The 111,300-nt window shown below is 60.6% G+C and carries 110 protein-coding genes (2 of these 110 running past the window's edge); 55 read left to right on the top strand and 55 right to left on the bottom strand.

Annotated features, from left to right (window positions below; translation table 11 throughout):
* Together BLU46_RS06905 and cysB are read left to right on the top strand one after the other, a co-directional pair.
* Positions 1-259 carry the 3' portion of a universal stress protein gene (locus tag BLU46_RS06905; RefSeq protein ID WP_017477371.1) on the top strand. It extends 242 nt beyond the left edge of the window, so the window shows 259 of its 501 coding nt (coding positions 243-501); its start codon lies beyond the left edge, outside the window; it ends in the stop codon at positions 257-259.
* 104 nt (positions 260-363) lie between these two features.
* Complete coding sequence (cysB, locus tag BLU46_RS06900) at positions 364-1,338, top strand: HTH-type transcriptional regulator CysB (protein ID WP_010176165.1); 975 nt, start codon at positions 364-366, stop codon at positions 1,336-1,338.
* Positions 1,339-1,343: 5 nt separating this feature from the next.
* Here cysB and BLU46_RS06895 read toward each other — a convergent pair whose 3' ends face one another.
* A complete protein-coding gene (locus BLU46_RS06895) occupies positions 1,344-1,826 on the bottom strand; it encodes a GreA/GreB family elongation factor (protein WP_093200101.1) in 483 nt (160 codons plus the stop codon).
* Positions 1,827-1,841: 15 nt separating this feature from the next.
* Positions 1,842-2,210 (bottom strand): hypothetical protein, encoded by a 369-nt coding sequence (locus BLU46_RS06890; RefSeq protein WP_093200097.1) that lies wholly within the window; start codon positions 2,208-2,210, stop codon positions 1,842-1,844.
* 131 nt (positions 2,211-2,341) lie between these two features.
* Between BLU46_RS06890 and earP the strand changes: the two genes are divergently transcribed.
* The gene (gene earP, locus BLU46_RS06885) at positions 2,342-3,475 is read left to right on the top strand and encodes an elongation factor P maturation arginine rhamnosyltransferase EarP (RefSeq protein WP_093200096.1); all 1,134 of its coding nucleotides are present in this window, start codon (positions 2,342-2,344) and stop codon (positions 3,473-3,475) included.
* A 49-nt stretch (positions 3,476-3,524) separates the two neighbouring features.
* Complete coding sequence (locus BLU46_RS06880; protein ID WP_003218698.1) at positions 3,525-4,097, top strand: elongation factor P; 573 nt, start codon at positions 3,525-3,527, stop codon at positions 4,095-4,097.
* A 69-nt stretch (positions 4,098-4,166) separates the two neighbouring features.
* Here the strand turns inward: BLU46_RS06880 and BLU46_RS06875 are convergent, their stop codons facing one another.
* The 3 genes from BLU46_RS06875 to BLU46_RS06865 form a co-directional block, all read right to left on the bottom strand.
* The gene (locus BLU46_RS06875) at positions 4,167-4,586 is read right to left on the bottom strand and encodes an organic hydroperoxide resistance protein (RefSeq protein WP_093200093.1); all 420 of its coding nucleotides are present in this window, start codon (positions 4,584-4,586) and stop codon (positions 4,167-4,169) included.
* A 252-nt stretch (positions 4,587-4,838) separates the two neighbouring features.
* The gene (locus tag BLU46_RS06870; RefSeq protein WP_093200090.1) at positions 4,839-5,291 is read right to left on the bottom strand and encodes a MarR family winged helix-turn-helix transcriptional regulator; all 453 of its coding nucleotides are present in this window, start codon (positions 5,289-5,291) and stop codon (positions 4,839-4,841) included.
* Positions 5,292-5,368: 77 nt separating this feature from the next.
* The gene (locus BLU46_RS06865) at positions 5,369-6,319 is read right to left on the bottom strand and encodes a LysR family transcriptional regulator (RefSeq protein ID WP_093210140.1); all 951 of its coding nucleotides are present in this window, start codon (positions 6,317-6,319) and stop codon (positions 5,369-5,371) included.
* Between the two features lie 109 nt (positions 6,320-6,428).
* On the opposite strand from BLU46_RS06865, the gene BLU46_RS06860 reads away from it, so the two are divergent.
* The gene (locus BLU46_RS06860; RefSeq protein ID WP_063032080.1) at positions 6,429-7,178 is read left to right on the top strand and encodes a sulfite exporter TauE/SafE family protein; all 750 of its coding nucleotides are present in this window, start codon (positions 6,429-6,431) and stop codon (positions 7,176-7,178) included.
* Here the strand turns inward: BLU46_RS06860 and BLU46_RS06855 are convergent.
* The gene (locus BLU46_RS06855) at positions 7,168-8,049 is read right to left on the bottom strand and encodes a LysR family transcriptional regulator (protein ID WP_032882278.1); all 882 of its coding nucleotides are present in this window, start codon (positions 8,047-8,049) and stop codon (positions 7,168-7,170) included. The two genes, BLU46_RS06860 and BLU46_RS06855, sit on opposite strands and share 11 nt — an antisense overlap.
* A 70-nt stretch (positions 8,050-8,119) precedes the next feature.
* Between BLU46_RS06855 and BLU46_RS06850 the strand changes: the two genes are divergently transcribed.
* Positions 8,120-8,326, top strand: coding sequence for a DUF1127 domain-containing protein (locus BLU46_RS06850; RefSeq protein WP_172834525.1), 207 nt, complete (start codon positions 8,120-8,122; stop codon positions 8,324-8,326).
* A gap of 45 nt (positions 8,327-8,371) precedes the next feature.
* Positions 8,372-9,601: a winged helix-turn-helix domain-containing protein gene (locus BLU46_RS06845; RefSeq protein ID WP_063032078.1), complete on the top strand. Its 1,230-nt coding sequence runs from the start codon at positions 8,372-8,374 to the stop codon at positions 9,599-9,601.
* Here BLU46_RS06845 and BLU46_RS06840 read toward each other — a convergent pair.
* Positions 9,581-10,927: a class II 3-deoxy-7-phosphoheptulonate synthase gene (locus BLU46_RS06840; protein WP_017477382.1), complete on the bottom strand. Its 1,347-nt coding sequence runs from the start codon at positions 10,925-10,927 to the stop codon at positions 9,581-9,583. The two genes, BLU46_RS06845 and BLU46_RS06840, sit on opposite strands and share 21 nt — an antisense overlap.
* Before the next feature lie 118 nt (positions 10,928-11,045).
* Between BLU46_RS06840 and BLU46_RS06835 the strand changes: the two genes are divergently transcribed.
* Complete coding sequence (locus BLU46_RS06835) at positions 11,046-11,801, top strand: spermidine synthase (protein ID WP_063032076.1); 756 nt, start codon at positions 11,046-11,048, stop codon at positions 11,799-11,801.
* 705 nt (positions 11,802-12,506) lie between these two features.
* On the opposite strand, the gene BLU46_RS06825 is transcribed toward BLU46_RS06835, so the two are convergent.
* Both BLU46_RS06825 and BLU46_RS06820 read right to left on the bottom strand, forming a co-directional pair.
* The gene (locus BLU46_RS06825; RefSeq protein ID WP_093200084.1) at positions 12,507-13,448 is read right to left on the bottom strand and encodes an IS110 family RNA-guided transposase; all 942 of its coding nucleotides are present in this window, start codon (positions 13,446-13,448) and stop codon (positions 12,507-12,509) included.
* Positions 13,449-13,758: 310 nt separating this feature from the next.
* On the bottom strand, positions 13,759-14,550 hold the full coding sequence (locus BLU46_RS06820) for a crotonase/enoyl-CoA hydratase family protein (protein ID WP_017479951.1): 792 nt from the start codon (positions 14,548-14,550) through the stop codon (positions 13,759-13,761).
* A 423-nt stretch (positions 14,551-14,973) separates the two neighbouring features.
* Between BLU46_RS06820 and BLU46_RS06810 the strand changes: the two genes are divergently transcribed.
* Positions 14,974-16,647 carry a DEAD/DEAH box helicase gene (locus BLU46_RS06810; RefSeq protein ID WP_003209050.1) on the top strand — a complete coding sequence of 558 codons (1,674 nt, stop codon included), beginning with the start codon at positions 14,974-14,976 and terminating at the stop codon, positions 16,645-16,647.
* A gap of 69 nt (positions 16,648-16,716) precedes the next feature.
* On the opposite strand, the gene BLU46_RS06805 is transcribed toward BLU46_RS06810, so the two are convergent.
* Entirely contained in the window at positions 16,717-17,484 is a 768-nt protein-coding gene (locus tag BLU46_RS06805) for a DODA-type extradiol aromatic ring-opening family dioxygenase (RefSeq protein ID WP_017479952.1), read from the bottom strand.
* A gap of 101 nt (positions 17,485-17,585) precedes the next feature.
* On the opposite strand from BLU46_RS06805, the gene BLU46_RS06800 reads away from it, so the two are divergent.
* The gene (locus BLU46_RS06800) at positions 17,586-18,242 is read left to right on the top strand and encodes a thiopurine S-methyltransferase (RefSeq protein ID WP_093200081.1); all 657 of its coding nucleotides are present in this window, start codon (positions 17,586-17,588) and stop codon (positions 18,240-18,242) included.
* A 52-nt stretch (positions 18,243-18,294) separates the two neighbouring features.
* Here the strand turns inward: BLU46_RS06800 and htpX are convergent, their stop codons facing one another.
* Both htpX and BLU46_RS06790 read right to left on the bottom strand, forming a co-directional pair.
* Positions 18,295-19,182 (bottom strand): protease HtpX, encoded by an 888-nt coding sequence (htpX, locus tag BLU46_RS06795; protein ID WP_003209055.1) that lies wholly within the window; start codon positions 19,180-19,182, stop codon positions 18,295-18,297.
* Between the two features lie 314 nt (positions 19,183-19,496).
* On the bottom strand, positions 19,497-20,708 hold the full coding sequence (locus BLU46_RS06790) for a pyridoxal phosphate-dependent aminotransferase (RefSeq protein WP_063032067.1): 1,212 nt from the start codon (positions 20,706-20,708) through the stop codon (positions 19,497-19,499).
* A 202-nt stretch (positions 20,709-20,910) separates the two neighbouring features.
* On the opposite strand from BLU46_RS06790, the gene msrB reads away from it, so the two are divergent.
* The 3 genes from msrB (at position 20,911) to BLU46_RS06775 (ending at position 22,370) form a co-directional block, all read left to right on the top strand.
* Positions 20,911-21,303, top strand: a complete 393-nt coding sequence (gene msrB, locus BLU46_RS06785; RefSeq protein ID WP_010176145.1) for a peptide-methionine (R)-S-oxide reductase MsrB — start codon at positions 20,911-20,913, stop codon at positions 21,301-21,303.
* A gap of 132 nt (positions 21,304-21,435) precedes the next feature.
* A complete protein-coding gene (locus BLU46_RS06780; RefSeq protein WP_003209061.1) occupies positions 21,436-21,921 on the top strand; it encodes a glutathione peroxidase in 486 nt (161 codons plus the stop codon).
* Positions 21,918-22,370 carry a MarR family winged helix-turn-helix transcriptional regulator gene (locus tag BLU46_RS06775; protein ID WP_093200079.1) on the top strand — a complete coding sequence of 151 codons (453 nt, stop codon included), beginning with the start codon at positions 21,918-21,920 and terminating at the stop codon, positions 22,368-22,370. Before BLU46_RS06780 ends, BLU46_RS06775 begins: the two co-directional genes overlap by 4 nt.
* Here BLU46_RS06775 and BLU46_RS06770 read toward each other — a convergent pair.
* Complete coding sequence (locus BLU46_RS06770; RefSeq protein WP_093200077.1) at positions 22,354-24,663, bottom strand: hybrid sensor histidine kinase/response regulator; 2,310 nt, start codon at positions 24,661-24,663, stop codon at positions 22,354-22,356. The two genes, BLU46_RS06775 and BLU46_RS06770, sit on opposite strands and share 17 nt — an antisense overlap.
* Positions 24,664-24,830: 167 nt before the next feature.
* On the opposite strand from BLU46_RS06770, the gene BLU46_RS06765 reads away from it, so the two are divergent.
* Positions 24,831-25,721, top strand: coding sequence for an ATP-binding protein (locus tag BLU46_RS06765; protein ID WP_003209065.1), 891 nt, complete (start codon positions 24,831-24,833; stop codon positions 25,719-25,721).
* On the top strand, positions 25,718-26,200 hold the full coding sequence (locus BLU46_RS06760) for a GAF domain-containing protein (protein WP_063032061.1): 483 nt from the start codon (positions 25,718-25,720) through the stop codon (positions 26,198-26,200). Before BLU46_RS06765 ends, BLU46_RS06760 begins: the two co-directional genes overlap by 4 nt.
* Before the next feature lie 45 nt (positions 26,201-26,245).
* Here BLU46_RS06760 and BLU46_RS06755 read toward each other — a convergent pair whose 3' ends face one another.
* The 8 genes from BLU46_RS06755 to BLU46_RS06720 form a co-directional block, all read right to left on the bottom strand.
* Positions 26,246-29,878, bottom strand: a complete 3,633-nt coding sequence (locus BLU46_RS06755) for a transporter substrate-binding domain-containing protein (RefSeq protein WP_063032059.1) — start codon at positions 29,876-29,878, stop codon at positions 26,246-26,248.
* Between the two features lie 8 nt (positions 29,879-29,886).
* Positions 29,887-30,513 carry a response regulator transcription factor gene (locus BLU46_RS06750; RefSeq protein WP_063032057.1) on the bottom strand — a complete coding sequence of 209 codons (627 nt, stop codon included), beginning with the start codon at positions 30,511-30,513 and terminating at the stop codon, positions 29,887-29,889.
* 241 nt (positions 30,514-30,754) lie between these two features.
* On the bottom strand, positions 30,755-31,171 hold the full coding sequence (locus BLU46_RS06745) for a response regulator (RefSeq protein WP_093200075.1): 417 nt from the start codon (positions 31,169-31,171) through the stop codon (positions 30,755-30,757).
* A 225-nt stretch (positions 31,172-31,396) separates the two neighbouring features.
* The gene (locus BLU46_RS06740) at positions 31,397-32,728 is read right to left on the bottom strand and encodes a deoxyguanosinetriphosphate triphosphohydrolase (RefSeq protein ID WP_017479963.1); all 1,332 of its coding nucleotides are present in this window, start codon (positions 32,726-32,728) and stop codon (positions 31,397-31,399) included.
* A gap of 72 nt (positions 32,729-32,800) precedes the next feature.
* On the bottom strand, positions 32,801-33,964 hold the full coding sequence (locus BLU46_RS06735) for an EAL domain-containing protein (RefSeq protein ID WP_093200073.1): 1,164 nt from the start codon (positions 33,962-33,964) through the stop codon (positions 32,801-32,803).
* A gap of 91 nt (positions 33,965-34,055) precedes the next feature.
* Entirely contained in the window at positions 34,056-34,397 is a 342-nt protein-coding gene (locus BLU46_RS06730) for a hypothetical protein (protein WP_063032051.1), read from the bottom strand.
* Positions 34,394-34,780 (bottom strand): phage holin family protein, encoded by a 387-nt coding sequence (locus BLU46_RS06725; RefSeq protein WP_003209078.1) that lies wholly within the window; start codon positions 34,778-34,780, stop codon positions 34,394-34,396. Before BLU46_RS06725 ends, BLU46_RS06730 begins: the two co-directional genes overlap by 4 nt.
* A gap of 2 nt (positions 34,781-34,782) precedes the next feature.
* Positions 34,783-35,097 (bottom strand): DUF883 family protein, encoded by a 315-nt coding sequence (locus BLU46_RS06720; RefSeq protein WP_026078283.1) that lies wholly within the window; start codon positions 35,095-35,097, stop codon positions 34,783-34,785.
* Between the two features lie 348 nt (positions 35,098-35,445).
* On the opposite strand from BLU46_RS06720, the gene BLU46_RS06710 reads away from it, so the two are divergent.
* From BLU46_RS06710 to BLU46_RS06660, 11 genes are all read left to right on the top strand, one after another.
* Entirely contained in the window at positions 35,446-36,654 is a 1,209-nt protein-coding gene (locus tag BLU46_RS06710; protein ID WP_093200067.1) for an ammonium transporter, read from the top strand.
* A gap of 98 nt (positions 36,655-36,752) precedes the next feature.
* Positions 36,753-37,772 (top strand): beta-ketoacyl-ACP synthase 3, encoded by a 1,020-nt coding sequence (locus BLU46_RS06705; protein ID WP_063032046.1) that lies wholly within the window; start codon positions 36,753-36,755, stop codon positions 37,770-37,772.
* Complete coding sequence (locus tag BLU46_RS06700; RefSeq protein ID WP_063032044.1) at positions 37,772-38,779, top strand: NAD-dependent epimerase/dehydratase family protein; 1,008 nt, start codon at positions 37,772-37,774, stop codon at positions 38,777-38,779. The genes BLU46_RS06705 and BLU46_RS06700 overlap by 1 nt, the downstream gene beginning before the upstream one ends.
* A complete protein-coding gene (locus BLU46_RS06695; RefSeq protein ID WP_063032041.1) occupies positions 38,776-39,630 on the top strand; it encodes an MBL fold metallo-hydrolase in 855 nt (284 codons plus the stop codon). The genes BLU46_RS06700 and BLU46_RS06695 overlap by 4 nt, the downstream gene beginning before the upstream one ends.
* Positions 39,620-40,978 carry a F390 synthetase-related protein gene (locus BLU46_RS06690; protein WP_063032039.1) on the top strand — a complete coding sequence of 453 codons (1,359 nt, stop codon included), beginning with the start codon at positions 39,620-39,622 and terminating at the stop codon, positions 40,976-40,978. The genes BLU46_RS06695 and BLU46_RS06690 overlap by 11 nt, the downstream gene beginning before the upstream one ends.
* On the top strand, positions 40,966-42,114 hold the full coding sequence (locus BLU46_RS06685; RefSeq protein ID WP_063032037.1) for an ATP-grasp domain-containing protein: 1,149 nt from the start codon (positions 40,966-40,968) through the stop codon (positions 42,112-42,114). Before BLU46_RS06690 ends, BLU46_RS06685 begins: the two co-directional genes overlap by 13 nt.
* A complete protein-coding gene (locus tag BLU46_RS06680; RefSeq protein WP_063032035.1) occupies positions 42,111-43,250 on the top strand; it encodes a GNAT family N-acetyltransferase in 1,140 nt (379 codons plus the stop codon). The genes BLU46_RS06685 and BLU46_RS06680 overlap by 4 nt, the downstream gene beginning before the upstream one ends.
* The gene (locus BLU46_RS06675) at positions 43,247-44,248 is read left to right on the top strand and encodes an aromatic ring-hydroxylating oxygenase subunit alpha (RefSeq protein ID WP_093200064.1); all 1,002 of its coding nucleotides are present in this window, start codon (positions 43,247-43,249) and stop codon (positions 44,246-44,248) included. Before BLU46_RS06680 ends, BLU46_RS06675 begins: the two co-directional genes overlap by 4 nt.
* Before the next feature lie 145 nt (positions 44,249-44,393).
* A complete protein-coding gene (locus BLU46_RS06670) occupies positions 44,394-44,630 on the top strand; it encodes a glutaredoxin family protein (RefSeq protein ID WP_026078284.1) in 237 nt (78 codons plus the stop codon).
* 74 nt (positions 44,631-44,704) lie between these two features.
* The gene (locus BLU46_RS06665) at positions 44,705-45,040 is read left to right on the top strand and encodes a hypothetical protein (RefSeq protein WP_017479971.1); all 336 of its coding nucleotides are present in this window, start codon (positions 44,705-44,707) and stop codon (positions 45,038-45,040) included.
* 65 nt (positions 45,041-45,105) lie between these two features.
* On the top strand, positions 45,106-45,996 hold the full coding sequence (locus BLU46_RS06660) for a pseudouridine synthase (RefSeq protein WP_085988745.1): 891 nt from the start codon (positions 45,106-45,108) through the stop codon (positions 45,994-45,996).
* Between the two features lie 56 nt (positions 45,997-46,052).
* On the opposite strand, the gene BLU46_RS06655 is transcribed toward BLU46_RS06660, so the two are convergent.
* Together BLU46_RS06655 and mobA are read right to left on the bottom strand one after the other, a co-directional pair.
* On the bottom strand, positions 46,053-46,274 hold the full coding sequence (locus tag BLU46_RS06655; RefSeq protein ID WP_003209090.1) for a YgdI/YgdR family lipoprotein: 222 nt from the start codon (positions 46,272-46,274) through the stop codon (positions 46,053-46,055).
* Between the two features lie 80 nt (positions 46,275-46,354).
* The gene (gene mobA / locus BLU46_RS06650; RefSeq protein WP_063032025.1) at positions 46,355-46,957 is read right to left on the bottom strand and encodes a molybdenum cofactor guanylyltransferase MobA; all 603 of its coding nucleotides are present in this window, start codon (positions 46,955-46,957) and stop codon (positions 46,355-46,357) included.
* Positions 46,958-47,032: 75 nt separating this feature from the next.
* On the opposite strand from mobA, the gene moaB reads away from it, so the two are divergent.
* Both moaB and BLU46_RS06640 read left to right on the top strand, forming a co-directional pair.
* A complete protein-coding gene (gene moaB, locus BLU46_RS06645) occupies positions 47,033-47,572 on the top strand; it encodes a molybdenum cofactor biosynthesis protein B (protein WP_003209092.1) in 540 nt (179 codons plus the stop codon).
* Entirely contained in the window at positions 47,556-48,782 is a 1,227-nt protein-coding gene (locus tag BLU46_RS06640; protein ID WP_172834523.1) for a molybdopterin molybdotransferase MoeA, read from the top strand. Before moaB ends, BLU46_RS06640 begins: the two co-directional genes overlap by 17 nt.
* A 143-nt stretch (positions 48,783-48,925) precedes the next feature.
* Here BLU46_RS06640 and BLU46_RS06635 read toward each other — a convergent pair whose 3' ends face one another.
* The 5 genes from BLU46_RS06635 to minC form a co-directional block, all read right to left on the bottom strand.
* Positions 48,926-50,215: a M18 family aminopeptidase gene (locus BLU46_RS06635; RefSeq protein ID WP_003209095.1), complete on the bottom strand. Its 1,290-nt coding sequence runs from the start codon at positions 50,213-50,215 to the stop codon at positions 48,926-48,928.
* A gap of 196 nt (positions 50,216-50,411) precedes the next feature.
* Positions 50,412-51,047: an RluA family pseudouridine synthase gene (locus BLU46_RS06630; protein ID WP_063032017.1), complete on the bottom strand. Its 636-nt coding sequence runs from the start codon at positions 51,045-51,047 to the stop codon at positions 50,412-50,414.
* Positions 51,048-51,143: 96 nt separating this feature from the next.
* Positions 51,144-51,398 (bottom strand): cell division topological specificity factor MinE, encoded by a 255-nt coding sequence (gene minE, locus BLU46_RS06625; RefSeq protein ID WP_003175252.1) that lies wholly within the window; start codon positions 51,396-51,398, stop codon positions 51,144-51,146.
* A gap of 3 nt (positions 51,399-51,401) precedes the next feature.
* Positions 51,402-52,214 (bottom strand): septum site-determining protein MinD, encoded by an 813-nt coding sequence (gene minD, locus BLU46_RS06620; protein ID WP_003209098.1) that lies wholly within the window; start codon positions 52,212-52,214, stop codon positions 51,402-51,404.
* Positions 52,215-52,414: 200 nt separating this feature from the next.
* Entirely contained in the window at positions 52,415-53,152 is a 738-nt protein-coding gene (gene minC, locus BLU46_RS06615; RefSeq protein WP_017479977.1) for a septum site-determining protein MinC, read from the bottom strand.
* Positions 53,153-53,270: 118 nt separating this feature from the next.
* On the opposite strand from minC, the gene BLU46_RS06610 reads away from it, so the two are divergent.
* Positions 53,271-54,206 (top strand): lipid A biosynthesis lauroyl acyltransferase, encoded by a 936-nt coding sequence (locus BLU46_RS06610; protein WP_093200053.1) that lies wholly within the window; start codon positions 53,271-53,273, stop codon positions 54,204-54,206.
* Between the two features lie 32 nt (positions 54,207-54,238).
* On the top strand, positions 54,239-55,390 hold the full coding sequence (locus BLU46_RS06605) for a patatin-like phospholipase family protein (protein ID WP_093200039.1): 1,152 nt from the start codon (positions 54,239-54,241) through the stop codon (positions 55,388-55,390).
* 120 nt (positions 55,391-55,510) lie between these two features.
* On the opposite strand, the gene BLU46_RS06600 is transcribed toward BLU46_RS06605, so the two are convergent.
* The 8 genes from BLU46_RS06600 to puuE form a co-directional block, all read right to left on the bottom strand.
* Positions 55,511-56,296 (bottom strand): outer membrane protein OmpK, encoded by a 786-nt coding sequence (locus tag BLU46_RS06600; RefSeq protein ID WP_003209104.1) that lies wholly within the window; start codon positions 56,294-56,296, stop codon positions 55,511-55,513.
* Complete coding sequence (locus BLU46_RS32820; RefSeq protein ID WP_148666973.1) at positions 56,293-56,688, bottom strand: hypothetical protein; 396 nt, start codon at positions 56,686-56,688, stop codon at positions 56,293-56,295. The genes BLU46_RS06600 and BLU46_RS32820 overlap by 4 nt, the downstream gene beginning before the upstream one ends.
* A gap of 43 nt (positions 56,689-56,731) precedes the next feature.
* Positions 56,732-58,084: a nucleobase:cation symporter-2 family protein gene (locus BLU46_RS06595; RefSeq protein ID WP_063032011.1), complete on the bottom strand. Its 1,353-nt coding sequence runs from the start codon at positions 58,082-58,084 to the stop codon at positions 56,732-56,734.
* Positions 58,085-58,265: 181 nt separating this feature from the next.
* Positions 58,266-59,567: a urate hydroxylase PuuD gene (locus BLU46_RS06590; protein ID WP_093200035.1), complete on the bottom strand. Its 1,302-nt coding sequence runs from the start codon at positions 59,565-59,567 to the stop codon at positions 58,266-58,268.
* A gap of 50 nt (positions 59,568-59,617) precedes the next feature.
* Positions 59,618-60,121, bottom strand: coding sequence for an ureidoglycolate lyase (locus BLU46_RS06585; RefSeq protein WP_017479983.1), 504 nt, complete (start codon positions 60,119-60,121; stop codon positions 59,618-59,620).
* Positions 60,122-60,258: 137 nt separating this feature from the next.
* Complete coding sequence (gene alc / locus BLU46_RS06580; protein WP_063032007.1) at positions 60,259-61,254, bottom strand: allantoicase; 996 nt, start codon at positions 61,252-61,254, stop codon at positions 60,259-60,261.
* Between the two features lie 80 nt (positions 61,255-61,334).
* Positions 61,335-61,850, bottom strand: coding sequence for a 2-oxo-4-hydroxy-4-carboxy-5-ureidoimidazoline decarboxylase (gene uraD / locus BLU46_RS06575; protein ID WP_063032005.1), 516 nt, complete (start codon positions 61,848-61,850; stop codon positions 61,335-61,337).
* A complete protein-coding gene (gene puuE / locus BLU46_RS06570) occupies positions 61,847-62,773 on the bottom strand; it encodes an allantoinase PuuE (RefSeq protein ID WP_093200029.1) in 927 nt (308 codons plus the stop codon). Before puuE ends, uraD begins: the two co-directional genes overlap by 4 nt.
* Before the next feature lie 460 nt (positions 62,774-63,233).
* On the opposite strand from puuE, the gene uraH reads away from it, so the two are divergent.
* Positions 63,234-63,587 (top strand): hydroxyisourate hydrolase, encoded by a 354-nt coding sequence (uraH, locus tag BLU46_RS06560; protein WP_003209117.1) that lies wholly within the window; start codon positions 63,234-63,236, stop codon positions 63,585-63,587.
* Between the two features lie 159 nt (positions 63,588-63,746).
* The gene (locus BLU46_RS06555; protein WP_231988883.1) at positions 63,747-68,879 is read left to right on the top strand and encodes a dermonecrotic toxin domain-containing protein; all 5,133 of its coding nucleotides are present in this window, start codon (positions 63,747-63,749) and stop codon (positions 68,877-68,879) included.
* Positions 68,880-68,917: 38 nt separating this feature from the next.
* Here the strand turns inward: BLU46_RS06555 and BLU46_RS06550 are convergent, their stop codons facing one another.
* From BLU46_RS06550 to BLU46_RS06540, 3 genes are all read right to left on the bottom strand, one after another.
* A complete protein-coding gene (locus BLU46_RS06550; protein ID WP_093200025.1) occupies positions 68,918-69,544 on the bottom strand; it encodes a LysE family translocator in 627 nt (208 codons plus the stop codon).
* 63 nt (positions 69,545-69,607) lie between these two features.
* Positions 69,608-70,954, bottom strand: a complete 1,347-nt coding sequence (locus BLU46_RS06545) for an NCS2 family permease (protein ID WP_093200020.1) — start codon at positions 70,952-70,954, stop codon at positions 69,608-69,610.
* 190 nt (positions 70,955-71,144) lie between these two features.
* Positions 71,145-71,579, bottom strand: a complete 435-nt coding sequence (locus BLU46_RS06540) for a MarR family winged helix-turn-helix transcriptional regulator (protein ID WP_063031996.1) — start codon at positions 71,577-71,579, stop codon at positions 71,145-71,147.
* A gap of 82 nt (positions 71,580-71,661) precedes the next feature.
* Here BLU46_RS06540 and BLU46_RS06535 point away from each other — a divergent pair, with 82 nt between their 5' ends.
* Both BLU46_RS06535 and BLU46_RS06530 read left to right on the top strand, forming a co-directional pair.
* Entirely contained in the window at positions 71,662-72,828 is a 1,167-nt protein-coding gene (locus BLU46_RS06535) for an aminotransferase-like domain-containing protein (protein ID WP_093200016.1), read from the top strand.
* A gap of 10 nt (positions 72,829-72,838) precedes the next feature.
* Entirely contained in the window at positions 72,839-73,441 is a 603-nt protein-coding gene (locus tag BLU46_RS06530; protein WP_063031992.1) for a glutathione S-transferase family protein, read from the top strand.
* 106 nt (positions 73,442-73,547) lie between these two features.
* Here the strand turns inward: BLU46_RS06530 and BLU46_RS06525 are convergent, their stop codons facing one another.
* The gene (locus BLU46_RS06525) at positions 73,548-74,444 is read right to left on the bottom strand and encodes a LysR family transcriptional regulator (protein ID WP_063031990.1); all 897 of its coding nucleotides are present in this window, start codon (positions 74,442-74,444) and stop codon (positions 73,548-73,550) included.
* Positions 74,445-74,575: 131 nt separating this feature from the next.
* Between BLU46_RS06525 and BLU46_RS06520 the strand changes: the two genes are divergently transcribed.
* From BLU46_RS06520 to BLU46_RS06510, 3 genes are read left to right on the top strand one after another with little or no spacing between them, the layout of a single operon-like run.
* Entirely contained in the window at positions 74,576-75,868 is a 1,293-nt protein-coding gene (locus BLU46_RS06520; RefSeq protein WP_087694787.1) for a CitMHS family transporter, read from the top strand.
* A 1-nt stretch (position 75,869) separates the two neighbouring features.
* The gene (locus tag BLU46_RS06515; protein WP_093200013.1) at positions 75,870-77,201 is read left to right on the top strand and encodes an acyclic terpene utilization AtuA family protein; all 1,332 of its coding nucleotides are present in this window, start codon (positions 75,870-75,872) and stop codon (positions 77,199-77,201) included.
* Positions 77,198-77,518, top strand: coding sequence for an AtuA-related protein (locus BLU46_RS06510; protein WP_063031986.1), 321 nt, complete (start codon positions 77,198-77,200; stop codon positions 77,516-77,518). Before BLU46_RS06515 ends, BLU46_RS06510 begins: the two co-directional genes overlap by 4 nt.
* Positions 77,519-77,626: 108 nt before the next feature.
* Here the strand turns inward: BLU46_RS06510 and BLU46_RS06505 are convergent, their stop codons facing one another.
* The 5 genes from BLU46_RS06505 to BLU46_RS06485 form a co-directional block, all read right to left on the bottom strand.
* Complete coding sequence (locus tag BLU46_RS06505) at positions 77,627-77,998, bottom strand: glutathione S-transferase N-terminal domain-containing protein (RefSeq protein WP_063031984.1); 372 nt, start codon at positions 77,996-77,998, stop codon at positions 77,627-77,629.
* Positions 77,999-78,101: 103 nt separating this feature from the next.
* A complete protein-coding gene (gene folE / locus BLU46_RS06500; RefSeq protein WP_003204506.1) occupies positions 78,102-78,647 on the bottom strand; it encodes a GTP cyclohydrolase I FolE in 546 nt (181 codons plus the stop codon).
* A gap of 79 nt (positions 78,648-78,726) precedes the next feature.
* Positions 78,727-79,284 carry a Smr/MutS family protein gene (locus BLU46_RS06495; protein WP_003213135.1) on the bottom strand — a complete coding sequence of 186 codons (558 nt, stop codon included), beginning with the start codon at positions 79,282-79,284 and terminating at the stop codon, positions 78,727-78,729.
* 75 nt (positions 79,285-79,359) lie between these two features.
* The gene (locus tag BLU46_RS06490; protein WP_003213133.1) at positions 79,360-79,680 is read right to left on the bottom strand and encodes a hypothetical protein; all 321 of its coding nucleotides are present in this window, start codon (positions 79,678-79,680) and stop codon (positions 79,360-79,362) included.
* Positions 79,681-79,810: 130 nt separating this feature from the next.
* Positions 79,811-80,401: a cysteine hydrolase family protein gene (locus tag BLU46_RS06485; protein ID WP_008433198.1), complete on the bottom strand. Its 591-nt coding sequence runs from the start codon at positions 80,399-80,401 to the stop codon at positions 79,811-79,813.
* 240 nt (positions 80,402-80,641) lie between these two features.
* On the opposite strand from BLU46_RS06485, the gene prmB reads away from it, so the two are divergent.
* Positions 80,642-81,550: a 50S ribosomal protein L3 N(5)-glutamine methyltransferase gene (gene prmB, locus BLU46_RS06480; RefSeq protein ID WP_063031982.1), complete on the top strand. Its 909-nt coding sequence runs from the start codon at positions 80,642-80,644 to the stop codon at positions 81,548-81,550.
* A 147-nt stretch (positions 81,551-81,697) separates the two neighbouring features.
* Here prmB and BLU46_RS06475 read toward each other — a convergent pair whose 3' ends face one another.
* Both BLU46_RS06475 and BLU46_RS06470 read right to left on the bottom strand, forming a co-directional pair.
* On the bottom strand, positions 81,698-82,501 hold the full coding sequence (locus BLU46_RS06475) for a hypothetical protein (RefSeq protein WP_003213127.1): 804 nt from the start codon (positions 82,499-82,501) through the stop codon (positions 81,698-81,700).
* Positions 82,502-82,601: 100 nt separating this feature from the next.
* Positions 82,602-83,564, bottom strand: coding sequence for an alpha/beta hydrolase (locus tag BLU46_RS06470; protein ID WP_093200010.1), 963 nt, complete (start codon positions 83,562-83,564; stop codon positions 82,602-82,604).
* 143 nt (positions 83,565-83,707) lie between these two features.
* Between BLU46_RS06470 and aroC the strand changes: the two genes are divergently transcribed.
* The 4 genes from aroC (at position 83,708) to BLU46_RS06450 (ending at position 87,192) form a co-directional block, all read left to right on the top strand.
* A complete protein-coding gene (aroC, locus tag BLU46_RS06465) occupies positions 83,708-84,799 on the top strand; it encodes a chorismate synthase (RefSeq protein WP_093200005.1) in 1,092 nt (363 codons plus the stop codon).
* A gap of 148 nt (positions 84,800-84,947) precedes the next feature.
* Positions 84,948-86,099, top strand: coding sequence for an MFS transporter (locus BLU46_RS06460; RefSeq protein WP_172834579.1), 1,152 nt, complete (start codon positions 84,948-84,950; stop codon positions 86,097-86,099).
* Positions 86,100-86,127: 28 nt separating this feature from the next.
* Positions 86,128-86,673 carry a 1,2-dihydroxy-3-keto-5-methylthiopentene dioxygenase gene (locus BLU46_RS06455; RefSeq protein WP_093199999.1) on the top strand — a complete coding sequence of 182 codons (546 nt, stop codon included), beginning with the start codon at positions 86,128-86,130 and terminating at the stop codon, positions 86,671-86,673.
* 234 nt (positions 86,674-86,907) lie between these two features.
* Positions 86,908-87,192, top strand: a complete 285-nt coding sequence (locus BLU46_RS06450) for a response regulator transcription factor (RefSeq protein WP_063031976.1) — start codon at positions 86,908-86,910, stop codon at positions 87,190-87,192.
* Positions 87,193-87,246: 54 nt separating this feature from the next.
* Here BLU46_RS06450 and BLU46_RS06445 read toward each other — a convergent pair whose 3' ends face one another.
* Positions 87,247-87,525 (bottom strand): DUF3509 domain-containing protein, encoded by a 279-nt coding sequence (locus tag BLU46_RS06445; protein ID WP_003216777.1) that lies wholly within the window; start codon positions 87,523-87,525, stop codon positions 87,247-87,249.
* 394 nt (positions 87,526-87,919) lie between these two features.
* On the opposite strand from BLU46_RS06445, the gene BLU46_RS06440 reads away from it, so the two are divergent.
* The 5 genes from BLU46_RS06440 to BLU46_RS06420 all read left to right on the top strand — a co-directional run bounded on the left by BLU46_RS06440 (position 87,920) and on the right by BLU46_RS06420 (position 93,674).
* A complete protein-coding gene (locus BLU46_RS06440) occupies positions 87,920-89,746 on the top strand; it encodes a long-chain-acyl-CoA synthetase (RefSeq protein ID WP_093199995.1) in 1,827 nt (608 codons plus the stop codon).
* Between the two features lie 96 nt (positions 89,747-89,842).
* The gene (locus tag BLU46_RS06435) at positions 89,843-90,358 is read left to right on the top strand and encodes an ankyrin repeat domain-containing protein (protein WP_010176046.1); all 516 of its coding nucleotides are present in this window, start codon (positions 89,843-89,845) and stop codon (positions 90,356-90,358) included.
* A 41-nt stretch (positions 90,359-90,399) separates the two neighbouring features.
* Positions 90,400-90,930: a hypothetical protein gene (locus BLU46_RS06430; protein ID WP_063031972.1), complete on the top strand. Its 531-nt coding sequence runs from the start codon at positions 90,400-90,402 to the stop codon at positions 90,928-90,930.
* 68 nt (positions 90,931-90,998) lie between these two features.
* A complete protein-coding gene (locus tag BLU46_RS06425) occupies positions 90,999-91,190 on the top strand; it encodes a PLDc N-terminal domain-containing protein (protein WP_003172956.1) in 192 nt (63 codons plus the stop codon).
* 396 nt (positions 91,191-91,586) lie between these two features.
* The gene (locus BLU46_RS06420; protein ID WP_063031970.1) at positions 91,587-93,674 is read left to right on the top strand and encodes an LTA synthase family protein; all 2,088 of its coding nucleotides are present in this window, start codon (positions 91,587-91,589) and stop codon (positions 93,672-93,674) included.
* Between the two features lie 61 nt (positions 93,675-93,735).
* Here BLU46_RS06420 and BLU46_RS06415 read toward each other — a convergent pair whose 3' ends face one another.
* On the bottom strand, positions 93,736-93,888 hold the full coding sequence (locus BLU46_RS06415) for a DUF3309 family protein (RefSeq protein WP_003216767.1): 153 nt from the start codon (positions 93,886-93,888) through the stop codon (positions 93,736-93,738).
* A gap of 329 nt (positions 93,889-94,217) precedes the next feature.
* Here BLU46_RS06415 and BLU46_RS06410 point away from each other — a divergent pair, with 329 nt between their 5' ends.
* A complete protein-coding gene (locus tag BLU46_RS06410; RefSeq protein WP_093199991.1) occupies positions 94,218-95,033 on the top strand; it encodes an SDR family oxidoreductase in 816 nt (271 codons plus the stop codon).
* 163 nt (positions 95,034-95,196) lie between these two features.
* Positions 95,197-95,406 (top strand): carbon storage regulator CsrA, encoded by a 210-nt coding sequence (gene csrA / locus BLU46_RS06405; RefSeq protein ID WP_063031965.1) that lies wholly within the window; start codon positions 95,197-95,199, stop codon positions 95,404-95,406.
* A 3-nt stretch (positions 95,407-95,409) separates the two neighbouring features.
* On the opposite strand, the gene BLU46_RS06400 is transcribed toward csrA, so the two are convergent.
* From BLU46_RS06400 to mnmC, 5 genes are all read right to left on the bottom strand, one after another.
* Positions 95,410-95,637, bottom strand: a complete 228-nt coding sequence (locus BLU46_RS06400; RefSeq protein WP_003192759.1) for a YheU family protein — start codon at positions 95,635-95,637, stop codon at positions 95,410-95,412.
* Between the two features lie 59 nt (positions 95,638-95,696).
* Positions 95,697-96,881 (bottom strand): osmoprotectant NAGGN system M42 family peptidase, encoded by a 1,185-nt coding sequence (locus BLU46_RS06395; protein ID WP_003216760.1) that lies wholly within the window; start codon positions 96,879-96,881, stop codon positions 95,697-95,699.
* 170 nt (positions 96,882-97,051) lie between these two features.
* Positions 97,052-98,797: an N-acetylglutaminylglutamine synthetase gene (ngg, locus tag BLU46_RS06390; protein WP_093199988.1), complete on the bottom strand. Its 1,746-nt coding sequence runs from the start codon at positions 98,795-98,797 to the stop codon at positions 97,052-97,054.
* Between the two features lie 3 nt (positions 98,798-98,800).
* Entirely contained in the window at positions 98,801-100,573 is a 1,773-nt protein-coding gene (locus BLU46_RS06385; RefSeq protein WP_063031962.1) for an N-acetylglutaminylglutamine amidotransferase, read from the bottom strand.
* A 154-nt stretch (positions 100,574-100,727) separates the two neighbouring features.
* On the bottom strand, positions 100,728-102,716 hold the full coding sequence (gene mnmC / locus BLU46_RS06380; RefSeq protein ID WP_093199985.1) for a bifunctional tRNA (5-methylaminomethyl-2-thiouridine)(34)-methyltransferase MnmD/FAD-dependent 5-carboxymethylaminomethyl-2-thiouridine(34) oxidoreductase MnmC: 1,989 nt from the start codon (positions 102,714-102,716) through the stop codon (positions 100,728-100,730).
* A gap of 154 nt (positions 102,717-102,870) precedes the next feature.
* Between mnmC and pap the strand changes: the two genes are divergently transcribed.
* From pap to BLU46_RS06350, 4 genes are all read left to right on the top strand, one after another.
* A complete protein-coding gene (pap, locus tag BLU46_RS06375) occupies positions 102,871-104,388 on the top strand; it encodes a polyphosphate:AMP phosphotransferase (protein ID WP_093199980.1) in 1,518 nt (505 codons plus the stop codon).
* Between the two features lie 102 nt (positions 104,389-104,490).
* Entirely contained in the window at positions 104,491-105,675 is a 1,185-nt protein-coding gene (locus tag BLU46_RS06370; RefSeq protein ID WP_093199977.1) for a thiolase family protein, read from the top strand.
* A gap of 169 nt (positions 105,676-105,844) precedes the next feature.
* Positions 105,845-107,152: an IS4 family transposase gene (locus tag BLU46_RS06365; protein WP_081253266.1), complete on the top strand. Its 1,308-nt coding sequence runs from the start codon at positions 105,845-105,847 to the stop codon at positions 107,150-107,152.
* An 887-nt stretch (positions 107,153-108,039) separates the two neighbouring features.
* A complete protein-coding gene (locus tag BLU46_RS06350; protein WP_093199973.1) occupies positions 108,040-108,996 on the top strand; it encodes a DMT family transporter in 957 nt (318 codons plus the stop codon).
* On the opposite strand, the gene BLU46_RS06345 is transcribed toward BLU46_RS06350, so the two are convergent.
* Positions 108,993-110,381, bottom strand: a complete 1,389-nt coding sequence (locus tag BLU46_RS06345) for a class II fumarate hydratase (RefSeq protein WP_063031950.1) — start codon at positions 110,379-110,381, stop codon at positions 108,993-108,995. The two genes, BLU46_RS06350 and BLU46_RS06345, sit on opposite strands and share 4 nt — an antisense overlap.
* A 193-nt stretch (positions 110,382-110,574) precedes the next feature.
* Here BLU46_RS06345 and BLU46_RS06340 point away from each other — a divergent pair, with 193 nt between their 5' ends.
* Together BLU46_RS06340 and BLU46_RS06335 are read left to right on the top strand one after the other, a co-directional pair.
* Positions 110,575-111,093 carry a DUF2059 domain-containing protein gene (locus tag BLU46_RS06340; RefSeq protein WP_017476194.1) on the top strand — a complete coding sequence of 173 codons (519 nt, stop codon included), beginning with the start codon at positions 110,575-110,577 and terminating at the stop codon, positions 111,091-111,093.
* Between the two features lie 6 nt (positions 111,094-111,099).
* A protein-coding gene (locus BLU46_RS06335; protein WP_003216739.1) for a BolA family protein crosses the window boundary here: on the top strand, positions 111,100-111,300 show its 5' portion. The gene runs 93 nt beyond the window's last position; the window shows 201 of its 294 coding nt (coding positions 1-201); it begins with the start codon at positions 111,100-111,102; its stop codon lies beyond the right edge, outside the window.

Genomic DNA, 111,300 nt, shown 5'->3' with positions numbered 1-111,300 from the left:
TTTTCGCGAGGAACTGGGGGAAGGGGAGCAGGACCTCAAGTTGATCCGTTCGGTGCGGGTGATCCAGGGCGACCCCTGTGAAGTGATTCTCGACCAGTCGCAGAAACTCTCTGTGGATTTGCTGATCGTAGGTAGTCACAGCCAGGCGGTCGGTGTGGCGACGCCCCTGGGAAGAACCGCTGCTCGGGTGCTGCAGCTGTCTCAGGTGCCGGTGTACCTGGTGCCACTTTTACAGCGCCGCCGCAGTGATGACGTGTGATTGGTAGAAAACGATAAAAAGTTCTAGATTTATCAGTCTAACCTTTAATATAGTTATATACCGTCGCTGATACCCGTGGCGTCTATCCGCTTTGAGGGACACATATGAAGCTTCAACAACTGCGCTACATCTGGGAAGTGGCGCACCACGACCTCAACGTTTCCGCTACTGCTCAAAGCCTTTACACCTCGCAACCCGGTATCAGCAAGCAGATCCGCCTGCTCGAAGATGAGTTGGGCGTTGAAGTGTTCGCACGCAGCGGCAAGCACCTGACCCGCGTCACCCCGGCCGGTGAGCGCATCATCACCACCGCCGGCGAGATCCTGCGCAAGGTCGAAAGCATCAAGCAGATCGCCCAGGAATTCTCCAACGAGAAGAAAGGCACCCTGTCGATCGCCACCACCCACACCCAGGCACGTTATGCGCTGCCGCCGGTGATCAGCAGCTTTATCAAGCAGTACCCGGACGTGGCCTTGCACATGCACCAGGGTTCGCCGATGCAGATCGCCGAGATGGCCGCCGACGGCACCGTCGATTTCGCGATTGCCACCGAAGCGCTGGAATTGTTCGGCGACCTGGTGATGATGCCGTGCTACCGCTGGAACCGCTGTGTGGTAGTGCCTCAAGGTCACCCATTGGCCAAGCTGCCGAAGCTGACCCTGGAAGCCCTGGCTGAATACCCGATCGTGACTTACGTGTTCGGTTTCACCGGCCGTTCGAAACTCGACGAAGCCTTCAGCCATCGTGGCCTGACGCCGAAAGTGGTGTTCACCGCAGCCGACGCCGACGTCATCAAGACTTATGTACGCCTGGGCCTGGGTGTCGGTATCGTCGCCAAGATGGCGGTCGACACCAAGCTCGACAGCGACCTGGTGGTGCTCGATGCCAGCGAACTGTTCGAGTCCAGCGTGACCAAGATCGGTTTCCGCCGCGGCACCTTCCTGCGGGGTTTCATGTGCGACTTCATCGAGAAATTCGCGCCGCACCTGACGCGCGAAGTGATGGCCAAGGCCATCCAGTGCCACAACAAGCAGGAACTGGAAGAGCTGTTCGACGGCGTTGAACTGCCGGTTCACTGATCGGCTTACTTGACCTCGGTAACAGCAAACTGTTGCCGAGCGCCCCCCACCAGAATCTCCACCTCATCCCCTTCGAACTTGCCCACCAGGCTTTTGCCCAGGGGCGAGCGTGGGGTGATGACGGTCACCGGTTGTCCCACCACATCGACCTTCAAGCCTGCGCCGTCCGGCGCCAGGAATAGCCACTGCTGGCGATCGTTTTCATCCACCAGCCCCAGCAATGCGCCCACTTCGATCCCGCGCTGGTCATCGTAGGCACGCAGTTGCATGTTCTGGCAGAGCGTCAGCGCCTGCTTGATCTCCTCGACGCGCCGGGCCTGGCCGGCGGCCAGGTAGGACGCTTCCAGCCCCAGGGTGTCGTACTTGTTCTCGGCGATGTTTTCTTCATGAGTCGCGGTTTCGTACGCGGTTTGTGCCGCGCGCTGGGCGATATCAAGATCGACCGCGAGCTTATCCAGGACCAGTTGGTGAACGGCGTGCTTATTCATGGGTGGCTTTCGTGATCAATCGCAAAATTGCAGGACGTTGGCCCGGCTCTTGTCGTTGGGGGCGTTCTGGTCCTGTTGCAGCCAGAACTGGCATTTGGGGTTGGACAGGTTGCGCGGGTTGTTGCGGGCCTGGTCCAGGGTCTGCTGTTGCTCCTGCTTGCGCAGGTTCTCCTGGTACTGCTCGAACATCCGGTTAGGCGGCTCCGGTGCAACCACCTCCGGCTTGCCCAGTTGCTGCACCACTCGGGCCACCGGCGCTACGGTTTGCTCAGGCAGGTAGCGGGACGCCAGCCACAGGCTCAGCACAATGGCGATAAACCCCAGCCACAGGCCGAAGGCCACGGCGATACTGAGTTTGAACAGCGAGAACGAACGAACAGACATGGTGGCCTCCTGGCAGGCACGTGCGGCATGGCGCCGATTGTCCCACAGCCGCGCGCAGAATAATCGCGATCAACCCTTCGCAATCGAGGCATTTATACGGACAATCGAGCCTTTGAGCGTTGGAGCCCGGAATGAAAGCCCGCTGGGATATTTTTTGCAGCGTCGTCGACAACTACGGCGACATCGGCGTGACCTGGCGCCTGGCCCGGCAATTGGTGGCGGAACACGGTTGTGGGGTGCGCCTGTGGGTCGATGACCTGCGGGCGTTCGAACGCATGTGCCCCGAGATTGATGTGCAGGTGCACCAGCAGTGGCAAGAGGGCGTTGACGTGCGCTACTGGCCCTCCGACTGGCCGGCGACCGACGCGGCAGACGTGGTGATCGCCGCGTTCGCCTGCCAATTGCCGCCTGACTATATGGAAGCGATGGCTACGCGCGAACGCACGCCGCTGTGGATGAACCTGGATTACCTGAGCGCCGAGGATTGGGTCGTGGGTTGCCACGGTTTACCGTCGGTGAAATTCAAAGGCGTGCAAAAGTACTTCTTCTTTCCCGGATTCCGTCCCGGCACCGGAGGTTTACTGCGTGAGGCGGGGCTGCTGGAGCAGCGCGATGCCTTCCAGCGAGACGCCGCCGCCCGGCAGCAGTTTCTGCAGGCCCTTGGGGTTTTCCCGGCCGCCGGCGCGCGACTGATGTCGTTGTTCGCCTATGAAAACACCGGGCTGGCCAGTTGGCTCGACGTGCTGGCCGCCGATGGGCGCGCCACTCATCTGCTGGTGCCGGAAGGGCGGATCCTCGGTGACGTGCAGCGTTGGCTGGGTGTCGAGTCATTGAAAACAGGCGACGTGCACCGGCGCGACGGGTTGACCGTGCAAGTGCTGCCGTTCGTGCGCCAGGAGCAATACGACCGCCTGTTGTGGTGCTGCGACTTCAACGCCGTGCGCGGCGAAGACTCGTTTGTGCGGGCGCAATGGGCCGGGCGGCCGCTCTTGTGGCATATCTATCGCCAGGACGAAGACATTCACCTGGACAAGCTGGACGCCTTTCTCGAGCTGTATACCGAAGGCTTGTCACCGGCCGCGAAAACGGCGTTGGTCAGCCTTTGGCAGGCCTGGAACGCTGATGGCGATATGGCAAATAGCTGGAAAATGCTTCTGGAACACTGGCCGGAAGTGACCGCGAATGCCGAGAAATGGGCTCTGGAACAAGGCTCGCGGACCGATCTTGCGACGGCGCTGGTACAGTTTTATGTAAATTGGATATGATACGCGACCTTGATTTTTGTAAATCCCATCCAAATTTCGGATATTCGCAATGAAAACTGGTAAAGAACTGAAACCCGGTACAGTGATCCGTCTCGAAAACGACCCTTGGCTGGTTCAGAAAGCTGAGTTCACCAAGTCTGGTCGTAACAGCGCAATCATGAAGACCAAGCTGAAGAACCTGCTGACCGGTTACAAGACCGAGATCGTCTACAGCGCCGATGACAAACTGGACGACGTGATCCTCGACCGCAAAGAAGCGACCCTGTCCTTCATCAGCGGCGACACCTACACGTTCATGGACACCACCGACTACACCATGTACGAGCTGAACGCTGAAGACATCGAAGCCGTTCTGCCATTCGTGGAAGAAGGCATGGAAGACGTCTGCGAAGCTATCTTCTTCGAAGACCGTCTGGTTTCCGTAGAGCTGCCGACCACTATCGTGCGTAAGGTTGCCTACACCGAAGGTTCCGCTCGCGGCGACACTTCGGGCAAGGTGATGAAGCCTGCCAAACTGGCTAACGGTACCGAACTGCAAGTGGCCGATTTCATCGAAATCGACGACCTGATCGAGATCGACACCCGTGAAGGTGGTTCGTACAAAGGTCGCGCCAAGAAGTAATTCTTGCGCCACCGGTACGACAAAAAAAGCCCGACCATGAGTCGGGCTTTTTTGTGGGCGCGGTTTGGATCAAACGGTCACGTGCAGGCGCACATCGACGTTGCCACGGGTGGCGTTGGAGTACGGGCAGACCTGGTGGGCCGCGTTGACCAGGCTTTGTGCTTCGTCCTGGGCCAGGCCGGGCAGGCTGACGTGCAGGTCGATGTCCAGGCCGAAACCGCCGGGGATTTGACCGATGCCGACATGGGCAGTGATCGAAGCGTCATCCGGGATTTTGCGTTTGGTCTGGCTGGCGACGAATTTCAAGGCGCCGATAAAGCAGGCGGAGTAACCGGCGGCGAACAGTTGTTCCGGGTTGGTGGCCTGGCCACCCGCGCCGCCCAGCTCTTTTGGCGTGGAGAGTTTTACATCGAGGATATTGTCGTTGGAAACAGCGCGACCATCACGGCCGCCGGTGGCGGTGGCTACTGCGGTATAGAGAGTTTGCATGGTGATTTCCTCGTTTGTATTTGCGCTAATTGTTTGTGCGCTAAGTAAGTGGCGAGGTGAATGTATCGCGCAAATAGTTGGCGCGCAATATATATTTTGAAAATATTTTGCCTGCCTTGATGGCGAGGCTCTGCACAAACAAATGTGGGAGCGGGCTTGCTCGCGAATGCAGTGGATCAGTCAATGCATCTAGTGACTGTCACACCGCATTCGCGAGCAAGCCCGCTCCCACATTTTTGATGCGTGGTGCCTTTAGAGGGAGACTTGCAGGTTTTTCCGCAGCGCGAGTAAATCCCCTTGGAGCTTGCGCAGTTGTTCGATGTCCATCCCGCTGGCGCCCAGAATGCACTGCGGAATATCCATCGCCTTGTCCCGCAGGGCACGCCCGGAATCGGTCAACTCAACCACCACCACACGCTCGTCTTCACGGCTGCGGGTCCGGCTGAGCAGGCCTTCGGCCTCCAGGCGCTTGAGCAGCGGCGTCAGGGAGCCGGGATCCGTCAGCAGGCGATTGCTGATTTCGCCGACGGTCAATCCATCCTCTTCCCACAGCACCATCATCGCCAGGTACTGCGGGTAGGTGAGGCCGAGGGCTTGCAGCAGGGGTTTGTAGACCTTGGTCATCAACAACGAGGTGGAATGCAGGGCAAAACACAGTTGGTTGTCGAGCAACAAGGATTCGCAGTTATCGAGGGACTTGGTCATGGCGGTGCCTTAAAACGTATCTGGCTTCGAATCTAGCGGGCAAATGTTTAACGCGCCAGACAATTCTGTTCGCTCGGTCAGCCAAAGGCGCTTTGCAACGCGAGATCCCACGGCGGTACGGGGCTGAAGCGTGCCTTGAGGTATTCCAGCAATAACCGGCTGCGGGCGTTTGCGTGTTGCTCCAGGCGCAGGGCATAGATGCCGGCGGTTTCAGGCGTCGGCAAGCCGTTCTCGCAGAACAGCGGCACCAGTTCGCCGCGCACCAGGTATTCACTGGCGAGCCAGGTAGGGAGGTGGGCAACGCCAAGTCCGGCCAGCGCCCCGGAGAGCAGGGCTTCGGCGTTGTTGGCGCTCATGCGAATGCGTTGCGGGCGATAGGTGGTCTTGCGGCCGTCCAGTTCAAATCGCCAGGCGAACATCGGTGCCAGGCCTTCCCAGTCCAGGCCGTCGTGTTCGTTCAACTGGCTGGGATGGGTCGGAGTGCCACGGCTTTTCAGGTAGGCCGGGCTGGCGCAGGCGATGCGCACGATACTGGCCAGGGGCGTGGCGATCAGACGGGTGTCGACGATATGCCCGGCCCGCAGCACCAGGTCGACTTTGCCCAAATGCTCGCCCTGCATGTCGACAAAGCTGTCGATCAGATGCAGATGTACGTCGAGGCCCGGGTACACGTTAAGAAAGTCACCAATGGCAGGCGCCAAGTGGCGCCGCCCGAAGGCAGCCGGGGCGTCCACGCGGATCAACCCTTCAGGCGCATGGCTCAGCGACACCGCTTCGGCCCGCGCCAGTTGCAACTCGCTGACAATCCGGCGGGCGCGCTCGGCAAACGCCAGGCCGGCGGGCGTCGGCACCACGGCATGGGTGCTGCGTTGAAACAGCCGGCTGCCCACCGAGCTTTCCAGGCTGTCGATGCGCCGCGCTACTGCCGAGGGCGTGAGCGGGTGTCGGCGCGCGGCCGCAGAAAAGCTTCCGGCTTCCAGCACGTCGAGAAACAGACTGAGTTGATCGGTCAGGGTATTGGGGTTCATCAGCGTCTGCTTATGCGAAGTCGGCACAGCCATTGTGCGTTGCTGTGCGTTTCCGCGCCAGAGCGGACTGCGTAGCATGCAAAGCCTGGGAATAGGCGGGGGCGAAGTGGTGGCAGATTTAGCGTTGTATTTGGCACTGGGTGTCGCGTTGGGCACTGTCGGCGGCTTGTTCGGCATTGGTGGTGGGTTGATTGCAATTCCAGTGTTGGGTGTGTTTTTTGGCCTGGACCAACAGATTGCCCAAGGGACAGCTCTGGTGATGGTGGTGCCGAACGTGATGCTCGCGTTGTGGCGTTATCACCAACGCAACCGGATTGAACTGCGCCACGCATTACCGCTGGGCGTGATGGGGTTTTCCTTCGCCTGGCTGGGCTCGATCTGGGCGGTGGGGATCGATGCAGACGTGATGCGCGTGGGCTTTATCGTCTTTTTGCTGGCATTGGCGTCCTACAACCTGCTGCGAATGTTTACCCACAATGCACCGCCTTCGGCGCAGATGCGCTACTCCTGGCCGTGGCTGGGGGTGCTGGGGGCGGCGTCGGGGTCCATGGGCGGCTTATTCGGAGTAGGCGGAGCGGTGGTGGCCACACCGGTGCTGACCAGCATCTTCGGCACCAGCCAGGTGGTCGCCCAGGGGCTGTCGCTGGCCCTGGCCTTGCCGAGCACCAGCGTGACTCTGGTGACCTACGCCTGGCACCACGAAGTGGATTGGCTGATCGGCGTGCCCCTGGCCGTCGGCGGCTTGCTCAGCATCAGTTGGGGGGTGAAAGTCGCCCACGCCATGCCGGAGCGTATGTTGCGCGGGCTGTTCTGTGGGTTCCTGGCGGTTTGCGCGGTGATGCTGACCTTTAAAGTTTGAAGCCTTCGAGGATGTATTCGGCGAGGCATTCGGTGATCGGTGAAGTGGTGCGTGGGTTGCGCAACAGCCGCAGATTGACCGAAGGCAACGGCGGAAAACCATCCGCCGCGCCCAATATGCGCAGGTCTTCGGTCACCAGGCTTTCCATGTTGATCGTGACTGCCAGGCCTGCTCCCACCACCGCCAGGATCGCGGCACCGTTAGAGCTGTGATACGCCAGTCGATATTCCTGGCCTTGGGCGTCCAGTGCAGCGCGTGCCCATTGTGTGCAAAAGCTGTCGAGGCCGGAAATGGCCAAGGGCAGGGCGCTGTGCTCATCCATGCAGAAGCAAGGTGCCGCTACCCAGACCATGCGTTCATGGCGCAGCAGTTCGCCGATTTCATTCCCCGGTTCGCGGCTGATAACCGTCAAGTCCAGATCCCGGCGCTGCATCAGCACCGGCGACGATTCGCAGTGCATTTCAATCTGGATCAGCGGGTAAGCCTTGGAGAAGCGCTTGAGAATCCCCGGCAAGTAGCGCATCACATAATCGTCCGGGGTGCCGATGCGCACCAGCCCGACCATGTGCGGCTCACGCAGGGTGTTGAACACCTCGCTGTGCAGCTTCAGGATCCTGCGGGCATAGCCCAGCAGGACCTGGCCTTCGGGCGTCAGCCGCACCTGACGGCCATCGCGCTCGAACAACTTGCGCTGCAACACGTCTTCTTCCAGGCGTTTCATCTGCATGCTCACCGCCGACTGCGTGCGGTTGACCTGCTCGCCGGCGCGGGTGAAACCACCCTGATCGGCGATGGCGACGAAGGTGCGCAGCACTTCAGTGTCGATACTCGGGTAGCTGGACAATCGATCAATCTCCGAGATGTATTGCATAAGAAACATTCGTTGGATTGATCATAGCGCCAGGCACAGACTTCAGTCATCCCCACTGGAGGGCGAGATGATGAAAGGTCAAAGAGGTTTTGTGCTGATGGCGAAGCGGCCGTTTTCCGGGCTGCTCCAACTGGGTTCCCGGTGGCTGGCCGTGCACCGTGAACGCCAACTGTTGATGAGCATGAGCGATGAGGCGCTCAAGGACATCGGGCTCAACCGTGGCGATGTCGAGCAGGAAAGCCGCCGGCACTTTTGGGAAGATCCGCTGCGAAAATGACGCGGGATGCAGTAGGGTGGTTCGCGAGCACACAAGGAGAGTCACATGCCCGCAGAGTTATCCTTTTCCCTCAAGCAGGCGCGGCGGCTGGCGCTGGCAGCCCAAGGCTTTTCCGGGCGCCAGCCGCCGGCGTCGATCAAGGCCGCACAGGTCAACCGCCTGGTTGAGCGTTTGGGTGTATTGCAGATTGACTCGGTGAATGCGGTGGTGCGCTCGCACTACCTGCCGCTGTTTTCCCGGCTGGGTAACTACTCTCCGTTGATTCTTGAACAGGCCGCCTGGAGTTCGGGGCGGCGGCGTTCGCTGTTCGAGTATTGGGGGCATGAGGCTTCGCTGTTACCCATGGCGCTGTACCCATTGATGCGCTGGCGCATGGAGCGGGCGGCCCGGGGGCAAGGGATTTATCAGCAAATGGCGCGTTTTGGTCGCGAGCAGCAGGCCACCATCGCCCGGGTGCTGGGCATCGTCGAACAACAAGGCGCCCTGGGTGCGGGCAGTTTGTCCACCCGCGAGGAGCGCGCCGGCCCCTGGTGGGACTGGAGCGATGAAAAGCACGCGTTGGAATGGCTGTTTGCCGCCGGCCAGGTGACCGTCGCCGGGCGTCGCGGTTTTGAGCGGCTGTATGACCTGCCGGAGCGCGTGATTCCGGCCGACGTTCTCCGGCAAGCCCCGTTGGACGAGGCCGAAGCGCAGCGCGGCTTACTGCTGCATAGCGCCACGGCATTGGGTGTGGGCACCGAAAAAGACCTGCGCGACTACTTCCGCCTCGACCCGGCCGACAGCCGTGGGCGCCTGGCGGAACTGGTCGAAGACGGGCAATTGATCACGTGTGAGGTCCAGGGCTGGAAACAGCCGGCTTATTGCCTGCCCGAGCCAAAAGTCCCGCGCAAGGTGCCCGCCAGCGCGCTGTTATCGCCTTTTGATTCGCTGATCTGGGAGCGCAGCCGTACCGAGCGTTTGTTCGATTTCCGCTATCGGCTGGAGATCTACACGCCTCAGGACAAGCGGGTGTACGGCTATTACGTGTTGCCGTTCCTGCACAACGAGCGAATCGCCGCGCGCGTGGATCTACGGGCGGAGCGGGCGGCCGGACGCTTGGCGGTGCATGCCGTTCACGAGGAAGAGCCGGGGCTGGACGAGGAGGGGATGCAGGCGCTGGCCCTGAATCTGCGGCAGATGGCCGACTGGCTCGGGCTTGAGCAGATCCAGCTCAATTGCCAGCGGGCCAGTGCGGCACGGTTGCGGGTGGCGCTCTTAGCGCTTGACCTGTTTTAGCGTCTCGGCGATCAGGAACGCCAATTCCAGCGACTGATCGGCATTCATCCGTGGGTCGCAGTGGGTGTGATAGCGGTCCGACAGCCCGTCTTCGGTAATCGGCCGCGCGCCGCCGATGCACTCGGTGACATTCTGGCCGGTCATCTCGATATGAATCCCGCCGGCATACGTGCCTTCGGCTTCATGCACCTGGAAGAACTCCTTCACCTCACTGAGGATCTGCGCGAAGTCCCGGGTCTTGTAGCCGCTGCTGGCCTTGATGGTGTTGCCGTGCATCGGGTCGGAACTCCATAGCACCTGCTTGCCTTCACGTTGCACCGCGCGGATCAGGTTCGGCAGATGGTCGCCGACCTTGTTCGCCCCCATGCGCGCAATCAGGTTCAGGCGGCCTGGGTCGTTATCCGGATTGAGGATGTCGATCAGGCGGATCAGGTCATCGGGATTCATGCTCGGGCCGACCTTGACCCCGATCGGGTTGTTCACCCCGCGCAGGAATTCGACGTGGGCACCGTCCAGTTGGCGGGTGCGGTCACCGATCCACAGCATGTGTGCTGAGCAGTCGTAATAGTCGTTGGTCAGGCTATCGCGGCGCACGAAGGCTTGTTCGTAGTTGAGCAGCAACGCCTCGTGGGCGGTGAAGAAACTGGTCTCGCGCAGTTGCGGCGAGCTGTCCATGCCACAGGCGCGCATGAACGCCAGGGTTTCATCGATACGGTCGGCCAGTTGACTGTACTTCTCGGCCAAGGCCGAGTTGGCGATGAAGTCCAGATTCCACTTGTGCACCTGGTGCAGGTCGGCAAAGCCGCCCTGGGCAAACGCCCGCAGCAGGTTCAGGGTGGCGGTGGACTGGTGGTAAGACTGCAGCAGGCGGTCAGGGTCCGGCACGCGGCTTTTTTCGTCGAAACCGATGCCGTTGACGATATCGCCACGGTAGGCGGGCAGGGTGATGCCGTCGATGGTTTCATCGTTGGAAGAACGCGGCTTGGCGAACTGGCCAGCCATGCGCCCGACCTTGACCACTGGGCAACCGGCGGCGAAGGTCATCACAATCGCCATCTGCAGCAGCACCTTGAAGGTGTCGCGAATTTTTGCCGCCGAAAACTCGGCAAAACTCTCGGCGCAATCGCCACCTTGCAACAGGAAAGCGCGACCCTGGGTTACCTCGGCAAACTGACGGCGCAATTCACGGGCCTCACCGGCAAACACCAGTGGCGGATAACTCGCCAGGTTCTGCTCGACCTGCGCCAAATGCGCAGCGTCAGGGTACTGGGGTTGTTGCTGGATCGGCAGGGCGCGCCAGCTGTCGGGGCTCCAGGGTTGGCTCATCATGAACTCGAGTGATTTGCGGTCGGGCGGTCATGTTATCAGCAATTAGTACGTGACCTGCTGCTGCCGGTTCGCCGACAATCCCGCCTTTCCCGTTGGCACGCCGTTAGGAGTTGCAATGTCTGAGGAGCGCGTCGAGCGCCTGCTGGCCGAGGTCCATGATGACTTCGGCATGATCCGCGTGCTGGAAGTGGCCGATTACCGCTTTCTCGAGTTTGGCGATGCCATTGAGCAGAGTTGTGTGTTTACCGCTGACCCGAGTTGGCTCGAGTATGACTACACCCGGGCGATGCTGATTGGGGCGTTGTGCCATGAGCAGCCGGAGAGTGCGTTGTTCCTGGGCTTGGGCGCCGGGACGTTGACTCAGGCGTGCCTGAAGTTTTTGCCTTTGGAAGATGTTGAGGCCATCGAGTTGCGGCCTGATGTGCCGCGTCTGGCCATTGAGTACTTGGGGTTGGATGATGATCCTCGGCTGTATATCCGGGTTGGGGATGCTTTGGAGTTGCTGCCTTCCGCTGAGTCGGCGGACCTGATTTTTGTCGACCTGTATACGGATGTTGGTCCCGGGGTGGGGCACCTGGCCTGGACGTTTCTGGAGAATTGCCAGAAGAAGTTGAATCCTGGTGGGTGGTTGGTGATTAATCAGTGGGCTACCGATGACGGCAAGCCGTTGGGCGCTGCGTTGTTGCGTGGGTTGTATCACCGGCATTATTGGGAGCTGCCGGTGAAGGAGGGGAATGTGATTCTTTTGGTGCCGGCGGACCTGGATCAGGAGCTTGATCTGGCTGCGGTGTCTGCGCGGGCTGAGGGGTTGGCATCGCGGTTGGGGTATTCGTTGCAGTCGCTGATTAAGGCGATTCGGCCGGCTACGTAGGGTTTTGATTGTGTACATATCCGTTGCTGCGGTAACGGCCGCTTAGGGTTCCGCTCTTACAGCGGGTCACTTTTGGCAAACGCCCCAAAAGTAACCAAAAGGTCTTTGCCCCACCACTCGGTGCCTCGCCTAGGCTCGGCATGCCCGCACTCCGGCCCGATTCCGCGGGCCGCCGCGACGGGCCATCCATGGCCCGGCGCGGCTAAATCGGCATCCCTGCCGATTTACCCGCTCCACCGTGCCTGCTTGCGGCCATCGTGGTTAACGGGGCCCGCAGATCAAGATCAAAAGCAAGAGCACAGCGGCCTACCGGCCGGCTTGAGTGTTAAAAGCAAAGGCAAAGACCAGAGCGAAAGCAAAGCTGCTTTTCTGTGGGAGCTGGCTTGCCTGCGATGCAGACAACTCGGTTTTTCAGATACACCTAGTTGATGCCATCGCAGGCAAGCCAGCTCCCACATTTGACCGTGCCCGCTTTAGATTTTGATTTGGCTTTTGCTCTTCAACACTCAAGCCGGCCGGGAGGCCGCTGTGCTCTTGCTTTTGATCTTGATTTTGATCTTAGGCGCCCCGTTAAACCACGCTGGCCGAACGCAGGCTTTGGAGCGTGGGTAACCCGGCAGGACGCCGGGTTAGCCGTCCTGGGCCAGGGATGGCCCATGACGGCGGCCCACGGTCCAAAGCCGGAGTGAGCAACCGTGTCGAATCTCAAGCCATTTCAGCGAAATGTTTTTGATCTCGGACCATCGCATTCAGGATCGTCAGCAGCTTTCTCATGCATGCAACCAGCGCCACTTTCTTCGTCTTCCCTGCAGCAAGCAGACGGTTGTAGAACCTCTCGATCACCGGGTTATGGCTCTTCGAGGACAAGACAGCCATGTAAAGCACACTTCGCACCTCAGCTCGACCACCCCATATCCGTCTACGTCCTTTGTACAGGCCGCTATCGCAGTTAAAAGGGGCCACACCAACCAATGCAGCCACTTGTTTGCGATTCACTTTGCCTAGCTCAGGAACCATCGCCAGCAGCGAAAGTGCGAGCACATTGCCAACACCTGAGACCTCGCGCAGCAAATCATAATTGGCCTTCCAGGCCGGCGAAGCTTTGATCGCTTCGTGCAAGTCATCGTCTGTACTTTTAAGACGCTTTTGAAGCCAGACGATATGTGCCTTGATATCCCGTCGAAGCGCCTTGAATACCGCCTGTTTCAGTCGAGACTCCTCCGCCACGATCATATCGATAAGCTGACGGCGTCTAGTCAGTAGATCTGCCAGTTCACGAGCGTGTTCATCTGGCATCTCCCGAATTTCGGGTTTGACCGCCTGAGCAAACTCCGCAATCACCTGGGCATCCAGAGCGTCGGTTTTAGCCAGCCGTCCGGTAGCCTTAGCGAAATCACGGACCTGACGGGGATTGACAACAACGACTGGTAATCCAGCAGCGCAAAGCTCGGCAGCGGCAAGCCGCTCATATCCGCCAGTTGCTTCCAGCACCACTAAAGCGGGCATCTGAGCCTTGAGATGCTTAGCTAAACGCTGGATATCTTCTGGAGTATTGAAAAACTGCTCGACTTGGCCAGTAGTGCTGACGAATGAGTCGAGCTTGTTTTTGGAAACATCAATTCCGACGAACGCAGAGTCATGGTCCATGGCGTTTTCCTCACGTCCAACCTTGCAGAATCGGGCTTTACGCCCAGGCAACCGTTCGGACTAGTTTAGAAAAGAACCTGCTTCGACCCATGCTCACTCACGATCTTGAAATCTGAGGGCACCACGGTCTGAAGCAGGTGAAAATAATCTTACAAGGGCACACCGAGCATTAGCGAGGTGCCGAGTGGTGGGGCAAGAGCGTTTTGCTTACTTTTGCGCTGTTCAAAAGTGAGCCGCTGTAAGAGCGGAACCCATAGTGGCCGTTACCTAAATAACGGATATGTACCCCGCCCCAAGCCCCCCTCCACAATCAACAGCCTTTAAAAACCCCAGGCCGCTTCTCGACCATCGCCCGTACACCTTCCTTGGCATCCTCACTGTTCAGCAATTTCTCCACCAAAACGGGCAACCCGGCCGCCGCCGCGGTCTCCCCCTCGATCCGTGCCTGGCGCGCCGACATCAGCGTGGCCTGCACCCCCAGCGGTGCCTGCTGTGCAATGCGATTCGCCAGCACCACCGCCCGAGGCAACAAATCCTCGCTGGCCATCACCTCCTGCACCAACCCCAACCGCAGCGCTTCATGGGCATCAAACTCATCCCCCGTAAGCAACCAGCGCATGGCATTCCCCCACCCCGCGATCTGATGAAAGCGCAACGTCGCGCCCCCAAAAGGAAAGATCCCACGCTGTACCTCCATCTGCGCAAAGCGGGTATTGCTGGCACACAGGTTGATATCCGCCGCCAGCATCAACTCGATACCAATGGTCAGGCAGTACCCCTGAGCCGCAACAATCACCGGCTTGCTGACCCGGGGCCCCGCGAAAACTCCCCACGGATCACAACCGCCCAACGGCGGTTGCCAGCCTTGTGCCATCGTTGGGCCGACATTGGCCAGGTCCAACCCAGCGGTAAAATGATCGCCATGCCCGAAGACAATGGCCACCCGCGCCTCCTCGTTGCGATCAAATTCGCCATACGCAAGGCTCAGCTCATTGAGCAATTCCAGGTCGAACGCATTGCGCTTGGCCACGCGATCCAGACCCAACAACAGGATATGACCCTGCTGTTCACGGCTGACGCGGCTGCTGCTGGCTTGGTTCATGGGGTGTGCCCTCGGGCGCAAAGGGAGGTTTCGGACCGAAGGGCCCGCTGTGAAAGGTGAAGCGTTTAAGCGTCATGACCAACAGGGCCGGGCCTTTGAAAAATAGACCCGCTCACCGCAATGCGCAAAGCCTTTGATGCAGAGCCGTTCACCTGTGTTTTCCGATAAAAAAAGCTCCCTTTTTCAGCGATTTCCGGTATAGTGCGCGCCGGCCTTTAACCGGGCCGCGTTTAGGTAGCGCAATTCCCCGAAGTCAGCTTCGGCTGCACGTCCGCATAGCGGACTCTTCCTTGACGAATCTTTTTCATTCATTCGTTTTCGCAAATCCCCGCCGACAAAGCAGCCAGGGCGACTCTTGAGTCTCAACACGGCATGCGCAGCTTTGGAGCATGGGTCTTTGCGGATGCACTTAGAGGCAGACCCATGACCCAGGAAACCGGCGGCTTCGCCGCTTTTAATCTTAACCCGAATATTCTTGCTGCCGTCATCGCGACTGGCTACGAAGAACCTTCGGCTATTCAGCAGCAATCGATCCCGATCATCATGGCCGGCCAAGACATGATTGGCCAAGCGCAAACCGGTACCGGTAAAACCGCCGCGTTCGCCCTGCCAATCCTGCACTGCATCGATCCTGCCAAGCGCGAGCCGCAAGCCCTGATCCTGGCGCCAACCCGTGAGTTGGCGCTGCAAGTAGCAACCGCTTTCGAAACCTACGCCAAGCAAATGCCGGGCGTTACCGTTGTGGCCGTTTACGGCGGCGCGCCTATGGGCCCACAACTGAAAGCAATCCGTAACGGCGCACAGATCGTTGTCGCCACTCCGGGCCGTCTGTGCGACCACCTGCGTCGCGACGAAAAAGTGCTGTCGACCGTGAACCACCTGGTTCTGGACGAAGCTGACGAAATGCTCAAGCTGGGCTTCATGGACGACTTGGAAGTCATCTTCAAGGCGCTGCCAGCAACCCGTCAGACCGTACTGTTCTCGGCTACCCTGCCACAGTCGATCCGTGCCATTGCCGAACGCCACCTGCGCGATCCGCAACACGTGAAGATCCAGACCAAGACTCAGACCGTTACCGCGATCGAACAGGCTCACCTGTTGGTTCACGCTGACCAGAAGACCTCGGCTGTATTGAGCCTGCTGGAAGTCGAAGACTTCGACGCCCTGATCATGTTCGTGCGCACCAAGCAAGCGACCCTGGACCTGGCCAGTGCCCTGGAAGCCAAAGGCTATAAAGCCGCTGCGCTGAACGGTGACATTGCCCAGAACCAACGTGAGCGTGTGATCGACTCCCTCAAGGATGGCCGTCTGGACATCGTTGTGGCGACCGACGTTGCCGCTCGTGGCCTCGACGTTCCACGTATCACTCACGTGTTCAACGTTGACATGCCTTACGATCCAGAGTCCTACGTTCACCGTATCGGCCGTACCGGCCGTGCCGGTCGCGAAGGTCGTGCATTGTTGCTGGTGACTCCACGTGAGCGCCGCATGCTGCAAGTGATCGAGCGTGTAACCGGTCAGAAAGTTGCCGAAGTCCGCCTGCCGGATGCCCAGGCTGTTCTCGATGCCCGCATCAAGAAACTGACCAACAGCCTGTCGCCGCTGGTGGCTGACGCTGAATCGACCCACGGCGACCTGCTGGACCGCCTGACTGCCGATATCGGTTGCACCCCGCGTGCCCTGGCTGCAGCCCTGCTGCGCAAGGCTACCAACGGTCAGGCCCTGACCCTGGCTGCGATCGAGAAAGAACGTCCACTGGTGCCGAACAACGCTCCGCGCGGTGATCGTCCAGAACGTACTGGCGACCGTCCAGACCGTGGTGATCGTGAGCGTCGTGCTCCGGTTCCATTGGCTGAAGGCCGTGCTCGCTGCCGTACCGCGCTGGGTGCGCGTGATGGTATTGCTGCCAAGAACCTGCTGGGCGCTATCCTCAACGAGGGTGGCCTGGCACGTGAAGCGATCGGTCGCATCCAGGTGCGTGACAGCTTCTCCCTGGTGGAGCTGCCGGAAGATGGGCTGGAGAAACTCCTGACCAAGCTGAAGGACACTCGCGTTGCCGGTAAGCAGTTGAAGCTGCGTCGCTACCGCGAAGATTGATCCGCCCTTGGGCTGATTGATCGAACATAAAAAATCCCCGACTGGTTCGGGGATTTTTTTTGCCTGCGATCAGGCGAAACGGTAGATGTCCATGCCCAGCGCGCCCATGGTAAAGCCTTGGTGAGCCGCGCTGAATTCACCGCCGGCGCCCCGGGCGAAATACAGCGGCAGCAAATGCTCATCGCTGGGGTGGCTGCGCACGGCATGGGGGGCCTGGCGACGATAGTCGTGCAGGGCGGCTTCATCGTTGGCCGCCAGCTTGCTGACCATCCAATCGCGAAAATCCCGGGCCCAGGGCTCGATGCTCTCGGGTCCGGCATGCCAGTCCAGTTCGCCGAGGTTGTGGGTAATGCTGCCGGAGCCGATCAGCAGCACGCCTTGTTCCCGCAGGCTCGCCAGTGCGTGGCCGACACGGGTTTGCAGGGCAGGGCCCATACGGCTTGGCAGCGATACCTGCACCACTGGAATATCGGCCGCCGGGTACATCAGCGACAGCGGGACCCAGGTGCCGTGGTCGAAGGGGCGCTGGTCATCAATCCGCGCCTCCAGGCCGTCAGCCTTGAGCAATTGGACAATCTCGGCGGCCAATGCCGGGTCACCGGGCGCCGGGTACTGTACGGCGAACAGTTCTCGCGGGAAGCCGCCGAAGTCGTGCCAGGTCTCGGGCGCGGCGCTGCCAGTCACGAGCAACCCCTGGCTTTCCCAGTGTGCCGAGACCACCACAATGGCCTTGGGGCGTGGCAACTCGGCTGCCAGGCGCTTGAGTGCCGGGCCGCTGGCACCGGGTTCCAGGGCAAGCATCGGTGAACCGTGGGAGATAAACAGGCTGGGGAGCATGATCGGGTCCTGAGGGTTAAGATGGGACCATCTTCAATCAGATCATTGATCTAAATCTAATATAAGTTTTAGCGCTATTTGATCAAGTTTTAGGGTGAATTATGGAGCCTGGATTTTGGCATGAGCGTTGGGCGCGCAATCAGACGGGCTTCCATCTGCCCGAGGTGAATCCTTACCTGCTGCGCCATTGGCCCGGCCTGGGCGTGGCGAACGGGGTGCAGGTGCTGGTGCCGTTGTGCGGCAAGAGCCTGGACCTGGTGTGGCTGGCGAGCGTCGGGCATCGGGTGATGGGGGTTGAACTGTCGGAAAAGGCCGTTGAAGAGTTTTTCAGCGAGCAGGAACTGACGCCACAAATTAGTCAGCGGGGTGCCTTCAAGGTCTTTCAGGCGGGCTCCATCGAACTCTGGTGTGGGGATTTCTTCGCGCTGGATGCTGGCGCAGTGGCTGATTGCCGGGCGCTTTACGACAGAGCGGCGTTGATTGCCCTGCCGCCGTTGATGCGGGAGCAGTATGCCGCGCACTTGAACGGGCTCCTGGCGGGAGGCAGCCGCGGCCTGTTGATCACCCTCGACTATGAACAGGCGCAGAAGGCAGGCCCGCCGTTTGCGGTCAGTGATGAGGAGGCGAGGCTGCTGCTTGGTGCGCATTGGGGCCTGGATGTACTCGAGGAGCAGGACATCCTGGGTGACAGCTGGAAGTTTGTTCAGGACGGCGTCACGCGCCTCGAAGAGCGGGTGTATCGGTTGGCCAAGGGCTGAATCGCACCCACAAAAAAAGGGGCGATCAAATCGCCCCTTCTTCTTGTCGCTGTCAGCCGCGACGACGCAGTGCGTCAATCCGCTCTTCCAGCGGTGGGTGGCTCATGAACAGGCGAGCCATGCCTTGCTTGATGCCACCGTTGATGCCAAAGGCCGTCAGGGTGTTCGGCATATGCACCGGCAAGCCCTGTTCGGAGCGCAGGTGCTGCAGGGCGCTGATCATGGCGCCGGTACCGGCCAGGCGAGCGCCGGCTTCGTCTGCGCGGAATTCCCGTTTACGCGAGAACCACATCACGATCGAGCTGGCGAGGAAGCCCAGCACCAATTCGGCGAAGATGGTCGCCACATAGTAGGCCATGCCCTGGCCTTGTTCGTTCTTGAAGATCACCTTGTCGACGAAGTTGCCGATGATCCGCGCAAAGAACATCACGAAGGTGTTCACCACGCCCTGGACCAGCGCCAGGGTGACCATGTCACCGTTGGCTACGTGGCCGATCTCGTGGGCGAGCACCGCCTTGATTTCATCCGGCGAGAACCGCTCCAGCAAACCCTGGCTGACGGCCACAAGGGCGTCGTTCTTGTTCCAGCCGGTGGCAAAGGCGTTGGCTTCATAGGCCGGGAAGATCCCGACTTCAGGCATCTTGATCCCGGCTTCGCGGGACAATTGCTCGACGGTTTGCAGCAGCCATTGCTCATGACGGGTACGTGGCTGGGTGATGATCTGGGTGCTGGTGCTCATCTTCGCCATCCACTTGGAGATGAACAGCGAGAAAATCGAACCGGCAAAACCAAAGACCGCACAGAAGATCAGCAGCTGATTGAGGTTCAGATCAACCCCGTTGGCCGCCATGATCCCATTGAAGCCGAAAAGGCTCAGCGTGATGCTGGCAATCAGCACGACCGCCAGGTTAGTGGCCAAGAACAGCAGAATGCGCATCATGGTTGTAGAATTCTCCTCATGCTAAATATGTCGCGTACTGCGGGGTATATAAGGTGCAGCATGGGGCTATTCAACCGAGGGACTATTTCAAACTGTGTCCTACAGCCTGAATGTAGAGCCTTGAAGGGAATTTCCGAGGCCTGAGGCGGCTCGGCTGTCTCGCTCCATTACCTTGCGGCCCTGTAATTATAGGGTGATGCCCGAACAAGGGTGGACCCGTTGAGTGTAAAAGGCGAAGGGGTCCGCGCAGGGCAGAGAAGTGTTGCCAGATAATCGCTGTACGACCTCAGTTGGGCCGTACAGCGCAATGTCCATTACTGGCGATAAGACTTCAGGAAGTTGCCGATGCGACCGATGGCCATCTCCAAGTCATCCACCCGCGGCAAGGTGACCACCCGGAAGTGATCCGGCCACGGCCAGTTGAACGCTGTGCCCTGGACCACCAGCAGCTTTTCCGACAGCAGCAGGTCGAGCACGAACTTCTCGTCATTGAGGATCGGGCAAACTTTCGGGTCGATCCGCGGGAAGGCATACAACGCGCCCATGGGCTTGACGCAGCTGACGCCCGGAATTGCGTTCAGCAGTTCCCAGGTGCGGTTGCGCTGCTCCAGCAGGCGGCCTTGTGGCAGCACCAGGTCGTTGATGCTCTGGTAGCCGCCCAACGCGGTTTGGATGGCGTGCTGGCTCGGCACGTTGGCACACAGGCGCATGTTGGCCAGCATGTCGATACCCTCAATGTAGCTCTGGGCATTGTGCTTGGGACCGGAAATCGCGATCCAGCCGGAACGGAAACCCGCCACCCGGTAGGACTTCGACAGGCCGTTGAAGGTCAGGCACAGCAGGTCCGGCGCCAGGGAGGCGGTGCAGATGTGCACGGCGTCGTCGTACAGAATCTTGTCGTAGATCTCGTCGGAGAACACCACCAGGTTGTGCTGGCGCGCCAGTTCGAGCATGCCCAGCAGCACTTCCTTGGAGTAGACGGCGCCGGTGGGGTTGTTCGGGTTGATGATCACCAGGGCCTTGGTGTTCGGCGTGATCTTGGCCTTGATGTCGGCCAGGTCCGGGAACCAGTCCGCGCCCTCGTCACACAGGTAATGCACCGGATGGCCACCGGCCAGGGTGACGGCGGCGGTCCACAGCGGGTAGTCGGGGGCGGGCACCAGCACTTCGTCGCCGTTGTTGAGCAGGGCCTGCATGGACATGACGATCAGCTCGGACACGCCATTGCCCAAATAGATGTCTTCGATGCCGACACCTTCAACCTGCTTCTGCTGGTAGTACTGCATGACGGCCTTGCGCGCGCTGAACAGGCCTTTGGAGTCGCTGTAGCCCTGGGCGGTCGGCAGGTTGCGGATCACGTCCTGGAGGATTTCGTCCGGCGCTTCGAAACCAAAGGGTGCCGGGTTGCCAATGTTCAGCTTGAGGATGCGATGGCCTTCCTCTTCCAGGCGTTTGGCGTGCTTGAGCACTGGGCCGCGAATGTCGTAGCAGACGTTGGCGAGCTTGTTCGATTTGCTGACCTGCATGGCGATGTGATCCTGAAAATGAACGATCCAGACGGTGTGAGGACTACCGTGCTGAGAATCCTGCGTTGGCCTGACCCATAAATACGTTTGAATGCCGGTAACGCGGGTGCCAGACTGGCGCTTTGAAGAGGCGCAATCATACGTGCCGCCTGATCCATGGAAAAGACACAGATCAGGCTTTTTCAGTTGCCGAGGTGTACCGATGGAAAAGTTGCAGAAAACCGTTGATGAATGGAAAGCCATGCTCGACCCGGAGCAGTACAACGTGTGCCGCCTCAAAGGCACCGAGCGACCGTTCAGCGGCAAGTACAACGGCACCAAGACCGACGGCGTTTACCACTGCATCTGCTGCAATGAGCCGCTGTTCGATTCCAGGGCCAAGTTTGACTCCGGCTGCGGCTGGCCCAGCTTCTACGAGCCGATTGCCGAGCAGGCAATGGTCGAGATTCGCGACATCAGCCACGGCATGATCCGTACTGAAGTCACCTGCGCCAAGTGCGATGCGCACCTGGGCCACGTGTTCCCGGACGGTCCGCCGCCGACCGGGTTGCGTTACTGTATCAATTCGGTGTGCCTGGACCTGGTGCCGCGCTAAACCGTCTATCTCCTGCGGGCCTTTGCGTCCGCAGGAGCCGTTATACCAAGGCATAAGCTCGAGCAATTAAATTGCACACAATTGAATTGCCTACTATCGTTCAGTTCTTCTCATTTCTTCCGAGGCACTGCCATGAGCGACAACCTGCTGAGCATCCCATGCACCACCATCAAGGGTGAGCAAAAGACCTTGGCCGATTTCGCCGGCAAGGCGATTCTTGTGGTCAACACTGCCAGCAAGTGCGGCTTCACCCCGCAATACAAAGGGCTTGAGGAACTCTGGCAGCATTACAAGGACCAGGGGCTGGTGGTGCTGGGCTTTCCCTGCAACCAGTTCGGCAAGCAGGAGCCCGGCAACGAGGGCGCCATTTCGGAATTTTGCGAACTGAACTTCGGTGTCAGTTTCCCGCTGTTCAAGAAGATCGACGTCAATGGCAGCGATGCTCACCCATTGTTCGTACAGCTTAAAAAGCAGGCCCCGGGTTTGCTGGGTTCCAAGGGCATCAAGTGGAACTTCACCAAGTTCCTGATCGGCCGCGACGGCCAGGTGGTCAAGCGTTTTGCCCCGACCACCAAGCCTCAGGACCTGACCCAAGAGATTGAAGCCCTGCTCAAATGACCGACCTGTCTTTGGCGCTTGACGACCAACTGTGCTTCAAGCTCTACGCCGCCTCCCGCGCGGTTACCCGGGCCTACAAGCCGATGCTCGATCAGTTGGGGCTGACCTACCCGCAATACCTGGTGATGCTGGTGTTGTGGGAATGGCAGGCTGTAGCGGTATCGCAGCCTACGGTCAAGGCCTTGGGCGAGCGCTTGATGCTGGATTCCGGCACGCTGACGCCGCTGCTCAAGCGCCTGGAGCAGCTGGCTCTGGTGCGGCGTCAGCGCAGTGCGCAGGATGAGCGTGAAGTGCACCTGAGCCTGACCGATGAAGGTCGACACTTGCGTGATCAGGTACAGCCGCTGAAGGCCCGCCTGTTGTGTGACAGCGGGGTTGACCTGAACCAGGCCGATGCCTTGCGTGACGGCCTGGATCAGCTGTTGCGACAGATCAAAGACTTGTCGTAGTCGGCACCCACAGGTCGAGCAACGCCTTGAGTTCTTCCCGGCGAAACGGCTTGGCCAGGTAGTCATTCATGCCTGCCGCCCGGCAGCGCTCACGCTCCTCGGACATGGCGTTGGCCGTCAGCGCGACAATCGGCAGGTCCGGCCAGCGCCCGCTGCGACGGATTTGCCGGCTGGCCTCATAGCCATCCATCACCGGCATATTGCAGTCCATCAACACCATGTCGAAGCTTTGTTCTTCCAGCAGCTTGAGGGCTTCTCCACCGTGGGCGGCGACGATCACCTCGCAGCCGAGCTTGCCGAGCATACCCTTGGCCACCAGTTGATTGACCGGATTGTCTTCCACCAGCAGGACGCGTGCCCGGTGAGCGAGTGGGCCGGTTTCCAGCTGGATCAGGTCAAGCACCACGTCCGGATCGATGCGCAGGTTGCGTTGCAGAATCTGATACAGCGCCGTGCGGCTCAGGGGCCGGGCTTGTTGTTGCAACGGCGCCAGGGCCGCGACTTCTTCGCTGGGCATGAAGTTGCCGTAGGCGGTCACCACCAGGATCGGAGCGGTGATCGACGGGCGCAGGCGAAACAGGCATTCGGGGCAGTCGGTGATCAACAGGTCAGGGTTCTGCCCACTCAAGTCATCGTCAATGGAGTAGCAGCGCGGCGTCAGCCCCCAACTCGGCAGCAGGCTATTGAGCAGTTCCGCCAGGCCGCTACTGCTGCTGGTGATCGCGATCACGTCCCCAGCCAGCGGCGCCAGGCGCACAGCCGGTAAATGTGTCGGCAGTGGCAGGTCGGCGCAGAACTGGCTGCCAAAGCCGGCCTCGGAGCTGATGCTCAGGCGGCCCTTCATGGCCTCGCACAGGTTGTGGGTCAGCGCCAGGCCCAGCCCGGTGCCGCCAAACTGGCGAGTGATGCCCGCACCGGCTTGGGTGAACGGCTGAAAGATTTTGACCTGAGCATCCTGCGCAATCCCGATACCGGTGTCGCACACCTCGATTTTGACCCGGCCGGCCTGGGCGCTGAGGCGCACGTCCACCCGGCCAAAGCGCGTGAACTTCAGGGCGTTGGAGAGCAAATTGCTGACGATCTGCCGTACCCGCGTCGGGTCGCCCAGCACTTGGGCGGGAAACTGCGGGTCGATCAGGCACGTCAGCTCCACGCTGGGTGCGGCGTTTTGCGAGAGCAGGTTGGCGGTGTCTTCCACCAGCGAGCCAAGGTCGAACGGGATGCTTTCCAGTTCCAGTTGGCCGGCGTCGAACTTGGACAGGTCGAGGATATCGTTGAGTAACTCCACCAGTACTTTGCCCGAGTCATGGGCGATCGACAGTTGCTGACGTTGCTCGGCATTCAGCGGGCTGTCGAGGGAGAGGGCGATCATCCCCAGCAGGCCGTTGAGCGGCGTACGGATTTCATGGCTCATGTTGGCGAGGAACGCCGCCCGTGCCTGGGCCATGGACAGGGCCGTCATCTTCGCCGCTTCCAGTTCGTCGTTCGACAGCGTCAGTCGATGATTGATGGCCTTGAGTTCGGTGGTGCGCGCAGAAACGATGTCTTCCAGTTGCCCGAGGTATTCAGTCAGGCGGTTTTCGGCGTGTCGGCGTTGCTGGATCTCAGTCTCCATGTTTTCAAACTGCTGGTTGGCAACGTTGACCAGTACGCCGATCTCGTCGTGCTCGTGCCCCGGTGGGCAGTCCAGGCGCTCGTGCTTGCGTGAGCTCAGCTCGCGGATGATGCGCACCAGCGGCTTGGTCAGCATCACGTAGAACAGCGCCAACAGAATGCCGGTGAGGATCAGACTGCGGGCAAAGCCGTTGAGCAGGGTAATCTCGGCGCGGCGCAGGAAGCGGCTGCCGAACGCGTAGGTGTCGACGTCCAGGCGCAATACGCCAAGGGCGTCATTGGGCATATGAGTGAGGTACAGCCGGTCTTCGAATTGGCGGTTGGCGCCAAACAGGAAGTCGCTGATGGGACGGTAGCTGCTTTCCTTGCGCGCGCGCTGGACATCGGCCAGGACCAAACCGTTGTTGTCGATCAGTTGGGCGCGGGTGATGGCAGGGGAGTGCAACAGCCCCAGGGTCAGCTCCTGGGCCAGTTCGGCGTCGATGTTATAGGCGATGCGTGAAGCCGGGTTATGGCTGATTTCAATCAGCGCACGTATTTCCCGGTTGATGGAAGCGTCTTCGCTGGCATAATCAATCCCAATCTGTATCAGGCTGAGCAAGGTTCCCAAGACGAATCCGACCAGCACTGTCAGTCTGGCTTGTTTATAAGACAAGCGGTGGGCGAACTTGATATCCATCGGGTGCTGTACCACTTTACGTTTCCTTTCGCCCGGCAAGCATAGCTGAACATCCACAGGCTCAAACTTGCCCGGCATGAATCGATTTTATTCGGTGCAGCCCTGCACGGTATGCCCCAGGGTTGCCAATACGCCATCTTTTACAAGAACTTGCCAGAGGAATAGTCGTGGATTCTCGATTGAATGCCTTTCTTGAGCGTGCCGACGCGGTACTGGCTCGCCTGGAGCCCTTGTTACCCGCGCCACGCGAGGCCGTTGACTGGAACCATTGCCTGGCTGCCCGCTGGCAGCGCGAAGGTCGCAGCGGCTTTTTATTGCCGCTGGAAGTCAGCCTGGACATGCGCCTGTCCGACTTGATCGGCGTGGATAAACAGCGCGAACAATTGGCCCGCAACACCCAGCAGTTTCTCGACGGCCTGCCGGCCAACCATGCGTTGCTCTGGGGTTCGCGCGGCACCGGTAAATCGTCCATGGTGCGCGCCTTGCTGGCCCAGCATGCCAAGGCCGGTTTGCGCCTGATCGAGATCGAGCGCGATCACCTGGCGGACCTGCCGCGAGTGGTCGAGCAACTGATCAAATTGCCACAGCGCTTTGTGTTGTTCTGCGATGACCTGTCCTTCGAAGCCGGCGAGAGCGATTACCGGGTGCTCAAGAGTGTACTCGACGGTTCCCTGGAGCAGGCGCCGGAAAACGTCCTGTTGTATGCCACTTCCAACCGTCGTCACCTGGTGCCCGAGAACCAGAGCGATAACGAAAACTGGAAAACGATAGACGGCGAACTGCATCCGAACGAAGCGGTGGAGGACAAGATTGCCCTGTCTGACCGTTTTGGTTTGTGGCTGTCGTTCTACCCGTTCAATCAGGAGCACTTCCTGGATGTGGTCGAGCACTGGATCGGTGAGTTGGCGAGCAAGGCCGGTTTGCAGTGGCAGCGCGATGAAGAGCTGGACATCCTCGCGGTGCGCTGGGCGACCGGACGTGGCAATCGCAACGGCCGTTGCGCCTATCAGTTCGCCCGCTATTGGGTGGGCCTCAAGTTGTTGGAGCGTCAACCATGATCGATTTGCAACAGTCCGGAGTCGGCCTTGATGGCTACGCCATGCTTCATGCACAGCTGGAATCGCTGTTGGCGGATGAGCGGGATTTCATCGCCAATGCGGCGCAGTTTTCGGCGTTTCTATTCAACCAGCTGGATGACTTGAACTGGGCGGGCTTCTACCTCAACCGCAATGAAGAGTTGGTGCTCGGGCCTTTCCAGGGGCAGATCGCCTGTGTGCGCATTCCGTTTGGTCGCGGTGTGTGCGGTGCGGCAGCGGCCTCGCGGCAAACCCAGCGGGTGGAAGACGTGCATGCATTCCCGGGGCATATCGCCTGTGACAGCGCGTCCAACAGCGAGCTGGTGGTTCCGCTGGTCAAGGACGGGCGCTTGATTGGTGTGCTGGACCTGGACAGCCCGTCGCTGTCGCGGTTTACCCCGCAGGATCAGGCCGGCATCGAGCAGTTGGCGGCGATTTTCCTGCGGTTGACCGATTGCTGATGGACTGAGTCTTTTTGTAGGAGCGAGCAAGCTCGCTCCTACAAATTACCGACGGTCGAGCACGTCCAGTTGCATCTGCAGCATCCTTTCCAGTTCAAGCATGGATTTCTCCATCGCCTTGATACCCACCTCGATAACGTGCTGATTCTCGCCTTGGCCACAGGCCTGCTCCAGCGCCTCGCATTGTCCGGCCAGGATGTCCGCCTGGATGATCCGTGCGGCGCCCTTGATCTTGTGAGCCTGCTCGATCAGGTCCTGGGGGGCCGCTTGTTGCGCCAGCAGGACCATCAGTTCGGCTCGATCATGCCGGCTGCTGCTGAGTAACTCTTCAAGCAGGCGCTGGCTCAACTGAGGGTCGCCGCCTGTCATCGCGTCCAGGCTTTGAAGGGTGAACACGCTGCGCATGGGCAGCGGGCAGACTTGTGCCAGTTGCTGTTCCAGCGCGGTGAGGCTGATGGGTTTGAACAGGCAGTCATTCATGCCCGCGTCGAAGCAACGTTGTTTCTCCTCGGGTTGGGCGTTGGCGGTAAAACCGAGTATCACACAGGGCGTTTTTTGCTCACGCTGCTCATACTCGCGGATGGAATGACTCAACTCGTAGCCGTTCATGATCGGCATATTGCAATCGGCAATGACCAGGTCGAAGTGTTCCTCGCGCCATGCCTGGAACCCCGCAGCGCCATGATGGGCCGCGGTGAACTGATGCCCCAGGAACCCCAGTTGCTGGCACATGAGCAAGCGGTTGGCAGGATGGTCATCCACCACCAGCACATTGAGTACCGGTGCCGGCGTGGTCGCGGCAGGCTCCAGTTTATCTACCGCCTTGACCGGCTGCAGGCTGGTCATCTTCAGGCTGACGTGCACCTGGGTGCCCACCATGGGCACGCTGCTCAGGCTCAATTGCCCGCCCATCATGGCGCATAGGCTGCGACAGATCACCAGGCCCAGGCCGGCGCCGCTCCTGGCCAGGTGCCCGGAGTTGTCGGCTTGGGCAAAAGGTTCGAACAGGCGTAACTGGTCTTCGCGATTGATCCCGATGCCGGTGTCCTCCACCACCAGTTTCATCTCGATTTGTTGAGGTTGCCCGGTCGCCTTCAATTGCACCTTGATCTTCACCTGGCCGCGTTCAGTGAATTTGATCGCATTGCTCACCAGGTTCGACAGCACCTGCTTGAACCGCAACGGATCGATCAGTACGTCGGTGTCGCCGGCATCGGGTGTGAACTCCAGCACCAGGCTCAGGGTTTTCTGGCGCGCCAGGCCGTCGAACACACGGACCACCGACTCGATCACCTCGCGCAGGTTGACCCGCTCCGGCGCCAGGCTCAGGCGGCCGGATTCGATGCGTGCGATGTCCAGAATGTCGCCGATGAGCTCCAGCAGGTCCTTGGCCGAGTTGTAGGCGACCTCAATGGCGGGGCGATCGAGGTGCCCCTGGTCGGCGCGCTTGAGTGTCAACTCGAGCATGCCGATGACGGCGTTCATCGGTGTGCGGATTTCGTGGCTCATGGTGGCCAGGAACGTGCTTTTCGCACGGTTGGCTTCGTCGGCACGCTCCTTGGCGGCGCGAAGTTCATCGAACAACTGGCGCCGTTCGCTGATATCGATCCAGCCGCCAATGATGCCCTGGACCTCGCCCATGGAGTCGCGGTACGGGAGAATCCAGTGGTAGATCGTGAGTTTTTTCCCATGGACATGCAGGGTGCGATCAAGGATCAGTGGTTTGCCCTCGGCCACTACCCGCTGATAGTCGGCATGGTATTGGGCCGACTCCGTCTCTAGCGCCATGCTCATCTGGGTGATGCTCTTGCCGATGACGTCTTCACGCTTGACGTCGAACGTCTGCAGGTAGCTGTCATTGCAGGTTTGCAGAAAGCCGTTGTGGTCGCGTACGTAGATCGGATGGGGCGTTTCATTGACCAGCGCCCGCATGAACTCGAACTGGTCGTTCAGGGCGCGCTCGGCCAGTTTTCGATGCTTGATCTGGCGCTGCAGGTAGCCGTTCCAGGCCAGGGAAATCAACAGCAGCAGACCGGTGCCGATGATGATCTGTGCAATCAGGCGGTGGTAATTGCGCCAGTAGCCATCGGACGCCGCGTTGTAGCCGCGCCAGCGGCTGTTGATCGCCGCCATCTCATCCGGGGCGATACTCAGCAGCGCCTTGTCCAGAATCGAACTCAGCTCCGTGGCATCACGGGACGTCGCCAGGGCAAAGGTCGCGGGCAACGTGCCGATGCTGGAGCTGATCTGCAATTTGTCCTGGAATGCCGGAGAAGAAAGTAGATAGTTGGCGATCACCAAGGGGTTCACCGCGCCGTCCACCTGCCCTTGTGCCAACAATTCCGATGCTTTGAAGGTATCCCCGGTTTCCACCAGGTTTATCTGCGCAAACGCCTGTTGCAGGAATTTTTCCAGCTGATTGCCCTGGGTAATCGCCAGGCGCTTGCCGGCCATTTGTTCTAGGCTTGTGGGCGCGCCCGGCTCTTTGCGGGTCAGCAATACATAGGAGTTTTCCAGGTAGGGGCGGCTGAAGTTCAACCGGGACTCGCGGCCGGTGCTGGGGGTAATTGCGCCGATGATGTCGGCTGCGCCGGTTTGCACCAGTTCAATCATGTTGGCGACGTTACGCTCGTGTTGAATCTTGAAGCGCAGGCCGGTTCGCAGGCGGATCAGCTCCAGCAGATCGGCTGTGACACCCCGGAAGTTGCCGTCGGTATCGAAGAATGTCAGGGGCGCAAGGGTTTCATTGACCACCACCTTCACCACCGGGTGATTCTTGAGCCAGCGCTCTTCACGCAGGGTCAGTTGCAGCTTGCGGTCGGTCAGGAGAATGTCGCTGCCCGCACTCCAGCGCTTGGCGATGCTGTCGCGTTCATAGGTTGATATGCCATCGAGCACTGAATCGATGATGCTCAGGAGAATGGGTTGATCCTTGCGCAAGGCGAAGCTGAATCCGTGGGCCTCGTGCTTGCCGAAGTTGGCCATGCGGATATTTTTCAGGTAGCCCTTGTTGATCATGTAATGAGTGGAAATGGTATCGCCCAGGAATACATCAGCCTGGTCGAATGCCACCGCGTTCAAGGCATTTTGATAGGACGGGTAGGCGTGGATGGTCGCCTTTGGATACAGCGCCTGCACTTCGTCCATGGGCAGGTAGTGGTAGACAAGGCTCAGGCGCAAGCCCGCCAGGCCGTCGCCAAGGTTACGGTTTTCACCTTCACGGGTGACCAGTACCGGCTGATCCACCGCGTAGGGCAATGACAGGGCGATGTCGGGATTCGCCGCTTCAAAGCCGTTGGCGGACCCCAGAAAGTCGATATCACCGTTTTGCAGTGCCTGGATCGCGGCTTCCCGGGTGGAGTAGCGCAATACCTTCAGCGGTATTGCCAGCGTCCTGGCCACCAGGCCGGCGTAATCGGCGGTCAACCCTTCATAATCCCGCCCGCTGGAGGTGATGTCGAAGGGCGGGTAGTCTGGCGCTGACGTGCCCAGTATCAGTTCCCGTTTGTTCTGCAGCCACTGGCGTTGTGTCTTGTTCAGTGATGTGTCCAGTTGAACGGCACCGGCGCGCCCCAGCAGCGCGTATTGCTCGGGAGCCGTTTGTTCGGCAGGCACGGCAGTGCTGAGGCACACCCCGATACTCAATATGATTAGATAGTCCTTTAAACGCCTGGGCATCCGATTTCTCACACTAGCGCGTTACGTTTTGCCATCTCGATAAGTTCTACCAAGGATTTGGCTTTTAGTTTTTGCATGAGTCTTTTTTTGTAGGTGCTGACAGTCTTGTTACTGAGAAACATGCCCTTGGCTATTTCCTTGTTCGTCCGGCCTTGTGCGAAAAGTTGCAATACCATGAGTTCGCGATCATTGACGACTTTGAAAAGTTCGAGCTCTTCATTGCAATCTGTTTCACTAGTGCTGCCATTAAGGGCTTGGCTCGGAAAGTAGTTGTAACCTGACAAGACTGCCCTGATGGCACTCAGTAGCTCACTTAAGTCACCTTCCTTGCAGACATATCCGTCGGCGCCGGAGCGCATGCACCGTGTGGCGAACAGCTTCGGGGTCTGGGCGGTGAGTATCAACGTCTTGGTCGGCGTGCTCATTGAGTTGAATCGGCACAATACTTCCAAGCCGTCGAGTTTAGGAATACCGATATCAAGGATGATCAGGTCCGGCTGGCACTCCTTGACCATTTGTATGGCGTCACAACCATTGTCGGCTTCTCCAACTACTTTATAACCTTCATGTTCCAACAACATTCGAATGGCAAGTCGTATAACAGGGTGGTCGTCGATAATAAAAACTGAGTTCATGATCATATTCCATACAGGCGCAAATAAAGTCGGCACATTAGCTCACATGGCAATGCAGGAGGATGAGCTTGATGTGGAACAAACGTAAAACAAGAATATTCCTACATCAAAAAAAGCAACGGATTACGCTCTGTCGGGTATTTGTTGTTCGGGTGTAAGAATTTTGCGTGAGTGGAATTTAAAAATAAGTGCCCGTGGCGGAGCAGCGTTATAACGAAGAGTTTTCGAAGTGGGCGGGCGTTTAACTTCCTACTTTCCTGTTGAGCGGGGAGGGGCGCGATTGGCGTATGAGTTCGCTCAGCTCAAAGTGGTTCAGCGGCTTCGACAAGTAGCCAAGTAACGGAAAGTTGCGCTCGTGTGCCTGGGCGTTGAGGTTTTGCAGTTCGTTCACGGGCAGGCCGCTGAGCAATATCGCGGACTTTATAAAGCCTCTGCGGTTGGCGATTTCAATCAACTCCAGCCCGGGCAGGTCCGGCAAACATTGATCACACAGCAGAATATCGAATGGCCTGTCGGTTTCTGTCATCAGGCGCATTGCCTGCTCGGCGTTCTCAGCCAGGGCCAGGTTTTGGTAGCCGTAGTTTCGCAACAGGCACTGGGTGGCCAGCAATTGAAAGGGGTGATCCTCCACCAACAGGATACGAAGTTGTTCGAGCATGGGTTTTTCCATGAAATGGCCAAGTGCCCTGAAGACGCTCCGCCAGGGCGTGTAGTTAGAAGGTAATGGGCCCGCCAGCGATGGGGCGCAGAAATGTGTCGAAAGACTGCGGTTTGGGCGCGCGATTATTCATCGCGGCGGGGAGGAACTTCGATCAGGCCGCTCTGTTCCGTGCGTAGGGCGATTCTTTGAAAAGCAGCCCTGGCCATAAGCCAGGGCGCTGCTTCATTGCGGGCTGGAGCGCCCGGTCATTTCTCGGGCCATCTCACTGGCGTAGCTGTCGGTCATGCCGGCAATGAAGTCGATCATGCGCAGGAAGGAGGCGTGCAATGACCACGACGGGTCCGGGGCGCTATTGCCCAGCAGGTCGAGGATGCGCCGGTTCTTGAACGACGGGGTGCGACCGCCATGCTGTTCCAGGGCCGCGCCGCAGAAGGCGTTCAAGAGGATTTCCAGGGTGGTGTAGGCGCCGATTTCATGCAGGGTCTTGCGCTTGTCCTGGAAGATCTTCTTGCGCGCCATGTCCTTGGCATCCAGTACGCAACGCTTGGCGGGGCCGTGCATATGTTCCACCAGGTCCCCCGGCAGGGTGCCGGCCAGCAACGCTTCCTGTTGTTCGACGAACGCCCGGGCCGCAGCGTTGGTCAGGTGTTCGATGGCCTTGCCCCGCAGAATCGCCAGTTTGCGTCGCCGGGAATCCTGCGGGCCGAGCTGCCGGTAGGTTTGCGGTAAATCATCGCCCACCAGGTCCAGCAGCAGGGACTCGACCTCGGCGTATTCCAGCAGCTCCATTTCCAGTCCGTCTTCGAGGTCGATCAACGCGTAGCAGATATCGTCGGCCGCCTCCATCAGGTACACCAACGGATGCCGGGCCCAGCGCTGTTCTTCCAGTTGCGGCAAGCCGAGCTTCTGGGCGATCTGCTCAAGAATCGGCAGCTCGCTCTGGTAGCAGCCGAACTTGTGTTTCTTGTAGCCCAGTGAGTCGGCGTGGCGCGCGGTCCAGGGGTATTTCAGGTAGGTACCCAAGGTGGCGTAGGTCAGCCGGGTGCCGCCGTCGAACTGGTGGTATTCCAACTGCGTCAGTACCCGGAAGCCCTGGGCATTGCCTTCGAAATTCAGGAAGTCATTGCGTTCGGCGCTGGTCATGTCATCCAGCCAGCCACGCCCCGACGCCTGCTGGAACCAGTGCCGGATCGCGTCCTCGCCGGAGTGACCAAAGGGCGGATTGCCGATGTCGTGGGCCAGGCAGGCCGACTGCACCACCATGCCCAGGTCGCTCGGGTCACACCAGTCGGGCAGGGCGCTGCGGAGGGTCTCGCCCACACGCATGCCCAGGGACCGTCCCACGCAGCTGACTTCCAGGGAATGGGTCAGCCGCGTATGGATGTGATCGTTGCTGGTCACCGGATGCACTTGGGTCTTGCGGCCCAGGCGGCGAAATGCGCCGGAGAAGATGATGCGGTCATGGTCTTTGTGAAACGGGCTGCGGCCCAGCTCTTCGGGACTGTGCAGCGGTTTTCCAAGGCGTTCGCGGGTAAGCAGGGTGGGCCAATCCAAGGCGGGTACTCTCCGTGCGGTGAATGACGCCTCCCAGCTTCCCGGTTCAGCCGGGCCTTCGCAAGCGAAAAACTACAAGCCGACGGCGTCGATATCGATTAACAGCAGGCGCCGACCGTTATCAAAGAGTTGTCCGGCAGTCAGGCAGTATTGGTTGGTCGTGGCATCGCGATAGGTCGAAGACAGGGTCAACCGCCGCTCCTCCCAACCTTCGGCCAGCAGGTGATAAAAATACGGGCGCCATGACCAGTTATGGCCCAGGTAGCGGCCGTCGGCTTGCCACGCGCCCTGGTGCCATTCGAAGTTGGGCGTCAGTTGCGTGCCATGCCGGTCGCACTGGTAAAAACGCAGCAGCCAGGGAAATGCTGGCAATTGCGGCAGTTGGCTCAGCGGTGCATGGGTGTGGGCCCAGGTTTGCAGGATCTGCATCAGTTCCGCCAGTTGCTGGCGCAGTTGCATGATCCGGCCACGCTCCGCCAGCTTCTGTTGGACATACGCGGTGCGCAGTTGGGCGAAGCGCGGCACGAATGCGTCGGTGGCGAACCAGTCCAGTTGGGCCTGGGCGAACAGGTAACCCTGGACATAACGGGAACCGCATTCCAGGGCGAAATTCAGCTGGGCCTCGGTCTCGACGCCTTCGGCAATGATCCAGCAGCCGGTTTTTTCCGCCATTTGTGCCAGCGCCCGCACCACGTCCCCGCTCGGCCCTCCCCGGGCAGCCGCCTGGAACAGGCGCATGTCCAGCTTGAGGATGTCGGGCTGCAAGGCCAACACGCGGTCCAACTGCGAATACCCGGCGCCGAAGTCATCAATGGCAATCCGCGCTCCGGCCTCGCGGTAGCGTTCCACGACTTCGGCCAAGCGCAGGATATCACCACCCAGCTCAGTGATCTCGAACACGATGCGGCGCGGGTCGACGTTATGCACCTGCAACTGCTTCAGGCTCGGCAAGGCCTGCCCCGGGCGCAGCCGGCTGATCCAGCGTGGCGAGATATTCAGGCTGAGGAACCACTCTTGCGGGGCCTCATGCAGACGGCTCAGGGCATTGTCGCGGATCTGCCGGTCCAGGCGGCGCAAGGCCACGGAGGGCGTGCGCGGATCAGCAAACAGCGGACCCACCGAGCGCAGTTGGCCATTCGCCTGGCGTAGTCGGCCCAAGGCTTCTACGCCGGCGATGCGGCCGGTGGCGGTGTCGATGAATGGCTGGAAGCAGGCGAGCGGTTGCCCGTCGATCACAGGGCCTCCTTAAAAGACCGGAATAAAAAGGCCCGACCCTCAACGGTGAGGGCCGGGCCTGATCTGTTTGCAAGAATGCAGCCAGCGCGGCTCAACTTTTGCGCGAAGCACCTTGCATGGCCAGTTTGATCAACGGGATCAGACCGGCGCCAAGCCGTACCAGGCGAGTCATGGTGCCGATCCCGCCGCTCTTCGCGCCTTTGCCGGTAAGAAAGCCCAGCAGCGTCACCACGCCTACGCCCCACAGCGGCGCGTGCTTGATGCCGAAACCGTCCTGCCAGCTCTGGCCCATGTTGCGGACCTTTTGCAGCGGCAGCATCAGTTGCTGAGACTCGTGACGAATTTCCTGGCGGTGCATTTCCATGCGCAGGCGGATCAACGCCTTGCGCATCTCCCGCCGGGAAGTGTTTTGCGGCAATTCAGTCATGCTCATGGCAGCAGGCGCTCCCGGTCGTTGGCCAGCTCTTCGAGGGTGGCGTGGAACGGCGTGGACTCATCGAACACCGCCGCCTTCAGGCGCAACCCGCAGAACGCTGCGGCCAGTATGTAAAACACACACAGGCTGATGATCCCGGTCAGGCGGTAGGTATCCCACACCAGAATCATCACCAGCGCCGACAAACCCACCAGTAACAGCAAGGCAAACACCAGCGCCAAGCCGGCGAACAGCAACAGGCTGACGGTGCGGGCCTTCTGCTCCTGCAACTCGATGCCAAACAGCTCGACGTGGCTGTGCAGCAAACCCAGGACAGCCGCGCCCAGGCGCCGCGAGGTAGAACTTGGGCCCGTGGACGAGCCGGATTCGCCGATAGACATAGTTAGCGCCTTGTAGCCAGCAAGCCGATCAAAAAGCCCACGCCCGCCGCAATACCAACGGACTGCCAAGGGTTGGCCTGGACATAGTCTTCAGTGGCCGTGACGGCCGCCTGGCCGCGCTCGCGCAGGGAGTCTTCGGTCAGTTGCAGGGTTTCACGGGCCTTGAGCAGGCTGTCGTGAATCTTGCTGCGCAGCTCGTCTGCCTGGTCACCGGCGAGGATCGCCGTGTCGTCCAGCAGCTTCTCGGTATCGCTGACCAGGGTTTGAAAATCCGCCATCAGTATTTCTTGAGCAGTCTTTGCCGTTTTTCTGGCCATGGTTATCTCCGTGAGTAGCGGGTCTGTTTACTTTTGGTTTCGAGTCACCGGCATCGGTGAAGGTTCACTGCAATTGTCTGGTACAGCTTTTGCTTTGCCTTGGTGCGCAGGCCTGGGGCCTTGCGCTGAATCCGGGCGGTTGGGGCTAAAACCCCGAAAAACCTTACCCTAAATAACTAAAACTCGCGGAAAAACCCTGTCGGATTCTGCCTTTCTCAATGATCGCTGCGCTAAAGCGGTTCACGGCCTCAAAAGAAGGTCGAGCCCTGGGTGCTAATTTAGTGCGCGTCATGAAGGTCATGAACTGCTTTGGTGCTTTTTCCTGCATGTGCAGGCCTGCCATCCTCCATGGAAAATTTGCAAAGCGCGGTGGACACCCTCGTCCACAGTTCCAACACGCTGTTCATTCTGATTGGTGCGGTCATGGTCCTGGCCATGCATGCCGGCTTTGCCTTCCTGGAAGTCGGCACCGTGCGCCAGAAGAACCAGGTCAATGCCCTGTCGAAAATCCTCAGTGACTTCGCCATCTCCACACTGGCCTATTTCTTTATAGGCTATTGGATCTCCTACGGCGTGACCTTCATGCAACCGGCGGCGGTGATCAGCGCCGACCACGGCTACGGCCTGGTGAAATTCTTCTTCCTGCTGACCTTCGCCGCAGCGATCCCGGCGATCATTTCCGGGGGGATTGCCGAGCGTGCACGTTTTGCGCCGCAACTGTGCGCCACCGCGTTGATCGTAGCCTTCATCTACCCGTTTTTCGAAGGCATGGTGTGGAACGGCAATTACGGGCTGCAAGCCTGGTTGCTGGCCAGCTTCGGCGCGAGCTTCCATGACTTTGCCGGCAGCGTGGTGGTGCACGCCATGGGCGGCTGGCTGGCGCTGGCGGCGGTGTTGCTGCTCGGCCCGCGCCAGGGACGTTATCGGGAAGGGCGCCTGGTGGCGTTCGCGCCGTCGAGCATTCCATTCCTGGCGTTGGGCTCGTGGATTTTGATTGTCGGCTGGTTCGGCTTCAACGTCATGAGTGCGCAAACCCTGTCCGGGGTCAGCGGGCTGGTGGCGGTCAACTCGTTAATGGCGATGGTCGGTGGCACCGTGGCGGCATTGGTCATCGGGCGTAACGACCCAGGCTTCTTGCACAACGGTCCGTTGGCCGGGCTGGTCGCGATCTGTGCCGGTTCCGACCTGATGCACCCGGTAGGCGCGCTCGTGACAGGTGTAGTGGCGGGTGGCTTGTTCGTCTGGTTCTTCATCGCGGCCCAGGACCGCTGGAAGATCGACGATGTGCTGGGTGTGTGGCCGCTGCACGGGCTGTGTGGCGTGTGGGGCGGGATCGCCTGCGGGATCTTCGGCCAGACCGCCCTGGGCGGCCTGGGTGGCGTGAGCCTGATCAGCCAGTTGATCGGCACCGCGCTGGGTGTGGTGGTAGCCCTGGCCGGCGGCTTCCTGGTGTATGGGGTGATCAAGCGCGTTTACGGGCTGCGCTTGAGCCAGGAAGAGGAGTATTACGGCGCGGATTTGTCGATCCACAAGATTGGCGCGGTCAGTCAGGATTGAGGGGCGGTTTCCATTTAGGGTGTTATGTCTTGCCGCTGATAGTATGGGCAAACAACAATAGCCAATAGCCAGGCGACGCCCTTTCAAACGGAACTTGAATGCCAACCTCTCAACGATTGCCCCTCGCCTGTAGGCCAATAAACATCTTGGGGTCGGGGCATGCACTGCCTGAACACATCGTCACCAGCGCGCAACTGGATGCTGAACTTGGCCTAGTGGCCGGCAGCGTCGCGCGCATCAGTGGTGTCACCCAGCGGCACGTTGCCGGCCGTAGCGAAAACGCCGCGAGCCTCGGAGCCATCGCCGCGCGCAGGGCATTGCTGGCAGCGGGGCTGGCGCTCGACCAGATTGACCTGGTCGCTTGTGCCAGCGGTACCATGGACCAGGGCATGCCGTGTAACGCCGCATTGTTGCACCGCGAATTGGGGCTGGGCGATTCCGGCATTCCCGCCATGGACATCAATGCCAGTTGCCTGGGGTTTATCGCCGCGGTTGATACGCTGTCCTGGCCACTGCTTGCCGGACGCTACCAACGCATTTTGCTGGTGTGTTCGGATATCGCTTCCTGTGGCCTGGACTGGCAGCAGGTGGAAGTCTGCGCAATCTTCGGCGACGGTGCCGCAGCGGTGGTGCTGGCCGTCAGCGACGGCGGGTCGAAAATCCTCGCCTCGAACCTCAAGACGTATTCCGAAGGCGCAGATATGTGCCAGATTCCTGCCGGTGGTTCGCGTCATCACCCACGGCGAATAGATGGGCCGTTCGAACCGCTGACCAGTTTTTCAATGCAGGGCAAAAGCGTGTTCCGACTGGCCGCCAAACATCTGCCCATGCTGGTGGATGAGCTGCTTAGCCAGGCCGGTTTGACCAAGCCCCAGATCGATTGGGTCATCCCTCACCAGGCCAGCCAACAGGCGATGCAACATGCGGCCCGGCGCCTGGGGTTTGCCCCGGAACAGGTCATCGATATCTTCGCCCGGCACGGTAATCAGGTGGCCGCGTCACTGCCCACCGCACTGGATATCGCCATTCGTGACCAGCGTATTCAGCGCGGCCAGCGGCTGATGCTGATTGGCACCGGCGCGGGCTTGTCCCTTGGCGGCATGGTGCTGGAATATTGATGAAAATTCTCGTCACCGGTGGCACCGGATTCATTGGCCGGCACATTGTCTGGCGCCTCGCCGGCCAAGGGTGTGAAGTGCAGTTTACCGGCCGTAATGCCCGCGCTGCGGCCGAGGTCATTGGCCTCAGCCCTGGTGTGGCATCTTGGGTACCGCTGGAGCACGGTACGTCAGGGGCTTGCAGCACAGTGCTCGATGCCTCGCAGGATTGTGCAGCAGTGGTTCATTGCGCGGCGTTGTCCTCGCCATGGGGCACGCCGTCGGCATTTGCCCGGGCCAATCTTGATTCCACTGCCGAGGTGCTACATGCCTGCCGCGTCAACCAGGTGAAGCGGTTGGTGCATCTGTCCACACCCAGTCTGTATTTTGCGTTCCGTGATCGTCTCGGCATTCGCGAAGACGAACCGCTGCCACCGCCGGTCAACGAATATGCCCGCAGCAAGGCGTTGGCGGAAGGACGGGTGCACGAAGCCGGGCTTGCTGAAGCGGTGATCCTGCGCCCACGGGCGGTGTTTGGCCCATGGGACGCCACCTTGATGCCACGTTTGCTGCGGGTGATGCAGCGCGGGCCGGTTCCTCTGATGCGTGGCGGACAGGCGCAACTGGACCTGACCTGCGTCGACAACCTGGTGCACGCGGTGATGTTGAGCCTGACCCAACCGCTACCGCGGGCGGTGTGCACCTATAACGTCAGCAATGGCACGCCGTTGACTGTCGCGGACTTGCTGCAACGCGTCGCCAATCAGTTTCAACTGAACCTGCGCACCCGGCGCTTGCCATGGCGATTGATGGACGCAGTGGCTCGGATGCTGGAAGCCAGCGCACACCTGAGGGGCAGCGGCGAGCCTTTGCTGACGCGGTATGGTGCCGGTGTGCTGGCATTCAGCCAAACCCTGGACCTGAGCACCATCCGAAACGAGTTAGGCTACCGCCCGCTAGTGACGCAGGACGAAGGCATTCGCCAGCACGCGCAGTGGTGGCTTGCCCAACAAGGAGTGGGAGCATGAGTCGTACGGTGAGCCTGAGTGTGCTGCGGGCCGGCTGGTGCCAACATCTGGAATGCATGGCCGACCGGGGAGGGCGCTGGGCACCGACACGCTTTCCGGCGTTGTGCGGCTTGATCCGACATCCCGACGCGGGCTGGATACTCTACGACACCGGTTACGCCGAACACTTTTTTAGCGCCACACAAGCACTGCCTGAGCGCCTGTATCGCACCGCGGTGCCGGTCGAGTTACCGGTGAAAGAACAACTGCTCGCGCAATTACGCGCGTTCGGTATTGGTCCCGATGACATACGCACGGTGATCATTTCGCATTTTCACAGCGATCATATCGCCGGGCTCAGAGACTTTCCCAAGGCCACGTTCATTGCCCTGGATGCCGACCGCAAACACATCGAAAGCCTGCGTGGCCATCGCTGGCGAGCGACCCTCGGCGGTCACCTGCCGGCCTTGTTGCCCGACGATTTCGCCGCGCGCTTGACCCTCGCCGATACCTGCAAAAAAGCTGCGTTGCCGCAGTGGATGGCGCCTTTTCGCCAAGGCATCGACTTGCTTGGCGACGCCAGCCTGCTGGGCGTACCGCTGCCGGGGCATAGCGAAGGACAGTTGGGGTTGTTCATACCCGATGCCCAGGGGCGGCCAGTGTTTCTGGTGGCCGACGCGTGCTGGTCGATGCCTGCCTGCCGTGCTGGGCGGCTGCCAGCGCCACCGGCCTTATGGTTTGCCAGCCACGATGCCCAACAGTATCGTCAAACCTACAGCGGCTTGGGCACCTTGATCCGCCGCGAGCCGGCCGTAGCGGTCTTGCCTTCTCATTGCACCCATGCCTGGGAGGCGTTCGGCGATGAGCGGTGAGCGCTTGATTGGCACATTGCGCAGCGCGCTCAGTTTCCTGCATAGCCGCTACCGGTTGAGATTTACCCGCCGGGAACAATTGGAAGCCTGGCAGGCTCGGCAGCTGAAGTACTTCTTGCGACGGGTATTGCCTCAGTCTCAGCGTTTCAAGGGCAAGGTGGTGACGGATTTGAGCACGTTGCCGCTGATGGACAAAGCCACGTTGATGGGGGATTTCGCCGGGTTCAACACCCGCGGCTTGAGCCTGGAGGAGGTGCTGCCGCTGGCACGCCAGGCTGAAGTATCCCGGGATTTCAGCCCGACGCTGGGTGACATCACCGTCGGCTTGTCGAGCGGGACCTCGGGAAATCAAGGCGTATTCCTGGTCAGTAGCCTGGAGCGGCAACGATGGGCCGGGATCCTGCTGGCTCGCGCTTTACCGCGTCATCTACTGCCACGCCTGCTTCTCCCATGGCATGCGCCGCTGCGCATTGCGTTCTTTCTACGGGCCAACAGCCGGCTCTATACGACACTGGCGAGTCGTCGCATCGACTTTGCTTTTCACGACCTGACCCTGGGATTCGACGCAGCGCTGGCGCGTCTCAACACTCAGCAGCCCGACGTACTGGTGGCGCCGGCTACGGTACTGCGCGGGTTGGCCGAAGCAGAGCTGGCAGGGCGACTCTCCATCCGTCCCAGCCATATCCTGTCAGTGGCGGAAGTCCTCGAAACAGCCGATGCTGAAGGGGTACAGGCAGCGTTTGGCGTGGCTCCGCGGCAGATTTACCAGGCCAGTGAAGGCTTTCTTGGCTACACCTGCGAAAACGGCACTTTGCACCTGAACGAAAGCCATCTGCACATCGAAGCGGATTGGCTGGACGCCGCGCGCACACGTTTTCAGCCGATCATCACCGACTTCTCCCGACGAACCCAGTTGATCGTGCGTTACCGTCTCAACGACGTTCTCCGGGTTGCCCAGGCGCCTTGCGCTTGTGGGCGTGTCGAGCGTGCGATTGCCGCCGTCGAGGGCCGTGTGGATGACATTCTTTGGCTACCCGACTTGAGCGGTGTTCAATTGCGAGCGCTCTATCCGGATGTGCTGCGGCGCACCTTACTGATGCATGGCGAGTGCTTGCAGGAGTATGAAATCCATCAGCAGGGCTTGCACTGGCAGATCAACGTGCAATCTGCTGCCAACTACGCCGACCTGTGCCAGGCCTTGATGCAGAGCATTCACGCATTGTGCTGCCAACAGGGGCTGCAACTTCCCGCATTGAGCTTTGGCCAGTGGCAGCCGCCGCCGGCGTATGCCAAGCGCCGCCGCCTGAAACTGCTGCAACTGCCCGAGGGTATGCCATGCATGTACTGATTCTTGGCGCGCGCGCCCCAGCCTGCCTGGAATGGGCGCGGGCCTTTGATGAGGCGGGCTGGACGGTCAGCGTGGGGGATTCCTTGGGCCAGCCGCTGAGCCGTTTCAGTTGTTCGGTGCAGCACTTTGTACGCCTGCCGGAACCTCGACAAAATCCAGCAGCCTGGATCACGGCATTGGCACAGGTGATCCAGGCGCAGCGCATCGATTTACTGCTGCCCACCTGCGAGGAAGTGTTTTACCTGGCCCACGGTCTCGAACGCCTGGCGCCGCTTTGCAGGGTGTTGACCGGCGATTTTGCCTTGCTGCATCGCTTGCATCACAAGGGTCGTTTCGCAGCCATGACGGCGGGCTGGGCGTTGGCGGCTCCTGAAACCCGCCTGTTGACTGATCGCCTGGAGGTACAGGCATTGACGTGTGAAGCGAGCCAGTGGGTGTTCAAGCCGGCATATTCGCGCTTTGCCTCCCAGACGTTGATCCGCCCGACAGTCAGGCAACTGGCAAAGGTACAGCCCAGTGAAGCGGCGCCTTGGGTGGCGCAGCGGTTTATCGAGGGCCGTGAATATTGCAGTTTCAGCGTCATGATCGACGGTGAGTTGCGCGCCCATAGCTGCTACCACCCGCGCTACCGGGTGGGACGTGGGTCGGGGATTTATTTCGAGCCTTGCGCACCGGCGCCGGTGCGCCAGTTCCTCGAACAATTCGGTCGCGAAACTGGCTACACCGGGCAGGTGGGTTTCGACTTTATTGAAGATACGGCTGGACATTTTCATGTGTTGGAGTGCAACCCACGAGCCACCAGTGGTGTGCATCTGTTCGATAATCAGCGCAGGCAACTGGTCGCCAGCCTGAGTGGCAGCGGCGTGCTTGAGCCGACCTGCGAACCCCGGATGATTGCGCTGGCGATGCTCCTGCTGGTGGCGCCAAAGCAGGTGTTGAACGCGGGGTTCTGGCGTGACTATGCCGATGCCCGCGATGTGATTACCCGCAAAGGTGATTTCTGGCCGCTGACCGCGCAAGTGCTGAGCCTGGCTGAAATTATCGCGCGCGCCGCTTCCCGGCGTTGCGGCCTGCTGGCCGCGTCCACCGCAGACATCGAGTGGAACGGCCAGCCGTTGAGCGAGGACCTGCCATGAGATTGCTACTCGAAGAGCAACTGCTCAGTGAGCCCGTCCGCGCCCACGACAGCCTCGCCCGGCGCTATGTGCGTACGTGTGCCGGCGGCGCGCTGATCGGCAACGTCATTACCCGCATGGCGCTGCTCGACACAGGGACGCAGCAGTTTCCCGTCAGTATCACCGAGGGCCTTGAGCCGGATGACAACTGCTACGTGGTGTCGCCTCAAACTGCTTATAGCGGCTACGCCCGTGAAGAGATCAAACGCCTTGGCCGGCCCTGGCTGACTTGGCCGCTTAAGATCCTGACTCAGGGCGTGAACCATCTGCTGCGCCGGGCCAATGTCGACAAACTGGTGCAGGTCAACAACTGGCTGCTGTCCACCAACCTCTACCCAGGCGACTGGGACATCACCGAACTGTCGGCGATCACCGCCTTGTTGCGTCGAACGTTTCCCGATCATGGGTTTGGTTTTCGCTCTCTGAATGACTTCAGCAATCGGGAGCTACGCCTGAATCTGGAAAGCCTTGGCTACCTGAGTATTCCCAGCCGACAGGTCTATCTGTTCGATGGACGGGCTGGGGCGCAGGCTTCATTTCTTAAGCACCACAACACTCGGCTGGACGCCACGTTGCTGCGCCGCAGCCCCTATGAAGTGGTGCCGGGCGCGGCGCTGGATGACGCTGACTTTCAACGCATCGAGCATCTTTATAACCTGCTTTACCTGAACAAGTATTGCAGGCTGAACCCGCACTATAGCGCCCAGTGGATGCAGCGCGGCCAACGTGAAGGTTGGTTGGAGATGCGGGCTTTACGCAATGCTGAGGGGCGCATTGACGGTGCCCTTGGCTGGTTTGCCAACGCTGGGACGCTCAGCACCCCGATAGTGGGTTACGACACCGCCCTGCCGCAGCGGGCCGGGTTGTATCGCCAACTCACGCGGTTGTGCTTGCAAGAGGCGGTTGAGCGCGGCGTGGTGTTGAACTTCAGCTCGGGCGCTGCCGAGTTCAAACGCTTGCGCGGGGGCCAGCCGCAGATCGAGTACAGCCTCATCCATGTCGCCCATTTGTCCTGGGGTCGCAGGTGGGTGTGGCATGTCCTGAGCCACCTGTTGCATGGCATCGGTGTGCCCTTGATGCGTAAGTTAAAACTATGAGTCAAGTAAACGGCTGGTGGCCGGTAGCCTTGAGCCACGAGCTGCGAAATGCGCCGTTGGCACGCCAGTTATTTGGCCTGCCGTTGGTGCTGTTTCGGGGTGAAGGTGGGGACGTCGCTGCTTTACCTGATCGCTGCCCGCATCGCTTTGCGCCATTGAGCGCAGGCAAGGTTCGCGATGGGCAGATCGAATGCCCCTATCACGGTTGGCGATTTGCCGCCGATGGACGTTGTACGCGGGTGCCGGGCACAAAACTGGCAACCTGCAGCAAGCCGTTGCTGGATAGCTGGCATAGTTGCGAGGCCGACGGGCTGGTATGGGTCAGTCTTGGTCCTGAGCGTCCTCAAACACCTCCCACTGCGCCTGCCCCGCAACAGCAGGATCTGGACACGTTCTGGATGACCGATCAGGTGCAGTGTTCACTACAAGACGCTGCGGAGAATTTTCTCGACGGTTTTCACACGCATTTCGTGCATGCCGGGTGGATACGCCACGACAGGCAGCGGCAAAAACTCAGTGTTCGTGTGCGCGCCCTCGCAGATGGTGTCGAGGCAGTCTATAGCGAAGAGGGCAAGCAATCAGGGTTGATCTCGCGCTGGTTCGAGGGGGAGCGTGGCGTCAGCATGGGACGCTTTCGCTTGCCGGGTTTGGCAGAGATCGAATATCGCGATGCGCGCGGCGGACTTAACCTGCTGGTCAGCGCCTGGATGACGCCGGATGGCGATGGCCAAGTGCGCTTGTTTGCCCGGATTGCCACGACGCGCGGGGTATTGCCGGGGCTACTCAAACGGTTGGTATTGCGCCGGTTGTTCCGGGTGATCTTGCGCCAGGACCGTCAGATCCTGGAGCGTGTCAGCGCTAATCGAGTGCGCTTTCACACCACACCTGCGACGCCCTTGGATGGGCCGCAAGACCTGCTTGGGCCGAGCATTCGGCAGTTGCTGGAGCACGGCCAGCCACTGGTCTTTGCCGAGCGGAAGCTGGAGATCTGGCTCTAGGGGCATGAGGATGGGGTCGTGTTGCCAAGAGCCGATATCCGGGTGTAGCTCATCCACCCGTGGTGGCTCCTGTTGTTGGCCATGCTGATCTGCACTGTCCCGACGCTGTTAGAATAGGCACCTGATTCTTCTCGGACCCTTTGCCATGCTTCCTGAATGTCAGTTGTTCGGCACCTTGGGCTGCCATCTTTGCGAATTTGCCGAAGCGGAAATCATGCCGTTGGTCGAACACGGCCTGCTGGTGGAGTTAGTGGATATCGCCGATTCCGAGGCCTTGTTCGAAGCCTACGGCCTGCGGATTCCGGTGCTGCGCCGGGTGGACACGGGCGCTGAGCTGGACTGGCCGTTCGATGAAGCGCAGGTGGTGAGCTTTCTCCTCTAGTACTCGGCGATGGCGAGTTCCCGATTATTCAGTTACTGTATGTTTGTACAGCGATTGAATGAGAGGGAACGCCCGTGGTGAATGTTGAACAACTGAAAAGCAGCGTCAATCGCATGTCCGCCGACGTCGTGCGCGATGCGGTGAACGAGCTGCGCCTCGATGGCCTGGTCACGGAAGGCAAGACGCCGTTTAACAAAGTGCATTTCAATACCTGCTTTGCCGAGATCGAAGCGCTGTTTCAGCGTGCCGGTTATCACAAGCAGTTGGATGTGGTGGGCTATCAGGGCTTGCTGTATGCGCTTTACGATCCGGGCCGCTGGGAAGCGGTGGATGTGCTGCGCTGGCTCAAGGAATTCACCGAAGCAGCCAGTGCGTCGCCAGTGCTGCGTGGGGAATTGGCCAAGGCCTGAATCTGTGCTGGGCCTGATCCGGTTGCATGCGGGATAATGCCCGCCTGTATGTCCACGCTTTGAGCCTGCCCATGTCCGTTTTTTCCGCTGCCCAGCATCAAGCCAGCACCTTGTACCTGCCGCCGGGCGCCTGGGCGACCGTGCTGGATTGCCTGTGCGAGCACTTCCCGGCCATCAGCCGCGAACAATGGCTGGACCGCATCGCCCGGGGCCGGGTGCTGGACATCAACGGTGCACCTATCACTCAGGACCTGGCCTACCGCGAAGGCCTGTGCATCTACTACTTCCGCGAAGTGCCGAACGAGAAAGTGATCCCGGTGCAGGAGACGATCCTCTACGCCGATGAACACCTGGTGGTGGCCGACAAGCCGCACTTCCTGCCGGTCACGCCTGCCGGCGAGTACGTCGAGCAGACCCTGTTGCGGCGTTTGATCCGTCGCCTGGACAACCCGTCTCTGGTGCCGCTGCATCGCATCGATCGGCATACCGCGGGGCTGGTGCTGTTTTCGGCAAACCCTCAGACGCGCTCGGCGTATCAACAGCTGTTTCCCACGCGCAAGATCGACAAGTTCTACGAAGCCATTGCTCCGGCATTGCCTGGGCGGACTTTTCCGCTGGTGCATAAAAGCCGGTTGGTGGACGGCGAGCCGTTCTTTCGCATGCAGGAAGGCGAGGGGGCGAGCAATACCGAGACGGCGGTCGAGGTGCGGGAAAAAAATGGCGACCTGTGGCGCTATGGCCTGTTTCCGGTGACCGGCAAGAAACATCAGTTACGGGTGCACATGACGGCGTTAGGCGCGAGTATCTGCAACGATCCGTTCTACCCCGACGTCATCAAGGATGCCGAGGACGATTACGCCAACCCACTCAAGCTGCTGGCCCAAGGCGTGCGCTTCATCGACCCGGTCACCGGTCTGGAGCGAAACTTCCGCAGCGAGATCAGCCTGGACTGGTAAACCCCAGGAACGAAAAAGCCCGCATTACGCGGGCTTTTCGTATCTGGCGTTAAGACTTACAGGTCTTTAACGGTGCGAACCTGATCCTTGTTGATCTGGGTGCGCTTGCCATCCAGTTGTTCGAATTCGTAGAAGCCGGTGGACTTATCGAATTTAGGAGTGTCGACGGCCTGGATTTCGCGACCGTCATTCAGGGTGATCACTGTAGGCGAGGCGCAACCGGCAAGGGTAGCGAGGCCCAGTGCAAGCATGAGAGCGGCGATGGTCCGTTGAGTCATGAGTTTGTCTCCGAGAGAATGCTTTGTTGAGTACTGACCTTGTGACGTGTGCAACGTCGGCAAAGTTCCTTGTTCGATGTTCATTCTGACACGCTGGGCGGGCGGTGCAACAACTCAGGTGTATTGAGGTTGGCCAAGCGTGAGTCGTCGGCGGGGCAATCCAGGGCTTTGGCCCCCAGTGCCTGCATGATTCGGCGCGGGCTGCGCTCGCCGGCTGCCCAGGCTTCATCGAACCGCTCGCGCAGCAGCGTCGGTATGACGCAGAGCAGAGGCTCCCAGAAATCGCCGTGACGCACCATCACCGGCAGCAATGGATTCTGCTGCGCTGTGCTGCGCAGGTCGGCGAGCAATCGCGCGTCGATCTGCGGCACATCGCACGGCAATACCAGCAGATGCCCATGCTGCGCCACTGCCAGTCCTGCACGAATGCCGGCCAGTGGCCCCGGGAAGTCCGGGCTGTCATCGCCGACCAATTGATCGGCGTAGGCCGCGTACTGCGGCTGGTTACGGTTGCAGGAGATGATCAGGTCGTCGGTCAAAGGCCGTACCAGGCGATGCAGGTGCGCAATCAGCGGCTGTCCGTGCCAGTCGAGAAGACCCTTGTCGAGGCCGCCCATGCGCTGGCCACGGCCGCCGGCCAGCAACAGGACGGAGCAGGGCAGTGGGGAGGAATGGCTTGGCATGGCAGCTCCAGCGGGCAGTGAAATGGGGGCCTGTGATATAACATCGGGCTGTTCCTTCGACAACCGGACCGAGCCATGAAAGCCAAGGCTGATGCGCCCTTTGTACCCCTGAATATCGCTGTATTGACGGTCAGTGACACCCGCACCCTGGAAACCGACACCTCGGGCCAGGTCTTCGTCGACCGCCTGACCGCCGCCGGCCACCTGCTGGCCGAGCGCGTGTTGCTTAAAGATGATCTGTACAAAATCCGTGCGCAAGTGGCGCACTGGATTGCCGAAGACGTGGTGCAAGTGGTGTTGATCACCGGCGGCACCGGCTTCACCGGCCGCGACAGCACCCCGGAAGCGGTGAGCTGCCTGCTGGATAAACAGGTGGATGGTTTCGGCGAACTGTTCCGGCAAATCTCCGTGGCCGATATCGGCACCTCCACCGTGCAGTCCCGCGCCCTGGCCGGCCTGGCCAATGGCACCCTGGTGTGCTGCCTGCCGGGCTCCACCAACGCGGTGCGCACCGGATGGGACGGGATTCTCGCCGAGCAACTGGATAACCGTCACCGCCCGTGCAACTTCGTTCCGCATTTGAAGCAGGCCGAGCCCTGTGAATCCCGTGGGTAAGCCGGGCAAGACCGGCGCGTTGATGCCGGTGGAAGATGCCCTCGAACAACTGCTGGCGATGGCTGAAGCCGCGCCGATTCGTGAGCAGGAAACGTTGCCGCTGGCCGAGTGTGATGGTCGTGTGCTGGCGCAGGCGCTGATCTCTACCCTGGACTTGCCGCCCTGGCCCAACAGCGCCATGGACGGTTACGCCCTGCGCCTGGCGGACTGGACCGGCGAGCCATTGGTAGTCAGCCAGCGCATTTTCGCAGGCACGGCACCGGAGCCTTTGGCCGCCGGCACCTGTGCGCGAATCTTCACCGGTGCCCCGGTGCCGGAAGGCGCGGACTGCGTTGAGATGCAGGAAAACGCAGTGGTCCACCCCGATCAGCGGGTGAGCTTCACCGAAGCGTTGCAGGTGGATCAAAACATCCGTCCCCAAGGCCAGGAAACCACGGTGGGCGAGTTGGTGTTGCCAGCAGGTACACGCCTGGGCCCGATCGAGTTGGGCCTGGCGGCTTCACTGGGTCGTGATCGGCTGGAGGTGGTGCGACGCGCCCGCGTGGCCGTGCTGTCCACCGGCGACGAGTTGATCGAGCCGGGCCTGCCGCTGGGTCCCGGTCAGATCTACAACAGTAATCGCCGGGTGCTGTGCAGCTGGCTGGAGCGCCTGGGTTGCGAAGTGGTAGATGCCGGGATCCTGCCGGATGATCTGGAAAAGACCCGCGAGCGCCTGGGTGCATTGGGCTCGGTTGACCTGATTCTGTCCACTGGCGGTGTGTCGGTGGGCGAGGCGGATTTTCTCGGGATTGCGCTGCGGGAAGAGGGCGAGCTGGCGCTGTGGAAGCTGGCGATCAAGCCGGGCAAGCCGCTGACGTTCGGGCATTTCCGTGGTGTACCGGTGATCGGCTTGCCGGGTAATCCGGCGTCGACCCTGGTGACCTTTGCCTTGCTGGCGCGGCCCTACCTGTTGCGCCGCCAGGGTGTGGAAGACGTGCAGCCATTGCGCATAGAAGTCCCGGTGGGATTTGTCTGGGCCAAGCCGGGGAATCGCCGTGAGTATTTGCGCGGGCGGCTTGAGCAGGGCAAGGCGATCATCTATCGCAACCAGAGCTCGGGTGTGCTGCGCAGTGCGGCGTGGGCTGAAGGTTTGGTCGAGGTGCTGGAAGGCACGACGCTGGAGATCGGTGATCGGGTCAACTTCATTCCGTTGAGTGAAGTCTTGAACTGAGCCCGGTCTATCAAACAATGAAAATCAAAATGTGGGAGCGGGCTTGCTCGCGAAAGCGGTGGATCAGTCGCCCGATGTGTTGACTGACCTTCTGCATTCGCGAGCAAGCCCGCTCCCACATTTGATTTGTGTTCATCCTGCAATCAAGGCAAATCACGACTCGCGTAAAACGCACTCAACACCTTCACCAGGTGCGCCAGGTCGTGGCTGCCGCACAGCTCGCGAATCGAGTGCATGGCAAACGTCGGCAGGCCGATATCCACAGTGCGCACGCCCAGGTGGCTGGCGGTGATCGGGCCGATGGTCGAGCCGCAACCCATGTCGCTGCGAACCACAAAGCTCTGCACCGGCACTTCTTCGGCCATGCACAGGTGGCGGAAGAACCCGGCGGTTTCGCTGTTGGTGGCGTAGCGCTGGTTGCTGTTGACCTTGATCACCGGGCCGGCATTGAGTTTCGGGCCGTGGTTGGCGTCGTGCTTCTCGGCGTAGTTGGGGTGCACGCCGTGAGCGTTGTCGGCAGACACCAGCAGCGACTTCTGGATGGTGCGTACGAATTCATCACCTTCCGGCAGCAGGCGGCGCAATGTCTGCTCCAGCATCGGGCCGTCGGCACCACAGGCGGAGCATGAGCCAACTTCTTCGTGGTCGTTGCACACCAGCACGCAGGTTTCGTCGGTTTCGGCGGTGAGCAGGGCTTGCAGGCCGGCGTAGCACGACAGCAGGTTGTCGAGGCGGGCGCCGGCGATAAAGTCGCCATTGAGACCAATCACAGCGGCGCTCTGGGTGTCGTAGAAACTCAGCTCATAGTCGAGCACCACGTCAGCGTTCAAACCGTGTTCACGGGCCAATTGCTCGGTAAGCACCGCGCGGAAGTCCACACGCTCGTCACCGGCAAACTGCGCGAGGATCGGTGGCAGCTCGGTCTGGGCATTGATCGCCCAACCCTGGTTGGCTTCACGGTTCAGGTGAATGGCCAGGTTGGGGATGATCGCGATGGGCAGCTTGAAGTCGATCAGTTGGCTTTCGACCTTGCCGTCGCGGCGGAAGGTCACACGGCCGGCCAGGGACAGATCGCGGTCGAACCACGGTGCCAGCAACGCGCCGCCGTACACTTCCACACCCAGTTGCCAGAAGCCCTGGCGTTGCAGTTCGGGCTGTGGCTTGACCCGCAGGCACGGGCTGTCGGTGTGGGCGCCGACCAGGCGAATACCGCCTTGCAGGGGCGAGTGACGGCCGAGTTTGAAGGCGATGATCGAGGAGTCGTTGCGGGTGACGTAGTAGCGACCGTTGGCCTCGGTGGTCCAGGTCTCGCGCTCGTCAAGACGCTGGAAACCGGCCGCTTCCAGGCGCTGTGCAAGGGCGGCGGTGGCATGGAATGGGGTAGGGGAGGCCTTGAGGAAGTCGATCAGGCCTTGGTTCAACTCTTCGCGCATAAGTAGCTCCAGACAGCAATGGCGCGAGTTTACCGTATTGGCTCAGAATTTGGAGGGAAGCTGCTGTCTTGAGAAGGACACAAAACCAATGTGAGAGCTGGCTTGCCTGCGATAGCAGTCTGTCCGTGAAAAATAGGGGGGCTGACACACTGCTATCGCAGGCAAGCCAGCTCCCACATTTGATCGGGTTTACAGGTTAAAACGGTGCGGGGCACTCGAAGCGCAGGCGCTCGCCGCTCTGGGGATGGGTGAAACTCAACATGCTGGCGTGCAGGCACAGGCGCGGCCAGGCAGCCAAGGCCTGCTCATGGGCGTACAAGCCATCGCCCAACAACGGATGCCCGATGGACAGCATATGCACACGCAGTTGATGTGAGCGGCCGGTAATCGGCGTCAGCTCAACCCGGCACCAGTCGCCGCAACGCTCCAGGACTTTCCAGAAGGTCAGCGCGTTCTTGCCGAACTCATGGTCCACCACGTGCCGTGGCTTGGTCGGCGGGTCATAGCGCAATGGCAAGTCGATGCTGCCGCTGTCCAGTTCCGGTTGGCCCCAGCAGAGTGCGGTGTAGGCCTTTTCGGTTTCCCGGTCATGAAACTGGCGCGACAGTTCACGGTGGGTATCCGCGTCACGGGCCAGCAGGATGATCCCCGACGTTTCCCAGTCCAGGCGATGGACGATGCGGGCTTCGGGGTAGCCGTTTTCCTGCAGGCGGGTGATCAGGCAGTCCTTGTTGTCTTCGGCGCGACCGGGCACCGAGAGCAGCAGGGTAGGCTTGTTCACCACCAGGACAGCGGCGTCCTGATGAAGGATGTGGACATTGGACAACGGCATTAAAACAGCCTCGTAACAAACGCCAACGGCGGCTCGCTCACCCGGCCCCGTGAGGGGAGCCAGGTAACCGAGCCGCCGTGGCGACCGCCTTTTCGATCAACGATCAGGCAGGGTGATATTGAGTTCCAGAATCGAGCAGCTGCCGTCATTTTCCAGGGCGACATGCACGTCATCGTTACCGATATTGACGTACTTGCGGATCACCTCCACCAGTTCCTTCTGCAAGGCTGGCAGGTAATCCGGGGTGCTGCGTTGGCCGCGTTCGTGCGCCACGATGATCTGTAGACGCTCTTTCGCTACCGACGCGGTACTTGGCTTTTTGTTGGCGCGAAAGAAGTCGAGAAATTTCATTGTTTAGTTGCCTCCAAAGATACGCTCGAAGAATCCCTTCTTCTTAACATCGAGGAAGCGATGTTCCACGGTCTTGCCCAGCAAGCGATCAACCGCATCGCTGTACGCCTGGCCGGCGTCGCTCTGGTCGTCAAGAATCACCGGCACGCCTTGGTTGGATGCCTTCAGGACGGCCTGGGATTCCGGGATCACACCCAGCAGGGTCACGGCGAGGATTTCCTTGACGTCTTCAACGCCGAGCATTTCGCCGTTGCTGACGCGCTCCGGGTTGTAGCGGGTGAGCAGCAGGTGTTCCTTGATCGGGTCTTCACCTTTCTCGGCACGCTGGGACTTGCTGGCCAGCAGGCCGAGCATGCGGTCCGAGTCACGTACCGACGACACTTCAGGGTTGGTCACGACGATGGCTTCGTCGGCGAAGTACATCGCCAGGTGAGCGCCGGTTTCGATACCTGCCGGGGAGTCGCACACTACGTATTCGAAGGTTTCCTTCAGTTCAGCGAGGACTTTGCCTACGCCTTCCTTGGTCAACGCATCTTTGTCGCGGGTCTGGCTGGCGGCCAGCACGTACAGGTTCTCAAGGCGCTTGTCCTTGATCAGGGCCTGTTGCAGGTTGGCTTCGCCGTTGACCACGTTGACGAAGTCGTACACCACGCGGCGTTCACAGCCCATGATCAGGTCGAGGTTACGCAAGCCGACGTCGAAGTCGACGATGACTGTCTTGTGGCCGCGCAGAGCGAGGCCGGTACCGATAGCGGCGCTGGTGGTGGTCTTACCCACACCACCCTTGCCGGATGTAACCACGAGAATCTTGGCCAAGGTGTTTCACCCCTAAGGAAAAAGGACGTTCAGTCCCTGAAAAACATCTCTTGAAACTCGCTGCAGGCGGACAGCCTTTGTAGGAAAAAGATGTGGTTTCCGTAGGGGAAACGCCAACTTTCAATTATTCCTACACAAGTATTGCCGGTTTCGCTGTGCTATCAGAGTCTAGAGATGCTTGGAAAATGCGGCAGTATCCGTTAAAGACGGATGATGTTCAACACATCGCCCGACAGGCTGACTTGTACCCCGGCCCCCCACAGCGGATCGCGGCGCAAATCTTCCGAAACCTTGTACTGGCCTGCGATGGACACTAGCTCAGCGGTCAACTGCTGGCAAAAAATACGGGCCTTGGTGTCACCCTTTATGCCGGCCAGTGCACGACCGCGCATGGGGCCGTATACATGGATGTTTCCGTCGGCAAGAAGTTCCGCCCCCGGGCTTACCGGGGCGATGACGACAAGGTCGCCACCCTGGGCGTAAATCTGCTGCCCGCCCCGTACGGGAGAGGTGATGATCTTTGTAGGCTTGACCGTCGGCTCCGGCGGTTTCTCCGGTTTTTTCTTCTCTTCGCCGACCAACGGGTCGAGCGGACGCTCGCGGGCACCCGACGGCGGCAGTACTGGCAATTCAATAGCGATTGCGGCGGCAATGTCTTCGATACGGCTGGCACGAATCGCCAGGGTGCGCAGGCCATGTTGGCGGCACACACGCATCAATCCGGGCAGGTCGACAGCGCCTTGGCCGGCGGGGAGTTTGTCCAGGGCCAGCACCAGCGGCGCATTGTTGAAGAAGTTCGGCGCGAGGGCGACCTTGGCGGCGAGCTGGCGGTCCAGGGCGTCAAGGTCATTGCGGGCCAGTTCCAGCACGGTAATGGCGAGCATGCTGCCTTTCAACTGGAACACGGGATCTTGGTCTAGCGGTTCGGTTTGGCTCATGGTCGGCAAAGCGGCTTGTCACGAAAAGTGTCGAGACTTATAACGAGAACATCCGCTAGCCGCAAGCCGGGTCGAACCGTTGTAGAATGCGCGGCCGTTGTCTTTACCGGAATCTTTAATGGATCGCCCGCGTTTTCGAGCAGTATTTTTTCACCCGCGTTTCTGGCTGCTATGGCTGGGGCTCGGTTTGCTGTGGCTGGTTGTGCAGTTGCCGTACCGGGCTTTACTGGGGATTGGCCGTGCCTTGGGTGCGGGAATGTACCGGGTGGCCGGTGAACGTCGACGCATTGCCGCGCGAAACCTGGAACTGTGCTTCCCGGAAAAGTCTGCCAAAGAGCGTAAACATTTGCTCAAGGAAAACTTCGCGTCCACCGGCATCGCCTTCTTCGAGATGGCCATGAGCTGGTGGTGGTCCAAGCCGCGCCTGGCGCGCCTGGCCCATGTCGAAGGGCTGGAGCACCTCAAGCAGGCGCAACTGGAAGGCAAGGGCGTGATCCTGATGGCCCTGCATTTCACCACCCTGGAAATCGGCGCCGCCTTGCTCGGGCAGAAGCACACCATCGATGGCATGTACCGCGAGCACGGCAACCCATTGTTCGATTTCGTCCAGCGCCGTGGCCGCGAGCGGCACAATCTTGATTCCCTGGCCGTAGAGCGCGAAGACGTGCGCGGCATGCTCAAGCTGCTGCGGGCCGGCCGTGCGATCTGGTACGCACCGGACCAGGACTACGGCGCCAAGCAAAGTATCTTCGTGCCGTTGTTCGGCATTCAGGCCGCTACCGTCACGGCCACCAGCAAATTTGCGCGTCTGGGCAAGGCGCTGGTGGTGCCGTTCACTCAGGAGCGCCTGGCTGACGGCAGCGGCTATCGCCTGGTCATTCATCCGCCGCTGACCGACTTCCCCGGTGAAACCGACGAGATCGATTGCCTGCGCATCAACCAGTGGGTCGAAGCCTCCGTGCGCGAATGCCCCGAGCAATACCTGTGGACCCACCGCCGCTTCAAGAGCCGGCCGCCAGGTGAGCCTAAGCTGTATGAAAAACGCCGTCGTTGATCTGAAGTCCCCAAGCACCATGGAGTGATGCAATGCGCTCAGCTGAACCGGTCACAGGCTTGATTCTTTCCGGCGGCGGGGCGCGGGCCGCCTATCAAGTGGGGGTATTGGCGGCGATTGCCGAGCTGTTGCCGCCGGGGGCCGCCAATCCGTTTCCGGTGATTGTCGGCACCTCGGCCGGGGCGATCAATGCGGTCAGCCTGGCCAGTGGCGCCATGGACTTTACCGCTGCCATCGAGCGCCTGACCGGTTTCTGGCAAGGCTTTCGCAGCCACCTGGTGCTGCGCAGTGATTGGCCCGGGGTGATCAGCCAGGCCAGTCGATTCCTTATCCACAGCCTGCTGGGGCTGGGGGCACAGGTGCCGGTGGCGCTGCTCAACAGTTCGCCGTTGCGGGATTTGTTGCGTGACAAGCTGCACCTGGAAGGCATCGAGCAGTCGATTCGCGAAAAACACCTTCACGCCGTGGCTGTAACCGCCTTCGGGTACGAGTCCGGGCAAGCCGTGACCTTCTACCAGGGCGGCGGCACCATCGACGCCTGGCTGCGACATCGGCGTATCGGTATTCCCACCCAACTGACCGTTGAACACCTGCTGGCCAGCTCGGCGATTCCATTGCTGTTTGCCCCGGTCAAACTCGATCAGGAATATTTTGGTGACGGTGCAGTGCGGCAATCGGCACCGATCAGCCCCGCGCTGCACCTGGGAGCCAGCCGCGTGCTGGTGGTGGGCGTCAGTGGCAACCCGCGCGGCAACGACCCTTCGAACCCGGCACGTACCTTCACCGGCCAGGAGCCGACCTTGGCGCAGATCGGTGGGCACATGCTCAACAGCACGTTCATCGACAGCCTGGAAAGCGATATTGAATTGCTCGAGCGCCTGAACCAGTTCAGTCATGTGTTGCCGAGCAACGCGGCGATACAAGGTTTGGCGCCGGTGGAGGTGCTGGTGATTGCACCAAGCCAACCGATCGACGAAATCGCGGCGCGTCATCGCCAGGAATTGCCTGCGGCATTGCGCCTGTTTCTGCGCGGGCCGGGGGCGACTAAAACCAGTGGCGCGGGCGTGCTCAGTTACCTGCTGTTCGAGGCGGGGTATTGCAGCGAATTGATCGAATTGGGAAGGCGGGATGCGCTGGCCAAGCGCGAAGAGTTGCAGCGGTTTCTAGGCCTGACACCGAACTGAATGTGGGGCTGGCTTGTGTGGGAGCTGGCTTGCCTGCGATGCAGGCACCTCGAAGTTTCAGTTACACCGCAGTGATGCTATCGCAGGCAAGCCAGCTCCCACATGGAGGCGCGGTGTTACTTAGAAGTGGTACTTCACCAACAAACTCGCCGTGTCCTGATTGGTCTCGAACGCGCCGCTGTCCTGGATCCCGTACTTGTTCTTCCAGTAGTCGTATTCGATACCGACATACAACTGCTTCTCGCCCCAATGCAGCGCCTTGCCCAGGTCATATTTGATCTGTGGGTTGAAGTGCAGGTTGGCGTGGTAAGTACCACGGGCGTTCTTGTCGTTATCCACGACCCAGTCCATAAAGCCGTCGATCAGCACATTGGAGTTGCCCACCGGGATCGTGTACGACCACACCGGTGTGATCTGCCACACCCCATCACCCGGGCGGTTGCCTTCGGTCTGGCGCTGGTAGAAGTTCAGCTGGAAGTAGTCGAAACCAGGGATTGCCAAGTCGAAGCCCGGGCCGAGCAAGTACGACTCGTTGTCGCCTTCGCCGAACTCGTAAGTGAACGCCAGCAACACGTCCTTGATCGGGCCGAACGACAAGTCTTTGTCGAAGATCTTGCCGAACGACAAGCGTGGGCTGAACTCGCCGTAGTAAGTACTTGGGCCGACATTGCCGTCTTCCTTGCCGTTGTAAAAGATGCGGTCGAGGAAGAAGAAGTTGTCGCCGTACTTCCACGCGTCGGCGTGTTCGAAGGTCACGGTTTGCTGGATCTGCGGGTTAACAGTGAAGTTCTTGCCCCACAGATAAGTCAGGCTGTTGTTCTGCCACTGCAGCAGATCACCGGCCATGGCCTGGCCCCCGGCCAGCAGGGATCCTGCCAGCATCAGGCTGTTCACAGTACGTTTCATTCGGTTGCTCCCGAGGTAAAGGTTTCTGGTTTTTTTTCTAAGCGGACGCTCTGGTGTGGCGTCTTTTTGCTTGCCGCAAAAATCGTCTGTTCGGTCAGCTTTAATGCTTTTAGCAAGAGCTGCGCCAAGGTGTTTAAAAAGCCAAAAAATCCCCGTCGGCTGTGATGAACACAGTCGAATTCGGAGAGTTTTTGCACACGTTGGCTGCGGACTTGGGGCCCGGGTAAGTTGGCCTTGCAGTCAGCTTTTACATTCGCTGTTTTTTTTTGAGTCGATTTGAGCGGGCGCCGAGAATACTGACTCCGAAGCCGGTGCTCAAGTGCGCTGTTACAGCGCGCGCGGGGCGAGAATGGGGCACGGCGCGTGGCCGGCCCCGGGTGAATGGCGTGCATGGTGTGTTCCCTGATCGTTATTGTTTTTGTTGTGACGCAGGAATCAATGTGGGTGTGCGTGAGCGCTTGCGGCCGCGCGTTCGGCGCCGCCCAGAATGTTGAATAACAGGTTCAGCGACAGCGCGCTGAGGGTGGCCATGGCGATGCCGCTGTGAGTGATCGGGCTCATCCACAGTGGCAACTGCGCAAAGAACTCGGGACGCACGACCGGGATCAAACCCATGCCGATACTCACCGCCACCAGCAACTGGTTACGGCGGTCGGCGATGTCGGCTTCCTGGAGGATCTTGATCCCGGTGGCCGCCACCATGCCGAACATGGCAATCGCCGCACCCCCCAGCACTGCGGGTGGAATCGACGCTACCAGGAACGCGGCCTTGGGCAGCAGGCTCAGCACGATCAGAAACGCCCCGGCCATGATCGTCACCGAACGGCAGCGCACACCGGTCATCTGCACCAGGCCGATGTTTTGCGCGAACGAGGAGTGGGTAAAAGTGTTGAAGAAGCCGGCAAAAAACGACGCGCCGGCATCACACAACAGGCCGCGACGCAGCATCTTCGGCGTGACTTCCTGGCCGGTGATCTTGCCCAGGGCGAGGAACATCCCGGTGGACTCGACGAAGATAATCACCACCACCAGGCACATCGACAGAATCGGCGCCAACTCGAACTTCGGCATGCCGAAATGCAGTGGCGTCACCACTTGCACCCACGGTGCCTGGGCCAGGCCGCTGAGGTCGACCATGCCGATCATCCCGCACAACCCATAACCAAGCGCCATGCCAATCAGCACCGAGATATTCACCCAGAAGCCGCGCATGAAACGGTTGATCAGCAGGATAGTGGCCAGCACCAGCGCGGCAATCGCCAGGTAAATCGGTGAGCCAAACGTGGACGCCGCCGCGCCACCGCCGGCCCAGTTGACCGCGACGGGAAACAGCGAAAGGCCAATGGCGGTGATCACAGTGCCGGTCACCAGCGGCGGAAAGAAGCGTACGACCTTGGACATGAACGGCGCGATCAGGATGCCGAAAAAGCCGGCGGCGATGGTCGCACCGAAGATCCCTTGCAGGCCGATGCCGGGCATGCCTGCCATGGCGACCATGCTGCCGACTGCGGCGAAACTGGCGCCCATCATCACGGGCATGCGAATGCCCACCGGGCCGATGCCGAATGACTGGACCATGGTTGCGATGCCCGCCACCAGCAGGTCGGCGTTGATCAGGAAGGCGATTTCTTCACGGCTCAGGCCTGCGGCCTGGCCGATGATCAAAGGCACGGCGACGGCGCCACCGTACATCAGCAAGACGTGTTGCAGGCCTACCAGAATCAGTTGCAAGAGGGGCAGCCGCACCATGGCGGGCGCGGCAGGAGTCTGCGTTTCTAGCTGGGACATGCAACACCTCGGATCTTTTTATTGTTGTGTTGTTCGGCATTCAATTGCCGGGTGGAACTCATTCGTCAAAGCACACCGCAGATCTCAACTGTAGGAGCTGGCTTGCCTGCGATAGCGGCGGTGAATTCAACATCGCTATCGCAGGCAAGCCAGCTCCCACATTGGGTCCTGCGTTAATCAGTCAGTTGGTACGCGCCCCCTGATTGATCCAGGTGCCAATCAAGTCCCGTTCCTGCTGGGTCATCTGGGTAATATTGCCCAGCGGCATGATCTGGCTGGCCACGGCCTGCGCCTGAATGCGCGGGGCCATCTGCTGGATCTGCTGCGGCGTATCAAACATCACCCCGGCCGGTGCGGTGCTGAACAGCGGGCTTGTCGGTTTGGCCGAATGGCACACCGCACAGCGCTCCTGAATCACCCCATGGACCTTGTCAAAATCAATCGAGGCCTGGGCCGGTGCTGCTTCGGCAGGCGCCGGTGCAGGTGCCGCGGGTGCAGCCGGTTTAAGCCCGCCACCCAGCGCCGTTTCCGGCAGCGGCTGGTACTCGATGGCCGCCGGTGCCTTGGCCACTTCCGGTGCAGTCGCCACCGGTTTTGGACCGGTCACGTAGGCCAGGCAAATCATCGCCAGCGCGCCAACCGGCAAGGTCCAGGCATATTTCTGGCTGTTATGACGGGTGTTGAAGTAGTGACGCACCAACACGGCCGCCACCGCGATGCCCGCCAGGATCAGCCAGTTGTATTGGCTGCCGTAGGTGCTCGGGAAGTGGTTGCTGATCATGATGAACAGCACCGGCAAGGTGAAGTAGTTGTTATGACGCGAACGCAGCAAACCCTTGGCCGGCAGTGCCGGGTCGGGCGTGCGGTTTTCCGCGATGGCCGCCACCAGCGCACGCTGGGCCGGCATGATGATGCGGAACACGTTGCCCACCATGATGGTGCCGATCACGGCGCCCACGTGCAGGTACGCACCACGACCGCTGAACACCTTGCTGAAGCCGTACGCGGCGGCAATCAACAGCACGAACAGGATCAGGCCGAGCAGGGCGGGGCGCTTGCCCAGTGCCGAGTCGCAGAGAAAGGAGTAGATGAACCAGCCGGCCAGCAGCGAGCCGAGGCCCAGCAACACACCTTCCGGACCGCTGAGGCTGCTGCCCGGGGCCAGCAGGTACAAGGTCGGGTTTGCATAGAACACCACGCACAGCAGCGCGATGCCGGACATCCAGGTGAAATAGGCTTCCCATTTGAACCAGTGCAGGTTGTCCGGCATGGTCGGCGGGGCCAGTTTGTATTTTTCCAGGTGGTAGATACCGCCACCGTGGATCGCCCACAAGTCACCGGCGAGGCCGTCCTTGGGGTTCACGCGATTGAGGTTGTTTTCCAGCCAGACGAAGTAGAACGAAGCGCCGATCCAGGCGACGCCGGTGATCATGTGAACCCAGCGCACGCTCAGGTTCAGCCATTCCATTAAATGTGCTTCCACAGTCTTTACCTCTCGCCTGTCACTCTGTCGTCGAGTGATCAGACCTTCTCTTATTGGTGGGGGGCGAGGATCAACCGCTCATCCTCTTTGAAAAAATGCTCATCGCAGTTATTGCCTGTGCCACTGCGATCAACCACCAGGAAGTCATCCCGCTTTTCGATCGTCAGCACCGGGTGGTGCCAGACGCCGCGATGGTAATTAATGCCCTGCCTGCCGTTGGTAACGAAGGCGCGGACCAAGCCCGATACAGGTTCATCGCCAAGTGGCGCGACCACGATCAGAAAGGGGTTGCCGAGCAGCGGGATGAAAGCCTGGCTGCCCAGCGGGTGTCGTTCCAGCATGCACACGGTCAGCGGCATGTCCTGCGCGTCGGCGCGGAAGATGCTGATGATCGCGTTATCTTCTGGCGTGGCGGTTTGCACCGTCGCCAATTTATGAAAGCGCATGGTCGACCCGTTGTTGATCATGAAGTGATCGCTGCCATCGGTTTCGATAACGTCTCCGAAAGGGGCGAAGGCTTCTTTGGTCAGGGGTTCGATCATCAGTGTGCGCATGGCTGTCTTCTTAATCTTGTGTATGGATCGTTCCCACGCTCTGCGCGGGAACGCCGCCCTGGACGCTCTGCGTCCGCTCTTGTGACGCAGAGCGTCACGGTATGCATTCCCACGCAGAGCGTGGGAACGATCGGGTGTTACTTCGAGACCTTGCCCAAAACCCGCAGGCGGCTCACACCACCATCCGGGAACACATTCAGACGAATGTGGGTGATCGGGCCCAGCGCCTTGATCTGCTCGGCAAAGGTGTGTTCAGCGTGCATTTCCAGTTTCTGCGCCGGGAGCAGTTCGCGCCAGAACAGCGATTGGGTTTCGATCTGGCTGTCGGTGCCGCCCTTCACGAACGCACCCTGGATCGAGCAAGTGTCCGGGTAGTTGCCCTTGAAGTGCAGGGTGTCGACCACGATCTTCTCGATCTCGCCCGGGTGGCCCAGTGCGACGATCACCCAGTCATTGCCCGGCGTACGACGACGTGCGGTTTCCCAGCCGTCGCCCATGTTGATGCCACGGCCCGGGTTGAGGATGTTGCTCATGCGCCCGAAGTGTTCATCGGAGCAGGCCAGTGCGCGGCCGCCGTTCAATGCAGCAGCCAGGTCCACCTGTTCGTTGTCGCCCACCGCCGACCAGTCGCGGAACGGAATGCCGTACACACGCAGACGGGCCACACCACCGTCCGGGTAGATGTTGAAGCGCAGGTGGCTGAACGCCTGGTCGTTGTTGATCTCGTGGAAGTGATGGCTGTTGCCTTGCAGCTCTACAGCCGACAGCACTTCAACCCACTGGGTGTTGTCATCCGGCTCGCCGCTCGCGAGGAAGCAGGCTTCCAGGGACGCCGATGGCGGGAAGTTGCCGGTGAAGAATGAAGTGTCGATGTCCACGCCTTTGATCGAACCCGGTACGCCCAGGCGGATCACCGCGCTGTCGTAGCCTTCGAAGCGCTTGCGGCGCGACTCCCAGCCGTCCATCCACTTGCCGTTGTCATCGAAAACGCCCTCCTTCCACACGGCCGGGGTCGGCTGGAACAGGCGGTTGGCGTCGGCGAACCAGTCATCGGTGACAGAGATGATCTTGGTGCCCAGGCGGGCGTCGGCCAGGTTGACGAACTTCTCGAAAGGTACGGCGTAAGCTTTCATTCTTCTTGTCTGCCTTAAAGTAAGTGGCTTGGGATGCTCGCCAGGCCCTGGGCGTTCATGAACCGCTCGGGCGAGGTCTGCTAAAGGGTCAGTAATCGGAACAACGCGATTTTATTGATCTCGGCCAGCGCGCATTTGAACTCGGCTTCCACCGAGTTGTGAATGCGCGTTTCAAACGCGGCGAGGATCTGGTGCCGGTTGCTGCCTTTTACCGCCATGATGAAGGGAAACTTGAACTTGGCCTTGTAGCCATCGTTCAGCTCGGTGAAGCGAGAAAACTCTTCGGCCGTGCATTGGTGAATACCGGCGCCAGCCTGTTCATTAGTGCTGGCTTCGGTCAACTGGCCCTGGACGGCCGCTTTGCCCGCCAGGTCCGGGTGAGCGTTGATCAGGGCCAGTTGACTGGTGTGATCAGCGCTCAACAGGATGTCGCTCATGCGCTGGTGCAGGGTTTCGATCTCGTCGATCGAAGCGTCCTGGCCCAGGTCGAAGGCCTTTTCGGCCACCCATGGCGAATGTTCGTAGATGTCGGCGAAGGCTTTGACGAACGCGTCGCGGCTCAGGGTCGAGGGTTTCAAGGTCTGGAACGCAGTCATTTGGCGGCTCCCTGGAAAGGGTGCACGTCATGCCAGTGACGGGCGATGTCCACGCGGCGGGTAAACCACACCTGATCATGGCCCTTGGCGTATTCGATAAAACGCTTGAGGGCGGCCAGGCGTGCCGGGCGGCCGATCAGGCGGCAGTGCAGGCCGATGGAGAGCATCTTCGGTGCTTCCGCGCCTTCGGCATACAGCACGTCGAAGGCGTCCTTGAGGTATTCGAAAAAGTCGTCGCCCTTGTTGAAACCCTGGACCTGGGTGAAGCGCATGTCATTGGTGTCCAGGGTATAGGGGATCACCAGGTGCGGCTTGCCGGTCGGGTTGTTGGGTTCCCAGTAGGGCAGGTCGTCGTCGTAGGTGTCGCAGTCGTAAAGGAAACCGCCTTCCTCCATCACCAGCCGCCGGGTGTTGGGGCCGGTGCGCCCGGTGTACCAGCCCAGAGGGCGTTCGCCGGTGAGTTCGGTGAGGATGCGGATCGCTTCGAGCATGTGCTCGCGTTCCTGGGCCTCATCCATGTATTGGTAGTCGATCCAGCGGTAGCCGTGGCTGCAGATCTCGTGGCCGGCGGCGACCATCGCGCGGATCACGTCCGGGTGGCGCTGGGCGGCCATGGCCACGGCGAAAATGGTCAGCGGGATATCGAATTCCTTGAACAGCTTGAGGATGCGCCACACGCCGGCCCGGCTGCCGTATTCGTACAGCGACTCCATGCTCATGTTGCGCTCGCCTTGCAGCGGTTGCGCCGAGACCATTTCCGAGAGGAAGGCTTCCGACTCTTTGTCGCCGTGCAAGATGTTGCGCTCGCCACCTTCTTCGTAGTTGAGTACGAACGACAGGGCGATACGGGCCTTGCCCGGCCAGTGTGGGTGAGGAGGGTTACTGCCGTAACCGATCAGGTCGCGTGGGTAGTCAGCGCTCACTGCAGTCTTCCTTCTTGTTCGTGGTAGCGGTGTGTGTGGCGGCCGGGCAGCGGAAAGACTGGGTGGCGTCACAACGATGACTGATTGTATACAACTTAGTGCGCACTTTGTAAGCCTGTATTTCTGCATTTTTTCCGCAGGGTCTTTGCAGAGTAGCACTGCAAGAAACCTGCCTGACTGGTCAGCTAAATTGAAAAAAAACTCATTCACTGTAGGAGCGTGCTTGTTCGCGAAAAACCGGAGAACGCCTCGGTAACCCTGAAGCGCTGCGTTATCGTTGACGATCTTCGCGAGCACGCTCGCTCCTGCAGAATCGGCGTCAGTAACGGAGAGCGGGCTTGTTGAATTTATTGTGTACAATTTTTTTGAAAAGTGTCTTAATCAGCCATCGCCGGCTTTTTCAGTGACCTGAAAAGGTGCGGTCTTTCACTTTACTGACTTCGGGAGGCGCGCAGACGCTATGGGACGTTTGACCACACACGTATTGGACGCCGCACATGGCTGCCCCGGCAGCGCGATCAAGGTTGAGTTGTACCGTGTCGAGGGCGCACAGCTTGAGCTGGTCGCCAGCACCCTGACCAACAGCGACGGCCGCTGCGATGCACCCCTGCTGCAAGGCGATGACTACCGCAGCGGTGTCTATCAGTTGCAGTTCAGCGCCGGCGATTACTACCGCGCCCGCGGTGTGCAACTGCCCGAACCTGCGTTTCTCGATGTGGTAGTGCTGCGCTTCGGCATCAGCGCTGAACAGGATCACTACCACGTGCCTTTGCTGATTTCGCCTTACAGCTACTCCACCTATCGCGGTAGCTGAGTCGTCACCGCGCTTCACACCCCCAAAGCTCTTCGTTGGTTTTTCGCCCGCTCACACTGCGGGCTTTTTTTCGCCTGCTGATCGGGCCCTATCTATGTAAGGCCCGCCGGGTGAACGCAGTGCCTACCCTCGCAGTTTTCATCTGGAGCGGTTGGCAACATGACCATGGAACCCGATCAACCTGAGCCTGCGGACGAAGGGCAGGACCTGCCTGCGATGGACCTGGCGCGCATCCGCCATAGCCTGATGCGCCGGCTCAACGCCAGCCCTGCGCCCAGTCGCTTTATCAACAACCTGCACGCCGCCCATGGGCGCTGCAACGAGTCGGGTCGGCAACTGCGCCGGATCATGTACCACGCACCACGAATCCAGCGGCTGGTGCGTGGAGTGCTGCGTGAGCATTTCAGCCTGGACCCCGACACCCTGTGGTTCACCGTCGCAGCACTGCCCGGCCAGCCTGGCCGGGTGGACAGCCTGACGGAGCGGGCCATGGCCTTGCTGCACGTGCGGGTGTTTCCCCTCAACATCAATCAATTCACGCGCTTGAGCCTCCAGGGCGAACCCGCCGCCAGCGTACGGTTGACCCCGCGGGAAATCCTGAACCGGGTGAATGCGCTGGACCTTCCGGCGCGTATCGGTGCGGCAAGGGCGGACTATTGGCAGGGCTTGTCGCCTGGCAGCGCGTTGTCGCGCACCGAGCACTGTGTGCAGTTGCAGCGCCGTTTTTGGGTGGATAAGGCCCTGCTGGCCCATGCCCTGTGCCAACTGTCGGACGACGGCCTCGACATGGTCCTGGGCCTGGTCGATGCTTCCACACCGCAAGCGCGGCAGCGTGCGGGCGGCGACTGGGCATCCTTGTACGCCAGTGAATTGCAGTGGGGCGCAGTGCCACTGGGCGGCGCGCTGCACCTGTGCCGGCGTGGCGCGGGCCAGGACCTTCGGCAAGTGGTTTACCTGCCCGGCGCGGCCCAGGGGTTTTATGAGTTTGCCAGTTGGGCGGCGATGCAGCGTGACCTGCCGGCGGTGATTCTCGAACTCGGACACGCGAGTTTGCCGCTGCGCCGCCAAGATGAATGGGCAACACAGCCTTTCAGGGTAACCCGTGGGACTGAACTGACCGCCGATGCCCTGCGGCACAGTGCATGGGTCCAGATCCAGGTTCAGGGCGACAACGAGTGGGAGTGCCTCGATCTCCGGCGTGCAGGCGGGACATCACCCGGCTTGAGTTTGCAACAGCGCCTGCACCAAGTGGAGCGCGCGCGGCGGCCCGTGACCGGCTCGCCTTTGTTGAACCAGGCCATCGAGCAATTGTTGGTGTGGGACCACAAGCGTCGCGCCAGGGAAATCACCTGTGGGCTGCTTCATCCCGGCATGGCGGTACGAACCCGTGAGGCGCTGGTGCAGCGCCATGAGCGGGGTGTGCTGGCGTTGCTGGACTCGAAGGATTTGCTCAGGGACTGCCCGCCGTATGACGGCTTCATCGCCCTGCAAACTCAATGGCAGGAGCAGGTGTCAGTGGTTTCTACACTGCTGGAAGGCCAGGAGGCGCAACTGGCCGTGCGTGAGTTCTGGCTACAGACGCCAGCCGGAAGCGCGCATAACCGGGTTGCGCAATTGTTGAGCGGGCAGCGCAACGCCATGCTCCACGAGGCGCACTTGCAGCGACGGTTGGGGCTGATCACCGAGGCCAATCTGGCGGCGCTGAAAGAGGCCCTGAACAAAGGCGACGCGCCCCGCAGTTGCCGTGTGTTAAGCCTGTCCTTTGGCCAGTCCGGGCAACCGCTTTTCCCGTTGCATGGAGTGTTTGTCGTCACCACGCCTCAGGGCCTGAGCCAGCCGGCACTGCCGGAGCCCGTGCTGTTGCAGGTGCCGGGCAAGGAGGGCGGATTGCAGACGTTTACTTCCCTGGACGATCTCTCTGCCAGCCTCGATGCCAGTCTCAAAAGCCCGGATGGCTCTGCATTATGGCGTTGTGTAAGCCGTGACCAGCGGCAATCTGCGCGGGAGCTGGTGCGCGGCCCAGGCGTTGCTACACCGGTGCTGGTCTACTTTCAGGTGATAGAGGGCAACCTCCTGTCCGAGAGTTTTCAGGCATGCATCCGGCGTGCGCAGCAGCACCTGCGTTGGGTGGACGCCGGCGGGCGGCCGTTCAGCGAGGTCAGCGATACCGGGTTGGCGCGTACGTTGTTGTCCCTGGAGCTGGCGCATCAGCTACACGTGCCGGACAGTGCCGCCCGGGCGGTGGCGTTGGCCAATGTCAGCATGCTGCGGCTGGCGGCGGCGCACGTGAAAGTCATGCCAGCGTGGCTGGCCGGTGCCGGCCAGGCGTTGCGCAAGCGTTATCAGCGACAATCGCTCCAGCACCTCGAAAGCTGCGCGGTACTTGAACAACAGCTGGCGTTGGCCTTGCCGAGCCTGGAGGCCTTTGCTCGAGCCACCTTAATCGAGCGTTTGCACAAGGACAGGCTTCACCCGCAACTTGACATCGACGAGCCCTTTCTCGACATGCCCGACGATGTCAGCTCCCATTGGCAGTCTCACCCTCAACGGCCGGCGGGGGATTCCGGGGTGCGGGTGGTGGTCAGCCCGCAACGCAACACCTACAGCCTGTTGCAACTGGCACTGCACAACCTGGATGCAGAGGCGCCCTGGACTGAGCTGCGCCTGCACTACAGCCGTTACCTGAATGCGCACTGGTCCAGGCAATTGCCGGCAAACGCGTTGATCGAGCTGATTTCCAGCCTGGATGTGGCCGGACAGTACGAGCAGTTGGTCATCCGGGCCTTTTACCCCACAAAGGATGAGACGTCGGCGTTACCGCCAGCGCTGGTCGAAAGGCCCCTGAGCCAACAGGCACGGCTGGCTTTATTTAGTGCCACTCAACAAGGCCTGAGTGCGGCGGGCCAAAGCTTGTTCGCGACCGCGCTGGCTGCACGCACGCCGCAGGACCTGCAGAAAAACGGGCACGCGCTACAACTGTGCTTCGTGCATCTGGCGGCGCTGACCCTCAAATTGCCTCGGCATGTCGCCGGTATGCTGCTGATCCATGACCAGGTCTCGGCGGTGACGCTGCTCTACTGGCCCCAGGTCAAGGGCCATGCACCACTGAGTGAACATGCCAGCCTCGCGGCGGCGATGCAGGTGTTGATAGACCTGGCGGCGCGCCCGGAAAATCGTGTGCAATTGGCGCTACAGATTGCGCCGGGGTGGGAGGAGGACGCGCTGGCAGGCTATCCGGTGCCGGTCAGCCCCCAGCCGTGGACGTTTGACTGGCGCACGGCGATCCCGCCGTTGAGCCGGCGGCTTCCCGGTTCACTGTTTGACGGCCTCATGTTGACCTATAACGTGATTAAGCGATGGTTCGCCGTGCGTCGCCAGCAACCGGCCACCACCTTGGCGGAGACTGAGCAGGAGATTGGCGAGCAGATCGAACAGGATCCCCGGCAGTGGCTGGGTATTACCCGCACCACGGGCAGCGACATGTTGCGAATCCTCGCCCATGGCCAATTGCTGGGCCTGCACCGGGAGGTGCGAGCCATGGCCAATTCACGCCGTGCGCTGCAAGACTACCGTCAGCTGCGCCTCGACGAACAGTCGGCGGCGCGTGCGCGGGGCTTGTTATCGTTTATTCCGGGCGTGAGTATCGGAGTCAATCTGTATGAGCTGTTGCTCGCCGCCCGCCGTGCCCATCACAGTGGCGACCCAGCGGATGCGGTGGCCGCCGGTTTTGCGGCATTGGTATTGTTGGCTGATGTGGCCCTGTCTTTGGCGCCTCAGGGCAAAGCCAGCCCCAGGTTGGGGGCGCTGCTAACCCGGGTCAGACACCGCCAATGGCTGCAGGACGGTGGTGTTGGCAACCTGCGTCTGCCATCCCCGGTCAGAAACCTCAAAGGGTTGGACGCGTTCAAGAAGCCACCAGTGATCGAGGAGGCCGTGACATTGCATGGACCGGTCAACAAGGGCAGCTACGTCAAGGGCGGCGAGCAATTTATCCTCGACGGGGATTCCGCGTACCCGGTGTACCGTCGTAATTCTGAACAAACCCTGCGCTTGAAAAATACCCACAACGAAGGCCAGGACGAGCTGCTGCTGTACGTGGAGCAATCCGGCGAGCGATTGCTGGGAGCCGATGCGCCCGAACCCCGGCCCGGGCCCAGTTCCGGAATCTATCGGCCGTGGGAAGCGCCGCAGGTAGGGAGTGAATGGATTGCCCCGGTTGTGCCACATACTGAGCGCCTGGCCCGGCAACCGCCGTTGGCTTCCAGTCATTGGCAAGCCTGGGGCCAAGGGTTGGAAGGGCCTGGAATCCAGGAGATATCGCCGTCACGGAGGTTGTATCGCATTCAGGGAGAGAGGCCCTACGACGCGGTCAGGTTTGGGGATAAATATTATGAATTGTTGCCCAATGGTTCGACGGCTCCAGCGGGCATCATATTTTTAAAGCAGCCCGAGTTGCTTCCTGTAGCGATCAGGGATGAGTTAACGCGGTGGATGCTGCCTGGCCCGCGCGAGCAGCCGATCCCGGCCACCTTTGGCGCCGATCAGTTATGGACCCCACGTGCGCCGCTCTTCACCCGGCCCATTGCGGATTACGTTGGCGACGCTTTTCCCGACCTGACGCCGGCCAGTCGCTATTTCGTCACCACACGGCTGCTGGAAATAACCGACACCGGCCGTTCGATGACTGCCACCCGCATGCTGAACATTCGCGCAACCCTGGATGAGTGGCTGCCACCTTTTCCCGAGGCGTCGGGCCAGACCGACGACCTGTTTCGCATGCTCAGGCCACTCACGCGACGGCAAAAATTGAGCGTCAATATTGGCCGGGAGGGGACAACACCGGGGCTTGAGCGGGTCGATTTCGTGCCGTTGACGCCGATCGCCTCCGACGTACTCATCAAACCTGCCGAGGGCTCCGGTCACGCTCGGCCGATCGTTGCCCAGCATGCGGTGTTACAGGTGCTGGAGCGTCAGGGCTTTGCCATTAAAAAAATACACAAAAGCAGCACCGCAGGACTGTACAACTTATCGTGCACGCATCCGAAGTCCAGCAACCTGTATTACGTATTGACGCGCTGGAGCGACTCGTCGAACGTTCGTCTGAACTCGGGCCGCATGGTGCAACTGTCTGACGCTTGGTTGCGCCATAGCGCCCAGCAGCAACCGCAGATTTACACGCCGATCATACGGGCACTGGAGGAGGGGCGTCTGGTCCGGATAATTGGGGGCATTCAACAGATCGGGCAAGGTAATCCGGTGACGGTGTTCTTTGTCAAAATGGAGCGTTTCTAGGCGGGCCCGGTAGCGTCGGCGCCACCGGGCCAGGCGGGTCAGCGACTCAATAAAGAGGCCGCCCCCGCGCCACTGAACAACCCGGCGCTGATCCGGTTGAACCAGCTCTGGCCTCTGCCGCTGCGCAGGTAGCGCGCGGCACCATGGGCGCCGAGGCCGTAGGCCAGTTTGCACAGCAGGTCGAGCACGGTCCAGGTGGCGATCATGATCAGCAACTGCGGCAAAAAGGCCTGCTGGGCACTGAGGAATTGCGGCAGGAAGGCGGCGAAAAACAGAATGTCCTTCGGGTTGCTGGCGCCCAGCACAAAGGCGCGCCCGAACAGCGCACGAAAACGCGGAGTCGCCGCCACTTGTGGTACGTCGGAACCGTGGGACGGTTGCCGCGATTGCTGCCAGCTCTGCCAGGCAAGGTAGAACAAGTACAGCGCGCCGACGATCTTCAGGGCGCTGAACAGTTGTTCCGATGCCAGCAACAACGCACCCAATCCTAGCGCCGAAGCGCTCAACAGGCAGATGGAAGCGATCACCCCACCGAGAAAGGCCGGGTACGAACGGCGCAGGCCGTAGTTCAGGCTGTTGCTGATCATCAGCAAGGACAGGGGGCCGGGGATCAGGATCACCACCAGCGCAGCGCCGCTGAACAGCAGCCAGGTTTCCAGACTCATTGCATTCCTCCATTCGTACAAAAGCCCCACCCGACGGGGTGAGGCAGGGTCAAGCAGGTTGGCCTACAGGAACGCGAACTTGGCGATGAAGATCGCGCAAAGCACCCACAGGCTGATGGAAATTTCCTTGTGTTTACCGGTGCCGGCCTTCAGCGCCACGTAGGTGATAAAACCCAACGCGATGCCATCGGCGACGGAAAAGGTCAGAGGCATCATGATCGCCGTGACGATCGCCGGAATGCTGTCGGTGGCGTCGTCCCAATTGATATGGGCCATGCCGCTCATCATCAGCATCGCCACATAGATCAACGCGCCTGCGGTGGCATAGGCCGGAATCATGCCAGCCAGCGGCGCGAAAAACATCGCTGCGATAAACAGCACACCCACGGTGACGGCGGTCAGCCCGGTACGGCCACCGGCGGCCACCCCGGCGGCGCTTTCCACATAACTGGTGACGGGCGGCACGCCGACCATGGCGCCGAACACGCTGGAGGCACTGTCGGCTTTCAGGGCGCGGGAAAGGTTTTCGATCTTGCCGTCGGCATTCACCAGGCCTGCGCGCTGGGCGACGCCCATCAAGGTGCCGGCGGTGTCGAACATGTGCACAAACAGGAAGGCGAACACCACGCTGATCATGCTGACGTTGAACACGCCCATCACGTCCATCGCCATCCAGGTCGGTGCCAGGCTTGGCGGGGTGGCCATGATGCCGTGGTATTCCACCAGGCCCAGGCCCCAGCCGGCGAGGGTCACGGCGATGATGCTGATCAGGATCGCGCCGAATACCCGGTGGTAGCTGAGGATCGCAATCAGCAGGAAGCAGATGGCCGCCAGCAGCGGAGCGGGTTCATGCAGGGAGCCGAGCTTGATCAGGGTGGTCGGGCTTTGCACGATGATGCCGGCGGTTTTCAGGCCGATCACCCCGAGAAACAGCCCGACACCGGCGCCCATCGCGTGGCGCAGGCTCACCGGAATGCTGTTGAGCAGCCACTCGCGAATACGCGAGAGCGTCAGGATCATGAACAACACCCCGGAGATAAATACCGCACCCAGTGCGGTCTCCCAGTTGTAGCCCATGGTCCCGACCACGGTGTAGGTGAAAAACGCGTTCAGGCCCATGCCCGGCGCCAGGCCTACTGGCCAGTTGGCGTAGAGCCCCATCAGCAGGCAACCCAGCGCGGCGGCGATGCAGGTGGCGACAAACGCCGCGCCGTGATCGATGCCGGCGTCGGCCATGATGTTGGGGTTGACGAAGATGATGTAGGCCATGGTGATAAAGGTCGTGAGGCCAGCGATCAGCTCGGTCTTCACTGTGGTGCCATGCAAGCGGAGTTTGAACAGGCGTTCCAGCCAACCGTTGTGGGTTGGCGAGAGGTCGAGCGTAGGGGCTTCGGATTTGCGGCTTTCCACAGCAAGTACTCCTCAAGAGTTTTATTGTTATTTCCAGCGCCGGACACATGAGTGGGCAGCAGCGCTTTGAGGTACCAGCGGGTTTTGTTGACCAATAGGTCAGGAACTCGCACGAAGCGAATTATGCTTTTGTATACAAATAAAGCAAATAATGTTTTGTATTTTGTGTGCGAAAAGGATGAAAGGCAATTCAGGATTGGCCACTGAGTGCCTTGTTTACCGCCAGCCAGCCTTCTACTGCCGTTTCGCCAGCCTCGGCAAACGCCCGTTGCAGCAGCTTCACTTGCTCGCGCCGCAGGGATTGTTCGAAACGCTGACCTTCCTCGGTCAACTCCAGCAAGCGCTTACGTTTGTCGGTCTCGGACGCCACGCTGTTTACCAGGTGCATTTCCTGCAGTTGGCGCAGCGGCATGTTCAACGCCTGTTTGCTCACCCCGAGCAATTCCAGCAACTCCTTGACGCTCAAGGTCGGGTAGCGCGCGATAAAAAACACAATGCGTTGATGCACCCGGCTCAAGCCGCGACGTTCAAGCATTTCGTCGGCCTTGGCGGTGAACGCTTGGTAGCCGAAGAAGAAAGCTTCCATGGCGGTTTGTTGGCTGGTCTGGTTTTTAAGGTCAAGCATATTGACGTATTTGCCCAAGTCGTCGTAATTTCGGTCAACTAGTTTGACGTATTTCCCTCAGGCTTCGCTACCGGTGACCCTTATGGCCTTTTCAGAACGTGTTTCGCGCCTTAAAAGCTCCTTGATCCGTGAAATCCTCGCGGCAGCGCAAAAACCGCAGGTGATGTCCTTCGCCGGTGGCCTGCCGGCCGAAGTGATGCTGCCCAAGCTGGATTGGACGGACATGCCGCTGAACATCGGCCAGTACGGCATGAGCGAAGGCGAGCCGCAGTTGCGTGAACTGCTGGCGGCCGAGGCGCGGGTGCTGGGTATTCCGTGCGAGGCCCGTCACATCATGGTGGTCAGCGGCTCCCAGCAAACCCTGGATCTGGCGGCCAAGCTGTACATCGACAAGGGCACCAAAATCCTGCTGGAAGGCCCGACCTACCTGGCGGCGTTGCAGATATTCCAACTGTTCGGCGCTGATTGCCTGACCGTGCAGCTTGAGGCGGACGGTCCGGACCTTAAGGCGCTACGCAACAGCCTTGAGCAGCACCGTCCGTCCTTCGTCTACTTGATCCCGACCTTCCAGAACCCCTCGGCCGTGCGCTACAGCGAGGCCAAGCGCGAGGCCGTCGCCGCGCTGCTGGACGAGTTCGGCGTGACCCTGGTCGAGGACGAGCCCTACCGCGAACTGACCTTCGACGGCGGCAGTGCGCAACCCATCGTCAGCCGGTTGAAGAAGGCCAGCTGGATCTACACCGGCACCGTGTCCAAGACCCTGCTGCCCGGCCTGCGGGTCGGTTACCTGATCGCCAGCCCGGACCTGTTCCCGCACCTGCTCAAGCTCAAGCAATCGGCGGACCTGCACACCAACCGCGTTGGCCAGTGGCAGGCAATGCAATGGATCGGCACCGAGAAATACCAGCACCACCTGGTGGAACTGCGCAGTTTCTACCGAGGCCGCCGCGATGCATTCCAGGCTGCACTGGCGCGGCATTTCAGCGACCTGGCCGACTGGCAAATACCCCAGGGCGGATTATTCTTCTGGCTGACCTTGAAACAGCCGCTCGATACCCGCACCTTGTTGGCACCTGCGCTCGACCAGGACATCGCGTTCATGCCCGGTGAGCCGTTCTTTTCCGAGCCGGATAACCATCACGGTCACTTGCGGCTCAATTTCAGCCATATCGACCCGGCGCGCTTGGACGAAGGTCTCAAGCGTCTCGCTGCGGTGGTCCGTCAAGCACAGCACGCGCAAGCGGCATAGGGGAGCCTCCATGTATAAGGTTTACGGCGATTACAAATCGGGCAACTGCTACAAGGTCAAACTCATGCTCAGCCTGTTGGGCATCGACTATGAGTGGATTGATATCGACATCCTGAAGGGCGATACCCAGACTCCGGAGTTCCTGGCCAAGAACCCCAACGGCAAGATCCCGGTGCTGGAGCTCGAAGACGGCACCTGCCTGTGGGAATCCAACGCGATCCTCAACTTCCTCGCCGACGGCAGCGAGTTCCTGCCCACCGAACCGCGCCTGCGCACCCAAGTGCTGCAGTGGCAGTTTTTCGAGCAGTACAGCCATGAGCCGTACATCGCGGTGGCGCGGTTTATTCAGTTTTACCTGGGGCTGCCGGAAGATCGGCTGGAGGAATACAAGAAGCTGCACAAGGGCGGTTACAAGGCCCTGAAGGTGATGGAGCGCCAGTTGCAGTTGACACCGTATCTGGTGGGCGACCAGTTCTCGATTGCCGATGTGGCGCTGTATGCCTACACCCATGTGGCGGATGAAGGTGGTTTTGACCTTGGCGCTTATCCGGGAGTGCAGGCGTGGTTGAAGCGTGTGGCCAGCCATCCAAAGCATGTGCCGATGCTGGGCTGACAATGCGGTCAAAAATGTGGGAGCGGGCTTGCTCGCGAAGGCGGTGGATCAGCCAACGTATGTATTGGCTGATCCACCGCCTTCGCGAGCAAGCCCGCTCCCACATTTAGTTTTGCGGTGCGCCAGGTAATTCTTCACTGAGCAACTCAAAACAGCGCTGCGCCGCCGGGCTCAACGGCTGCCCACTGCGACTGATCAGCCCGATCTCCCGGTTCACCCCCGGATGATCAATCGTAATCCGCTTCAACCCCTCCAGACTGTCCGCCGCCGATTCCGGCAACACACTGATCCCCAAGCCCTGCCGCACCAATGCCAACACGGTCGACATGTAATTGGCCTCCATCCCAGCGAGCATCGTCAGGCGCGTCTCGTCGAACAACGCGTCCACCTGTTCCCGCACGCTGCTGTCGCGGCCGGTGAGGATGATCGGTTGCTCGGCCAGTTGCTCCAGGCTTAGCTTGGCATAGCGCGTCAGCGGATGATCCAGCGGCACAAACGCACACAACCGGTCATTCAGCACCGGCACAAACGCCAGCCCATGGCTCAGCCTCGCCCGCACACCAATACCGAAATCCACCTCGCCCGAACGCACTTGTGCATGAATGCGGTGAGCAACCAGGTCATGCAAGCGCACCTCGATCCCGGCAAAACGCTCGCGAAACAGCCGTAGGGCAGGCGGCAATGCACCGGCGCACACGGAGGGCAGGGCGGCGATGGTCACCACGCCCCGGCGCAAGGCAGCGAGGTCGCGGGAGCCGGTGACGATGTTGTCCAGGTCCAGCAACAGCTTCTCCATCGGCCCGCGTGCGTCCAGGCCGGCGGCGGTGATGCTGACGTGGCGCGGGCTGCGGTCGAGCAGAGCAACCCCCAGCCATTCCTCCAGTTGTTGCACCTGTACGGTCAGGGCTGAGGGCGATAGATGCAGTTCGTTGGCCGCCTTGGTAAAGCTGCCCGTACGAGCAACGGCGAGAAACGCCTGGATATGCTGGATCGAATTTTTCATTTTTATTTTGCTCGAGCGTTTTGTTTTTTCGAATATGGAGTGCCGAATATTCCAATTTACAAAGCCTAACGCGATTCCAATACTCCAGGGAAAACAATAACCGGCCGAAAACGCCGTTCTGGAGCTACCCCATGCTCGCTACCCTGGGTGTCATCACCATCCTGTGCCTGCTCACCGCCGTCATGAGCAAGCGCCTGTCGCCACTGGTGGCCCTGATCGCCTTGCCGATCATCGCTGCACTGCTCGGCGGTTTCGGCCTGCAAACCAGTGCCTTCATCATCACCGGCATCAAGAACGTCGCCCCCGTGGTGGGCATGTTTGTGTTTGCGATCCTGTTTTTCGGGATCATGACCGATGCCGGCATGCTGGATCCAATCATTGATCGCATCCTGCGCACGGTAGGGACGCGTCCTACAAGGATTGTCGTCGGTACCGCGACGCTGGCACTGCTGGTGCACCTGGACGGCTCCGGCGCGGTGACCTTTCTGGTGACGGTGCCGGCGATGCTGCCGCTGTACACGCGGCTGGGGATTGATAAACGCATCCTCGCCTGTGTGGCGGCGATGGCGGCGGGGGTCAACTTCCTGCCGTGGACCGGCCCGGTACTGCGTTCCTCGGCGGCGCTGCATGTGCCGGTGGCGGACTTGTTCCAGCCGCTGATCCCGGTGCAGATCGTCGGCCTGGTCTTTGTGTTTGCCTGCGCCTGGTGGCTGGGCCACCGTGAAGAAAAACGCCTGGGGCTGGGCGCTGGTTCCAGCGTGGACGCCGTGCCGCAACGGGTGCTCAGCGACGATGATATTGCCCTGCGTCGCCCGCGGCTGTTCTGGGTCAACCTGATCCTGACCGTACTGGTGATGGTGGTGATGATTGCCGGCTGGGTCGACCCGGTGGTGATGTTCATGCTCGGCACCGTGGTGGCGCTGTGCATCAACTACCCGAACGTCGACGCCCAGCGCGCGCGGATCGATGCCCACGCAAAAACCGCCCTGACCATGGCCAGCATCCTGCTCGCCGCCGGTGTGTTCACCGGCATCATGCAAGGCACTGGCATGCTCAAGGCCATCGCCGAAGTGGCGGTGGCACAGATTCCGGCGGGCCACGGCAAGTTGATCCCGGCGGTGGTGGGCTTCCTGTCGATGCCGTTGAGCATGCTGTTTGACCCTGATTCCTACTATTTCGGCGTGATGCCGGTGATCGCCGAAGTCGGCAAAGCCCTGGGCGTCGACCCGCTGCAAGTGGCCCAGGCCTCATTGCTGGGCGTGCACACCACCGGCTTCCCGGTCAGCCCCCTGACGCCCGCGACCTTCCTGCTGGTGGGCCTGTGCAAGATCGAACTGGCCGATCACCAGCGCTTCACCATCCCCTTTCTGTTTGCTGCGTCGGTGTTGATGACCCTGACGGCTTTGCTCCTGGGAGTGATTTGACATGAAAACCTTGCGCATCGGTTCCGGCGCCGGCTACTCCGGCGACCGTATCGAACCTGCGGTGGAATTGGCCGAACAGGGTGACCTGGATTACCTGGTCTTCGAATGCCTGGCTGAACGCACCATCGCCCTGGCGCAACACGCGCGGATCAGCGATCCACAAGGCGGTTACGACCCGCTGTTGAGTGAGCGCATGCGCCGCGTGCTGCCCTTTGTCGGCCGGCCCGACGGGCGCCGGCGCTTGCGGGTGATCACCAATATGGGCGCGGCCAACCCGGTGGCGGCGGCAGTGGAAGTGCGCCGGATTGCCGGTGAGCTGGGGCTGAACCTCAAGGTGCTGGCGGTGATTGGCGATGACGTACTCGAGACGTTGCGGGGCCAGCCGGAGCAGTTGCTCGACAACGGCCAGACCCTTGGTTCATTGGGCGACCGGCTGATTTCCGCGAACGCCTACCTGGGCGCCGAGGGCATTATCGACGCCTTGCGCGCCGATGCCGACGTGGTGATCACCGGCCGGGTGGCAGACCCTTCGTTGTTCCTGGCGCCGCAGATGTTTGAATTCGACTGGGCTGCGGATGATTGGCAACGGCTGGGACGCGGCACGTTGGTGGGGCATTTGCTGGAGTGTGCCGGGCAGGTCAGCGGTGGCTACTTTGCCGATCCGGGCTTCAAGGACGTGGACGACCTGGCACGCCTGGGCTTTCCGTTGGCCGAGATTGATGCCGACGGAGAGGCGTTGATTACCAAGGTCGCGGGTTCCGGCGGGCGGGTCAGCCGGGCCACGTGCACCGAACAACTGATCTACGAAGTGCATGATCCGGCCGCCTACGTTACGCCGGACGTGTGCGCGGATTTTTCCGGGGTGGCGTTTACCGAAGAAGCCGCGGACCGAGTGCGTGCCCACGGTGCGAGCGGACGGCCCCGTCCCGAAGCGTTGAAAGTCAGCGTCGGTTATCTGGACGGCTGGATCGGTGAGGGGCAGATTTCCTACGGCGGCCCGGGCGCGGTCGCTCGTGCGCAACTGGCTCGCGATGTAGTCCTGAAACGCTTGGAATTGACCGGCGTGCGCATGCAGGACGTGCGTGCCGAACTGATCGGCATCGACTCGTTGCATGGCCCGCGCAGCACGGTTGAACCGTGGGAAGTCCGCCTGCGCATTGCCGCCCGCTGCGAAGAGCGCAGCGAGGCGGTGCGCGTCGGCAATGAAGTGGAAACCCTCTACACCAACGGCCCGTCCGGCGGCGGTGGTGCCAGCAAGAGCCTGCGCCAGGTGGTGGCGGTGGCGTCGTTGCTGTTGCCCCGTAACGCGGTCAACCCGAGGATCGAGTCATGAAACTGCACACCCTGGCCCACTCCCGTACCGGCGATAAGGGCGACACCTCGAACATCTCGATCATTGCGTATCGGGCCGAGGATTATTCGCTGCTCTGCGAGCAATTGACGGCTGAGGTGGTGGCGGCATTTTTTGCGCCGTTACTGGAGGCGGGCGCTGCACCAGTGCGGCGTTATGAGTTGCCCAATGTGCAGGCGCTGAACTTCGTGTTGCCGGGCATCTTGCGGGGCGGGGTGACGCGGTCGCTGGCGCTGGATGCCCATGGCAAGTGCCTGGGCTCAGCGTTACTGGATATTGAATTGGCAATACCAAACTAATGTGGGAGCGGGCTTGCTCGCGAATGCGGTGGATCAGCCAGCCTATGTATTGGCTGACCCACCGCTTTCGCGAGCAAGCCCGCTCCCACATTGGATCCTCGCTGTTTGTCAGACCGCCGCAAACCGCTTGTCCAGATAATCGATGATCACCTTGGAGTCGTACATCCAGGTGGTCTGGCCGTTCTCTTCAATGCGCAGGCATGGCACCTTGATCTTGCCGCCTTGTTCCAGCAGGGTCTGGCGATCCTGTTCGTTGTTCTTCGCGTCCTTCAAGGCCACCGGCACGTTCAGGCGGTGCAGGGTGCGGCGGGTCTTCACGCAGAACGGGCAGGCGTGGAATTGATACAGGGTCAGGTCCTTGGCCGCTGCGTTCACCTGCGCCTGCTGTTCGGCAGGGCGCTGCTTTTTGCGCGGACGGGTCAGGAAGTCGCCGGCGATGATGACGTGGCCGAGGCCCACTCGAAGTGCTTTGACGAACATGGCTGAAACCTCTTGCCCTAGACTGAAGGGGCCGCAGCTTACCTGATTTTTCACAGGCGAAAAAAAACCGGCGATGAACGCCGGTTTTTCCAGGTGCTGCGTATTACTTGATCAGGCTGAGAAACTCGCTGCGGGTCGCCGCGTTTTCGCGGAACTCACCCAGCATCACCGACGTGATCATCGACGAATTCTGCTTCTCCACACCGCGCATCATCATGCACATGTGCTTGGCCTCGATCACCACTGCAACGCCCAGGGCGCCGGTGACCTGCTGGACCGCATCGGCGATCTGGCGGCTGAGGTTTTCCTGGATCTGCAGGCGGCGGGCATACATATCGACGATACGCGCGACCTTCGACAGGCCCAGCACTTTGCCGCTCGGGATATACGCGACGTGAGCCTTGCCGATAAACGGCAGCAGGTGGTGTTCGCACAGCGAGTACAACTCGATGTCCTTGACCAGCACCATTTCGCTGTTGTCAGAGCTGAACAAGGCACCGTTGGTGACTTCTTCGAGGGTCTGTTCATAACCGCGGCAGAGATACTGCATGGCCTTGGCGGCACGTTTTGGCGTGTCGAGCAGGCCCTCGCGGGAAACGTCCTCGCCGAGCTGGCCGAGGATCGCGGTGTAATTCTGTTCCAGGGACATGAAACTACCTAGTGGGATTTTCGCAAAGGGCAAGGGTACGGCGGCCAACACATCGCTGCAAGCCTGACGATGGCACTTGTTACTCGTCGCGGCCTTCCATCATGGTGCGCTTGAGCATCACATACACCGCGCCAGCACCGCCGTGACGTGGCTGGCAAGAGGTAAAACCCAGCACCTGGGAGTGTTGGCGCAGCCAGGTGTTGACGTGACTTTTGATCATCGGCCGCTTGCCGTCCAGGCGCACGGCCTTGCCGTGGGTGACGCGCACGCAGCGGATTTCGAATTTGGTGGCTTCGGCGAGGAACGCCCAGAGGGTTTCACGGGCTTTTTCGACGGTCATGCCGTGCAGGTCGAGGCTGCCTTCGAACGGGATCTGGCCGACCTTGAGCTTGCGCATTTGGCTTTCCTGCACGCCGTCGCGGGCCCACATCAGCTCGTCTTCGGGGCCTACATCGATAACGAACTGATCCGACAGACCGTCCACGGTGGTGGCGTCCGTACGCACGGTCGCGGCCTGGCGCAGCTTGGCGATCTGGGCGCGGTCGGTCTTGGGTTTGCCGGTGTCGGCGCGATCGTGCTTGATCGGCTTGACGCCGCGCAGCTCGTTCTTGAATAGGGAAAAATCGTCGTCTTGCATGTCAGCCTCCGCGAAGGGCGGGCAGTTTACCTAATCGCGGCGGCTTGATGCGCAACAAACGCTAACTGGATGCCATCAGTCGTGCTTTTTCATCAGGTGCGAGGCGATGTTCAGTGACAGGGGCTGGCGCATGCGCCGACGGCAACGGCGCCACAGCCATACGCCAAACCACAGCACCAACAGGCCGATGACCAACAGTATTGCAGAACCACCAGGGCTGGCGTTCAGTTCGCCCAAGGCCGGTGAATGTCCAACCAAACCAGCGCCGCCGGCAATTGCCAGTAGTACGCCACCTATCGCCAACAGCGCGGCAAAGCCGGCGCCGATGCGCAGACGCCAGTTGCTCGGGCCCTTGGGGCGCAAACGACGAGCATCAAAACCATCGGATATCTTCATTCCGACCTTTCCTCCAGGGTATCGGCCCTTCGACCGGAAGATACACAGGTTGTTCCGGGTACAGAGGCAATTGCAGCAAATGACAGGTTTTTGCGGATGAGCGGGCGGCTACCCGCTCATCTGAGGTCGATCAGATCAGATCTTTGGTCAAGGCGAGGGTGGCGAAGTTGTCGGCCATGATGGCCATTTCAGTCTGCTGCACATGGTCGGCGCTGAGGATGCCGCCCTTGTAAGGCAGGTCGCGGGTGGCGCAGGCGTCTTCTACCAGGGTGCAGCGAAAGCCCAGGTTCTTCGCCGCGCGCACGGTGGTGCTGACGCTGGAGTGGCTCATGAAGCCGCAGACAATCAGGTCCAGGGAGCCGAGGTCTTGCAGGTGCTTCTCCAGGCCGGTGCCGTGGAAGGCGCTGGGCAGCAACTTGCCGATGATGGTTTCATCGGCCTGGGGCTCGAGGCCTGGAATGAACTCACCGCGCTCGCCCTGGGGATCAAACAGCCCGCCGACCGTACCCAAGTGGCGCACGTGCACGATCGGGCGCCCGGCGTTGCGCGCGGCAGCGGCGAGTTGCTTGATGTTTTCGACAGCAGCGTCCATGCCCGAAAGGGCGAGGGGACCGCTGAGGTATTCCTTCTGGGCGTCGATGATCACGAGGGTCGCATGGTTCAGGTTCGCCGCTGCGTAACCACGACCGCTGAGTTGAAACATCGTCTTTGGAACGGACATTCTGGGGCTCCTGTGAGTGGGGCTTTTGTGACATTGTCCTCTGGCTGAGCGCTTCTGTGAATCGCTACCATCGTAAGGTACGCCGTTGTTGGCGTGTAGCGATGTCAATAGGGCACTACGTTTAGGCAAAAACCGTGTTTAAGATGAAATCCGACGTGCGGCAAAGGGTTTTTTCGTACATCGTCGGTACAGCTTAAGACTGTTAGAATCGCCGGTCGTTTTTTCCAGGAGCTTGCCCCCGTGATCACTTCTCGCCTGCGCACCTTGCGCGACCACATCCGATGGGCCGTCAGCCGTTTCCATGGGGAAGACCTGTTTTTTGGCCATGGCACCGACAACGCCTGGGACGAAGCCCGGCAACTGGTGCTCGGCGCCCTGCATCTGCCGTGGGAAATTGCCGACAGCTACCTGGATTGCAACCTGGAAGAAGAGGAAATCTCCCACGTGCAACGGTTGCTGCACCGCCGCATCCATGAGCGGGTGCCTACCGCTTACCTGCTGAAGGAAGCCTGGTTCTGCGGCATGTCGTTTATCGTTGATGAGCGCGTGCTGATTCCACGCTCACCGATTGGCGAACTGATCGAAAACCGCTTCGAACCGTGGCTGGGCACACCGCCGGCCCGCATTCTGGACCTGTGCACCGGTTCCGGTTGCATCGGTATAGCCTGCGCCTACGAGTTCCAGGACGCCGAAGTAGTGCTGGGTGACCTGTCCTTTGAAGCCTTGGAAGTGGCCAACCAGAACATCGAGCGCCATGGTGTCGACGAGCGCGTCTACACCGTTCAGGGCGACGGCTTTGATGGTTTGCCGGGCCAGCGTTTTGACCTGATCGTGTCCAACCCGCCGTATGTCGATGCCGAAGACTTCGCCGACATGCCGGATGAATACCAGCACGAACCGGAACTGGGCCTGGCCTGCGGGGATGACGGTTTGAACCTGGTTCGACGGATGCTGGCCGAAGCGGCGGATCACTTGACCGAGAAGGGCTTGCTGATTGTCGAAGTGGGCAACAGCCAGGTTCACGTCGAGGCGCTGTACCCGGAGGTGGACTTTGCCTGGCTGGACTTCCAGCGCGGTGGGCATGGCGTGTTCATGTTGACGGCAGAGCAATGCCGGGCGCATCAGGCGGTGTTTGCCGCGAGGGTTTAACCGCTTCCAAGCGGGTAACGCGGTCAGTGTGGGAGCGGGCTTGCTCGCGAATGCGGTGGCTCAGTCAAGATATCCGGTGACTGACACACCGCATTCGCGAGCAAGCCCGCTCCCACATTTTGATCCGGTTTCAATTGATAAACCGGATTACCGATGCGTCGCAATCCAGATCAACAACCCCGCCTGAAACACGGTAAACGCCACCAAACACGTAATCGTGAAGCGCAACCCGCTGTCTTCGCGCTTGAACTTGGTGACCTTTTCCTCTTCCTTGCGCAGCTTCACTTCCTGTTCGGCCAGGTTCTGCTCGGCCTGTTGCAGCATCTGCGCCGCTTCCAGAATCTCCACGAACTGCAGCTTTTCGGTGTTCCAGCTGTCCAGCACATCGCTGACCTTGCCCGGTTGCACGTTGCCCTTCAAATGCTGGACATCGGCATACGCCACATCAAAGCCCTGGATACGCAGGAAGTGATCCCGGCGCAGGCGCGTGGCTTCATTCAACGCGTCCTTGTTGGCCAGGTCGACGCCATCAACGCGGTAGTGCGACCACTTCTTTTTCGCCCAGGCAGCGCCCTGGGCCACGAGGAAGCGGCCGATGCCGCGGTTAGCCGGCTCGATCTCCAGGCTGTTGCCCGGGCCAAAGTGCACCCGATGGGTCGCGTGATCGACCCAGATATCCAAATGGTTCTGTTCCCGGCGCACCCGCTGGCCCGGCAATTGGATGACCATGCGCAGCAGGCTGTGGTCCTTGTTGTTGCGTTCGGCCCAGCCAAACTGCACAAAGCGCAGGGGCCGCACGCCGGTGGCGCGGTCGGTGGCCAAAGGGGCCAGGCGCAGCATCTTGAAATGTTCGGCCTGTACCTCCGCCCACGGTAACGCGGCCGATGCGGCGGCCTCGGTGTCTGCCGTGGTGTCGGCGGTAGGTTCGGGTGTTGCTTCGGTGTTCGTCATTCGGCGCGATCCTGTCCAAGCTCTGCGGGCCGACAGGCTTTTTGCTGTCGACCCAGGGCTTATCGGCCGTTTTGCTCAGGACTGGAGGGGGAATACTCGCTTAACTGGCGCGAAGTCCGTCGATAAAGCGAACCAGGCGTGTGCCCAGTTCGGCAGCCAGCGGGAGCTGTGGGTCGTTGTAGGACTCCAATTGCTGCTTCACGTCATTGGGCACGATCCGCATCACGTGGTTCATGCCCTCGATCACCGTCAGCTCGGCGTCGGGCTTGGCCTTCTGCAATCGTTGCGCATCGGCCACGCCGACCTGCAGGTCATTGGTGCCCTGGACGATCAGCGCCGGCATCTTCAGTTTGGCAAATGCTGCCGAAGGGTCGGCTCGGAACAGGCTGATCAGATAAGGCTGCACGCTGGGTCGGAAGATGCCCTCAAGCGGTGTAGGCACATCGGCGTCCACTTGGCCGGCCTTGAGGTGATCGAGAATCTGGTTGCTGCGCAGCAACAGTGCGGGAGGCATGTGGTCGGCCAGTTGCTGGCGGATAACCTGGTCCACCGGGCGTGCACTGCCCGACAGGGAAATCACCCCGGCCGGATTCAGCTGCGGGGCGGCGAGAGCGGCTACCAGCGCGCCTTCACTGTGGCCCAGCACAATCAACGGACCCATGCGCGGGTCGGCCTTGAGCAACTTGCCCCAGGCCACGGCGTCGGAGACGTAGGCGTCCAGGGTCAGGTTGCGTTCATCGGGGGTGGCGGCAAGGCTGGCGGCTACACCGCGCTTGTCGTAGCGCACGCTGGCGATGTTGTGCCTGGCCAGCACCCAGGCCAGCCGCTTGAGGCTGTCGTTGCGTGCGCCGTCGGCGCTGTTGCCGTTGCGGTCGGTGGGCCCGGAGCCGGCGATGATCAGCACCACCGGCACGGGCTTGTCGGATTTGGGTAACAACAACGAGCCAAACAGCTCACCACTGCCGGTGTCCAGGCTGATGGGCTGTTGCAGCACGACAGGGGAGGCGGCGAAGCCAAGGCTGGAAAACAGGGTAAGGGTCAAAAGCAAAACTCGCAGCATCATCGCGCCATCATGAGGAAGGTGCCGGTTGGACCAACGTCTACCGGTAAGGTTTCGAGGATGAACTAGTCGGTTAGCCTGCGTATACTGGCCGCCTTAAGTTATTACGGTTGACTTGATTCAACTGATTTCACGGAGCGCCCTGCATGTCCGGCAATACCTACGGCAAGCTGTTCACTGTTACCACCGCGGGCGAAAGCCATGGCCCGGCGTTGGTCGCCATTGTCGACGGCTGCCCGCCGGGCCTCGAGTTGTCCCTGGAAGACCTGCAGCGTGACCTCGACCGCCGCAAGCCCGGTACCAGCCGCCATACCACCCAGCGCCAGGAAGCCGACGAAGTCGAAATCCTCTCCGGCGTGTTCGAAGGCCGCACCACCGGTTGCGCCATCGGCCTGCTGATTCGCAACACCGACCAGAAGTCCAAGGACTACTCGGCGATCAAGGACCTGTTCCGCCCAGCCCACGCCGACTACACCTACCACCACAAATACGGCGAGCGCGACTATCGTGGCGGTGGCCGCAGTTCGGCGCGGGAAACCGCGATGCGTGTGGCGGCCGGTGCGATTGCCAAGAAGTTCCTGGCGACCCAGGGCATCGTGATCCGCGGCTACATGAGCCAGCTGGGTCCGATCGAAATCCCGTTCAAGACCTGGGACAGCGTCGAAGACAACGCTTTCTTCTGCCCAGACCCGGACAAAGTGCCGGAGCTGGAAGCCTATATGGACCAGTTGCGCCGTGACCAGGATTCCGTCGGCGCCAAGATCACCGTGGTCGCCGAAGGCGTAATGCCCGGCCTGGGCGAGCCGATTTTCGACCGCCTTGATGCCGAACTGGCCCACGCGCTGATGAGCATCAACGCGGTCAAGGGCGTGGAAATCGGCGCCGGGTTCGACTGCGTCGCCCAGCGTGGCACCGAGCACCGTGACGAGATGACCCCGGAAGGTTTCCTCAGCAACAACGCAGGCGGCATTCTCGGTGGCATCTCCTCCGGCCAGCCGATTGTTGCGCACCTGGCCCTCAAGCCGACGTCCAGCATCACCACGCCGGGCCGCTCGATTGATGTGCACGGCAACCCGGTGGACGTGATCACCAAGGGTCGTCACGACCCGTGCGTCGGCATCCGTGCCACGCCGATTGCCGAAGCGATGATGGCCATTGTGTTGATGGACCACCTGCTGCGCCATCGTGGGCAAAACGCCGACGTAAAAGTCAGTACTCCGGTATTGGGCCAGCTGTGACCGTGTGTGGCGAGCGAGCTTGCCCGCGCTGGGCAGCGAAGCGGCCCCAAAGCCTGCAACCCGGTAGTACCTGGAGAACTGCGGCGCTTCTAGTGGGGCCGCTTCGCGCCCCAGCGCGAGCAGGCTCGCTCGCCACAAGTCACTTATGCTGACGCAAGGCCTTCCATACTGGCGACTCTCCAGCTTCTACCTGTTCTATTTCGCCCTGCTGGGGGCGACGGCGCCGTTCCTGGCGTTGTACTTCGATCACCTGGGGTTCTCCAGCGCGCGCATTGGCGAGCTGGTGGCCATCCCCATGTTGATGCGCTGCGTGGCCCCCAACCTGTGGGGCTGGCTGGGGGACTACACCGGCCGGCGCCTGGCCATCGTGCGCTTTGGCGCGGTGTGCACCCTGGTGAGTTTCTCGCTGATCTTTGTCAGCAAGACCTACGCCTGGCTGGCGTTGGTCATGGCCTTGCACGCGTTCTTCTGGCACGCGGTACTGCCGCAGTTTGAAGTCATCACCCTCGCGCACCTGCAAGGCCAGACCTCGCGCTACAGCCAGGTACGGTTGTGGGGCTCCATCGGTTTTATCCTCACCGTGGTGATCATGGGCCGCCTGTTCGACTGGCTGAGCCTGGACATCTACCCGGTGGTGATCGTGGTGATCATGGCCGGCATCATCGGCGCGAGCCTGTGGGTACCGAATGCGCAGCCGCCGGCCCAGGGCAACCGCCTGGCCGGTGACGGCTTTTTGCGGCAACTGCGCAGCCCCGGCGTCCTCGCGTTTTATGCCTGCGTGGCGCTGATGCAGATGAGCCACGGCCCGTACTACACCTTCCTGACCTTGCACCTTGAACACCTCGGTTACAGCCGTGGTGTGATCGGCATGCTGTGGGCGCTGGGCGTGGTGGCGGAAGTCTTGATGTTCCTGGCCATGAGCCGGATTCTCACGCGCTTTTCAGTACGGCGGGTGCTGATGGCGAGTTTCCTGCTGGCAGCGCTGCGCTGGTTGCTGCTGGGTTCATTTGCCGAATTCTTCTGGGTGCTGTTGTTGGCGCAGGTGATGCACGCGGCGACCTTCGGCAGTTTTCACGCGGCGGCCATCCAGTTCGTGCAACGCAGCTTTGGCGCTCGCCAGCAAGGCCAGGGCCAGGCACTGTATGCCGCATTGGCCGGTACCGGCGGTGCGCTGGGCGCACTCTATTCAGGTTACAGCTGGAACCTGCTGGGGCCGACCCTGACCTTCAGCATTGCCAGCATTGCGGCCCTGGCCGCCGCCCTAACCATTGGCATTCGATTGCAAGAGGAGCGGCCATGAGCGGCTCCCGTGACAGAGGAAGAATTTGATGAGCTATCTCGCGGTTTACCACGTCTCCACCCCCGATACCCCGAACAAGGTCCTGACTCACCAGGACGACATTGTCTCGACCCTGGCCGAGCTGGGCGTGGGGTTTGACCGCTGGCAGGCCGCTACCCGGCTTGAGGCGGACGCCAGCGAGATTGAGATCATCGCGGCCTACCAGGCGCCCATCGACACGCTGATGACCGAGCGCGGCTACACCACCGTTGATGTGATCCGCGTCAGCAACGATCACCCGCAAAAAGCCGAATTGCGCGCCGAGCGGCTGGACGAACACCGCATGGCCCAAGATCACGTACGTTTCTTCGTCGCGGGCCGTGGGCTGTTTACCTTGCACATCGAAGACTATGTGTACGCGGTGTTCTGCGAGAAAAACGACCTGATCTCGGTGCCGGGCGGCATCCCACACTGGTTTGATATGGGGGAGAACCCGCATTTTGTGGCGATCCGCCTGTTCAGTGATCCTGAAGGGCTGGCGGTCAACCTGACCGGCGACGCGATCGCCGAGGGTTTTCCCCGGCTTGAGGACTAAGGTTGCCTGCCAATGCCTCCTGAATAGGGGGCATTTTTTTTAGTTCAATTCCTGCTGGTTGGAAATCACTGTAGGAATAAACTTTAAAGTTTGTGGGCAACAGCTGTTTATCTTTGGCCTTACTTAATACTTCCTCTCTTTGTGTAACTCTCTCTGGTCGAAATATTTACTCGCCTGTCAATAGGAGGAATCCGACTTCGGGCGTTACAAGACCCATATGAAGAGGAGGCCTGCATGAGCGGTACAGAGCCACAGGAACAACCGTCCACGCACACTGATAACGCACCGGTTGCCAGCCGCAAGACGCGTGCGATGTTGTCGGGTAAGCCCTTGACCCCAAAGGAACGGGAAATTCTGCATTGGGCGGTCGAGGGTAAGACGGTGTGGGAAATCAGCAGGATTCGCTCAATTTCCCAGGCTACGGTGAAGTTTCACCTGCGCAATATCTACGGCAAGTTGCAGGTGACTAACCGCGTCCAGGCTGTGAACGAGGCGATCAAGCAGGGATTGTGCGAATAAAAAAAGGCCGTGGTGCGCAACGGCACCACGACCTGTTCGGGTCCTGCATGTCAATCAAGCCGAATGGTAAGTCGGCAGGGCAAAGCGGTTCTGGCTTTGCAGCATCGAAATCTGTGGCAAATCGCTGGCTTGTTCAGCCAGGTCGCGACGAATCGCGCTGATGACCCACGTCAGTTGGTCGGCCGTGTGCAGTTGCTGATAAGAGATCGAACGTTTGATCTGCTTGCCTTCGCTGTTACGCAAGGTCAGCAGAATGCCGCCATCAGGACGGGCCTGGGTGGTGACGTCGAAATTGGAGAACACAGAAGAAAATTTATCTTGGATCAGGCTCATATCTATCAGCTCCGTTTGCTCATGTTTTGCAGCGTGGAGTGATAGGTGCAGTGATTGTGCCAGTATTGGATGTCTTAAAAAATCGTTGTAAATCAGTAAGTTATAAAATTTTTAGATTTTCAGTTTCGTGCAATTTGCATGAATGGCCATCGTGCATCCTGCATTTTGCGGGGTTTTGCCAATTGTTTCGCCACGGGTGGGCGAGGCAGGTCTTCCATAGTGACCGCGTCACCGGCCGTTAAATTCCTTTTCCTTTTGGGATACAAAACTTTTCAAATCCTGCGTGTACAGCCGAAGAATGGCAGGCGTATTTTCCTGCAAGGCATTCGGCGCCGGTCTTACGGTGAAGGATGCTGGAGGTCATACGAACAATAAGAAAAAGGACGTTCCTGCCATGAACCACCCGCCGAGTGACATGATCACCTGGGGCAAGATGCTGCGTAAGGTGCCCACCATTGTCCGTGCCCTGCCGCGCCTGGTCCGCGGTATGCGCGCCGCCAACGTCACAGACCCGGCGCAACCGTGCGGCCTGGGCTGGACGTTCGAGCAAGCCACTCAACGCAATCCCGATGGCGCTGCGCTGCTGTATGGCGAACGCGTGCTCAGCTATTGCCAGGCCAACCAGCAAGCCAACCGCATGGCCCATTACCTGCAGCAGCAGGGGATCAGCAAGGGCGACGTGGTGGCCTTGTTTATCGAGAACCGCCCCGAGTTGTTGCTCAGCGTGCTGGCCGTGGCCAAGGTGGGCGGCATTTGCGCCATGCTCAATACCTCGCAAACCCAGGCGGCGCTGGTCCACAGCCTTAACCTGGTGACGCCGGCGGCGATTGTTGTGGGGGCCGAGTTGGTAGGCGCCTACGACGCTGTGCGCAGCCAGGTGGCAATTGAGGCCGATAACACCTGGTTTATTGCTGATCAGCAGCACACCCACGTGCCGCCGAATTACGTAGACCTGATGGCCGCCAGCGCCGATTGCCCGGTGGAAAACCCCGCCAGCACCCAGCAGATCTACTTCAACGACCCTTGCTTCTATATCTACACCTCCGGCACCACCGGCTTGCCCAAGGCCGGTATTTTCAAACACGGCCGCTGGATGAGGACCTCGGCCAGTTTCGGCACCATCGCCCTGGATATGGGCCCCGAGGATGTCGTGTATTGCACCTTGCCGCTGTATCACGCCACCGGCCTGTGCGTGTGCTGGGGTTCAGCGATTGCTGGGGCGTCGGGGTTTGCGATTCGCCGCAAGTTCAGCGCCAGCCAGTTCTGGGACGATGCGCGCCGATTCAATGCGACCACCCTCGGTTACGTCGGCGAACTGTGCCGCTACCTGATCGACCAGCCTGTCAGCGAGCAGGACCGGGATAACCGGGTGACGAAGATGATCGGCAACGGCTTGCGCCCTGGCGTCTGGGCCGAATTCAAGCAGCGCTTTGGCGTCGATCACATCTGCGAGCTGTACGCCGCCAGTGACGGCAATATCGGTTTCACCAACGTGCTGAATTTCGACAACACCATCGGCTTTTCCCTGATGCACTGGGCACTGGTGGACTACGCCCATGACAGCTGTGAGCCGATTCGCGGCACTGACGGCTTCATGCGCGAAGTGCCGAAAGGCGGCCAAGGGCTGCTATTGGCCAGGATTGATGACAAGGCACCGTTCGACGGCTACACCGACCCCGAGAAGAATCGCAAGGTGGTACTCAGCGATGTGTTCGAGAAGGGCGACCGCTACTTCAACACCGGCGATCTGTTGCGCAACATCGGCTTCGGCCATGCCCAATTCGTCGACCGCCTGGGGGATACCTATCGCTGGAAAGGTGAAAACGTCTCCACCACCGAAGTCGAGAACATCTTCCTGCAGCACCCGCAGATCTCCGAAGTGGTGGCCTACGGGGTGGAGATTGAAAACACCAATGGCCGCGCTGGCATGGCCGCCATCACCCCTGCGGAATCCCTGGCGTCCCTGGACATGCGCGAACTGCTGACGTTTGCCCATGGGCAACTGCCCGCGTATGCGGTGCCGTTGTTCCTGCGGATCAAAGTGAAGATGGAAACCACCGGCACCTTCAAATACCAGAAGGTGAAACTCAAGGAGGAGGCGTTCGACCCAGGCAAGGCCGGTGATGATCCGATCTTTGCCTGGCTGCCGGGATCGGACAGTTACGTGCCGGTGACCGGGCAACTGCTGGCGGAAATCCAGGGGGGCAAGTTCCGTTATTGATTCTGCCTATTGGCGCTTTTGGGAAAAAAGGCATGACAGTGGGGAACTCCATCGCGAGACTGGGCGCCTTATGAAACACCAGACAAGGAGCCCCACATGTCAGACCAAGCCAAACAAATGACCGAAGACGAAGCCGCCGAATTTGCCGAGCAAGTGTTCGACGTGGCGCGCAAGGGTGATGCCGCGATGCTGGCTGCATTGCTGGCCAAAGGCTTGCCGCCGAACCTGCGTAACCACAATGGCGATACGCTGTTGATGCTGTCGGCCTACCACGGTCACGTGGACGCGGTAAAAGTGCTGCTGGAATTCAAGGCCGATCCCCAGATTGCCAATGACAAGAACCAGTTGCCGATTGCCGGCGCGGCGTTCAAGGGCAACCTGCCGGTGGTCAAGGCGTTGATCGAAGGCGGTGCGTTGGTCGAAGGCGCATCCTCAGATGGCCGCACAGCCTTGATGATGGCGGCGATGTTCAACCGTACCGAAATGGTGGATTACCTGATCAGCCAGGGCGCCAACCCCAAGGCCACCGATGCCCAGGGCGTGACCGCGCTGGCAGCCGCGCAGACCATGGGCGCAGTGGATACGGCGGCGCAGTTGCAAAAACTGGTGTAGGCTTTGCGCCCTCAAAATCAGCCCCGCCACAGGACCACCCCATGAAAACCGCACTCGTCGAACTCATCAGCAAAATCAGCTCCGGCTGCATGAGCGAACCCGAGATCGCCAAGGTGGCGGACGAAGCGGCCCAGGCCTACGCCGATCCTGAAGCTTTCCTTGCCGCCAACCCCGACATCAACTACGACGACACTTTCCCGATTCCCCTGGGCGAGTGGATCGTTGTCGGCAGCCTGCCCGAGACCGTGCTGTTCCAGGCCGACACCTACCTGGATCTGTTCGCCCAGATCGTCGCCTCGTTCGGCCCGGGCGTGGCCTTCAACCTCAAGCCCAAACAACTGGCCAAGACCGAAGCCCTGACTGCGCTGAACCGCATCCAGATCCAGATGAGCGCGCTTAATCCGGAGAACGGCGGCTATGTGCTGATGAACTTCAGCCAACTGCTGGACGACGAGATCCAGACCGTGCTGGTTTACAGCAATGACGTGCCGCGGGTGCTGGAGTTGTGTGCCGAAGTCGGGATCAAGGGCGAACCGTCCCTGGAAGCCCTGCGGGTTGCGGTACACGTCTGAAATAAAACGGAACCCCTGGCCACGGCTGACTATCCTAAGCAGGCAAGCCCTCACTTAGGAGCGACACCATGGGTTCCACTTTTAATGGTCTGATCGGGTTGATCATCCTCGCGCTGGATATCTGGGCGATCATCAATGTGTTCAAAAGCGGCGCGAGTACCGGCGCCAAAGTGCTGTGGATCCTGCTGATCCTGCTGCTGCCGGTGTTGGGTTTGATCATCTGGGCGATCGCCGGGCCGCGCGGTAACGTGCGGATCTGATCCAAACGACGCTATCCAGAGCGGGCACAGTAAGTGTGGGAGCGGGCTTGCTCGCGAATACGGTGTAACAGTCACCTGATGTATTGACTGATTTACCGTATTCGCGAGCAAGCCCGCTCCCACATTTGTTTCCGTAGTCCCGTTATTGTGTTTCGAGATATTCGCTGTACAAAATTTTCACATTCCATCCAAGACAATTCGCCGGCTATTTCCCCTGTCGAGTGCTCTAAAACGAGTGCCCACCTACTGCAGGAGTGAGTAATCAATGGCGTTGCCGGCGTTGATCGGGCACCATTTGCGCCATTGCGTTCACCGTCTACCCCAGCCTGCCTGGGCGAGGGCGGGGCGCCGCTGTATTCATTCGCAACTTAAACTTCCAATGGGTCCTAAAACGACATGGCAAACCCGGACGCCCTGAATCAGCAGCGAGCTTCTAATCGCTTGCTGCAACCGACCGTCAAATCCCATCTGGCGTACACGCTGCTTTGTGCCTTGATCATGATGGTGATGTTCTCCCTGCTGCGCCTGGCGCTGCTGGTCTACAACCGCGAGATGATCCTCGACACACCGGCCTCGACCTTCCTTGAAGCGTTCGCCAACGGCCTGCGCCTGGATATCCGCCTGGTGATGTACGTGCTGGTGCCGCTGCTGCTGGCCTTGTTCAGCGTGCGGGCCATGGCGGCGCGCGGGTTTTTCCGCTTGTGGCTGACGGTCGCGTCCAGCATCGCCCTGTTCCTGGGCCTGATGGAAATGGACTTCTACCGCGAATTCCACCAGCGCCTCAACGGCCTGGTCTTCCAGTATGTGAAGGAAGACCCGAAAACCGTGATGAGCATGCTCTGGTACGGTTTCCCGGTGGTGCGCTACCTGCTGGCCTGGGCCGTGGGTACGCTGATCCTGAGCATCGCCTTTAAAGGCGCCGACCGTGCAACGCGCCCACGTGGCCCGTTCAGCGGCGGCACCATCGGCACCCGCCAGGTGGCGCCGTGGTACACCCGCATCGCGGTGTTCGTGGTCTGCCTGCTGGTCGCCGTGGTCGCCATCCGTGGCACCCTGCGCCAGGGCCCGCCGCTGCGTTGGGGTGACGTGTACACCACCGACTCGAACTTTGCCAACCAGTTGGGCCTCAACGGGACCTTGTCGCTGATCGCGGCGGCGAAGGCGCGTTTCTCCGAAGAGCGCTCGAACATCTGGAAAGCCACCCTGGAACAGCCGTTGGCCACCCAGACTGTGCGCGACATGCTGGTACTGCCGACCGAGAAACTGGTCGACACCGACACCGCCGCTGTCCGTCGTGACTTCACGCCGCCGGCCGAGAAGACCCTGCCGATCAAGAACGTCGTGGTTATCCTGATGGAAAGCTTCGCCGGTCACTCGGTAGGCGCCCTGGGTCGTCCGGGCAACATCACGCCGTACTTCGACAAACTGTCCAAGGAAGGCCTGCTGTTCGACCGTTTCTTCTCCAACGGCACCCACACCCACCAGGGTATGTTCGCCACCATGGCGTGCTTCCCGAACCTGCCGGGCTTCGAATACCTGATGCAGACTCCGGAAGGCAGCCACAAGCTCTCGGGTCTGCCGCAGTTGCTCAGCGCCCGCAAGTTTGACGACGTGTATGTCTACAACGGCGATTTCGCCTGGGACAACCAGTCGGGCTTCTTCAGCAACCAGGGCATGACCAACTTCATCGGGCGTAATGACTTCGTCAACCCGGTGTTTTCTGACCCGACCTGGGGCGTGTCCGACCAGGACATGTTCAACCGTGGCCTGGAAGAGTTGAAGGCGCGTGAAGGCGGCAAGCCGTTCTATGCGCTGCTGCAAACCCTGTCCAACCACACGCCGTACGCGTTGCCGACGCCATTGCCGGTTGAGAAGGTCACCGACCGTGGCAGCCTCAACGAGCATTTGACCGCCATGCGCTACTCTGACTGGGCCTTGGGCCAGTTCTTTGAAAAGGCCCGCAAGGAGCCGTACTTCAAGGAAACCCTGTTCGTGATCGTGGGCGACCACGGCTTCGGCAACGAGCAGCAGATCACCGAGATGGACCTGGGCCGCTTCAACGTGCCGATGCTGATGATCGCACCGGGCATGCAGGAGAAGTTCGGCGAGCGTGACCACACCGTGGGCACCCAGATCGACATCGTGCCGACCATCATGGGCCGCCTGGGCGGTGACACCCTGCACCAGTGCTGGGGCCGTGACCTGCTCAACCTGCCGGAAGGCGACAAGGGCTTTGGCGTGATCAAGCCGTCGGGCAGCGACCAGACCGTCGCCTTGCTCACCGGTGATCGCGTGCTGGTCCTGCCTAAGGAAATGCCACCGAAGTTGTGGGAATACGAACTGGGCGCCAACCCGACCGGGAAGGTGATTCCAGAATCGCCGGACGAAGCTGCGTTGAAGCAGAAGCTTGAATCGTTCCTGCAGACCGCTACCAAGAGCCTGCTGGATAACACCGCAGGTGTAGTGGACGGCAAGCCGGATTAAACACCCGCGCATAAAAAAAGAGGCCTTTTTAAGGCCTCTTTTTTTTGCACGCTGGAACGCGTTATATCTTGCCGAGCAACAACAGAATCAGCAGCACTACCAACACAGTACCGAGAATACCCGATGGCCCGTAACCCCAGTTGCGTGAGTGGGGAAACACGGGAAGACCGCCGACCAGCAGGAGGATCAGAATAATGATAAGAATGAGGCTCATGTTTTGTTTTCCTTATTGTCTTCTGAAAAGACCTGTTATTTAACGAATAGGCCCGACAACTGATACGGACGCCTTAATAACTCCGACCAATGTGTTTGGCAGAAAATTCCGTGTTTTTTTAAAGCTTTTCGCTAACTTGCTTATTTCCTTTAACCCCGTTGCAAATAACCGCCCTTAGTTCAAATAAATTGAACTTGGCAGGTTTCCCGCTATCCGACCCGGCCCACGGTTTGCCTCGGGCATTCAGCAGTCTGATGGTGCGTGGGTGCAGGAAAAACCTTCGCTACACTGCGGCTCACTTCTTCCGTGAACCACAAGGCTACTTTCCTATGCAAAATCGCATGATGATCACCGGCGCCGGTTCTGGCCTGGGTCGCGAAATCGCTCTGCGCTGGGCCCGTGAGGGTTGGCAACTGGCCTTGTCGGACGTCAGCGAAGCAGGCCTGCAAGAAACCCTCAAGCTGGTGCGCCAGGCCGGCGGTGACGGTTTCACCCAGCGTTGCGACGTGCGCGACTACAGCCAGCTCACCGCCTTCGCGCAGGCCTGTGAGGAAAAGCTCGGCGGCATCGACGCGATCGTCAACAACGCCGGTGTCGCATCGGGCGGGTTCTTCAGCGAACTGTCCCTGGAAGACTGGGACTGGCAGATCGCAATCAACCTCATGGGCGTGGTCAAGGGCTGCAAGGCCTTCCTGCCACTGCTGGAGGAGAGCAAGGGCCGCATCATCAACATCGCCTCCATGGCCGCCCTGATGCAGGGCCCGGCCATGAGCAACTACAACGTGGCCAAGGCCGGCGTGGTGGCGCTTTCGGAAAGCCTGCTGGTGGAGCTCAAGCAGCAGGAAGTCGGGGTGCACGTGGTGTGCCCATCCTTCTTCCAGACCAACCTCCTGGACTCGTTCCGCGGGCCGACGCCGGCGATGAAGGCCCAAGTGGGCAAGCTGCTGGAAAGCTCGCCGATCACCGCCGCACAGATCGCCGACTACATCTACCAGCAGGTGGCTGAAGGGCAATTCATGATCCTGCCCCACGAGCAGGGACGCATGGCCTGGGCACTGAAGCAGAAGAACCCGCAACTGCTGTATGACGAGATGACCGTGATGGCGGACAAGATGCGGGCCAAGGCTCAGTCGCTCAAAGCCTGAACATCGCGTTTAGTTCTGAGGCGCAATTCGCGATTTGTCATCGCTTGTCTGTAAGGCAAATTACCTGCGCGTGTAAGGCATGCCTGTTTAGCCTGAAGGCCATTGATGGCGATGGGCGGGGGGCGCATGGTCGGGGTTCGGTAACTTAAAAAGGACGAACCCCATGCTGGTATTAAGCCGCGCGGTAGGTGAAATAATTTCGGTGGGCGACCAGATCACTTTGCGCATTCTGGAAGTGAACGGCACCCAAGTGAAGCTGGGTGTGGAAGCGCCGGTGGGGGTCAATGTGCACCGGGCGGAGGTCTATCAAAAGATCCTCAGTCGCCAGGGGCAGCAGACCAACACCCATCCAGTGCCTGTGCCCAATCCCTGAGTATCAGTCGAACAGATGCTTGGGCACATCGTGCTTGAGCATCAACTGGCACTGCTCGCTCTCGGGGTCGAAGACAATCAGCGCCTGGCCCTTGGTCAATGCCTGGCGTACCCGCAGCACCCGGGTTTCCAGGGGTGTGTCGTCACCATTGTCGGTGCCGTCGCGGGTCACGAAGTCTTCGATGAGGCGGGTCAGGGTGTCGACTTCAAGTGCATCGTAGGGAATCAGCATACAAGCCTCGGCTAAGGAATCCCGGCGATGCTACTGCGCCGGGATCCGAGTTGCCAGTCTCAGGTTTTTTGACCCACCAGGCTGTCCACCGACGGCACGCGGGTATCGCTCTCCATTTGCGTGTCGTGTTCGATCTGGTGACTGAACCGGTCGAGGGAGCCTTTGGCCGGCTGTGCATCGCTGGCGAACACCGGCGGGCTGAGGATGTACGCGCCCAGCAGGCGACTCAGCGCGGCGAGGCTGTCGATGTGCGTGCGCTCATAGCCATGGGTAGCATCGCAACCGAATGCCAGCAGTGCGGTGCGAATGTCGTGGCCGGCGGTCACCGCCGAATGCGCGTCGCTGAAGTAATAGCGAAACAGGTCGCGGCGCACCGGCAACTCATTCTCCGCCGCCAGGCGCAGCAGGTGGCGGGACAGGTGATAGTCATACGGCCCGCCGGAATCCTGCATCGCCACACTCACCGCGTGTTCGCTGGAGTGCTGCTCGTGGGCCACCGGCGCAATGTCGATGCCGACGAACTCACTCACATCCCACGGCAATGCCGCCGCCGCACCACTGCCGGTTTCTTCGGTGATGGTGAACAGCGGGTGGCAGTCGATTAGCAACGGTTGACCGCTGTCGACAATCGCCTTGAGCGCCGCCAGCAGTGCGGCAACCCCGGCTTTATCGTCCAGGTGGCGGGCGCTGATATGCCCGCTCTCGGTGAACTCCGGCAGCGGGTCGAAGGCGACGAAATCGCCGACGCTGATGCCCAGGGAATCACAATCGGCGCGGGTGGCGCAGTAGGCGTCCAGGCGCAGTTCGATGTGGTCCCAGCTGATGGGCATTTCATCCACGGCGGTATTGAACGCGTGACCGGAGGCCATCAACGGCAACACGCTGCCACGGATCACGCCGTTATCGGTAAACAGGCTGACACGGCTGCCTTCGGCAAAGCGGCTGGACCAGCAGCCCACGGGTGCCAGGGTCAGGCGGCCATTGTCCTTGATTGCCCGCACGGCGGCGCCGATGGTGTCCAGGTGCGCGGAGACGGCGCGGTCAGGGCTGTTTTTCTGGCCCTTGAGGGTGGCGCGGATGGTGCCGCGCCGGGTCATTTCAAAGGGAATGCCCAGTTCTTCGAGGCGCTCGGCAACGTAGCGCACGATGGTGTCGGTAAACCCGGTGGGGCTGGGAATGGCGAGCATTTCCAGCAGCACTTTTTGCAGGTAAGCGAGATCCGGTTCGGGGATGGTTCGGGTCATGGAAACTCCTGATGAGTTGAGGGCATCGATGGTTTCGATGAAAGGGGCGCCTCAGAGATTGTGTTGGCTGTACCGGCGTCTTCGCGAGCAAGCCCGCTCCCACATTTGGAATGCATTCCACTGTGGGAGCGGGCTTGCTCGCGAAAGCGCCAGTCAAGGCAACACCTTTCTCAAGCCGTCGGCTGGCTATGGGGAAACAGCAGGTCCACGAACTTTTCAGCCGTCGGCTGCGGTTCATGGTTGGCCAGCCCGGCCCGTTCGTTGGCTTCGATAAAGACGTAGTCCGGTTGGCCGGCGGCCGGCACCATCAGGTCCAGGCCCACCATGGGAATGTCCAGGGCCCGGGCGGCGCGCACGGCGGCGTCCACCAGGGTCGGGTGGAGGATGGCGGTCACGTCTTCCAGGCAACCACCGGTGTGAAGGTTGGCGGTACGCCGCACCGCTAGGCGTTCGCCACGGGGCAGGATGCTGCTGTAGTCGTACCCGGCAGCGTGCAGGGTGCGTTGGGTTTCGTGGTCCAGGGGGATTTTGCTTTCGCCATCGGTGGCGGCCTGGCGCCGGCGGCTCTGGGCCTCGATCAACGCGCCGATGGAGTGCTGGCCATCGCCGGTGACTTCCGCCGGGCGGCGAATGGCAGCAGCGACTACTTCAAAACCGATCACCAGAATCCGCAGGTCGAGGCCTTCGTGGAAGCTTTCCAGCAGCACACGCGAGTCGAACTGGCGTGCAGCTTCAATCGCTTTCTGCACGTCCTCGATCGTCTGCAAATCCACCGCCACACCCTGGCCTTGCTCACCGTCCAGCGGCTTGACCACGACGCGCTGGTGCTCGTCGAGAAACTCCAGGTTGTCATCGGCACTGCCGGCCAATTGCTGGGCCGGAAGGTTCAGGCCGGCGGCCTTGAACACCTTGTGGGTCAGGCTCTTGTCCTGGCACAAAGTCATGCTGATGGCGCTGGTCAGGTCGCTCAATGACTCGCGGCAGCGCACCCGGCGGCCACCATGGCTCAGGGTAAACAGCCCAGCATCGGCATCGTCCACCTGCACATCGATCCCGCGCCGATGAGCTTCCTCAACGATGATCCGCGCATAGGGATTGAACTCCGCCTGCGGGCCGGGGCCGAGGAACAGCGGCTGGTTGATCCCGTTCTTGCGCTTGATAGCGAAGGTGGTCAGCGCCCGAAAGCCGAGTTTGGCGTAGAGACTTTTTGCCTGGCGGTTGTCGTGCAGCACTGACAGGTCAAGGTAGCTCAGGCCACGGCTCATGAAGTGTTCGATCAAGTGGCGCACCAACACTTCACCCACACCGGGGCGGGTGCATTGCGGGTCCACCGCCAGGCACCAGAGGCTGCAACCGTTCTCCGGGTCGTGGAAGGCTTTCTGGTGGTTCAGGCCCATCACGCTGCCGATCACCGCGCCGCTGTCTTCGTCCTCGGCCAGCCAATACACCGGACCGCCTTGATGACGTGGAGTCAGCAGCGCCGGGTCCACCGGCAACATGCCGCGCCCCTGGTACAGCTGGTTCACCGCCTGCCAGTCTGCCTCGCTCTGCACCCGGCGAATCCGAAACCCGCGAAACACACGGGTCGCGGGACGATAGTCGGTGAACCACAGGCGCAAGGTGTCGGACGGGTCGAGAAACAACTGCTGGGGATCAATCCCGAGGATCTGCTGTGGCGCCGCCACATACAGCGCGATATCCCGCTCGCCGGGCTGCTCGTTGAGCAACTCCAGGGCCAGGCTCGCGGGGTCCGGAAAAGTGTGGCCGATCAACAGCCGACCCCAACCGCAATGCACGGCAATCGGCGTGGGGTCCAGTTCGCTGCCGTCTTCGGCGAAGCGGGCTTGCAGGCGCTCGTAGGAGGGCGCCTGGCCCCGCAGCAAGCGTTGGCTGTAAGCCGTGGCATGAGGTTTCATGAATCAGATTCCTTGTTCGCTGAGCCACAGGTTCAGCGCCGCCAGTTGCCACAGCTTGGAGCCGCGCAACGGGGTCAATTGGCCTTGGGGATCGGTGAGCAGGCGGTCGAGCATGGCCGGGTTGAACAGGCCGCGATCCTGGCTTGGGTCCAGCAACAGGTCGCGCACCCAGCTCAAGGTATCGCCCTGCAAATGCTTGAGGCCGGGCACCGGGAAATAACCTTTCTTGCGGTCGATGACTTCGCTCGGGATCACCCGGCGCGCGGCTTCCTTGAGCACTTGCTTGCCGCCGTCCGGCAGTTTGAATTTACCCGGCACGCGGGCCGACAGTTCCACCAGGCGGTAGTCGAGAAACGGCGTGCGCGCTTCCAGGCCCCAGGCCATGGTCATGTTGTCGACGCGCTTGACCGGGTCATCTACCAGCATCACGGTGCTGTCCAGGCGCAGGGCTTTGTCCACCGCCGCATCCGCGCCGGGCTGGGCGAAATGCTCGCGAACGAAGTCACCGGCGGCGTCATTCGCGGTCAGCCATTTCGGCGCGACAGTGGCGGCGTAGTCGTCGTAGCTGCGGTCGAAGAACGCATCGCGGTAGGCGGCATACGGGTCGCTGGCGCCGTCCACTTGCGGGTACCAGTGGTAACCGGCGAACAGTTCATCGGCGCCCTGGCCGCTCTGCACCACCTTGCAGTGCTTGGCGACTTCCCGGGACAGCAGGTAGAAGGCGATGCAGTCATGGCTGACCATCGGCTCGCTCATGGCGCGGAACGCGGCCGGCAATTGCTCGATGATTTCGCTTTCGGCGATGCGCAGTTGATGGTGCCGGGTGCCGTAATGCTTGGCGATCAAGTCCGAATATTGGAACTCGTCGCCGCGCTCGCCACCGGCGTCTTCAAAGCCGATGGAGAAGGTCGACAGGTCCTGCACGCCGACTTCCCGCAACAGGCCCACCAGCATGCTGGAGTCGACACCGCCGGAAAGCAGCACGCCCACGTCCACTGCCGCCCGCTGACGAATCGCCACGGCTTCGCGGGTGCTGTCGAGCACACGGTCGGTCCAGTCTTCGAGCGTCAGGTTGGCTTCATCGGCGTGAGGGCCGTAGGGCAGGGTCCACCAGGTTTTCTGTTCAGTCTTGCCGTCGGCGTCGATGCGCATCCACGACGCAGGCGGCAGTTTTTCAATGCCCGCCAGCAAGGTGCGCGGCGCAGGCACCACGGCGTGGAAATTCAGGTAGTGATTGAGGGCCACCGGATCGAGGATCGGGTTGATATCGCCACCCTTGAGCAGCGCCGGCAATGCCGAAGCAAAACGCAGGCGCTGGCCGGTGCGCGACAGGTACAGCGGCTTCACGCCGAGGCGGTCACGGGCGATAAACAGGCGCTTAGCATCGCGCTCCCAGATGGCGAAGGCGAACATCCCGTTGAGCTTGGGCAGCAAGGCTTCGCCCCAGGCGTGGTAGCCCTTGAGCAGCACTTCGGTGTCGCCACCGGAATAGAAGGCGTAGCCCAGGGCTTCCAGCTCTTCACGCAATTCCGGGAAGTTATAGATCGCGCCGTTGAACGCCAGGGACAGGCCCAGTTGGGCGTCGACCATCGGTTGGGCGGAGCCGTCCGACAGGTCCATGATTTTCAGGCGTCGATGGCCCAGGGCAATCGGCCCTTGAGCATGGAAGCCCCACGCGTCAGGACCGCGTGGCGCCAAGTGATGGGTGATTCGTTCCACCGCTGCCAGGTCGGCAGGTTGGTGATCGAAACGTAACTCTCCAGCTAATCCGCACATAAATTCCTTACCGGTTTTTCCGTTGGGGAGGGATAGAAATGCAGCCCGCCAAAACGGCGGGTACCCAGAGACTGACCCGGGTAAATTGTGGGAGTTTTAGAACAATACGTTATAAGGCAATGAGCCTTGACGGGCTGGGGGCCCGTCTTGGCCCTCAGGATTTGCTTGGGTTACCGCGAATCAGCGCCCGAAGCGCGAACCGATTGGGGTGACAGGCTTCGCTGACACTGCGCGGCAGCGGCAGCGGCTCATTGTCGAGCCAGGCGGCCAGCAGCTCTGCGCAGAGGGGCGCGGTGACCAAGCCGCGTGAGCCATGGCCACTGTTGATATACAGGCCGTGCAACCAGGGGCATGGTGCATCCGGGACGTGCCGGGCGTCTTTGCTGAGGGCGGCGTAGGTCTGATCAAACATCTCGCGTTCCGCCAGCGGCCCGACGATCGGCAAGTAGTCCGGGCTGGTGCAGCGGAACGCGGCGCGGCCTTCGAGCTGTTCGGGTACCAGGCTGTCGGCGCCCAGGCGTTGCAGCAGGTCGGGGGAGATTTCCCGCAGCATCTCGAGGTTGCCCACGTGCTCGGCCACCGTGGGCGTAAGGTCGTCGCTCTTGAAGTCAAAGCTGGCGCCGAGGGTGTGCTCGCCCAGGCGTGGCGGGGCGACGTAACCCTCGGCGCACACCACCGTGGCCAACGCCTGGCTTTGCGCTGTTTGCGGCAGCCGGGTGATTTGCCCGCGGATGCGTTTGAGGGGGAGGTCAGCGCTGAAGGAAAACCGCTTGATCTCGGCGGCACCGGCCAGCACTACCACGCTGGCCTGTGCCAGAACCGTATCGCCCTGCAGCGCCTGCCACTCACCGTCGACCTGCTTGAGCTCCAGGGCGTCGTGGTGCTGGAGCACTTCGATCAGCGGGTGCCTGGCTTGCCACTGGCACAGCGCGGGCGGGTGTACCCAGCCGCCCTCGGGGAAGAACAAGCCCCCTTGCTCCAGGGTTATTCCGGCACGCGCCTGGGCCTGCTCTTTATCCAGCAGGTGCAACAGGTCCGGGGCAAAAGCGCTGGCCAGCTGTGCCTGGCGCTCGGCTTCCTTGGCATTGAAGGCCAGTTGCAGCACGCCGCAGCCATCCCAGTCCAGGCCACGTTGCAGGTGTTCCAGCAGGCGCCGCGTGTGGCCGAAACCGCTGAGAATCAATTGCGACAGTGCCGTGCCGTGGGCTGAAAGCTTGAGGTACAACACCCCTTGCGGGTTACCGGAGGCTTCCTGTGCGAGCGCTGCGTGGCGTTCCAGCAAGCTGACCCGCCAGCCCCGTGCCGCCAGGCTGGCGGCCGTGGCGCAACCGGCCAGGCCACCGCCGATGACGAGCGCATGGCGTTCACCAGCAACAGCAGGCGGGCGCGCAAACCAGGGTCTTGCCGAGGCAGGCGCGGGCGTTTCAGTGGGCCAGCCGAGAAACTCACCCCGCAGGATTTCCCACTTGTGGCCGATGCCCGGGGTGCGCTTCATCTTGAACCCGGCCCCATTGATCAGCCGGCGCACCCAGCCGGTGCTGGTGAAGGTGCTGATGGTCGAGCCCGGCGCCGCCAGCCGTGCCAGTTCGGCGAACAGCTCGGCAGTCCACATGTCCGGGTTTTTGGCCGGGGCGAAACCGTCGAGGAACCAGGCGTCGACCTGAGCGTCCAGCTGTGGCAATTGCTCCAGGGCATCGCCGATCAACAGGGTCAGGGTGACGCGACCGTTATCCAGCACCAGCCGCTGGAAGCCCTGATGGATCGCGATGTACTGCGCCAGCAGTTGCTCGGCGAACGGTGCAAGTTCCGGCCAGAGGGCGAGGGCGCGTTGCAGGTCGGCGTGGCTCAGCGGGTACTTTTCCACGCTGACAAAATGCAGGCGCGCACCCGGCACCGCGTGCTGTTCGAACAGTTGCCAGACGCACAAAAAATTCAACCCGGTGCCAAAGCCGGTCTCACCAATCACCAAGCGCCCACCCACCGGCAGCGCAGCAAAGCGTTCCTGCAAACGGTTCTGTTCAAGGAACACGTAGCGGGTTTCTTCAAGGCCCGACTTGTCGGAGAAGTACACGTCGTCGAACACCCGCGAGTGCGGGCGACCTTGGTCATCCCAGTCGAGCTGGGCGTGGGATACGGGGTTCATGGGCGGCTCATAAAATACGGCAGGCAAAGACAAGGCGGCCATTCTAGCTGATCAACAGGGGTGTCATTGATCCATGACAACCGGGTGTGGAATTTCCTCCGGCGTTGCACCGTCCAATCCGCTAGTCTTGCCTCATTCTGGAACGGAGCCGCCCATGTTCGAATCTGCCGAAATCGGTCACGCCATCGACAAAGACACCTACGACGCCGAAGTGCCGGCCTTACGCGAAGCCCTGCTGGAAGTGCAGTACGAACTGCAGCAGCAGAAGCGCTTCCCGGTGATCATCCTGATCAATGGCATCGAAGGCGCCGGCAAGGGCGAAACCGTCAAGTTGCTGAATGAATGGATGGACCCGCGCCTGATCGAAGTACGCACCTTCGACCAGCAGACCGACGAAGAACTGGCCCGCCCGCCGGCTTGGCGCTATTGGCGCCAGCTGCCGGCGAAAGGCCGCATGGGGATCTTTTTTGGCAACTGGTACAGCCAGATGCTGCAGAGTCGCGTGCATGGCGAGATCAAGGACGCGCGGCTCGACCAGGCCATCGCCGGTGCCGAGCGCCTGGAAAAGATGCTGTGTGACGAAGGCGCGCTGATCTTCAAGTTCTGGTTTCACCTGTCCAAAAAGCAGATGAAATCCCGGCTCAAAGCCTTGCAGGATGACCCGCTGCACAGCTGGCGCATCAGCCCGCTGGACTGGCAGCAGTCAAAGACCTACGACAAGTTTGTGCATTTCGGTGAGCGGATCCTGCGCCGCACCAGCCGTGACTATGCGCCGTGGTACGTGATCGAGGGGGTCGATGCACACTACCGCGGGCTGACCGTCGGCAAGATCCTGCTCGAAGGCCTGCAAAACGCCTTGAAAGTGCCCAAGGGTAAAGTCAGCGGCATGAACCCGGCGCCGCTGCCGTCGGCGGTTGACCAGATGAGCTTGCTGAACAGCCTGGACATGAGCCTGAGCCTTGAAAAGGACGATTACGAAGAACAACTGATTACCGAACAGGCGCGGTTCTCCGGGCTGATGCGCGACAAGCGCATGCGCAAACACGCGTTGGTGACGGTATTTGAAGGCAACGACGCGGCAGGCAAGGGCGGTGCTATCCGCCGCGTGGCGGCAGCCCTCGATCCCCGGCAGTACCACATCGTACCGATTGCCGCGCCCAGCGAAGACGAACGCGCCCAGCCTTACTTGTGGCGTTTCTGGCAGAAAATTCCGGCGCGGGGCATGTTCACCGTGTTCGACCGCTCCTGGTACGGCCGGGTGCTGGTGGAACGCATCGAAGGCTTCTGCACGCCGACGGACTGGATGCGCGCCTACGGCGAGATCAACGACTTTGAAGAGCAACTGCGGGATGCCGGGGTGATCGTGGTCAAGTTCTGGCTGGCGATCGACAAGCAGACGCAGCTGGAGCGGTTCCAGGCCCGCGAGGAAATCCCGTTCAAACGCTTCAAGATCACCGAGGATGACTGGCGCAATCGCGACAAGTGGGACGACTACCGGGCGGCGGTGGGCGACATGGTGGACCGCACCAGCACCGAGATTGCCCCGTGGACGCTGGTCGAGGCGAATGACAAGCGCTGGGCGCGGGTGAAGGTGTTGCGCACCATCAACCGGGCGCTGGAGGAAGCGTTCGACAAGACAGACAAGCATGACAAGAAGGGCAAGAAGAAGTAGCGCCATGCTTTTGCATACGCGGGATGAATGATTGTCGCGGTTGAAGAGGGCGGGATCTATGCTCGATCCATCTCTCAACAACCCCAACAATAGAGGTAGCCCATGCGTGAAGTAGTGATCGTCGACAGCGTGCGAACCGGCCTGGCCAAGTCCTTTCGCGGCAAGTTCAACCAGACCCGTCCCGATGACATGGCTGCCCATTGCGTCAACGCGCTGCTGACCCGCAACGGCATCGACCCGGCCACGGTCGAGGATTGCATCGTCGGTGCCGGCTCCAACGAAGGTGCCCAGGGCTACAACATCGGCCGCAATGTGGCGGTGTTGTCGCAGCTGGGCACCGGTACGGCGGGGATGACCCTTAACCGTTTCTGTTCCTCGGGCTTGCAGGCGATTGCCATTGCGGCCAACCAGATTGCGTCCGGTTGCAGCGACATCATCGTGGCCGGCGGGGTTGAGTCCATCAGCTTGACCATGAAAAGCGTGAACACCGATAACCTGATCAATCCGTTGCTCAAGGAGCAGGTGCCGGGTATTTATTTCCCTATGGGGCAGACCGCTGAAATCGTTGCGCGGCGGTATCACATGAGTCGTGAAGAGCAGGATTTGTATGCGCTGCAAAGCCAGCAGCGTACGGCTCAGGCCCAGGCTGACGGGTTGTTTGATGATGAAATCGTGCCGATGGCGGTGAAGTATAAGGTCGAGGACAAGAACTCCGGCGCGGTGCAGGTGTTGGATGGGGTGGTGGACCGTGATGACTGCAATCGTCCCGATACGACCTTGGCCAGTCTTGCGGGGTTGAAGCCGGTGTTTGCCGAGGATGGGTCGGTGACGGCGGGGAATTCGTCGCAGTTGTCTGATGGGGCTTCCATGACACTGGTGATGAGCCTGGAGAAGGCCCTGGAATTGGGGCTGAAGCCGAAGGCGTTTTTCCGTGGGTTTACGGTGGCGGGTTGTGAGCCGGATGAGATGGGGATTGGGCCGGTGTTTTCGGTGCCCAAGTTGCTCAAGGCTCGCGGGCTGGCGGTGGCGGATATTGATTTGTGGGAGCTGAATGAGGCGTTTGCTTCGCAGTGTCTGTATGCGCGTAATCGGCTGGAAATTGATAACGCCAAGTACAACGTCAACGGTGGGTCGATTTCCATCGGGCATCCGTTTGGGATGACGGGGTCGCGGCAGGTGGGGCATTTGGTACGTGAGTTGCAGCGGCGGAAGTTGCGTTACGGCATCGTTACCATGTGTGTTGGGGGGGGGATGGGGGCTACTGGGTTGTTTGAGGCGGTGCGGTAGGTTGGGGGGGCATATCCGTTATTTAGGTAACGGCGGCTTATGGTTTCGCTCTTACAGCCATCCCTTTCAAGGTCTTGGTTTAAAATCCCCTAACCAATCCAGTCAGGACGACGAAACTATGTGGGAAAAGGTTTTAGAACGGTTTGAAAAACAGGCTCCGGCCAGCGTCATGACCAAGTTGATATTAGAGCAGGCAGTAGATGCCGCTTGGGTTGACAAGGTGTTCGATGATCACCGCCAACGGCAGTACTCACGTGAGCTTTTGTTTTCAACCGTTGTTGAGCTGATGTCCCTTGTTTCATTGGGCTTGAGGCCGTCGTTGCACGCGGCGGCGCGCAAGATGGAGGGCCTTTCGGTCAGTGTTTCGGCACTCTATGACAAGATCAAGCGAACCGAACCCGAGCTGCTTCGCGCCCTCATTTCGGGCAGTGCCGAACGTTTGATACCAACCGTCGAAACGCTCGGCCATTCATCGATCCTGCCCGGCTGGCAGTTGCGTATTGTGGATGGCAACCACTTGCCGGCCACTGAAAAACGTCTAGGCGCTCTGCGCAATGAGCGCGGCGCAGCGCGCCCAGGATTTTCAGTAGTTGCCTACGATCCGGATCTGGATTTAGTCGTTGATCTTCAGCCGTGGGAAGATGCCTACGCCAGTGAGCGAGTCAGTGTTTTACCGCTGCTGGCCCGCGCATGCGCGGGCCAGTTGTGGATGGCTGACCGGCTCTATTGCACGCTGCCCATCCTGCAAGCCTGCGAGGACACGGGGGCTTCGTTCATCGTTCGCCAACCCAGCAAGCATCCACGCCTGGTCCAGGAAAGTGAGTGGCAAGACTCAGGGACGGTCGATAGCGGAACCGTTCGCGAACAAATCATCGAAGTGAAGGGTGGCCGCCGCTGGCGACGTGTTGAGTTGAGCCTGCAAACGGCGAATGACTCAGGTGATTTGGTGATGTGGTTCTGGAGCAATTTGCCCGACACCATCGGTGCCCGGCAGATAGCCGATTTATACCGTCATCGCTGGAGTATCGAAGGAATGTTTCAGCGCCTTGAGTCGGTACTGGACAGTGAAATTACAGGCCTTGGCAGCCCGAAAGCCGCGCTATTGGGCTTTGCCTCGGCGGTCCTGGCTTACAACGTTTTGTCGGTTCTCAAGCGTAGCGTTGAGCAGGCGCACCGCGAAACGCAGCCAGAGGGTTGGCAGGTTTCGATTTTCCATTTGGCGGTGCATGTTCGCAGTGATTATCAAGGCTTGCAGATCGCATTGCCTGCGGAAAATTTCCCTCTTGAAAAGACTCCGCAAGGGCTGGCAGAGCGATTGCTGGCCCTGGCAAGGATGATCAAACCTAAGTCCGTAGCAAAAAGCCCTCGTGGCCCCAAAGTAGCCAAGCCCAAGGAGTGGCTGGAAGGTAAGGCAGCACGGGCGCATGTCTCAACAGCTAGGGTGCTTAAGGCGGCCAAGTCGGATAAACGTACTTAAACATGGCCTTAAACGGACTTTTAAACGCAGACCTTGAAAGGGATGGCTCTTACAGCGACTCACTTTGGAAAAGCCCCAAAGTAAGCAAAGGGCTCTGCCCCGCCTGTCGGCACCTCGCTTAGGCTCGGTGTTCCCTCACTCCGGCATTGCTCCGCGGGCCGCCGCGACGGGCCATCCATGGCCCGGCGCGGCTAAACCGGCGTCCTGCCGGTTTACCCGCTCCGCACTGCCTGCGTTCGGCCTCGGGCTTATTGGGGCAGTCAGATCAAAATCAAAAGCAGATCAAAAGCAGAGCACAGCGGCCTCCCGGCCGGCTTGAGTGTTAAAAGCAGAGGCAAGATCCAGAGCGAAAGCCAAATCTGAAGCGGATGCAGCTCTGCTTTTCTGTGGGAGCTGGCTTGCCTGCGATGCGGACACCTCGGTTTTTCAGATACACCGAGGCGATGCCATCGCAGGCAAGCCAGCTCCCACATTTGACCGTGCCCGCTTTAGCTTTTGATTTGGCTTTTGCTTCATCACACTCAAGCCGGCCGGTAGGCCGCTGTGCTCTTGATCTGCTTTTGATCTTAGGCGCCCCGTTAAACCACGCTGGCCGAACGCAGGCTTTGGAGCGTGGGTAACCTGGCAGGACGCCAGGTTAGCCGTCCTGGGCCAGGGATGGCCCATGACGGCGGCCCACGGTCCAAAGCCGGAGTGAGGGCACACCGAGCCTAGGCGAGGTGCCGAGTGGTGGGGCAAGAGCCTTTTGGTTACTTTTGGGCTCCTTTCAAAAGTGACCCGCTGTAAGAGCGGAACCAATACAAGCCATCACCCAAAAAACGGATATACACCCACCCCCCGCGTCCCCCTAGAATGCACCTCCTCCACCTCAGGCATTCGGGGCATTCATGCACATCTCATCAGGCCGTTGGGTCTACGGTTTATCCCTGGCCCTGCTGACCGCGCTGCTCTGGGGCATTCTGCCGATCAAACTCAAACAAGTCTTGCAGGTGATGGACCCCGTCACCGTCACCTGGTTTCGCTTGGTGGTCTCCGGCAGTTGCCTGTTCGTCTACCTCGCGGCAGTCAGACGCCTGCCCAGTTGGCGCTCCCTTGGCGCCAAAGGCGGCTGGCTGGTAGCAATCGCCGTGTGCGGCCTCATGGGCAACTACGTGCTCTACCTCGTGGGCCTGAAACTGCTAAGCCCCGGCACCGCGCAATTGGTGGTGCAGGTGGGCCCGATCTTCCTGATGATCGCCAGCGTCTTCGTGTTCAAGGAACGCTTCAGCTTCGGCCAGGGCGTGGGCCTGCTGGTGCTGATCACCGGCTTCGGCCTGTTCTTCAACCAACGCCTGACCGAACTGCTGACCTCCCTGGGCAGCTACACCGCCGGTGTACTGACGATCCTCCTGGCCACCACCATCTGGACCTTCTACGCCCTGGGCCAGAAGCAGTTGTTGACCGTGTGGAATTCGTTGCAGGTGATGATGGTGATCTACCTGTGCTGTGCGCTCTTGCTGACGCCATGGGCGCACCCGATGGAAGCGCTGCAACTGAGCCCGCTACAAGGCTGGCTGCTGCTGGCCTGCTGCTTCAATACGCTGATTGCCTACGGCGCATTCGCCGAAGCCCTGGCCCACTGGGAAGCCTCGCGCGTCAGTGCCACCCTGGCGCTGACGCCATTGGTGACCTTCATCGCGGTGGCTGTGGCCGCGTGGATGTGGCCCGAGTATGTGCACGCCGAAGACATCAACGCCCTCGGCTACGGCGGGGCCGTGCTGGTGGTGCTGGGTTCCGCAACTGTGGCGTTGGCCCCGTCGTTGTTCGCCGGGCTCAGGGCCCGGCGTGCACGATTGGTGTCTTAGTGACCGGCTTCCAGCATGTTTTCCGGACGCACCCACTGGTCGAACTCTTCATCCGTGAGATAGCCCAGCTCGAGCGCCGCTTCCCGTAGGGTCAGCCCTTCGGCATAGGCCTTCTTGGCGATCTCGGCGGACTTGTCGTAGCCAATGTGCGGGTTCAGCGCAGTCACCAGCATCAGGCCACGCTCAAGGTGCGCGGCCATTTGTTCGGCGTCGGGTTCGAGGCCGGCGATGCAGTGCTCCTGAAAGTTGCTGCAACCGTCAGCCAGCAGGCGGATCGACTCCAGCAGGTTGTGGATGATCACCGGCTTGTACACGTTCAACTGCAAATGGCCCTGGCTGGCGGCGAAACCGATGGTCACGTCGTTGCCCAGCACCTGGCAGGCCAGCATCGACAGCGCTTCGCACTGGGTCGGGTTGACCTTGCCGGGCATGATCGAGCTGCCCGGTTCATTCGCCGGCAACTTCACTTCCGCGAGCCCGGCACGCGGGCCGGAGCCCAGCAGGCGCAGGTCGTTGGCGATTTTCATCAGCGCCACGGCCAGGGTTTTCAGTGCGCCGTGCAAGGTGGTCAACGGCTCATGGCCGGACAATGCGGCAAATTTGTTCGGCGCGGTGACAAACGGCAGGCCTGACAGCGCGGCCAATTCCGAGGCAATCGCCTCGCCAAAACCGTGGGGTGAATTGAGTCCGGTGCCGACGGCAGTACCGCCCTGGGCCAGCTCACACACGGCGGGAAGGGCACTGCGGATGGCCCGTTCGGCGTAATCCAGTTGCGCTATGAATGCCGAGACTTCCTGGCCGAAGGTGATCGGCGTGGCGTCCATCATGTGGGTGCGGCCGGTTTTCACCAGCTTCATGTGGCGCGCCGACAACTCTGCCAAACCGCCGGACAGTTCACGGATGGCTGGCAACAGCTTCTCAGTGACCGCCTGCACGGCGGCGATGCTCATGGCGGTGGGGAAGCAGTCGTTGGAGCTCTGGGAGCGGTTCACGTGATCATTGGGGTGAACCGGGCTCTTGCCGCCACGGGGTTTGCCCGCCAGCTCGTTGGCACGGCCGGCGATCACTTCGTTGGCGTTCATGTTGCTCTGGGTGCCGCTGCCGGTCTGCCACACCACCAAGGGGAACTGGTCGTCGTGTTCGCCGGCGAGCACTTCGTCGGCGGCCTGTTCGATCAGCCGAGCGATGTCGGCGGGCAGGTCGCCATTGCGGTCGTTGACCCGGGCCGCAGCTTTCTTGATCAGGGCCAAGGCGTGCAACACAGCCAAGGGCATGCGCTGGTCGCCGATGGCGAAGTTCACCAGCGAGCGTTGGGTCTGCGCACCCCAGTAAGCGTCATCCGGGACTTGCACTTCTCCCAGGCTGTCGGTTTCGATACGGCTCATCGGGCACACTCCTTCAGGTTCGTTTGCGCAGTTTAGGCTGTGATCGTCCGGTGGGGTTCCCTTAAAAGACTTTTCATCGGATTCCGCCCCGCAAAACCAGGCCCCATAAGGCGTGGGGTTGAGCCGCGGCGTTTTTTAGGCGCAGAATGGGCGCCCTTGGGGTCTTACCTCGCCTGCTAGAAAAGGAAACTCGATGACTCGTCTTCGTGCCATCTGTACCGCGGTTGCTCTGGTATGTGCCAGCGGCCAGGTTTTTGCCGATACCGCCAGCCACAACGCCAGTGCCGAAGCCTTCCTTACCCTGGCCCATGCCGACAAGCTGGGTACCCCGGTGTACATGCAAGTGCAACAAATGTTCGCCCAGCGTTTCGAGCAGACCAAGGCGCCTGCTTCCAAGCAAACCGTTCTGGACACCTACCAGGCCAAGGCCAACACCGCCCTGGACCAGGCGATCGGCTGGAACAAGCTCAAGCCGGACATGATCAAGCTGTACACCAGTAACTTCAGCGAATCCGAGCTCAAGGACCTGGTTGCGTTCTACCAGTCGCCTCTGGGCAAGAAAGTCCTGGAAAAAATGCCTCAGCTGACCCAGCAATCGGCCCAGATGACCCAGGCCAAGCTGGAAAGCGCGGTACCGGTGGTGAACAAGCTGCTGGAAGACATGACCAACGAGCTGACGCCAAAAGCCCCAGCCCCGGCCAAGAAGAAGTAAACAGGAATGACCATGCAACAGCGTATCGAATCGGCACTCGTCGCCCTGAGCCCGGAACACTTGAGCGTGCTGGATGAAAGCCATATGCACAGCCGTGGGTTGCAGACCCACTTCAAGGCCGTGCTGGTCAGCCAGCAGTTCGAGGGGCTCAACCGCGTCAAGCGCCACCAGAAGGTCTATGCCACCCTGGGTGACCTGATGAGCGAA

Source organism: Pseudomonas yamanorum (genome assembly GCF_900105735.1).
Lineage (GTDB): Bacteria > Pseudomonadota > Gammaproteobacteria > Pseudomonadales > Pseudomonadaceae > Aquipseudomonas > Aquipseudomonas yamanorum.
This window is presented reverse-complemented; position numbering and strand designations above follow the sequence as displayed.

What these genes read in the sequence shown, in the direction of transcription:
- BLU46_RS06850 (WP_172834525.1), top strand. Translation starts at nt 8,120, where the DNA reads ATGAAAGGTCAAAGAGGTTTTGTGCTGATGGCGAAGCGGCCGTTTTCC.
- BLU46_RS06600 (WP_003209104.1), bottom strand. Translation starts at nt 56,296, where the DNA reads ATGAAACGTACTGTGAACAGCCTGATGCTGGCAGGATCCCTGCTGGCC.
- minE (WP_003175252.1), bottom strand. Translation starts at nt 51,398, where the DNA reads ATGAAATTTCTCGACTTCTTTCGCGCCAACAAAAAGCCAAGTACCGCG.
- BLU46_RS06775 (WP_093200079.1), top strand. Translation starts at nt 21,918, where the DNA reads ATGACCGACCTGTCTTTGGCGCTTGACGACCAACTGTGCTTCAAGCTC.
- mnmC (WP_093199985.1), bottom strand. Translation starts at nt 102,716, where the DNA reads ATGAACCCCGTATCCCACGCCCAGCTCGACTGGGATGACCAAGGTCGC.
- folE (WP_003204506.1), bottom strand. Translation starts at nt 78,647, where the DNA reads ATGTCCCTGGAACAGAATTACACCGCGATCCTCGGCCAGCTCGGCGAG.
- BLU46_RS06415 (WP_003216767.1), bottom strand. Translation starts at nt 93,888, where the DNA reads ATGAGCCTCATTCTTATCATTATTCTGATCCTCCTGCTGGTCGGCGGT.
- pap (WP_093199980.1), top strand. Translation starts at nt 102,871, where the DNA reads ATGTTCGAATCTGCCGAAATCGGTCACGCCATCGACAAAGACACCTAC.
- BLU46_RS06700 (WP_063032044.1), top strand. Translation starts at nt 37,772, where the DNA reads ATGAAAATTCTCGTCACCGGTGGCACCGGATTCATTGGCCGGCACATT.
- BLU46_RS06490 (WP_003213133.1), bottom strand. Translation starts at nt 79,680, where the DNA reads ATGAAGATATCCGATGGTTTTGATGCTCGTCGTTTGCGCCCCAAGGGC.
- BLU46_RS06520 (WP_087694787.1), top strand. Translation starts at nt 74,576, where the DNA reads ATGCTCGCTACCCTGGGTGTCATCACCATCCTGTGCCTGCTCACCGCC.
- ngg (WP_093199988.1), bottom strand. Translation starts at nt 98,797, where the DNA reads ATGAAACCTCATGCCACGGCTTACAGCCAACGCTTGCTGCGGGGCCAG.
- BLU46_RS06605 (WP_093200039.1), top strand. Translation starts at nt 54,239, where the DNA reads ATGCGCTCAGCTGAACCGGTCACAGGCTTGATTCTTTCCGGCGGCGGG.
- BLU46_RS06525 (WP_063031990.1), bottom strand. Translation starts at nt 74,444, where the DNA reads ATGAAAAATTCGATCCAGCATATCCAGGCGTTTCTCGCCGTTGCTCGT.
- BLU46_RS06400 (WP_003192759.1), bottom strand. Translation starts at nt 95,637, where the DNA reads ATGCTGATTCCCTACGATGCACTTGAAGTCGACACCCTGACCCGCCTC.
- BLU46_RS06840 (WP_017477382.1), bottom strand. Translation starts at nt 10,927, where the DNA reads ATGAGCCAACCCTGGAGCCCCGACAGCTGGCGCGCCCTGCCGATCCAG.
- BLU46_RS06720 (WP_026078283.1), bottom strand. Translation starts at nt 35,097, where the DNA reads ATGGCCAGAAAAACGGCAAAGACTGCTCAAGAAATACTGATGGCGGAT.
- BLU46_RS06655 (WP_003209090.1), bottom strand. Translation starts at nt 46,274, where the DNA reads ATGACTCAACGGACCATCGCCGCTCTCATGCTTGCACTGGGCCTCGCT.
- BLU46_RS06515 (WP_093200013.1), top strand. Translation starts at nt 75,870, where the DNA reads ATGAAAACCTTGCGCATCGGTTCCGGCGCCGGCTACTCCGGCGACCGT.
- BLU46_RS06690 (WP_063032039.1), top strand. Translation starts at nt 39,620, where the DNA reads ATGAGCGGTGAGCGCTTGATTGGCACATTGCGCAGCGCGCTCAGTTTC.
- BLU46_RS06745 (WP_093200075.1), bottom strand. Translation starts at nt 31,171, where the DNA reads ATGCTCGAACAACTTCGTATCCTGTTGGTGGAGGATCACCCCTTTCAA.
- BLU46_RS06895 (WP_093200101.1), bottom strand. Translation starts at nt 1,826, where the DNA reads ATGAATAAGCACGCCGTTCACCAACTGGTCCTGGATAAGCTCGCGGTC.
- BLU46_RS06695 (WP_063032041.1), top strand. Translation starts at nt 38,776, where the DNA reads ATGAGTCGTACGGTGAGCCTGAGTGTGCTGCGGGCCGGCTGGTGCCAA.
- htpX (WP_003209055.1), bottom strand. Translation starts at nt 19,182, where the DNA reads ATGATGCGCATTCTGCTGTTCTTGGCCACTAACCTGGCGGTCGTGCTG.
- BLU46_RS06420 (WP_063031970.1), top strand. Translation starts at nt 91,587, where the DNA reads ATGGCAAACCCGGACGCCCTGAATCAGCAGCGAGCTTCTAATCGCTTG.
- BLU46_RS06820 (WP_017479951.1), bottom strand. Translation starts at nt 14,550, where the DNA reads ATGAACCAAGCCAGCAGCAGCCGCGTCAGCCGTGAACAGCAGGGTCAT.
- BLU46_RS06810 (WP_003209050.1), top strand. Translation starts at nt 14,974, where the DNA reads ATGACCCAGGAAACCGGCGGCTTCGCCGCTTTTAATCTTAACCCGAAT.
- BLU46_RS06680 (WP_063032035.1), top strand. Translation starts at nt 42,111, where the DNA reads ATGAGATTGCTACTCGAAGAGCAACTGCTCAGTGAGCCCGTCCGCGCC.
- BLU46_RS06790 (WP_063032067.1), bottom strand. Translation starts at nt 20,708, where the DNA reads ATGCAGGTCAGCAAATCGAACAAGCTCGCCAACGTCTGCTACGACATT.
- BLU46_RS06855 (WP_032882278.1), bottom strand. Translation starts at nt 8,049, where the DNA reads ATGCAATACATCTCGGAGATTGATCGATTGTCCAGCTACCCGAGTATC.
- BLU46_RS06485 (WP_008433198.1), bottom strand. Translation starts at nt 80,401, where the DNA reads ATGTCCGTTCCAAAGACGATGTTTCAACTCAGCGGTCGTGGTTACGCA.
- BLU46_RS06805 (WP_017479952.1), bottom strand. Translation starts at nt 17,484, where the DNA reads ATGCTCCCCAGCCTGTTTATCTCCCACGGTTCACCGATGCTTGCCCTG.
- BLU46_RS06610 (WP_093200053.1), top strand. Translation starts at nt 53,271, where the DNA reads ATGGATCGCCCGCGTTTTCGAGCAGTATTTTTTCACCCGCGTTTCTGG.
- BLU46_RS06445 (WP_003216777.1), bottom strand. Translation starts at nt 87,525, where the DNA reads ATGAGCCTGATCCAAGATAAATTTTCTTCTGTGTTCTCCAATTTCGAC.
- BLU46_RS06345 (WP_063031950.1), bottom strand. Translation starts at nt 110,381, where the DNA reads ATGAGCCGTATCGAAACCGACAGCCTGGGAGAAGTGCAAGTCCCGGAT.
- BLU46_RS06705 (WP_063032046.1), top strand. Translation starts at nt 36,753, where the DNA reads ATGCCAACCTCTCAACGATTGCCCCTCGCCTGTAGGCCAATAAACATC.
- BLU46_RS06865 (WP_093210140.1), bottom strand. Translation starts at nt 6,319, where the DNA reads ATGAACCCCAATACCCTGACCGATCAACTCAGTCTGTTTCTCGACGTG.
- BLU46_RS06550 (WP_093200025.1), bottom strand. Translation starts at nt 69,544, where the DNA reads ATGAGTCTGGAAACCTGGCTGCTGTTCAGCGGCGCTGCGCTGGTGGTG.
- earP (WP_093200096.1), top strand. Translation starts at nt 2,342, where the DNA reads ATGAAAGCCCGCTGGGATATTTTTTGCAGCGTCGTCGACAACTACGGC.
- BLU46_RS32820 (WP_148666973.1), bottom strand. Translation starts at nt 56,688, where the DNA reads ATGCACGCCATTCACCCGGGGCCGGCCACGCGCCGTGCCCCATTCTCG.
- BLU46_RS06710 (WP_093200067.1), top strand. Translation starts at nt 35,446, where the DNA reads ATGGAAAATTTGCAAAGCGCGGTGGACACCCTCGTCCACAGTTCCAAC.
- minC (WP_017479977.1), bottom strand. Translation starts at nt 53,152, where the DNA reads ATGAGCCAAACCGAACCGCTAGACCAAGATCCCGTGTTCCAGTTGAAA.
- BLU46_RS06770 (WP_093200077.1), bottom strand. Translation starts at nt 24,663, where the DNA reads ATGGATATCAAGTTCGCCCACCGCTTGTCTTATAAACAAGCCAGACTG.
- uraD (WP_063032005.1), bottom strand. Translation starts at nt 61,850, where the DNA reads ATGACTGCGTTCCAGACCTTGAAACCCTCGACCCTGAGCCGCGACGCG.
- BLU46_RS06875 (WP_093200093.1), bottom strand. Translation starts at nt 4,586, where the DNA reads ATGCAAACTCTCTATACCGCAGTAGCCACCGCCACCGGCGGCCGTGAT.
- BLU46_RS06395 (WP_003216760.1), bottom strand. Translation starts at nt 96,881, where the DNA reads ATGACCCGAACCATCCCCGAACCGGATCTCGCTTACCTGCAAAAAGTG.
- BLU46_RS06825 (WP_093200084.1), bottom strand. Translation starts at nt 13,448, where the DNA reads ATGGACCATGACTCTGCGTTCGTCGGAATTGATGTTTCCAAAAACAAG.
- mobA (WP_063032025.1), bottom strand. Translation starts at nt 46,957, where the DNA reads ATGCCAAGCCATTCCTCCCCACTGCCCTGCTCCGTCCTGTTGCTGGCC.
- BLU46_RS06470 (WP_093200010.1), bottom strand. Translation starts at nt 83,564, where the DNA reads ATGATGCTGCGAGTTTTGCTTTTGACCCTTACCCTGTTTTCCAGCCTT.
- BLU46_RS06685 (WP_063032037.1), top strand. Translation starts at nt 40,966, where the DNA reads ATGCATGTACTGATTCTTGGCGCGCGCGCCCCAGCCTGCCTGGAATGG.
- BLU46_RS06890 (WP_093200097.1), bottom strand. Translation starts at nt 2,210, where the DNA reads ATGTCTGTTCGTTCGTTCTCGCTGTTCAAACTCAGTATCGCCGTGGCC.
- BLU46_RS06530 (WP_063031992.1), top strand. Translation starts at nt 72,839, where the DNA reads ATGTATAAGGTTTACGGCGATTACAAATCGGGCAACTGCTACAAGGTC.
- BLU46_RS06430 (WP_063031972.1), top strand. Translation starts at nt 90,400, where the DNA reads ATGAAAACCGCACTCGTCGAACTCATCAGCAAAATCAGCTCCGGCTGC.
- csrA (WP_063031965.1), top strand. Translation starts at nt 95,197, where the DNA reads ATGCTGGTATTAAGCCGCGCGGTAGGTGAAATAATTTCGGTGGGCGAC.
- BLU46_RS06425 (WP_003172956.1), top strand. Translation starts at nt 90,999, where the DNA reads ATGGGTTCCACTTTTAATGGTCTGATCGGGTTGATCATCCTCGCGCTG.
- BLU46_RS06880 (WP_003218698.1), top strand. Translation starts at nt 3,525, where the DNA reads ATGAAAACTGGTAAAGAACTGAAACCCGGTACAGTGATCCGTCTCGAA.
- cysB (WP_010176165.1), top strand. Translation starts at nt 364, where the DNA reads ATGAAGCTTCAACAACTGCGCTACATCTGGGAAGTGGCGCACCACGAC.
- BLU46_RS06760 (WP_063032061.1), top strand. Translation starts at nt 25,718, where the DNA reads ATGATCGATTTGCAACAGTCCGGAGTCGGCCTTGATGGCTACGCCATG.
- BLU46_RS06750 (WP_063032057.1), bottom strand. Translation starts at nt 30,513, where the DNA reads ATGAACTCAGTTTTTATTATCGACGACCACCCTGTTATACGACTTGCC.
- BLU46_RS06730 (WP_063032051.1), bottom strand. Translation starts at nt 34,397, where the DNA reads ATGAGCATGACTGAATTGCCGCAAAACACTTCCCGGCGGGAGATGCGC.
- BLU46_RS06495 (WP_003213135.1), bottom strand. Translation starts at nt 79,284, where the DNA reads ATGCAAGACGACGATTTTTCCCTATTCAAGAACGAGCTGCGCGGCGTC.
- aroC (WP_093200005.1), top strand. Translation starts at nt 83,708, where the DNA reads ATGTCCGGCAATACCTACGGCAAGCTGTTCACTGTTACCACCGCGGGC.
- BLU46_RS06455 (WP_093199999.1), top strand. Translation starts at nt 86,128, where the DNA reads ATGAGCTATCTCGCGGTTTACCACGTCTCCACCCCCGATACCCCGAAC.
- BLU46_RS06780 (WP_003209061.1), top strand. Translation starts at nt 21,436, where the DNA reads ATGAGCGACAACCTGCTGAGCATCCCATGCACCACCATCAAGGGTGAG.
- BLU46_RS06410 (WP_093199991.1), top strand. Translation starts at nt 94,218, where the DNA reads ATGCAAAATCGCATGATGATCACCGGCGCCGGTTCTGGCCTGGGTCGC.
- BLU46_RS06670 (WP_026078284.1), top strand. Translation starts at nt 44,394, where the DNA reads ATGCTTCCTGAATGTCAGTTGTTCGGCACCTTGGGCTGCCATCTTTGC.
- alc (WP_063032007.1), bottom strand. Translation starts at nt 61,254, where the DNA reads ATGAAAGCTTACGCCGTACCTTTCGAGAAGTTCGTCAACCTGGCCGAC.
- BLU46_RS06725 (WP_003209078.1), bottom strand. Translation starts at nt 34,780, where the DNA reads ATGTCTATCGGCGAATCCGGCTCGTCCACGGGCCCAAGTTCTACCTCG.
- BLU46_RS06755 (WP_063032059.1), bottom strand. Translation starts at nt 29,878, where the DNA reads ATGCCCAGGCGTTTAAAGGACTATCTAATCATATTGAGTATCGGGGTG.
- BLU46_RS06340 (WP_017476194.1), top strand. Translation starts at nt 110,575, where the DNA reads ATGACTCGTCTTCGTGCCATCTGTACCGCGGTTGCTCTGGTATGTGCC.
- BLU46_RS06870 (WP_093200090.1), bottom strand. Translation starts at nt 5,291, where the DNA reads ATGACCAAGTCCCTCGATAACTGCGAATCCTTGTTGCTCGACAACCAA.
- BLU46_RS06370 (WP_093199977.1), top strand. Translation starts at nt 104,491, where the DNA reads ATGCGTGAAGTAGTGATCGTCGACAGCGTGCGAACCGGCCTGGCCAAG.
- BLU46_RS06800 (WP_093200081.1), top strand. Translation starts at nt 17,586, where the DNA reads ATGGAGCCTGGATTTTGGCATGAGCGTTGGGCGCGCAATCAGACGGGC.
- BLU46_RS06365 (WP_081253266.1), top strand. Translation starts at nt 105,845, where the DNA reads ATGACCAAGTTGATATTAGAGCAGGCAGTAGATGCCGCTTGGGTTGAC.
- BLU46_RS06595 (WP_063032011.1), bottom strand. Translation starts at nt 58,084, where the DNA reads ATGTCCCAGCTAGAAACGCAGACTCCTGCCGCGCCCGCCATGGTGCGG.
- BLU46_RS06475 (WP_003213127.1), bottom strand. Translation starts at nt 82,501, where the DNA reads ATGACGAACACCGAAGCAACACCCGAACCTACCGCCGACACCACGGCA.
- BLU46_RS06585 (WP_017479983.1), bottom strand. Translation starts at nt 60,121, where the DNA reads ATGCGCACACTGATGATCGAACCCCTGACCAAAGAAGCCTTCGCCCCT.
- BLU46_RS06635 (WP_003209095.1), bottom strand. Translation starts at nt 50,215, where the DNA reads ATGCGCGAAGAGTTGAACCAAGGCCTGATCGACTTCCTCAAGGCCTCC.
- BLU46_RS06835 (WP_063032076.1), top strand. Translation starts at nt 11,046, where the DNA reads ATGTCTGAGGAGCGCGTCGAGCGCCTGCTGGCCGAGGTCCATGATGAC.
- BLU46_RS06450 (WP_063031976.1), top strand. Translation starts at nt 86,908, where the DNA reads ATGAGCGGTACAGAGCCACAGGAACAACCGTCCACGCACACTGATAAC.
- BLU46_RS06675 (WP_093200064.1), top strand. Translation starts at nt 43,247, where the DNA reads ATGAGTCAAGTAAACGGCTGGTGGCCGGTAGCCTTGAGCCACGAGCTG.
- BLU46_RS06535 (WP_093200016.1), top strand. Translation starts at nt 71,662, where the DNA reads ATGGCCTTTTCAGAACGTGTTTCGCGCCTTAAAAGCTCCTTGATCCGT.
- uraH (WP_003209117.1), top strand. Translation starts at nt 63,234, where the DNA reads ATGGGACGTTTGACCACACACGTATTGGACGCCGCACATGGCTGCCCC.
- BLU46_RS06350 (WP_093199973.1), top strand. Translation starts at nt 108,040, where the DNA reads ATGCACATCTCATCAGGCCGTTGGGTCTACGGTTTATCCCTGGCCCTG.
- BLU46_RS06510 (WP_063031986.1), top strand. Translation starts at nt 77,198, where the DNA reads ATGAAACTGCACACCCTGGCCCACTCCCGTACCGGCGATAAGGGCGAC.
- BLU46_RS06845 (WP_063032078.1), top strand. Translation starts at nt 8,372, where the DNA reads ATGCCCGCAGAGTTATCCTTTTCCCTCAAGCAGGCGCGGCGGCTGGCG.
- msrB (WP_010176145.1), top strand. Translation starts at nt 20,911, where the DNA reads ATGGAAAAGTTGCAGAAAACCGTTGATGAATGGAAAGCCATGCTCGAC.
- moaB (WP_003209092.1), top strand. Translation starts at nt 47,033, where the DNA reads ATGAAAGCCAAGGCTGATGCGCCCTTTGTACCCCTGAATATCGCTGTA.
- BLU46_RS06435 (WP_010176046.1), top strand. Translation starts at nt 89,843, where the DNA reads ATGTCAGACCAAGCCAAACAAATGACCGAAGACGAAGCCGCCGAATTT.
- BLU46_RS06540 (WP_063031996.1), bottom strand. Translation starts at nt 71,579, where the DNA reads ATGCTTGACCTTAAAAACCAGACCAGCCAACAAACCGCCATGGAAGCT.
- BLU46_RS06385 (WP_063031962.1), bottom strand. Translation starts at nt 100,573, where the DNA reads ATGTGCGGATTAGCTGGAGAGTTACGTTTCGATCACCAACCTGCCGAC.
- BLU46_RS06505 (WP_063031984.1), bottom strand. Translation starts at nt 77,998, where the DNA reads ATGTTCGTCAAAGCACTTCGAGTGGGCCTCGGCCACGTCATCATCGCC.
- BLU46_RS06555 (WP_231988883.1), top strand. Translation starts at nt 63,747, where the DNA reads ATGACCATGGAACCCGATCAACCTGAGCCTGCGGACGAAGGGCAGGAC.
- BLU46_RS06440 (WP_093199995.1), top strand. Translation starts at nt 87,920, where the DNA reads ATGAACCACCCGCCGAGTGACATGATCACCTGGGGCAAGATGCTGCGT.
- BLU46_RS06630 (WP_063032017.1), bottom strand. Translation starts at nt 51,047, where the DNA reads ATGCCGTTGTCCAATGTCCACATCCTTCATCAGGACGCCGCTGTCCTG.